Below are 112,100 nucleotides of genomic sequence, written 5' to 3' on the forward strand. Positions count from 1 at the left end.
AGCAGTGCCACCGTCTCCTCCACATACCGCCACGCGGTCGCCGTCGACACCCCGAAACCGGCTCCGAGCTCGGTGAACGTCTCGCCCTTGCGCAGTAGACCAGCACCAGCAGCGCCTGCTGCCCTGGGTTGAGCAGCCGCCAGGCCGATCCGATCGCCTTACGGTGCTGGCGGGTCACCCCGGCGACGTACTTCAGCGTCTGAGACGACAAATCGACGGCGGCACGATAGAAAAGCATCCGGAGCCCCTGGTTGTGATGGATCTGGTTGTGGTGATCAATCCATCTACCAGGGGTTTCTTACGTCGTCAGACGAACAGCAGACACGCGATCATGCTGTGACCAGCAGCCCGCCGCCAGGGGATGAAAAAGCTTCAGTGACTATCTAAACGACATTGAGGTGAACAGGGCCGACACCAAGGCGTCGATTCTGCTGGGGGCCATCGGTATCGCGGTCAGCGGTGTGGTCGGCGACATGGTGAACGGCGTCGTGAACGGGTCGTGGGGGGCCTCCTGGCCGTGGTTGCGCTGGACCGCGGCGGGGGCGGCCTTCCTGTCGGTCACGATGCTGTTGATGGCCCTGTATCCGAGGCGGATCGGGTTGCGCCGCCCGTTCGTCAACGCCTACTTCGGGGACGTGGTCGCGCACTCCGGCCCCGAGGCTCTGCGCGCCTCGCTCGAAGGGCCGTCCCCCGACGAGCTGGGACGGCTCACCGACCAGATCCACACGATCAGCCATATCGTCTCCACGAAGTACCGGTTGATCCAGCTCGCCCTGTGGTGCCTGGCCGTCTCGGTGCTGAGCGGCGTCCTGACCGTCGTCACGGCCACACTTTGAACCCCACACCCCGGGCCGGTAATGGTTAGGATCAGAGGGATATGCCCTGTGCTGGGGGAGACCCGAGGGGGGACGGTGACCGAGCACACGCCTCAGGAACACCGTCCACGTGGCTCTTTCGTGGCCGCCGCGGCGGCGCTGTCCCGGCTGGGGCGGCTGCGTGACCTGCCGGTCATCCTCACACTGGCGTGGGTCGGCTGGCTGGCCATCCCGTGGCCGTCCAGCGGCCTGACCCAGGCCAGGGGCCTGACCACCGGCGTCCAGGACATGGACGCCCCCGCCGCCCCCGCCGTACGGCCCGCAGCCGCGGGGACGGCGTGGACCCTCGCCGCCGCGCCCGCCGCGCCTCCGCCGACGCTGGTCAAACCACCGTCACCGGTCCCGCCCTGCGCCGAGGAGCCCGGGGCCGAGGGAGACCTGGCCCGGCTGATCGCCGGGGAGCGGGCACGCATCGCCGGAGAGGTGCACGACGCGGCGGGGCACGGCCTGGCGACCATCGCCATGCAGGCCGGGCTCGCCCTGCTGATGTTCGACGAACACCCCGACCAGGTCCGCGAGTCGCTTGAGGCGATCCGCGCGACCAGCACACGGGCGCTCGGACAGCTCCGCTCCGCACTCGACCTCGTCGAGTCGGGGCCCTCCGGTCACGACCTGTCGGAGTTGTTCGCCGGGGTGCGGGCCGCGGGGCTCGCCGTCACGGTCGAGCCCGCCAGGCCGTACGTCCCGCCGCAGCTTGAGGACGTGGTCTACCGGGTGGTGCGTGAGTCGCTGACCAACGTGCTGCGCCACGCCGGTCCCACCCAGGCCGTCGTCAGGATCGCGCACGACCGGGACGGCCTGCGCGTCGAGGTCCTCGACCGGGGTTCCGGTACGGCGGGCACGCCCGTCGAGGGGCGCGGGCTGACCGGGATGCGGGCCAGGGTGGTCCGGGCCGGTGGCTCGTTCGAGGCCGGCCCCCGGGAGGACGGCGGCTTCCACGTCACGGCCCACTTCCCGCAGGGGACGGACGCCACCAAGGCCGACTTCCCGGTGGAGGCGAACACCTCCAAAGCCGACTTCCCATCCGAAGCCGGTCTTTCGTCCGAAGCCGGTCTTCCATCTGGAGTCGGCCTTTCGCCCGAGGGCGATCTCCCGTCCGCGACCGGCCTCCCGCCCAGGGTCGTATGAACGAGCGCGTGGGCACGGCGCCGATCCGGGTGGCGCTCGCCGACGACCAGGCCGTCGTACGGATGGGGCTGCGGGCGCTCGTCGAGCGCGAACCCGACCTGGAGTTCGCCGGGGAGGCCGCCGACGGCGCCGGGGCGCTGCGGCTGCTCGGTGAGACGCGTCCCGACGTGCTCCTGCTGGACATCCGGATGCCGGGCATGGACGGCCTCGAAACGCTGCGGGCCATCGCCGCCGACCCCGGGCTGGCCGCTACCAGGGTGGTCGTCGTCACGACCTTCGAGGTCGACACCTACGTCTTCGCCGCGCTCCAGGCGGGTGCCAGCGGGTTCGTCCTCAAGGACAGCGCGCCCGAGGAGCTGACCCGCGCCATCAGGGTCGTCGCCTCGGGAGAGGCCCTGCTGTCCCCCTCGGTCACCAGGAAGGTCATCGGCCTGTTCGGCCGGCACGACGCCGCCCCGGTCGAGGGGATCGACACCCTCACCCCGAGGGAACGCGAGATGGTCGCCTGGGTCGCCACCGGCCGGTCGAACGACGAGATCGCCGCCGAACTGGTCATCAGCCCGGAGACCGTCCGCACCCATGTCAGCCGCGCCATGGTCAAGCTGCGCGCCAGGGACCGCGCGCAGCTCGTCGTCTTCGCGGTCAGGTCCGGACTGGCGTCCCCCTGAGGTCCTTGAGGAAGCCCCGGTAGGCGCGCTGTTCGAGCTGCGCCTCGATCTGTTTGACCGTCTCAAGGCCGACACCGACCATGATGAGCAGGGTCGTCCCGCCGAACGGGAAGTTCTGCTGGGTCCCCGGGTCGCGCAGCAGTACGAACGCGACGATCGGGATCAGCGACAGCACGGCCAGGTAGGCGGCGCCGGGCGTGGTCAGCCGCGACAGCACGAACGCCAGATAGTCCGCGGTCGGCCGTCCGGGACGGATGCCGGGCACGAACCCGGAGTAACGCTTCATGTTGTCGGCCACCTCGACCGGGTCGAAGGTGACCGCGACGTAGAAGTAGGTGAAGGCCACGGTCAGCAGCAGGTAGGCCGTCACGTAGACGGGGTGGTCGCCGGAGGTGAGATAGCGCTCGATCCAGGCCGCGACGGGCCCCGTGCCGCCGGTGAACTGCGCCACCAGCTGCGGCAGGAACAGCAGCGACGAGGTGAAGATGACGGGGGTGATCCCGGCCTGGTTGACCTTGAGCGGCAGGTAGGTCAAGGTCCCGCCGTACATCCTGCGGCCGACCGCCCGCTTGGCGTACTGGACCGGGACGCGCCGCTGCGCCTGCTCGACGAACACCACGGCGGCGACCAGGACGATCCCGGCGGCCAGCATCGTGACCAGCGCGAACGGGTTGAGCACGAAGATGTTCGACAGGTAGGACGGGAAGACGGCGACCACCTGCGTGAAGATCAGGATGGACATGCCGTTCCCGATCCCCCGTTCGGTGACCAGCTCACCCAGCCACATGATCATGGACGCCCCCGCGACCAGCGTGACCACGATCACCATCGTTGTCAGCATCCCCTGGTCCCGCAGGAGCTGCCGCCCGCAGGTGGGGAAGATCCGGCCCGTACGGGCCAGCGAGACGACGGTCGAGGCGTCCAGTACGGCGAGCGCGATCGTCAGGTACCGGGTGTACTGGGTGATCTTCGTCTGCCCCTGCTGCCCCTCCTTCTTGAGCGCCTGCAGCCGGGGAACCGTCAGCGTGAGCAGCTGGATCACGATCGCGGCGACGATCGACGGCATGATTCCCAGCGCGAAGACCGACAGCTTCAGCATCGCCCCGCCGCTGAACAGCTGCACCGCGTCCAGGATCCCGCCCCGGGCACCGCTCAGGCAGGAGCGCACCGCGTCCACGTCCACCCCCGGCGCCGGGAGGATCTGCCCGAACCGGAACAGCGCGATGATCGCCAGCGTGAACAGGATCTTCTTCCTGAGTTCCGGCACACGGAAGGCTCGGATGAGGAGGGTCGGCATGCGCCGAGTCTTCCTCCGGGGCCCTCGGCCGGGCATCCGCCCACCGGAGGCTTCGCCGTACGCGAATCCGCGTATGCCGGACCGAGAGAGGTCTGAGTGCGGAAATCAGCGGTGGAGACGATCGGGGGAGGCCATCGCAAACAGTGGCCGGTCATCTGCGATGGCATCGGCCGCGACCGGGAGAACACCCGCCGCGCCCGCGAGACCTGACGGTCACAGCCGCACGAGGAACCCGTCCACGACGAGCGTGCGGGCCAACTCGATCTGCTTCGCCTCGGACAGCTCCGGCAGATCGCGCACCTCGAACGGCTCGGTGCTCCTCGACAGGAACAGCATCGCGGCCCGATGGTCCGCGTCGGCGCTCACCAGCGACTGCGCGAACTGTAGCGCGACGCCGTCCGCCATCATCAGTACACGTGAGTAGAGCGGCTGATATCTGACCAAACGGGTCCGTCCGTCGATCCGGGGAGCCTCGACGGCGTTGGGGACCAACTGCCCGACGGGCCGGCATCGGCCACGCCGAACCAGGGCGTCCCCCAGAGCCCCGAAACCTTCGGCCATGACGGCCGGGTCCTCGATGGCCCTGGCCACGTCGCGCAGGAGGTCGTCGAGGCTCGCACGGACGCCCACGTCGTCAACGTGCCGCGGTGGCAACTGGGCGAGGACGCGGTCGTCCCGGTAACTCAGCGCCTCAAGTGCCTCGGTGACGAGCTTCAGCACGGTCGGTGCGTGGATCCCGACGGTCAGGTGGATGGACGGCTCGGCGTTGGCTGTGGCGGCGTGGACGCGGCCGCGCGGGAGGTACAGCGCGTCCCCCGCGTTCAGCCGCAGGACGGCCGGCGCCGGGAGGTCGGACACGACGACCTTCTCCCGGCGTCGCATCTTGTGCGGCGGCACGTCGGCGTCGTCGTGGACGTGCCAGGTTTTGGATCCCTGGACCTGGAGGACCAGCACGTCGTGGTCGTCGTAATGAGGGAGGAAGCCTCGCGATCCGGGCGGCGTGATGTAGGCGTTGACCTGTGTCTCGAAGTTCAGCTCGACCTCAAGACTGTGGGCCAGTGAGGCGACGGTGGGCACGTGACGCTCGACGCCGTTGATGACGATCGTGTGGCCGTCTGCGAAGTCGTTGCGGATCCGGACGAGGTCAATGGTGCCGTCGGCGAACCTGTAGGAGTCGGGGCTCCTGCGGTCGTTCTCCCGCACGACCGTCACAGTCGACGGTTCCGGCCGGACGATCTCCAGGACGTCCTCGACGGCTGCCGGGTCGAACAGGCTGTCGAAGTAGTCTTCGCGGTCGCGTTCGACGTGGTAGTGCGTGATGCCCCACACCTTCTGCAGGAAGGTCTCCACCGTGAGCGGCTGGAGCAACCGGGCCAGCGTGAATTCGACGGTCATGCGTTCCCAAACTTCGCCGTGATCAGTTCACCGGGATAGCCGTTGCGCACCAGCTCGTCGCACACGTACTGGTACATCACCTTGTAGGCGTCGCAGTACACCGACGGATTGTCGAACCCGTTCCGCTTCGAGAAGCGGTTCTCCAGGTCGCCACCGCGGCAGACATGACGCCACCGGCACCCGGCACATCCTTCGGGCAAGGTGTTGAAGGTCTCCTCGACCTCCAGGAAGACCGGTTCGGCGAGAAATTCGCGCAGGCTGGTTTCTGCGGTGGAGTACACCGGCGTCCCGGTGTACCAGCCCAGTGCCGGGATGAACGTGTCGTCGATCGCGACGGTGCCGTCGCTGCGCGCGATGACGACCTGGTTCTCCTTGCGCGGCCGGCAGAACGCCTGGCCGGGGGTCACGTCCGGCCGGAAGTGGTCGAGCAACTGGTCGACGAAGCGGATGTGCACGTCCGTGTTGTCTTCGCTGAACCATTCGTGGAAGAGATCCGAGAGGCACGAACCGTACTGCTTCGCCGCACCCGAGGAGACGAACTCGACGTCATCGGCGTTCCTGTCGGGAAGCAGGAAGGTCATGTTCCGCACGCCCAGTGCCCGCAGGTAGCGGTAGACCTCGCGGTAGTCGTTCCCGCTGTGCATGACGCTGACGGTCGACGGCAGCGGACTCCCGGGCCCATGGGCCTCGACGAGCCGCCGGATCGCGTCCTCCGTCCGGCTGAAGCTCGAACGGCCATGCCGGTCAAGGCGGAAGCGGTCGTTGACCGCCCGCGGCCCGTCGATGCTGACGCCCACGGCGACGCCGTGCTCGGCGAAGGCCGCGATCCACTGGTCATCGAGCAGCGTGCCGTTCGTCTGGATGCTCAGCAGGACGGTCGCGACCGGTTCGATGACCTCCCGGAGGAGCCGGCACGCCTCAGCGAACCTTCTGACCCCGATGAGGGTCGGTTCGCCGCCGTGGAAGGCGATCTTCGCGCACGGAATGCGCAGCTCCTCACAGCCTTGGGCGATCCAGCGGGCCAGTGCCTCCGTGACGTCGACGGAGGCGAGTGAAGGCCTGTCGAGCGCCGTCTCCTCGCCCATGTTGAAGTAGTAGCAGTACGTGCAGTTGATGTTGCATCGTTCGGCCACCTTGTAGACGACCTGGAGCGCCCCGATGGAGTCCGGCTCCGTCGGGTTCCATGTCGGCCGGACCACCCTGTCCACCACTGTGTGGGTCTACTTCTGCAGCGGGGCCTGGTCGTAATTCCCGCCGCCGCTCTGGCTGTAGTTGCCGCCGCCCCGCTGCGAGTAATTACCGCCGTGCTGGTTGTAGTCGAGGGAACCCGCGATTACCTCACCCGGCGCGATGATTCCGTTCAGGATGCTTTCCCCGAGGATTTTACGACCTTCGACGGAAAGCGTCGATCGGCCTTCCGATACTTTCTCTTCATTCGCATCCGGCATGACGCGATCTCCTTTCATGTCAATCCGTGGCCGGATCGGCCTTTCTCGTGTTTCTTGCGATCAGGGGGCACACCGCACAGGCACCTGGCCCGGCCTGCGTGAACCAGCGGCATGCCCTCCGGATCGAACAGGCCGGCAGGGATTCGGTGGCGGTCCCGAGTTCCAGGGCGTCGTCGATCACGGAGCACCGCTCGCCGGTCCAGTTCCTGCAGCCGTTCTCGACGCAGGGCTGGGCGAATCGGAAACGCTCCTCGGGAACCCGCCCTTTGGTGGCGTCGGCCACGAATTCGTCATCGATCCTGAGAGCCGGACGTATGTATCCGAGTCGACCGGTGGCGTCGAAGACCCCCAGCAGGATCGCGTCCCTCTCGCACCGGGCGCTCGGGCAGAGGATCTCCGCCGCCTTCTCCCCGTGGACGCCCACCACGTCAGCTCCCGAAGTCCGGCTTCCTGAGCCCGGTGGCCGCGATCTGCTCGCCGGAGATCTCGACCGCCCAGATTCCCCGTGTCCTCCCGCCGTCGCCCCCTGCCCGCGCGGCCAGGATGGGGTTGTTGATCCATGCCCTGTCGCTGAGGTCGACGCTCGCGAGTTCGATGGCCACCGCTTTCTGCACGGCTTGGTCGATCCTGCCGATCACGCTCTCGTCGAGCTCGAAGTCGAGCACCACACGAAATTCGTGTCGCGCCACGGCCGCCTCCTCCACAGTGTTCCCAGGCTTTTATCCCGCTGCGACCCCGGCCGTAATCATGGGAAAACCAAGACAATACCCTCTTTGCGCGATGGATGACGTCGTCGGGTGTCTTTTTTATCCGGCTTTTCGAGCCGGTCGAGGAAACTGGTTTCAGTGAGGCTTCTCATCCCGCTTCACGGAGTCGGGTGTGCGGATCGCCCTGACGAGTTGACCTGCGCGAAGGACGCTCCAGGCGTTCAGCGGACCACATTTCTGCGACCATGTTCGCATCCGCACCGAAATGTGGAAGGAACCGGTTCAGCCGAGGTCCCTGGCGCGCAGGCCGGCCTCGAAGCGGGAGTCGGCGCCGAGTGCCTTCATCAGGGCGGCCACCCGGCGACGGTAGGTGCGCAGCGACAGGCCCAGCTCACGCGCCGCGCTCTCGTCCTTGCGCCCGCTGCCGAGCATGGACAGCACCCGCAGGCTCTCCTGGTCGAGTATGGGCGGCGCCGAACGGCGGAACTCGGCCAGGTCGGCGGCGGCGTTCCACGCGGTGAGGAACAGCGCGTTGACGTTCGCGACCACGTCGGGGGAGCGGACCACGGTGTAGGAACGCTCGCCGGGACCGGGCGGCCCGGCCAGGACCGCGAGGAGCCCGTCGACGATGATCGTCTCGTACGGCAGGCCCGTCGTGGAGATCCGTACCAGGGCGCCCCTGCGGGCGGCCTCGTCGAGATGGCGCCGTCCCTCCTCGTCGGCGAGGAGCCGGGCGTCGAAGAGCTTGCGGACGGTCAGGGGACGGTCCTTCACGATCCGGGCGCGCATGCCGGGCATGCTCCAGGTCTCCAGGTCACCGGCCGCGCAGGAGAACTCCCGCCGCGCGCCGAGCAGCAGGTGCCCCACCCGCGCGGTCAGCTCCCGCTCTCCGCGCAGGGTCACGTTCCGATCCTGGTCCACACCCCAAGTCTGCGGTGCCGCGCCGTGCGGGACAAACCCATACAGGTCAGGGCGGGTGGCAGCTTGCTGCCATCGCCTCGCGTGGGGCGGGGCGGAGACGGCAGGGTCGAGACATGACGAAACACGTGACGCTCGGTGGTGACAGGCGGATCTCACGTCTCGGGTTCGGGGCGATGCGGTTGCCCGCACGCGGCTGGGACGGCCCCAGAGGCGACAGGGAGAGCGCGCTCGCGGTGCTGCGCCGGGCGGTCGAACTCGGCGTGGACCACATCGACACCGCCGCGTTCTACTCCTACGAGGATCTCTCGTCCAACGAGCTGATCAGGACGGCGCTGCGTCCCTACCCCGAGGACCTGGTGATCGCCACCAAGGTCGGCCCCCGGCGCGGTCCCGGCGGGTGGCTGCCCGAGGCCGGTCCCGGCGACCTGCGCGCCGCCGTCGAGGAGAACCTCACCGGGCTGGGGCGGGACCACCTCGACCTGGTGTACCTGCGGGTCGGCCTGATGGGGACGTCGGAGGAGCCGATCGGGGAGCGCTTCGCCGTACTGGCCGCGCTGCGGGAGGAGGGGCTCATCCGGCACCTCGGGCTCAGCAACGTGACGGCGAAGCAGTTCGCGGAGGCACGGGACATCGCGCCGGTCGTCGCGGTGCAGAACCACTTCCACCTGACCCGGCAGGACGACCTTGACCTGCTCGCCGAGTGCGAGCGGGAGGGGATCGCGTACGTGCCGTTCTTCCCGCTCGGCGGGTTCGGGCTGCCGGACGACGGGCGGATCAGGCGGATCGCCGACCGGCACGGGGCCACGGTCGCGCAGGTCATGCTGGCCTGGCTGCTCGCCCGTTCCCCGGTCACGCTGGCCATCCCGGGGACCTCCTCGCTCGCGCACCTCGCCGAGAACATGGCCGCCGCCGACCTCGTGCTGGACGAGCGGGAGGTCACGGAGCTGAACACCCTCGGCCTTCAGCAAGGTTGACATTTTGTTGTGAGATTCGCCGGGGAAGCCTTCTGATCGTTCCCGTGGACGCGTAGGGTCGCGGCCATGACGGCACGGAGATCCATGTGATCGTGACGGAGCTGAACGTCTATCCGCTCAAGAGCTGCGCGGGCACCGCGCTGCGGGAGGCGGAGATCACGCCCAGGGGGATACGGCACGACCGCGAGCTGATGCTCGTCTCGCCGGACGGCACGCACCTGTCCCAGCGGGAGGTGCCGGGGATGGCGCTGCTGCGGCCGGTCTACGACGGCGACAAGCTCAGGGTCGAGCCCCCCGACCCGTCCGCGACGGCCCCGCTCACCCACGAGGTACGGCGTGACCTGCCCGCGCGGGACATCACCCTCTTCAACGCCCCGCACCGGGGCGTTGACCAGGGGGAGGAGGCGGCCGACTGGTTCTCCACGGTGCTCGGCGCCCCCTGCCGCCTGGTGTGTTTCCCCGACGACCACGTCCGCAGGATCAACCCGAAGCACGCCGTCGGGGAACTCCGCTACGCCGACGCCCTCCCGCTGCTGGTCATCTCGGCCGAGTCGCTGGCCGAGCTGAACACGCGGCTGGCGGAGCCGGTGCCGATGAACCGCTTCCGCCCGAACATCGTCGTCTCCGGCTGGCGCGAGCCGTTCGAGGAGGACGGGGTGCGGCGGCTGCGGATCGGCGAGATCGAGGTCGAGCTGGTCAAACCCTGCGGGCGCTGCGTGATCGTCAACGTGGACCAGGCGACGGGGGCCAGGGGCCGGGAGCCGCTGCGCACACTCGCCGGATACCGGACCGTCAGGACGGACAAGCCACGCGTCGTCTTCGGCAAGTCCGGCCTGCCCCACACCCCGGGCACGATCCGCGTCGGCGACCCGGTCGTCCTCCTGGAGTGACAATCTGTCATTGGATTGTCACTTTATCCTGACCGGCTGGCGATGGCCGTTCGAGTCTGGTCGTTCCTGTGGGGCTTGGTGCCGGTCCGGCCGACGCCCTCGCCCCGGTGAGGGGCGTCGGCCGGTCACAGGTAGGCGCCGTCGAAGGGGACGCCGTCCCACAGGGCGCGCTCGTGCCCCCTGGGGTCGTCGGTCACCCTGGGGGGGAGGTCCCAGATCATCGTGGCGCGCCGCGGCACCCGGTAGGCGGGCCAGGCGGGACGCGGGACCGTACGGCGCGCGTCCGGGTCGCCCGTGCGGGCGAAGGAGGCCCAGGCGTCGATCATCTGGGCCGACAGGGTCGTCAGCCGCGCCCGGTCGGTCCGCAGCGCCTCGGGGCCACCCTGGACGCCGACGAAGCGCAGCGTGCCGAACATGAACGGCAGTTCGATCGTGTGCACCGCCCCGACGCCCTTCGGCGGCGCCCAGTCGAACTGGTACACGTAGGTCGGCCGCCAGCGGCTCTGCGCCTCGGCGAGCCTCAGGGCGGGCACCCGCATGCCCTGGTCGGTGAACATCGCCAGGGCCGCGGCCTGCTTCGTCCTGTCCCTGCGGTAGACCTCGGTCATCCGGGCGCGCCGGGCGGCCAGCTCCTTCGGGAAGAACGCGTCGTACTGCTCGGCGAGGGTTCCCAGCCCGTCCTTGGAGTACTGGCCGAAGAAGTTCATCTCGTCCCGGTCGGTGCCGAGCAGCAGGTCGATCCCCCGGGCGTTGCCCGCCTTCACCCGTTTGGTCACCGTGTCGCGGACCAGCGTCCCGTCGACGTACGGGCCGAAGTAGAGCGCGTGCCCGGCCGCGCCGGGAAAGGCGGCCACGGCCTTCTCCTGGACCCTGAGAAGCTCGGCCACGGGCATCGTCCGCAGCGCGGCGAGGTCGCGCACCGGCAGGGTCGAGGCCAGCTTCCGCTCGAACGCCGCGGTGTGCACCAGGGCCCCGCTGCCGCTCTGCAGTACGGCCCTGCGGAACAACCGTTCGGGGTGGTCGGTGGCGAGCATCGCGCTGATCGAGAACGCGCCCGCGGACTCCCCGACCACGGTGACGTTGGCCGGGTCGCCGCCGAAGTCGGCCACGTGGTCGCGCACCCAGCCCAGCGCCGCGATCTGGTCGCGCAGCCCGTTGTTGCCCGAGCCCCGATAGGCAGGGTCGAGGCCGCCGAGTTCGGCCCAGCCGAGCAGCCCGAGCCGGTAGTTGAGCGAGACGACCACCGCGTCCCCCTTGGTGGCCAGGTTCGTCCCTTCGTAGCGGGGCTCGTTGCCGGTGCCGTACGCGGCGGCGCCGCCGTGGATGAAGACGATCACCGGTCGTTTCGAGCGGTCAGGCTTCGGCGTCCACACGTTCAGGTGGAGGCAGTCCTCGTCGGTGTAGACCTTCCTGTCGTCGGGATAGTCCTCCGACATCTGGTCGCGGCCCTGGGGGCAGACCCTGGTGCCGTCGACGGCCTTGAGCGTGCCCCGCCACGGGGACACCGGGCGCGGTGGCCTGAACCGGAGCCTCCCGACGGGTGGTTGCGCGTACGGGACGCCGCGGAAGGCGCACAGGCCGTCCGTGGCCGTCCCCGAGACGACGCCGAGCGAGGTCCGGGTCACGCAGGCCGTACCCCCGGCTGCGCCGGCGGTGGACGCGGTGGACGCGGTGGACGCGGTGGCGGGTACGGCCGGCGTCATGGCCGCCCCCGCGACGGCCAGGGCGGCGGGCAGGGAGATGGGCAGGCGGAGCGAACGGAACATCGAGACCTCCTCGGGCTGTGTGGATCGAGGAGAGCCTCGCGGCGGAGGGCACCGTCGCGGATCGGCCTGCCGAGCGAACCCGGAATCACCCGCGAGAACCAGGAACCAGAGAGCGGGGAACCGCTCCGAGGCGAAAGGCCGACAGAGCCGGGAACCGCGCAGGGACCAAAAGTGCCTGCCGGGCGGGGGCTGGGGCACCACACGGGGACAAGAGGACCTACGGGAGCCGTACGGAAAGCAGAGGACCGGGGCTACGCGGAGCCGGGGACGGTCAGGCCTGACTCGTAGGCGAACACGACGGCCTGGGCCCGGTCCCGCAGGCCGAGTTTGGTCAGCAGGTTGCTTACGTGCGTCTTGACCGTGTGCTCGCTGACCACCAGTTCGGCGGCGATCTCGGTGTTGGACAGCCCCCGGGCGATCAGCCGCAACGTGTCGGTCTCCCGGTCGGTCAGCTCGCCGAGCCGTCTGCGCAGCTCCGGCCTGGCGGTGCCGCGCCGTACGACGTCCTCGATCAGCCTGCGGGTCACGGCCGGGGCGAGCAGCGCCTCCCCCGAGGCGACGAGCAGGACCGCGCGCACGAGTTCCTCCCGCCGCGCGTCCTTGAGCAGGAAGCCCCCGGCCCCGGCGCGCAGCGCGTCGTAGACGTACTCGTCGACGTCGTACATCGTCAGGACCAGCACCTTCGCCGAGGTGCGGCGGCAGATCTCCGCCGTGGCCGCGACGCCGTCCATCCGGGGCATGCGGATGTCCATGAGGACCAGGTCGGGCTGGAGCTCGACGGTCCTGGCGACGGCCTCGGCCCCGTCGGCGGCCTCCCCGACGACCGTGATGTCGGGGTGGGCGTTGAGGATCAGCGAGAAACCGGCGCGGAACAGGTCCTGGTCGTCGGCGACGAGCACACGCATGGGAGCCCCTGTCAGAGAGAGCCGAGGGGGAGGACGGCGGTGACGGTGAACCCCCGGGGATCGACGGTGAGGCCGCCCCCGCAGGAGGCCGCGCGTTCGCGCATCCCGACGACGCCGTGCCCCTCGCGGAACTCGGCCGTGCCGCCGCCCCCGTCGGTGACCTCGATCGTCAGCGCCCGTCCCGACCAGGTCAGGCGCAGCCGCGCGGTGCGTACGGCCGCGTGCCGCAGGACGTTCGTCAGGCACTCCTGGACGATCCGGTAGGCGGCGATGTCCACCGCCGCCGGGACCGGCGACCGGGTCCCGTGCTCCTCGACGACCACGTCGAGACCGGCCCCACGGGTGCGTTCGACCAGGTCGGCCAGGGTTTCGAGGCCGGGCTGCGGTTCGCGGACCGGGCCGTCCCGCAGTGTCCCGAGGATCAGGCGGAGCTGGCCGACGGCGTCCCGCCCGGCCGTCGCGATCGCCTCGAACACCATCTCCGCCCGCGCCGGGTCGTCCCGCACGACCAGGGGCCCCGCCTCGGCCTGCACGACCATGAGCCCGACCGAGTGGGTCACGATGTCGTGCATGTCGCGGGCGATGCGGGTGCGTTCCTCGGCGACCGCCGCCGCCCGTTCCTCACGCAGCCGCCGCGCGCGTTCCTCGACCATCCCGCGCTGCGCGCGTCCGGCCCTGGCGCCGACCCCCAGCGCGTAGGCGGCGACGTAGGCCGTCACCACGTAGCGGAAGGTGTCGAAGTCCTCGTGCGGCAGGATCAGGGAGGTCAGCACTCCGACGGCCAGCAGCCCGACGCCGATCATCCGCAGCGTCGGCGGGGCGAGGGCCGCGATGGTGTAGGTGCACACCAGCGGGCCGTACGGCATGAGCAGGAACGGCGGATGCGTGAGCGCGTCCTGCATCAGCACCAGCGCCGTCATCGCCAGGCCCGCGACCAGGCTCGCCGCGATCAGCAGCGTCCGCCGCCACAGGACCGGCGCCGAGGACAGCAGGGCCAGGACCACGACCCACCACGGCTGGAGGCGAGGCAGCAGGACCGGTACCACCGTCGCGGCCGTGACGACGGCGGCGATCGCGACGTCGGCCCGGGGCACGCGCAGGAGGTTCGGCGCGCGTAGGGAGTCCACTGGTGTCACCGTCCGGGTCGAAAGCCCCATTGAGGAGCCCTGTAAGGCTATGCGCCGTTGGACCCCCGCCCCGTTCGACGGCCAGGCCGCCGACCATTGAGGAGTCCTGTAAGGCTATGCGCCCCCCACCGGGACACGCCTCCCTCGCCCGACTGAGGCCGCCCTCCCTCCCGGGAGGGAACTCCCTCGGGAACTCCGGGGAGTCTCCCGGACGAGCCTCCGGGGTGAGCTTCCCGGAGAGAACCCTCTGGGCCGACTCCCATGGGGACCTCCCGGGGCAGGCGGCGAGGCCCGCGTCCAGAGGCCGACGCCAGGGGATCCGTGCCCTGAGGTCCATGTCGTGAGGTCCGTGCCCAGAGGGCTCACGCCCGGGGACTCACGTCCCGAGGTCGGTGAGGAACTCGCGCAGGGCCCTGCGGTAGGGCTCGATCGTGGTGATGTCGGCGTACTCCTCGGGGCCGTGCTGCCCGTCCCCGCCGATGCCGAAGATGACGGCGTCGATGCCCCGGCGGTAGTAGAAGCGGCCGTCGGCGGCGCCGTGCTTGCGCAGCAGGGCGCCGTCGTAGCCCTGGTTGCGCGCCGCCCGCCGCAGCCCGAGCACCTCGGGCCGTTCGGGGTCGGCGTGGTGCGGCGGGGCGACGTGGGTGACGACGGGCACGACGCCCGGCGCGCAGAAGGCCGCCAGGTGCGCGGTGACCTCCTCCTCGGTCCTGCCGTCCAGGTCGGGGTCACCGGCGGGGAAGCGGATGTCCAGCCACGCCTCCGCCTGGTCGGGCACCTGGTTGCGGGCCGTGTTGGAGGTCTCGATCCTGGCGACGTTCACCGTGGTCCGCCAGGCCTCCTCGGTCGCCACGGGGTAGCGCTCAAGCAGGGCCCCCAGGCTGCGGTTCAGCTTGAGCAGCGCGTTGTCGCCGAGCCACTGGTAGGCGCTGTGCGCGCCGAGTCCGTTCGCCCGCAGGTTCGCGGACACCATGCCCTTGGAGTCGGTCACGACCCGCAGCCCGCTCTGTTCGCCGATGACGACGAAGTCGGCGGTCACGCCCTGGTCGATCTGGTGGGCCGTGCCGTCCAGGCCGCCGACCTCCTCGTCGGTGACGAGCTGCAGCCCGATCGGGTACGGCAGCGCCCCGGCGAGTTCGCGGAAGACGAGTGTCTCGACCAGCGCGGACACCTTCATGTCGTGGGCGCCCCTGCCGTACAGGCGGGTGCCTTCGAGGCGGGGCCTGAACTGGTGCGGCGGCGCGGGCACCACGTCGAGGTGGGCGTTGAGGATGACCCGGAACCGGGGCCTGCGGGGACCGGGGTAGACGAGCGCGCTCGGCTTGCCGTTCGAGACGAACCGTTCGACCGTGAACGAGTCGTCGGCGAGGAGGCCGAGCACGAGTTCGAGCGCCTCACGCAGGTCGCCGGGGCGGTCGGCGGTCGACGGCACGGCGAGCAGCCGCCGTGCCGTCACGAGGAGGGAGTCCAGATCCACCGCCTCATCGTCCCCCGCCCCGGCGCTTCCGTCACCCGTCACGGGCGGAGGAAGCACATGATGACGAACCTGGTCACGTGCGAAAGGAACCACACGCGAACGAACCATGCGCGAACAGGCCACGGGCAGGCGAATCCACCACGAGCGGACGAATCACACGATTGACTCCGTCACGGTGGACGAACCGCACGATGATGAACCCGGTCGCGTGTGGACGGACCACGGGCGGGTGAATCCGTCACGCGTGGGCGAGGACGAGGGTGAAGTCCCCCGTCGGGTCGGTGTAGGTCCGGCTCGGGGTGAATCCGGCCGCGACCAGTTCCCGGCGGAGTCCCTCCTGACGGAACTTGGCGCTGATCTCGGTGCGGGTCTCCTCTCCCGCCTCGAAGGAGACCGACAGGTCGAGGGCGGCGATCCGCACGGTCATGGCGCGGCTCGCGCGCAGCCGCATCTCGATCCAGTCGTTGCGCTGGTCGTACAGCGCGACGTGTTCGAAGGCGTCCGGCTCGAAGTCGGCGTCGAGCCGGTGGTTGAGCACGTGCAGGACGTTCCTGTTGAAGGCCGCCGTCACCCCGGCCGCGTCGTCGTAGGCCGCGACCAGCCGCCCGGTGTCCTTCACCAGGTCGGCCCCCAGCAGGAAGGAGTCGCCGGGGGAGAGGGTGGCGCGCAGCTCCTTGAGGAACACGGCCCTGGCCTCGGGGTCGAGGTTGCCGATGGTGCCGCCGAGGAAGGCCACCATCCGCCGTCCCCGCTTGGGCAACAGCGCCAGGTGGCGTTCGAAGTCGGCGCAGACCGCGTGCACCGCCATCCCCGGGTAGCGGGCGGCGAGGCGCCGCGCGGCGTCGCCGAGGGTGACGGCGTCCACGTCGACCGGGGTGTAGGCGCGCAGCGTCCCCGCCGAGGCCAGGGCGTCGAGCAGCAGCACGGTCTTCTCGCTGGTCCCCGAGCCCAGTTCGACCAGCGTGTCCGCCCCGCTGTCGGCGGCGATGTCGGTCGAGTGCCTGCGCAGGATGGACAGCTCCCTGCGGGTCGGGTAGTACTCGGGCAGCCGGGTGATCTGGGAGAACAGCTCACTGCCCGTCTCGTCGTAGAACCACTTGGGCGGCAGCCACTTGGGGTCGGACGTCAGCCCGGCGCGGACGTCGTGCTCAAGGGCCTGGCTGAGGTAGTCGTCACCGAGATGGTTGGTCAGGCGTACGTCGGACTGGCTGACGGGCATGATGACTCCTTGGATGTCGCAGGTCACAGCGGCTGGACGCGCACGCCGTCGATGGACGCGAGGACCAGACTCCGATCCGGTACGGCCTGCCAGCCGGACCGGTCGTCGAGCGGTTCGCTCGCCACGAGCACGCCGTCTTCGAGGTTGAGGAAGAGCGTGTCCCCCCAGGTGGTCGCGGCGAGGGAGGAGCCGTCGCAGGCGAGGAGGTTCAGCCGCCCGGCGGGGTCCTTGGCCCCGGCGGTGACGACGACCTCGGACAGGGCGTCGCCGAGGGTGAGTCCGGCGCGGCGCCGTACGAAGACGGCGGCGGCGACCCAGGCGGCGTCGCAGGTGCTCTCCGCTCCCGCGTCGCCCGCCAGCTCCCTGACGGGGCCTCGGGCGACGCGGCCGTTGTGGCTGAGCAGCCACGCCCCGTCGGCGAAGGGCGCGGTGGCGCTCTCCTCGATCGGCATGCCCTCGCTGGCCGACCGTACGGCCGCCAGCAGGCAGCTTGAGCGGGCGACCTCGGCCAGGGCGGGCAGGTTGGCGTCGGCCCACATGGGGACCGAACGGCGGTAACGGACCGGTTCCGCGCGGTCGGCGTCGTACCAGCCGATGCCGAAGCCGTCGGCGTTGATGAGGCCGTGGCGTTGCATGCGCGGGGCGTAGGACTGCCGCAGCAGGCCGTGCTCCGGTTCACTGACCAGTGAGGCGACGGACCGGGGAGCGCCGAGCCAGGCGGCGTGGCGGCACATCTAGCGGTGCTCCGGACGCTCGGCGGACACGGACCGGGCACAGCGGAAGCCCGTGAAGATCTGCCTGCGGATGGGGTGGTCCCAGTTCCTGAACGTCGTGCGGACCGCGGCCGGGTCGGCCGCCCACGAGCCGCCGCGCAGCACCCGGTAGTCGCCGCCGAAGAAGACCTCGCTGTACTCGCGGTAGGGGAAGCTGCGGAAGCCCGGGTAGGGCAGGAACTCCGAGGAGGTCCACTCCCACACGTCCCCGATCATCTGCTCGACGCCGTAGAAACTCGCCCCGGCGGGGTAGGCGCCGAGGGGGGCGGGACGTGCCGCGCGGTGCCCGAGGTTGGCCAGTCCGGGGTCCGGGTCGTCGTCCCCCCACGGGTACTTCCTGGCTCGTTCGGCCTCCGGGTTCCAGCCGCAGGCCTTCTCCCACTCGGCCTCGGTCGGCAGCCGTTTGCCCGCCCAGCGGGCGTAGGCGTCGGCCTCGTGCCAGCTCACGTGCTGTACGGGTTCGTCCATGGGCACCGGTTCCGGCCTGCCGAACCGGGTCCGCCACCAGGTGTCGCCGTCCCTGGTCCAGAACAGCGGGGCGAAGGCGCCCGTCTCCCGCCGCCAGGCCCATCCCTGGGGGTTCCACCAGCGCGGGTCGTCGTAGCCGCCGTCCTCGACGAAGTCGGCGTAGGCGCGGTTGCCGACCGGCAGCCGGTCGATCCAGTAGGCGGGCAGGTCGACCCGGTGCGCGGAACGCTCGTTGTCGTAGGCCCACGGCAACGTGTCCGTCCCCATCGTGAACGGCCCGGCGGGCACGAACACCTCCTCGGGGCCGTACGGCTTGCCGGACGGCAGCTCGCCGTCGCGGATCAGGCCCGCGGTCCCGGAGAGCTGCCAGGTGGCGAGCATGGTCTCGTCGTGCTGGTGCTCGTGCTGAATCACCAGGCCGAAGACGAAGGCGTCCCGGTGCAGCGGGTCGGGGCTCTCCGGGTCGAGCCGGTCAAGGACGTCGAGCACCCGTCCCCGTACCCCCTCGATGTAGCGCCGCGCCTCGGCGGGTCCCAGGATGGGCAGGCTCGGCCGGTTCTTCCTGGGGTGTTTGAACGCGTCGTACAGGTCGTCGATCTCGGGGCGCAGCGGGGTGATGCCCCCGGCCTCCCGCAGCACCCACAGCTCCTCGTAGTTGCCGACGTGCGCCAGGTCCCACACCAGCGGCGACATCAGCGGTGAGTGCTGCCTGACCAGCAGGTCGTCCTCGGCGTCGGTGTAGGCCAGCGACCGGCCGCGCACCGCGGTCAGTTCGGCGGCGATGCGCTCCTTGAAGTCGTTCATGCCTGTCCTTCCTCGGTCAACCAGGCCGACAGGCGCGGTCCCGGTTCTGCGGCCATGTCCAGCAGGTCGAGGGCGGGGGGCCGCCCGGTCGTCACGTGGCGGTCGGTGTAGGCGGCCACCTGAGCGGCCAGCGCGCCGTCCACACCGAGCCTGGGCAGCGCCTCGCAGGCGGCGCGGAAGCACTCCTCGGCCGCCTGGCGCAGCCGGGGGTCGGTGAGGCCGCAGCGGGCCGCCTCACGCCACATCCCCGCGTACGGCTCCGCCGCCGCCAGCGCCGTGTCGGCCGCCCGGTCGTCCATCACCAGGGCGTGGGTGACGGCCACGCACACCGGCCAGTTCGCCGGGTGCTGGGCGTCGAGGTAGCGGATCTCCAGCCAGCCGCGGGGCCGTACCGGAGGGAAGATCGTCGTGGCGTGGTAGGCCAGGTCGGCCAGGGTCGGCGGGGGCACGGGCGCGTCGAGCCAGTCGCGGAAGGTCGAGCCGTCGCGGATCGTGCGGTAGTGGTCGTCGTCCTCGCGCACCAGCATCAGCCGGGCGTCGAGGAGGTAGGCGGCCCAGTCGGCGACGGGGTCGCCGGTGGTCTGGACGGGGGCGGTCCTGGTGCGGTCGAGGTTCTCCCACACCTCCTGACGGCCGGACATCCACCCGCACGGCCGTCCCTCGCGCAGTGAGGAGTTGGCGAAGGCGGCCAGGAGGACGGGGCCGAGCCGGTGGGCGCGTTCCCAGCGCGCCGAGGGTCTGTCGCCCAGGTCGAGGTTGACCTGGATCGACGCGGTCGAGCACATCATCAACGCCCCGTACGGCAGGCCGAGGAACTCGGCCATCGCGTCGTAGCGGGGCAGGTGTAACTGCCGTCTGGCGGGCCGTACGGGGTCGAGACCGACCCCGGCCAGGGCCAGACCGGTCCTGTTCAGCGCCCGGCGGGTCGCGTCGACGTCGGCGCGCATCCGGGCGATCGCCTCGGGCAGCGGGCCCGCGGGTCCCGACAGTTCGAGCTGCCCGCCGGGCTCGAACGTCACCCGGCTTCCGCCGTCCATCGACGGCAGAACGTCGGCTGTCCTGTCCAGTGGAACCTGGTCGCCGGTGGCCGTACGGTCGAAGACCAGGAACTCCAGCTCGACCCCCACCTCGTCCCCGGCGGCGCCGAGGAAGCAGTCCTGCGCGAAGGCCTCCACATCGGAGGCATTCCGGATCGGCGTGTCCTCGGCCACAAGACTGGCCATCGTCCCCCCTTTTCGCCTGATGTGTACGGTCTATAGACCCGTGAGGCGTGCAGGCGTTACAGGGGGACTTTCGGGGTGTGTGTAACGGTTCGACGGCCCCGGGGGACTGTCCCGTATGGAACGGGGGGCTGCGATGAGACGGGCGAGCCTGGGCTGCCGGGAGGCCGGGGGCCTCGTCACGGCCTATCTGGAGGAGGCCCTGCCCGCCGGGACGCGGCGGCGCTTCGAGGAGCACCTGGCCGGATGCGCTCTGTGCCCGGACCTTCTTGAGCGGGTCCGGGTGACGGTCGAGGTGCTGCGGGCCTTCGGCGGGGAGGACATCCCGCAGGAGGTGCTCACCCGGTTGTGCGACGTCTTCGGCCCACCCGAAAGCCCGTCGCGGGGGCGGCTCTTCCCGGTGCCGTCCTCAGGAGCTCCGCGGCTCCTCGACCCTGGAGTCCCGCCGGTCGCGGAAGGCGGCCAGTAGCCGCTCACGCGCCTGACCTGGCAGCGGCTCGGGTCGCAGGGCGCCCAGAGCGGTGACCGTCACGCGGAACTGGTGCAGGTAGTGTCCGCAACACTCGCAGGCGGCGAGGTGCTCCTCGAACACGTGCCGGGTGGACTCGTCGAGGCCGCCCTCCAGGTAGGAGGTGACGAGCTCGACCCACTCGTCGCAACTGAACCGCTTCACGACGTGAAACGCCTTACCGTCTCTGAACCGAACCGATTTCACTACGCCGACCGCCTCGCCGTCTCGAAATAATCCTCCAGGCGTCCGCGCACCGCCACGCGGGCGCGGTGCAGCAGAACCCGCTGGTTGGCCGCGGAGATCTCCAGGATCTCGCAGACCTCCTCCGAGGTGCACCCCTCGACGTCGCGAAGTGTGATGACGGCGCGCTGCCGTGGGGGAAGCTCAGCCAGGGCCGCCGCGATCAGGTCGCGCACCTCGGCGGCCAGCACCTCGCCCTCGGGGGTGGACCAGGCCGAGGGGACGTTCTTCCAGTGCCCGGGGAACGGGTCGTCGGGCCCCTGGAAGAGCGACCGGTCGGCGACCGGCTCCTCCCGATGTTCGAAGGCGCTGCTCCACGGTACCGTGCGGTTCTCGCGCAGCCCTCGTTTCCTGGCGGTGTTGACCAGGATGCGGTAGACCCAGGTCTTCACGGAGGAGCGACCCTCGAAGCCGTCGATGCCCCTGATCACCGCCAGCCAGGTGTCCTGCACGACCTCCTCCGCGGAGTCGTTGGTCGACACGTGGGAGCGGGCGAGCCAGAGCATGCCCCTCGACCAGGTGTCCAGCAGGGCCGCGAACATCGCCTCGTCCCCGGCGCGCAGCGCCGCGACGACGACGTCATCCGGGGGGAGCCTGCTGCCCGTGAAGGACTCCACGATCGCCTCCTTGCGGTCGGGCGTCTGGGACGCCGCTCTCGTGCCCGTGGACACGAGAAGGTGCCTGGACCGTCCGGCGCCCCCGAGGCGCCACCGACTGCGAGGATGAGGGTTCCCGTCCACGGCCGGTCCGACACCTCCCCGCGGGGGCCGCGGGGGAGCGCCGGAGGAACGCGCAAGAAGGCACCGAAGAGGGTGCGGTCCAGGCTGTACGGTTCCCCGGCACGCCCAGGTGTTACACCGTTATTTCGGGACGTTCCTGAAATTTCCCGTCCGTTGGTGAAACGTTCTCAGGATTCGGGGAGCCGCAGCATGCGGTCGACCAACTGGTGGAGATGGGCCCGCAGGCGGGGCTTCGTCCTGGGGTTGTCCGGATCGGGCGGATCGGGCGGGGCCAGGGCCTCGCCGTGCAGGAAGCCGTACATGCTCCAGGCCAGCGTCCGCACCAGCAGGTCCAGGTCGGTGTCCCCCTCGATGAGCCCGTCCCTGACGGCGGTACGCAGCGCGTCCCGGGTGAGGTTGATGATCGGAATGGCGTACCGCTGTTCCAGGTCGGGGATGTCGGCGGCGTCGCCGAGCCAGCGGTGCATCCACAGCGCCGGGATCTGCGGGTTGGACAGGCACAGCTCCAGGTAGTCGTCCACGAGGGCGTGCATGGCCTCGGCGACCCCGGCGGCGTCGCGGGCGGGCAACGACGCCAGCGCCCCCTCGACGACGGTCCGCTGGGCCCGGCTCGTCCGCTCGATGACGGCGAGGTAGAGCGCGCGTTTGTCGCCGAACGTCTCGTGCAGCCATTCGAGGTCGAAGCCCATGGCCTCTGCCAGTCCCTGCAGGGTGGTGCCGTCATACCCGAACGCGGCGAAAAGCCGGGTCGCGAACTCTATGACCGCCTCGCTCTGCTGCTCATCCGCAGAAGTCATGGTTCGATTCAAGTCGTTGTCGCAGGTGGACGTAGCTAAGCGCCGGTTTTGGGGTGGTCAAACCTGTGTGCGCAATGGTCAGGCGTCCCACCGGTCCCGGGGCGGGCGACGCCGGGTGAAAAAATACTGCATCGAACGCTTATCTTCATGGGTTGCAATTTTTCTCTCAGTGAGGTTTTGTGGAGGCGAACATGCGCGTCCCACTTCGAAGGAGCACGCTGTGCACAAAGCCGATCTCGGCCCCGTGACCCTCTCCGTGGCTCGTCACGACACCTTCGATCCACCTCCTGAGCTGGCTGTCTGGCGCCAGGAGGCCCCGATCCGCCGCATGACCTACGCCGACGGCCACATCGGCTGGCTGGCGACGAGCCACTCGGCCGTCCGCGCGATCCTGGCCGACAACCGCTTCAGCAGCCGGGTCGAGGCCCAGCACCCGGCGCTGCCGCACATGGTCGAACAGCGGCAGCTTCCGATGCCCGCCGGTTTCTTCCTGCGGATGGACCCGCCGGACCACACCCGCCTGCGGCGGCTGCTGACCGGCCAGTTCACCGTGCGCAGGATGCGGCAGCTCGAACCGAGGATCGAGAAGATCGTCGCCGCGCGGCTGGACGAGATGGAGCGTCAGGGGGCGCCCGCCGACCTGGTGAGCGCGTTCGCGCTGCCCATCCCCTCGCTGGTGATCTGCGAGCTGCTCGGTGTCCCCTACACCGACCACGACCGCTTCCAGCACGACTCGGCGGTGATCGTCAGCCGGGAGGAGTCGAAGGAGAGCAAGCTGGCGGCGGTGACCGACCTGCTGACCTTCCTGCACGAACTGGTGCTCAGCAAGCGCGCGAAGCCGACCGACGACCTGCTCGGCGGCCTGGCGGAGAGCGACGAGCTGACGGACGACGAGATCACCGGGATCGCCCTGCTCCTGCTGGTCGCCGGGCACGAGACGACGGCGAACATGATCGCGCTCGGTACCTACACGCTGCTGTGCAACCCCCCGCAGCTGGCGGCGCTGCGTGCCGACCCCTCCCTGGCGGCGGGGGCCGCCGAGGAACTGCTGCGCTATCTGAGCATCATCGACTTCACGGTCAGGGGCGCCGTCGAGGACGTGGAGATCGAGGGGCAGACGATCAGGGCTGGTGAGACGGTGACGGTCTCGCTGCCCGCGGCCAACCGCGACCCCGAGCGCTTCGAGCGGCCGGACGACTTCGACGTCTTCCGGCAGTCGGGCGGACACCTGTCCTTCGGCCACGGCATCCACCAGTGCCTGGGCCAGCAGCTCGCCCGCAACGAGATGCGCATCGCCATCCCGGCCCTGCTCGAACGGCTGCCCGGCCTGCGCCTCGCCGTACCGGCCGAGGAGGTGCCGATGCGCTCCGACATGGCCATCTACGGCGTGCACCGGCTGCCGGTCGCCTGGTAGAAACCGAATGACCCCATAGATAACCCCATATGGGGTTATCTATGGGCTATAAAGGCTGTGGACAGTTCGGAGAACCGAAGGGACCGTGCGGTGGGGCGTGTGCTGCTGCTGGCGACCGGCGACACCATCGCCTACTCGACCGATCCCCGCAGCCCAGGGGTGGCCTCGGGCGCGCGGCTCCTCGAAACACTGCCGCCCGGCACGCTCACGGCCGAGGTGGTGGCCGAGGACGTCCAGGCGGAGCCGAGCTGGGACATGTCCCCCTCGACCATGCTGCTGCTCGCCCGCAAGGCCCGGGAGGCCGTTCTCGACCGGGGCTTCGACGGTGTCGTGATCACCCACGGTCTCGACACCGTCGAGGAGACGGCCTTCCTCACCGACCTGCTCGCCGGGCGGGCCGCGCACCACGGCGCGATCGTCCTGACCGGCGCGACGCGACCCTTCGACGCCCTGTCGCCGGACGGCCCGCGCAACCTGGCCTCCTCCCTGGCCGCCGCGGCCGACCCGGCGTTGTGCGGCGTGGGCGCCGTCGTGTGCGTCAACGACGAACTGCACGCCGCCCGCTGGGTCACCATGACCGACGCGACGGGCGTGTGCGCCATGTCCTCCGCCCCCGAACCGGTGCTCGGCCACGTGCACGGGGGACGGGCCGTGATCTCCACGCTCCCACCGGGCAGGCCGCCGACGGTCGCGGGCGACCCGGAGACGGACGTCGCCCTGGTCAAGACCTACCCGGGCATGGACACCGCGGCGCTCACCGCCCTCGTGGACGCGGGCGTCAGGGGCGTCGTGATCGAGGGAACCGGTGCGGGGAACATACCGGTCAGCCTGCTCACCGCGATCGACGAGCTGACCGGGTGGGGCATCCCGGTGGTCGTCACCTCCCGCGCCCGCACCCGCAGGGCGCCCCTCGACGAACTGGGCCTGGGCGCCGTCCTGGCCGCCAAGGTGGGCGCGGTCGGCGCGTACGGCCTCAGCCCGGCCAAGGCGCGCGTCGCGCTGATGGTCGCCCTAGGAACGGGCGGCGTCGACGCGGTGCGCGACTGGTTCGCCAGACTTTGAGCAGGGAAACTTAGATGTGGAGTGAAATGTCCACATCCTAGGGTTCGGGTATGGAACAGACCGCTGGTTCGGGTACGGGGCAAATCACTACATCGGACGACCGGATCGACCGCCGGGCACTGGCCGCGGCGGGGGTCACCGTACTGCTGTGGGCCTCCGCCTTCGTCGCCATCCGCGACGCCGCCCAGTACTTCGGCCCCGGAGCCCTGGCCCTCGGTCGCCTGCTCGCGGGCTCGGCCGTACTCCTCGTCATCTGGCTTGCGCGCGGCGGGGGACTGCCGTCCCGGGGTGCCTGGCCCGGCATCCTGGGCTCGGGCGTGCTGTGGTTCGGCCTCTACATGGTCGCCCTGAACTGGGGCGAGCACGAGGTGGACGCCGGAACCGCGGCCATGCTCGTCAACATCGGCCCCATCCTGATCGCGCTCCTCGGCGGCTGGATGCTGCGGGAGGGCTTCCCGCGCCGCCTGCTGGCCGGGATGGCGGTCTCCTTCGCGGGGGCCGCCGTGGTCGGGGTCTCCATGTCGGGCGCGGGCCGCGCCTCGATCCTGGGCGTCCTGCTGTGCCTGCTCGCCGCCGTGACGTACGCCGCCGGGGTGGTCTGCCAGAAGCCGGCCCTCAGGCACGGCTCCGCCATTCAGGTCACCACCTTCGGCTGTCTCGTCGGCACCGTGGTCTGCCTGCCGTTCGCCGGGCAGCTGGTCGAGCAGGTCGCCGCCGCCCCACCGGCCGCCACGCTGAACGTCGTCTACCTGGGCGTCTTCCCGACGGCCCTGGCCTTCACCACCTGGGCCTACGCGCTGGCCCGCACCACCGCGGGGAAGATGGGCGCGACCACCTACATCGTCCCCGCCCTGGTGGTCCTGATGGCCTGGGCGGTGCTCGGCGAGGTGCCCGGCTGGCTGACCCTGGCCGGCGGCCTGCTGTGCCTGGCGGGCGTCGCCGTCTCCCGCGGCGGCCCGCGTGCCACCACCCCGTCCTCGGTGCGGGCGGTACGGTCCCGGTAACGTGTCAGCCCGTTGCGTGATCCACGGGGACGGGGGGCGCACCCGCCCCGGGTGACTCGGGAGGCGCGGATGCGAGACCAGACGATCGGTGACTTTCTGCGGAGCCTGGCGGCCCGGGTACCCGCCCCCGGCGGGGGAGCCGGCGCGGCCCTGCACGCCGCGCAGGCCGCCGCGCTGCTGGGCATGGTCGCCCGCTACAGCGACGGCCCCAAGCAGGCCGGGCACGAGCGGCTGATCGGGCGGATCCTGACGGAGGCCGACACGCTGCGGGAACGCGCGCTCGAACTCGCCGAGGAGGACGCGGCGGCGTTCACCGCGGTCACCGACGCCTACCGGCTGCCGAAGGAGACCGACCAGGAGCGTACGGCCCGCTCGGCGGCGATCGCCGGAGCGCTGGCCGCCGCGGCCGGGCCACCCGCGGAGACCGTGGACGTCGCTCGCCGCCTGGTCGAGCTGGCCGGGGAACTGCTGCCCGTCGGCAACCGCAACGTCATCACCGACGTGGCCGCCGCCGCCGAGGCGGCCAGGGCCGCCGCGACCACGGCCAGGGTCAACGTCGAGATCAACCTCGGGGGCATCCGGGACGAGGCGGTCCGCGCCGAACTGGCCGGAAGGATCGCCGGGGTCGACGCCCTGGCCGCCGACGCCGACCGGGTCACCGCGACCGTCCGCGAGGAGATCAGCCGATGAGTACTGAGGGTCTGTCGGGTGCGGGGAACGTGCCGGGCGTCGAGAGCCGGGGGAGCGTCGAGAACGTGACAGGTGCGGGGAGTTCGGCGAGTTCGGCGCGGGAACTGTCCGGGCGGGGGCTCGCCACGGCCATCCGGACCGACGCGACGGAGCGGGCGGCGGCCCTCGTCGCCCGGGGACGCCCGGCGCGCCTGGCCGTCGTCACGGCCACCGACGACGAGGCCAGCGCCTGGTACGTGCGCTCCATCGTGAACGCCGCACGCAAGGTGGGCATCGAGTGCGAGGTCGCCGATCTCGGTCCGAGGGCCGGGGCGGGCGAGATCCGCGACCGTCTTGAGGCGCTGAGCGCCGACGAGTGGGTGAGCGGGATCATCCTGCAGACCCCGCTGCCGAAGGGGACGAAACTGGAGGACCTGGCCTCGGCCATCGTCCCCGCCAAGGACGTCGACGGCGCCAACCCGCTCTCCCTCGGTCGCCTGGCCGCCGGACTGCCCGCCTTCGCGCCCGCGACCGCCGAGGCGGTGGTCAGGCTCCTCGACCACCACGGCGTCCCGCTCGCGGGCCGGCACGCGGTCGTGGTCGGCCGCTCGACGGTGGTCGGCAAGCCCGCCGCCCACCTGCTGCTCGACCGCGACGCCACGGTGACCGTGTGCCACTCGCGGACCGCCGACCTGGCCGCGGTCACCTCGGCGGCCGACGTCCTGGTCGCGGCCGTCGGCCGGATCGGGCTCGTCACCCCCGACCACGTACGGCCCGGCGCGGTGGTCGTGGACGTGGGCACGAACCAGACCGAGGACGGCGGCCTCGCGGGCGACGTCGACCCCGCCGTGGCGACCAGGGCCTCGGCGCTGACACCCGTGCCGGGAGGCGTGGGACCGGTGACCACCGCCCTCCTGCTGGCTCACACGGTCCAGGCCGCGGAGACCCTGACCGAAGGCCGGTGACCCCTTCGGCCCTCACACCAAGTGACGGCCGTCGACGCGCGTGCCCCCGTTCAGGCCGGAACCGGGTGACGATCCCGGGCCCGGTGGAATGGGCCGACTCCGCGCCCGTCAGTACCGCGATTGGTTTTGTCCAGGTGGCGAATCGGGGTTCCAGACAATCCGTCGGCCGCTGACACTGGCCCCTGCCTGCCGTTATCCGCCCGGCGGGCCGACCTTTCCAGGCGACCGACAGGAGACATCCTGATGAGAAAACCAACCATCGTGGACGCGCCGACGACGGGCGCCGCGGCCGTGAACGTCGAATCCGGAATCCGGTCGGGGCGCAGGTTCTTCGGTGCCGGACCTTTCCGCGTCGCGTTCGTCACCCTCGTGGCGGGAGTACTCGCGCTCACGGTCACGCAGGGCACCGCACTGGCCGGAGACAACCTGGCTCGATGCCTTTCCGGGCAGGTCTGCCTCTATGAGGGCAGCCTGGCGGACAACGACATGGTCGACTCGTCCTACGGCACGCTGAGCCACTACGGATTGAAAGCGAACACGTCCTACTACGTCGTCAACAACGGAAACGCGAAGCGCGGACTCGACCACTACTACTTCGAACACGCGGGGAAGACCAAGTGCCTGCACTTCAACGTGGGGACGACCCTCAACCAGGGGTCGTGGGTGTATTTGCGCTCATCCCTCTACCAAATCCTGTCCGACCAGCGGTGGGGCGGCGAATGCCCCTAGATCTGCCGGTCTCCTCGCAGGGCGGAAGCGGCCGGACGCAAGATAGTCCGACGCGGCGGTCGTGACCGTCTGTGTTCTCGGAGTGGCGGTGCGGGCGGAGTTCACCAGGGCGGTGGACTCCGCCCGCACCGTCAGGATCCTCATGGCGCGTGAACGGTGCGTGAGACGAGACGCCCGGCGCGCGGCGCGGCCGAACCGCTGCCCACTCGATGTCCCGCCGGAGCCCCTCGCGTTCTTCGCCGGGATGAAGCCCGTACGGCCGGCGGGTCATGAGGCCGTACGGGTTCGCAGGAGGTCGAGGATCTCGGCCTGGCCGGTGCCCGTGCGTGACTCCGAGCGCGGGGCGCCGGTGGCGTCGCGCACCTCGACCACGAGCAGCGCGTCCCCTCCCTCGGCCTCCTCCCGGCGGACGGTGATCCGCGCCCCGGGAGGGGCGTGTTCCGTGGCCCGCGCGAGGGCCTCGGCCTCGACGTCGTGCCCGGCGCGCAGTTCGGCGAGTTCGACAGGGCGCCGCCCCTGACCGTCGGGCAGCTCCGGATCGGCGCCGCCGTCGAGCAGCGCCCTGACGACGGCCGCCGCGCCGTACGTCACGGCACGGCAGAGGGCGGTGCCGCCCGCGGAGTCGCGGACGGCGGAATCGGCGCCCCGGGCGAGCAGGGCCTCGACGACGGCCAGGTGCCCACCGGCCACGGCCCAGTGCAGGGCCGTCATCGCGTTCTCCTCGGCGTGCTCCCGCTGGTCGGGGTCGGCGCCGCCGTCGAGCAGCGCGGTCACCGTCTCGGCGTGTCCCCAGGACGCGGCGGCGCACAGCGGGAGCCCCTCGTGCTCGCCCCCGCTCTCAAGGCCGGGGTCGGCTCCGGCCGCCAGGAGCCGCCGCGTGATGCCCGCGTCCCCGTGTACGGCGGCGCGGTAGAGGGCCGTGGAGCCGTACGGATCGGGTGTGTCCGGGGCCAGGCCGTCGTCGAGTAGCCGCCCGACCGTCTCGGCGTCCCCGGTCGCCGCGGCCGTCACCAGTCGCTCCCCTGTCATGCGGTTCATTGTGCGTGGCGAAGTGTCCGTGATCTATGGGTTTTCCCGGTGATGATCTCCATTTCTGACTGTGGCGATAATTCATGGTTAACCCATAGAGATAGTAGATTTATTGAGCCCCGCCCAGAGGTCGCCGATCATCGGTTCACGTCATCGGGAGGATCTTCGGATGCATGTCACGGCCCGCAGTGACTACGCCATACGCGCGATGCTGGTGATCGCGGCCCATGACCCGGCCTCGGTCACCGCGGAGACGCTGGCCCGGGCTCAGAAGATCCCGCCGAGCTTCCTGAGGGGCATCCTGACCGACCTGCGGCGGGCCAACCTCGTCTTCGCCCAGCGGGGCAACGAGGGTGGGTTCACGCTGGCCAGGAGGGCGGAGGCCGTCTTCGTCGGCGACATCCTTCGGGCGGTCGGCGGAGGCTTCACCTCGGTGCGGGGCTTCTCGACGGCCGACATCGTCTACTTCGGCGAGGCGGTGCCGCTGCGCGCCGTCTGGCTGGACGTCGAGGCCTCCATCGGGGCCGTGGTGGACAGCGTCAGCCTCGCCACCCTCCTGGAGTCCCAGGGGGCCGAGGTCCCGCGGCGGCAGACGGCCTGAGGGACGGGTGCCGGGCGCGCCGTCACCGCGCTTTCCGTGCCGGGTTCCCTGACGGACCGGGGCATGCCGGCAGCGCCGGAACCCGGCCCCGGACGTCGGCCGGGCCCTCTGAGGGTCCGGCCGGACCACGGCGGGTGGCCGGGGCCCTGGAGGGCGGTCGGTCCCGGGTGCCGGACCGGCCCCGAGGGCGGCCCGATCCCCTGGGTCGGCCGGGCCCTCCGTGTCTCAGACGGGGATGGAGACCCCGAGGCCGCCCCGGGTCTGCGCGCCGTAGCGCTCCTTCTCCCTGGCGAGGTCGAGGGGCCTGATGTGGCTGCGGCCCTGCATCGTCTCCTCGGTGATCAGGTCGGCGGGCACGAGCCAGGACACCTCGAACTCGATCCCGTCGGGGTCCTTGGCGTACAGGGCCTTGGTGGTCGAGTGGTCGGAGGCGCCCACGAGGGAGTTCATCTCGGTGAGCTTGACCGCGATGCGCTCAAGCTCCTGGAGGGTGTCGACCTCCCAGGCGAGGTGGTAGAGCCCGACGGTCGTCCGCCCGGCGCCGGAGGGGCCCGCCTGGGCGCCGATCTCGAACAGGCCGAGGTCGTGGTCGTTGCTCGATCCGGGGGCCTGCAGGAACGCCGAGCCCCGGCCGCCCATGACGACCCGGAAGTCGAGGGCCTCCCGGTAGAAGGCGACGCTGCGCTCGACGTCGCGAACGAACAGGACGGCGTGGTTGAGCCGCTGGACCGGCATGTTTCCTCCCCGAAAAACTTTAACTCTCAAGTACACTATCCCCGTATGCTTGAAAGTTCAAGTAAAGTGGGCCTCGTGACCAGATGGCTTGACGACGAAGAGCAACGCGCGTGGCGCGCTTTCATGGGGGCCTCACAGTTCATCCACGAGGAACTGGACCGCCAGCTGCAACGCGACTCAAGTATGCCGCACACCTACTACATCATCCTGGTGAAGTTGTCCGAGGCGAAGGATCGCAGGATGCGGATGAGCGATCTGGCCACCGAGCTCAACTCCTCGCAGAGCAGGCTCTCACACGCGGTGTCCCGTCTTGAGGAGAGGGGCTGGGTACGGCGCGTGCCCTGCGCCGCCGACCGCCGCGTCAGCTGGGCCGAGCTCACCGATGGGGGGTTCGCCGCGCTCACCGCCGCCGCCCCCGGCCACGTCGAGGCCGTACGGCGCGTGCTGTTCGACCGGGTCGACTCCGAGCAGGTCAAGCGGCTCATGGAGATCTGCTCCGCGGTGCTCGACGACCGGGGGTGAACCTCCTCGCCGGTCCGGCGACACGCCCGCCGTGCCGTACGGCCCGGTCCGGTCGAGGCGCTGGAAGGGGCGGGGAACAGAAGGAGAATCCAGCCGGGTCCGTCCCCGTCCCGGGGCCGTCCGTCGTACCGTTTCCCCCGACCGATCGGCTCAACAGGGGGATGCGGAGATGGCGGAGAGTTCTCTGAGGCGGGCGAACGGTGAGCACGAGGCGAACCGCGCGCTCTTCGGAACCGTCCACGAGGTGGCGGTCCGGTACGCGGGGGCCGACGTCTCCCAGGTGATCGCCGTCCTGCGCGGCAGGCTCGCCGGGGTGCCGGGGATGGACGACCACGGCATCCGCAGGATCGCGGAGGAGATCAGCGTCGGCCGGGACCCGTCCGGGCTGTAGACCAGGGTGGGCCGTCCCGCCTCCGCCCACAGGCGGCACGGGGCGGCCCTTTCCGTCCACAGGCCTGTGGATGACTTTCCCCAGCTGGCACGGGGTTTCCACAGGGTGTGCGGAGTGGTTGTCCACAGCCTGTGCACAACGGGCCGGGATCAGGGGCGGCTCAGGGTCGGATCAGGGGCGGCGCCGGATGTGTCAGGGGCCCCTTCCGGGACAGTCTTGGGGCATGCTCGCGTTGAGAAGGCTCTACCCGCTGGTCGCCTGCGCCGGAATCGCGGTGGCCGTCGGGTCCATGGTCGTGGGACAGGTCGTCGCGACCACCCACTCCGACCCGTTCGCCCTGACGATCGGCGAGTACGCCGCGGTCGAGGGCAACGGGACGACCGAGCTGGCCATGATCTCACTGGCGGTCGCCTCCCTCGCGCTGGTCGCGGGACTGCGGGCGGCCAGGGCCCCGCTGGGGACGGCGGTCGAACGTCTGCTCGCGGTGTGGAGCGGCGCCCTGACCGTCATGGCGTTCGTGCCCGCGGGCGTTCCCGGCTCGGCGGGCGCCCTGGACGACTGGATGCGGGACCAGGTGCACGGCTACGCCTCGGCGGTGGCGTTCGTCGCGCTGCCCGTCGCGGGCGCGCTGATGGTCACGCGCCTCGGGGAGGACGAGCGGTGGAAGGCGGTGGCCAGGCCGGTCGAGTGGCTGGCGCTGGCCTGCGGTTTCGGGCTGGTCGCGGTCACCTACGTGGCGCTCCCCGGCGACCGCGTCTTCATCGGGCTGGCCGAGTGGGTGCTGCTCGCCGCCGAGATCGCCCTGGTCGCGGTGCTCGCCGTACGGCTGGCGCACCTGAGCCGGGCCGGGAGGACCGCCCGCGCGTCCCAGGCCGCGCTCGGCTGACTTGTCACTTTGCTTTACTAATTCATGACATGTCACAAATAGGATACGAATACACAGGCTTGTCAGTGCTATCCTCGTCGGCGATCTAGAGGTCGTCCGGAGCCCCCCACTTCGGCGCTCCGGGACCGAACCGATGAGGTGACATGGCATCGAGCAGACCCATCAGGTTCAAGATCTCGGCACTCCTGGCGATCCCGATCATCTCGCTGCTCGCCCTGTGGGGATTCGCGGCCACCGTGACGGTCGGCGACTCGATGAGCCTGCTCACGGTCTCCACCCTGTACGACACGGTCGGCAAACCCGGTGACGAGCTGAACAACGCCCTGCAGCACGAACACCTGCTCTCGGCCGAGTACCTCGCCTCCCGCACGGACTCGGCCAGGTCGGCCCTGGCCGTACAGCGGAACATCACCAACCAGGCACGCCAGCGCTTCCGCGAGCGGACGAACACCGAGTCGGCCAAGTCCGCGATGACCCCCGACATGCGCATCCGGTTCAACGAGGTGATGACCCGGATCAACGCCCTCGACGGGACCCGCGTCAAGGTGGACGGCGGCAGGATCGGCCTCGTCGGCCTCTCCAGGGACTTCTCCCTGGTGCCCGACGCGCTGAACCGGCTGTCGAGCATCATGAGCCTCAACAACGACCTGCCGCTCTTCCAGCAGTCACGAAGCCTCGGCATGGTCAGCTACGCCAAGGACCTGATGAGCCGCGAGCGGGCGCTGGCCGCCGGGGTGCTGGGCCTGGGCCGCCCGATGTCGCCGAGTGAGCTGCAGCTGTTCAACCAGCTCGCCACCAACCGGGTCTTCCTTCTCGAACAGGCCCTGCCCGACCTGGAGCCGAGGCTGCGCCTGCCGTTCGCCGGGATGATGACCTCGACGATCTACACCAGGTACACCGGCTTCGAGGAGACCATCCAGGAGGGGGAGCTCATCCCCGCCACCGAGTGGCGCTCGGCGGGTGACGACCTGGAGGCCGTCTACGAGCGGGCGCTGACCGCCGTCACCCTCTCCCTGGCCGACCGGGCGGCCCCGTCCGCCGCGACGACGTTCACCAGGGCGGGAATCGCGGGCGCGCTCGGCCTCGTCGCCGTCGTCGCCTCGCTGCTGGTCTCCTACCGGGTCGGCAGCGGGCTCACCCGCGAGCTCGCCGGGGTGCGCAGGGCCGCCATGGAGGTGGCCGAGGTGCGCCTGCCCCGCGTCATGGAGAAGCTCCGCAGGGGCGAGCCGGTGGACGTCGGTGTCGAGGCGCCGCCGCTCGAACCGCTGGGCAGCACGGCGGAGGTCCACGACGTGGCCGCCGCCTTCGACAGCGTCCAGCAGCGCGCCATGCAGTCGGCCGTCGACCAGGCCAAGCTGCGAGAGGGCGTCGCCCAGTCCTTCCGCAACCTCGCCAGGCGCAGCCAGTCCCTGCTGCAGCGTCAGCTCAAACTGCTCGACGGGATGCAGAAGCAGGCCGAGGACCCCGCCGCCCTGGAGAACCTCTTCCTGCTCGACCACCTGACCACCCGCATGCGCCGCCACGCCGAGGGCCTGGTCATCCTGTCCGGCGGGGCCTCCGGCCGTAAGTGGCGCTCCTCCGTCCTGATGGAGGACGTGCTGCGCGGCGCCGCCGCCCAGGTCGAGGACTACGCCCGGGTGCGGGTCTACCCCATGTCGGGCACCACCCTGATCGGCAGCGCGGTCGCGGACATGATGCACCTGTTCGCCGAGATCATCGAGAACGCCACCGTCTTCTCCCCTCCGGGAGGGGAGGTGTCGATCCGCGGTGAGCTGGTCGGCCGCGGGTTCGCGATCGAGATCGAGGACCGGGGCCTGGGCATGACCGCCGAGAAGCGGGCCTCCATCAACGAGCGCCTGGCCAGCCCGCCCGAGTTCGACCCGTCGGAGACCGACCGCCTCGGGTTCGCGGTCGTCGGCCTGCTCGCCGCCCGCTACGGGGTCAACGTGACGCTGCGGCCCTCGCCGTACGGCGGGACCGGGGTGGTCATCCTGCTTCCCGAGCACCTCCTGGGAGACCCGGAGCCCGTCGAGCCGGTCGTGCCGCTCAGGGCCGAGCACATGCCGCCGGTCGCCGCGCTGCCCCCGGTGTCCGCGGAGCACCGGTTCACCGAACCGGTGCTGCCGGTCCCCGCGGACCTGTGGAAGTCGTCGGTACGGCGCGGCACCGGGCTGCCCCGCAGGGTCCGCCAGGCGAACCTCTCACCGGGCCTGCGCCAGGACGACCAGCGCCAGGAGAACGACCAGACCTCAGGCGCCACCGAGCGCTCGCCCGAGGAGGCTCGGGCGCTGCTGAACTCCTTCCAGTCGGGATGGCGGCGCGGACGCGCCGAGAGCGAGGACGGCGGTGCCGAATGATGAGCTGGGGTAGTGAACCGAGGATCGCACCGAGTGTGATCGTCACAGGGGAAGGGGTTTGAGCACGTGCCGGGTGAGCTTTATTGGCTTCTGGATGACTTCGTCACGAGTGTGGCGGACGTCTCCCACGCGCTGATCCTGTCGAACGACGGGTTGATGATGGCCTCCTCCCGAGGTCTGAGCAAGGAGGACGCCGACCACCTGTCGGCCGTCGCCTCCGGCTTCCAGAGCCTCGCCAAGGGGACAAGCATGCAGTTCGGCGGCGGCGCCGTACGGCAGACCATGGTGGAGATGGACTCGGCGTTCCTCTTCGTCACCTCGGCGGGCCAGGGCAGCTGCCTCGCCGTCATGACCAGCGGCGCCGCGGACGTGGGCCTCATCGCCTACGAGATGGCCCGCCTCGTGACCCGTGTCGGCCAGCATCTGGCCACCGCACCCCGGGTGGCGGGCCAATGAGCGACGACGTCGAGTGGGTCGACGAGGAGGCCGGGCCCGTCGTCCGTCCCTACGCGCTGACCGGCGGCCGGACCGCGACCTCGACGTCCTCGTCCGCGTTCGACCTGCTGTCCATGGTGGTCGCCAACGGCTCGGTGATCTCCGCGGGCTCACACCTGGGCTCGGAGCACCGGCGGTTGCTCGGCCTGATGAAGCGCACCAGGCCCATCGTCGAGGTCGCCTCTGAGTCGGGCCTGCCGATCGGCGTGATCAAGGTCCTCCTCGGCGACCTGCTCGACCAGGGGTTGATCCTCGTGCGCTCCCCGCTTCCCGCCAACACCTCTCCCGCGGAGGGGCTGCTGCGAGAGGTGATCAGCGGCCTGCGGGCCTTGTAACGTCCTTCCCGTACGGCCCGGCGGGGGTGGGGTGGCCGGCCGTACGACCCAGGACGACTTCGGAGGCCCCGTGCACCGTCGGAGGGCACGGGGAAAGCTCCTCCCGGCTTCTCAGGTCTTTTCGGGCTACGCCCTGAACGCGCAGACCAGGGTGGTCAGCCCACCCCGTCGATACAGATGGTCACACCGGGACGACTAACGCGCCCTGAGTGACAGGCTTCCTCCGGTCACAGTCCGCTTCCTCGAAGAGACGACTCTTGGAGAACGCGACGGCCTCAGCCCCGGGTTCCCGCCTCCTCGGGTGACCTGACGCCCTTCGCGAAACCGCCACGGTGGGCGCGGTAGGCCAGGTAACCGGCGACCAACAGGTCGTACAGCACGCAGGCCGTCGGAAGGTCGGTCAGCGGCGGCTCAAGATGACGGGGCACCACGACGTCCCACACCGGGTGCAGCACCCAGGCGGCCACCAGGAACCACGGCGACCGGAACACCCCCAGCAGGGCCAGTGCCACCACCACCCCGGACGCCGCGTACTCCACCCCGCCACCGGCCAGGTAGGTCGGCGCGAGAATCCCCACGGTGACGGCGCTCCAGGCCGCCAGTTCGGTCCTGCCGGGCAACCGGCACAGCGCCAGGACGAGCACCACCCCCAACGGCGCCGCCGCCACCACGAGCAACCCGGCCCGCGCCACGGCCCCGATGGCGTACGACATCGCCACCATGACCACCACGACGTAGAGCGCCCACCCGGCCTTCACCCACACCCGTCCGCCCATACTCGGCCCTCCTGTCTTTACCTCAGGAGTCGTCGGCGACCGGGCCGGAGTTCCGGGAAGGTCTCACGCGTTTGGCCGGGTGCGCCGTACGCGGGCCGTACGACCCTGAAAGGCCGGGCAGAATGATTCGCGGAGGAGGCTGAATCCGTGACGGCAGACGACCTGTATCAATTGCTCCGCTCGTACGATCCCAGTGACGTTTCGATGCAGCAGTTCCACGCCGTCTGGGTGGAGTCCATCCCTGTCGAGGAAGCGGTCGTCATTTTGAACGGCGATCCGGCCTCCGGGACGCGGGACGGTTTTCTCGGGTGGGGGACGGGTTCCGACGGAGGAGGCGAAGAGGCGGCAGGTCTGCTGGCAGGGCAGGTCGGTGACTGGATTCTGGTCATCGGTGACCACCGTTCCACGGAGGATGAAGCGCTGCTCGCGCTGTCACGATGTGGCAGGCGCGCTCTGGCCATCCGCTGGGATCTTCATGGTGAGAACACATTGAAATTCGCCGAAGACGGGAAGCTGATCACGGTCATTGACATCTTCGACACCGGCGAACGGTCCGGCACCGATCCGAACGCCCTCGACCCGTACCTCTACGGTCTCCGTTTCAACATCGACGACGACATCCCAGGAGAACCCGCCGTCGAGCCCGGTGAAAGCCTCACATCCGCCCTGACCGCGATCGGCCGAATGGTCGGCCACCGCATCGACAGAGAATGGCTGGAGGCCACACACACCACGTATGTCGTACCGGCCGGCGACCCTGATTGACGGCCCCCTGGAGGGTTCCCCGCAGTGCGGGTGACGGTCTCTCTGTTCGTCCTGGTGAACATCACAGCGGCCGTCCTCGTGGCCAGGCTGTCCCACCGAAGGCTGACGCCTATCCGCAGGGACTCGGCCGCGCCAGGACAGAGACCCGCGCCGCGGCCGACCCTCCGACCCCAACCGGTAACCGCCCACAACGCGGGGAACCGTGAACTCTTCAGGGTGATGAGTGACGTGACCAGGTCGTCGAGAACACGCGCCTGCGGTTGTTGCGAACCCTTCAGGGTGATGAGCGACCGCTTACGTCCGTCAGGCGTGGCCGTCGATCCAGGGTTGCGAACCCTTCAGGGTGATGAGCGACCCGAGGGTAAAGTCCCAGGTCAGGCCGGGCGCTGTGGAAGCGGGATACGTGGTTTCTGCGGCGGTCCGGCGGTAGTGCAGCGGTGCAGGTCAGAGCGTTGATCATCTTTGCGCTTGGTCGAGTCCATCAACGTTTCCGTAGCGTAGCCCTACGGAGCGGGAAACAGCGATCGGGATGACCGGTCGCCGGGGACGGGGCAAGTGGGTGTTCTCCTGGGTCGGGTTACGGTACCGGTTCCCAGGTCCAGGGGCGGGGGCCACGTTCTCCTCGCAGGCAGGCGAGTCTGTGGGCGATCTCCGGGTGACGGGCCGGGTTCTCCCCGGCGACCTGGGCGGCCATGCATGTCATGCGGAACTCGCGGATGTCGCGCAGGGTCTCGAAGCCCGGCCAGGTGACGACGTCGTGTCCGTAGGAGGCGACGAACCTGCGGTAGTCCTCACCGCTGATTCCGGCCAGGGTGAAGGTCTTGACGGCGGTGGAGGTCAGGTCCCATTCGGGTGGTCCGGCCGAGCAACGTTCCAGGTCGAGCAGTACCACCCGGCCGTCGTCGGTACCCACGACGTTGCCGATCCAGGCGTCGCCGTGCACGACGCTGTCGGGCAGCCCGGCCGGGAGCGTCCGCCAGCGGGTGCGTAGCTCGGCCAGTCGCTCCCGCATCCACTGCCGGTCGTCTTCGGTCAGGGTGAAGGCCCGGTCGATCCGTTCGGTGAGCCGGACGAACGGGTCCAGTCTGCCGATGTCGAAGTCGGTCGGGATCGGCAGGTCGTGGAGGCGGCGCAGGGCGGCGGCGACCTCCACGGCGGTGCCGTGCCGGTGGGGCGGTAGTTCCCGCCACCAGGTGACCGCGCGGCCGTTGACATCGACCGGCTGGTCGAGACCGGGCACGGTGTGGACGGCGGGCACCTGGTGGGTTTCCAGCCAGCGGGCGATGCGCACCTCGCGGGTGGCTGCGGCGACCTGCCCGGCCCGCGCGACGCGGGCGACGATCCCGCCGGGCAGCCGGTAGAGGGCGTTCTCGCCCAGACGCATCAGTTCCGCCCCGACGGTGTCGATCTCGGCAGTACGGCAGGCCTCTTCGAGTACGGCTCTGGCCTCGGTCTCCACCTCGTGGGCGAGGGTCATGCCTGGATCACCGTCCGGATCTGGTGGCGAAGCTCGGCGACGGGTGTTCGCGCTTGGTGCGGAAGAGCGATGCGGTTCAACTCTCGCATATCGTCTCGTGCCCGGCGTGAACGTATCCGGCCCGCGTCGATGAGCGCCGCCTTGCCGATCGTCGCGGCGTGGTCGGGGTCACCGGTCGCCATGGTGAGGGAGGCGAGTTTGATGCCGCTGATCGCGCGGGAGCGGACGTAGGGCGCGATGTGTCCCTCGACGGCGGCGCTGAGCCGTGTTGAGGCATCCGCCGCGTACCGGCCGTCGATCTGTACGGCCAGATCGAAAAGGGCATGGCCGGTGTCACCGGCGTGCTGGGCGGCGTCGTAGTAGCGCATCCACGGCGCTTCGTCCGCCGGGCGGATCTGGGAGAACTGGTCATCGGCGCGACCTACCGACTTCAGCGTCTCCTCCGGCATGCCGAGCTTCGCGGTCGCACGAGCACGGGCGGTGTACAGCATGGCGCGCTCGGCGGGAGTAAGCCGATCGGCGCGGACCAGGGCGAGCTCGACGAGGGTCAGCCCGTCGTCGGCGTCGCCGCACCAGATGGCCTGCCGGGCCATGAGCGACAGAACCTTGGCTCGTAGATGCCAGTCCTGCGCCTCCTCCGCGCAGGACAGGGCGAAGCGGAACATCTTGCGAGCGTCGTCATGAGCGTAGGCATCGAACGCCATGGCCGCTCCAGAGTGGGCGAGCCACCCGACCGCCGTGTACAGCTCCTCGCGCAGCGAACGCGGACAGGTGGCACATTGCAGTAGCGACACCGAGTAGCGCAGCTGAGCGTTGACGGCCTCACGCACGAGGCTGCCGCCATAGGTGTGATCCCACGCCGAGAACACTCCGGCGAGAACCCGAAGCTCGTGGATGTCGGCCGCCTGCACAGTGTTGGGAATCTCAACAGCACGTCCCAACTGGGACAGGTCAGTCAGCGAGACGGACAGAGCAGCACCCAGCACCGTGCGAAAGAACGTCTTGCGGTTCACATCTCCCTCGTCTCTTGTCTCCGGCGCGATGTCCACTTTCCTCGCCCGCCAGAACCCCAGAGCCGCGTCGGTCTCGACTCCCAGGACCGCTCGCAGCCCCTCCCGGTAGTCCGCCTGAGGCCAGCGCACCAGACCGCGTTCCAGCTTCCCCAGATAGTTCGCGGTCAGACAGGTCACGCGCTGGTGCCTCTGGTAGATCCAGGCGTTGACGAGATCGGCCAGCTCCTGTCGGCTGGTGGGCTGACCAGGAGCCACCGGGGAGAGCAGGCGTTCCCGAGCCTCACGCAAAGCATCGTTACGGTCCGGCATCGAGCCGCTCCTTTCCGAGAGTGACACGCAGCCGCATCGTCGCATAGGCCAGGAAAGTGCGCCCGCCGATCTGCCCCTGATCTGCCCCTTGACTGCCCGCTGATCTGGTGTTCCCACACGGCCCGCGAAGGTCGATGGTGAGGGGGAATCGCCCTGCCAGGCCCACAACCTCGTGAGGAGTCCCGCTCGTGTTCCCACTCGGTACGCCCATGGCCGATGCTCTGCGTCGGAAGGTCAGTGAGGGTTTCTACGACCCCAAGGCGCCGCAGTTGCGTCGGCTTCAGGGGTTGCTTGGCCGGTCGCGGGTGGAGGTGGTGTTCCGGTGTGACGACGGGGCTCCGTTGCTGGAGGTGCCCTCGATGGAGTTCGTGATCTGGACCGATCTTCGGGAGCGGGACTTCTTCTGGAAGCACCGGAACGAGCGGGCTCATCAGGTTCCGGTGGAGCAGGTGGAGGAGGCCGCCCGTCAGATCGTCGAGCATCTGGCCCGTCTCCCGGCTCCCGGGGTGAAGGGTGCCGCGTCGGCGGAGGGGGCGTCCTCGTGATCGGGTCATCTCGGCCGGGTGGACGGCATCGTGACGGGCGGCCGTACAGCCTGGTGTATCGGCGGGTGTGGGACGGCCCGGCCCGCGCGGAGGCCGAGAGCCTCAACCAGGCGTGGGCCGGATGGACGGTGCTCTACAGCCTGGGGACGCGCCGGTTCTACGGGTTGTGTTCGTGGCCTGCTCCGCAGCCGGTGATCGTCAGCGACACCACCGCCGAGGGGTTGGAGCGGCGGATGCGTGAGGCCGAGGCGCTTCTGACCCTGCGGATGCCGACCTTCAGGGAGCGGAGATCGGCCGGGAGGCGACGGTTGCGGTCGGCGAGGAGGGCGGCATGATGCCGGGGGTCGCGGATCCCAGCTGTGACAGTTTGCAGCGGGCTCATCCGGACTGGTTGGTCTTCCACAGTTCGCATTCCGGCCTGTGGAGCGCCTACCGAGGTGTTCTGCCCGGCAGGCCGTACGCCGGGGAGGTGTTGTTGGTGCGGGCCGGGTCCGCCGAGGAGCTGGATCGCAAGCTGGCCGCTCAGGTGTCCCCGGTGGTGCCGCCGAGTATCCAGGCCGTCGCCGTCGCCCGCGCCTTGCAGGCCCGAGCCGCCCACGCCCTCCAGACCGCCCGGATCTCCCGGGCCGTTCACGCCGTCGCGCCGGGTCGGTCCACGGCGTTGCGCAGGTTGCTGCGCTCCTAGAAGCCGGTACGGCGGGCGGAGGAAGTCATCCCACCCGCCGCTCGCCGTACCTCGTGAACGTGCGGCTCAGGTGGGAGGGACCTGGGCCGCACACCCTCGCAAGACGGCTCCCACACACGCCGAGTGTGCTGGGGAAGAGGGAGCCGTCTGGCGCACCGGTCTTCCTATAAGGAAGGCCGGTCCTCCTCCAGGGTGCCCGGCCGCATGCTCCCCGGCTCGGGGCCGGGCACCCGCCCCCACCGCAGCCGCTACTGACCCCCATGGAGCCCTCCATGTCCCCCCTCAAGGCCGTCGCCCCCGATGGCACCTTTATCACCGAGGCCGGAACGACCGAACGGCTTCTCACGCCCGGCGAGGTCGCCCGGATCTTCGGCGTGGACCCCAAGACCGTCAACCGGTGGGCGTTGACCGGCCGCATCCCCTCGGTGCGGACCCCCAGCAGGCAGCGACGCTACCGGGAGAACGACATCAGGGCTCTGCTGGACGGTTCCCAGGGCTCCTGACCGGCTGTCTCCGCGAAATCCCCCTCTCAATTCGGTTTGGTGATAAATCCCATTTAGGAGGATAAAAAGTAATAAACCTCATGACGCGAGGTCCATACATCGCGTGCCGGTGTGGCCGTGGTGTACCGAGGATGTGATCCGGCTCGTATTGTTGCCCCGAGGAAAGTCGTCATGCGCGTCGGATTTGTCGGTCAAATGTGTCTTTCGCAGAGCATGATCGACGCGTTGTGAGGGTCCCGGCTGCGCGGCCGGATGGCTCCGTCGGGCGCCCGTGGGCATCCGGTGGGAAAGGACGGTAGCGGTGCCCGACGCAGGACCGTTGAAGGCGACCGACCCCCGGCGCATCGGCGTCCACGACCTGCTCGGAGTGCTGGGCAGCGGCGGCCAGGGCACCGTCTACCTGGGCCGGGGCCCCTCCGGGCAGCAGGTGGCGGTGAAGGTCCTGCACGCGCGCGTGGTCGAGAACACCACCGAGATGCGGCGCTTCGAGCGCGAGGTCGCGCTGGCGCGGCAGGTGGCGGCCTTCTGCACCGCCACGGTCCTTGAGGCCGGGTTCAGCGAGGGACGGCCCTACCTGGTCAGCGAGTACGTGCCCGGCCCCTCCCTCCAGGAGCTGGTCGCCACCGACGGCCCCCGCACGGGGAGCGGTCTGGAACGGCTGGCGATCGCCACCGCGACCGCCCTCGACGCCATCCGCCGGGCCGGGATCGTGCACCGCGACTTCAAGCCCACCAACGTGATCATGGGTCCCGAGGGGCCGGTCGTCATCGACTTCGGCATCGCCCGCATCCTGGAGGGCACCGACGCGACCACGGTCTCCGCGCTGGTCGGCACCCCCGCCTACCTGGCCCCGGAGCAACTGGCCAACCAGCCTGCCAGCGCGGCCTCCGACCTGTTCGCCTGGGCGGCGACCATGGTCTACGCGGCGACCGGCCGCCGGGCCTTCGCCGGTGATCACGCCGCGGCGATCATGGGCACCATCCTCAACAGCGAACCCGACCTGGACGGGGTGCCCGAGCCGCTGCGCGCGCTGCTGGCCGCCTGCCTGGCCAAGGACCCCAGGGACCGCCCCGGGATCGGTGAGGTGCTGGCGATGCTGACCGGCCGCATTCCGGCGGAGCCGTACGAGATGGAGACCGTCACCGAGAGCCCCGCCCCCGCCCCGGACGGACCGGCGGTCTCCGGCGCGGTGACGCCGAATCCGGCGGCCGAGCGGGACATGATCTCCACCGGGGACCGGCCGGTACGGCGCTCCTTTCCGCGTGGCCGTGCCGGGTGGATCACCGCGGCGGCCGGTGTCGTGGCCGTCGTGCTCGGGGTGGTCTTCTGGCCCTTCTCAAGGGAGCCGGTGACGAGCGCGGCCCCGGCGACGGCGGCGGTGGTGCCGGGCGTGGTCGGCACCCAGAGCGACGACATCTGGGCCGTCGCCGCCGCGCAGGTGGACGGGCGTCCGGTGGCGGTGACCGGCAGCGCGGACGACACGGCCCAGGTGTGGGACCTGACGACGCGCACGCCGGTCGGCGATCCGCTGCGCGGGCACACGGAGGACGTCAGCGCGGTCGCGATCGGGCAGGTGGACGGGCGTCCGGTGGCGGTGACCGGCAGCGCGGACGACACGGTCAGGGTCTGGGACCTGGTGACGCGACAGCCGGTCGGCGACCCGATGAGGGGGCACACCGAGGACGTCTACGCGGTGGCGGTCACCCAGGTGGACGGACGTCCCGTGGCCGTCACGGGCAGCGGCGACGACACGGTCAGGGTGTGGGACCTGACCACCCGCCAACCCGTCGGCGAGCCGATGAAGGGACACACCGAGGACGTCTGGGCGGTCGCCGTCGGGCAGCTGAACGGACGCCCGGTCGCGGTGACCGGTGGAGTGGACGACACGATCCGGGTCTGGGACCTGACCACGCGCCGTCCCGTCGGGGAGCCGATCACAGGGCACACCGGTGACGTGTACGGCGTGGCGGTCACCCGGCTCGACGGCCGTCCCGTGGTGGTGAGCAGCAGCGAGGACGACACGGTCCGGGTGTGGGACCTGGCCACGCACCAGCCCGTGGGGCAGCCGATGGTCGGTCACACGGGCAACGTCACGTCGGTGGCGGTCGGGCAGGTGGGCGGCCGTACCGTCGCCGTCACCGGGAGCTGGGACAGGAGCGTCCGCCTGTGGGACCTGACCTCGCGCAGGCCCGTCGGCGAGCCGTTCACCGGGCACACCAGCACCGTCTACGGCGTGGCGGTCACGCGGATCGGAGGACGGGCCGTCGCGGTCAGCGGCAGCAGGGACACGGCCGTGCGGGTGTGGGACCTGGGACCCGCGTCCTGAAATTCCGCGCCATTTTTTCGATGTCCGAAAATGGAATTACCGGGAGTCCGAAACAAAGTTCGCAGGAGGCGCCGTAGGTGGGATGTGTCGGGTTTTTGTGGCTTTTCCTGTGTGGCGAAGCGTGACACGATAAACGATCAAACCGGTTTCTGCTGGAGATTTTTGACGGAGGGGAGTACGGCCCCATGCCGTATGCGATCGTCGGGCACGAAGGTCCTCTCACCGGACAGCGGTTCCTGATCGGCGAAGAGCCGGTGACCTTCGGCCGCCGGGGCGACAACAACGTGGTGATCACCAGCGAGCGGGCCTCGCGCTTCCACGCCGAGGTGCGCGCCCAGGGTGACGACTACGTGCTGCAGGACCGTGGAAGCCGCAACGGGACGCTGGTCAACGGCAGGAAGATCACCTCCCACGTGCTCCAGCCCGGCGACACGATCTCCATCGGGGGCGAGACGTTCCGTTTCGAGACGTTCGACGACCTGGAGACCGTCGTCGACGCCTCCATGCTCCCGACGGTCGTCAGGGCCGTGCCCGGCGTCGGGATGGGACAGGTCCTGCACGTCACGATCTCCGGCGGCGGGCCCGTCGGGCTGAGCCTCGCCCTGCTGCTCGAACACCTCATGGGACACCGGGTGTCCATCACGATGTACGACGGCCGCTGGACCCGGGACGGGGCGCGGATCGTGTGGCGGAACGCGGCCCAGGGCAACAACCGGCGCCAGCAGGTGGTGACCGTACAGAGCCGCCAGTATCTCAACCTGCCGGAGGACGTCCAGGAACGGCTGTTCACCACCGGCTCCTACAGCGAGATGTGGCCGGCGGGCCCCGACTCGATCCGCGGCTACAGCCCGCGCAACATCCGGATCGCCCACGTCGAGGACGTGCTCCTCGACATGGTGAACGAGAAGGCCGACCGCATCCGGCTGATCCCCGAGAACCTCGACCCGGTCGCACACCGCGACGGCATCGCGCAGGACCACGTGCTGGCCATCTGCGAAGGCGGGCGTTCCCGGACCCGCGAACACTTCGGCGACAGGTTCGGGCAGGCCGACAAGTCGATCTACTCGCTGGACGGTCACCACGTCCAGGACGTGGTGCTCGGCATCCGCGTGAAGTCCGACCTGCCCGACCCCATGATCGTCCTGCTGACCGTGGCCCAGAACCGCTTCCTGCTCAACTCGCTGCGCGGCGAGGGGTTCCTGAACGTTCGCCTCACCGACGCCGAGGCCAAGGAGGTCATCGGCATCGACCCCATCCGGCAGGTGTTCGAGGAGTGCATCGCCTCCAACCCCTGCCTGATGGAGCGGACGGAGAGCGGCGACTTCCACTGCTCGACGCACCAGACGCTGTTCCTGCCCGCCCTGATCAGGGGCTCGGCGCTGTGGAGGCGGGTGCAGGAGGGGCTGACCCTCTTCGGCATCACCGAGGACAACGTGAGCGCCGTCACCGGCTTCCGGCTGGACATGGTGCAGCGGCCCCGCTTCACCTCCCGGCTGTTCTTCCCGACCTCGACCACCCCGGGCACGTACGGCTTCCTCCTGGGGGACGCGGCCAACGCGATCCACTTCTGGCCGGGACGCGGGCTCAACAGCGGACTGGCCTCGGCCATCTCGCTGGCGCGCTCGCTCAACCGCAACTGGCGGGGCAGGCCGTTCCGCGACGCCGACTTCGTCCGCCACGAGGCCGCGATGTCGATGCTGCAGTACCGGCACAAGAGCCGCGCCTGGAACGCGATGGTGGCCGCCGACGAGCAGGGGGTCACCCGGGCCATCAAGGACAAGATCGCCCAGGGCCTCGAAGAGGGCGCCGCCGGGGCGGACAGGAACGCCGACATCGACGTCCTGATGGACCGGCTGCGCCAGATCCGGTCCCGCCTGGCCCCGAGAATCCCCGGCATGCCCGACGACGCGGCCCTGCTGGAGCGGCTGAGCGAGCTGCGGAGCGAGACCGTACGGTCCCTGGTGGTCAGCGGCGCCTGGGACACGCTGACGGTCGGGGGTGAGGAGGTGGACATCGACATCTTCGACACCCCGGTCCCGGCGGAGCCGTCCCCCGCCGACGCGACCCTGTTCGTGAGGCCCACCACGACGGCACCGCACGACCTCTCGGGAACCACGGGCCCTCAACCGGTCCACAACGAGGCGGAGTGAGAGCCACCCCCCGCGCGCGGGGGGTGGCCCCACGCATGAGGAACGAGGGCGGAGGTCGCGTCGGCGCCCTTCCCCGTGGGATCGTCAACCGGTCCGGGCGCTACTCCGTACCGTCCGCAGGAAGGCGCTCCGGCAGCCCGAGTCGTGGGAACCGGTCGTCGTGGAACGTGAAGATCTCGGTGATCGCCCCGCCGGTGACGCGCAGGACGTCGATCGTCAGCGGCAGGTACGCGCCCTCCCGCTCCCGCCAGAGGTAGAAGGCGACGGCGGGCTGCCGGTTCACGGAGGTGGGGACGGCACGTAGGCGCCCCATGCCCTCGAAGCCGCTCTCGGCCCAGCCGTTCACCACCGTTTCGCGGCCGACGTACAGGCCCGGCGTGGGCGGCATCGAGTAGCGGACGTCGTCCCGCAGCAGTGCGGCGAGCCCGTCGATGTCCGTGGCCACGCTGGCGTCGGTGTAGCGGCGCACCAGCTCGCGCGTCCCGGCGTCCTCCTCCTCACCGCCGGTCCAGTCCTGCCGCTCGGCGGGCAGGTGCTCCCGCATTCCGGCGCGGGCCCGCTGTAGTGCGCTGTTCACGGAGTTGACGGAGTCCCCGAGGAGTGCCGCGACGTCCTTCGCCGGCCAGCCGAGCACGTCCCGAAGGATCAGCGCGGCCCGAGGGCGCGGCGCGAGGTGCTGGATCGCGACCAGGTACGCCAGTTCGATCGTCTCCCGTGCGACGGCGGCGGTCTCCGGCTCGTCCGCGTCGCCCGCGGGCAACTCGTCGAGCAGCCGGTCCGGGTAGGGCTGAAGCCACAACGCCTCGCCACCGGTCGCGGGCTCCGGGCGGCACCTGGCGAGCAGGTCCAGGCAGGCGTTGGTGGCGATCCGGTACAGCCAGGCCCGGAACGTCGACCGTCCCTCGAAGGTCTCCCGCCGCCGCCAGGCACGCAGGAACGTCTCCTGCACGGTGTCCTCGGCGTCTTCGAACGACCCGAGCATCCGGTAGCAGTGCACATGCAGCTCCCGCCGGTGCCGCTCCGCCAGTCCCGAGAACGCGGGCTCGTCGACCTCGCCCAGACCGCTCACGCCCAGCTCCTCCAGCAGCGTTCCCACACTCATCACGTCATCCTTCCGCCTCGTCGTGTCCCGTCGTAGGTATGACGGGTTCGGGCGCGACAACTCATCACCGCGGAACACGGCGAGGAGGGCGTGGGCGGCCATGAAGACTGGAACTCGCGGCCGTACGCGCCGGGACGTCCGAGGGGAACAGAGGATGAATGAACGATGTCCATTCGGTGTCCGAAAGTGCGGTGCCGTACGGGGTGGAATGGGATGATTGTTCGCTGAAGGAGGGAAATTCCAGAAGGGGGCAATCTGGCCTGGAAGTGGGTTATTTGGTGATCTAGATATGCGGCGAATGCTCCACAAAGCGCTCAAGTCGGGACATCGTGCTATCCCTTTTTTGTGGGGTGGTTTGGTGGAAGGATCTGATTTATCGTGGCAAGTGATAATAAGGCGCAATAGGAGCGACACATGGATCCGCTTGTGCTGGCCGCGGGGACGGCGTTGGTGACGGCCATGGCCACCGACGCCTGGCAGGACGCCCGCGCCGGGGTGGTCGCGCTGTGGCGGCGCTTCCGCCCCGAACAGGCCGAGGTCGTCGAGGGTGAGCTGGTCGAGGCCCACGCCGAACTGCTGACGGCGCGACAGGCGGGGGACGTCGAGACCGAGCGGGCACTGGCCGGTCTCTGGCAGGTACGGCTGGCGCACCTGCTGAGAGAGGCCCCCGAGTCGGCCGTCGAACTGAGACGCCTCCTCGACGAGGAACTGACCCCGCTGTTGTCGGTCACGGAGCAGACCCGGATCGGTTCGATCGTCATGAAGGCGGTCGTCCGAGACCAGGGACGCCTTTATCAGGCGGGCCGGGACCAGCACATCAACGAACGCTGAACGGAATTCCCCGGCGGCCGTGACGCCGCCCTCGTCCGGCTCCACAACGTCGTATGACCAGGCCGGAAAGTCAATGGCTGACTCTTTTCAGAATGACCGCCGGGAGCCGGAACCCGAACCGGTCCCACCGGCACGGGAAACGCCCACCGGAGACAACGTCCGCCTTGAGGTGTCCGTCTCCGACCAGGGCCACGTGTACCTGGCCAACAGGGACCAGCACTTTCACTACGGCGAGAAACTGAGCGCCGAACAGCGGACCCGGCCGGGGGCGGTGATCGAGGAGTGCCCCTATCCAGGGCTGTCCGCCTTCGGCCGTGAGCAGCGAAGGTGGTTCTTCGGCAGAAAGGACCTGACCGGTGCGCTGGTCGGCCGCCTCGACCGGCGGCTGCGCACGGGCGGTCTTCAGGTGGTCATCGCCCCCTCGGGCGCGGGGAAGTCCTCGCTGCTGCACGCCGGTCTGCTGCCCGCGCTCGACCAGGCGGCCCTGCCGTACGCCAACCGGTGGCCGCAGGTGACGCTCACCCCCACCGCCACACCGGTCAGGGAGATGGCCGGCAGTCTGGAACGCCTCACCGGTGTCGACCGGGACCGCGTCGCCGAACAGATCGCAGGCGGGCCGGAGCGGTACGTCTCGGCGCTGGAGAGGTGGCTGCGCGAGCGGGCCGGTGACCCGGCCGCCGCGCGGATCGTCGTGGTGGTGGACCAGTTCGAGGAACTGTTCACCGAGTGCGACGACGAGCGGGAACGCGAGGCGTTCGTCGAACTGCTCGTACGGCTGGCCGCCACACAGGCCGGGCTCGTGGTGATCGGGGTCCGCGACGACTTCCACTCCGCCTGCGCCGCGCATCCCCTGCTGCAGCCCGCCCTGGAGGACCGTCCGCTGGTGGTCGGGCCGATGCCGGAGGCGAACCTCAGGGAGGCGATCGTCTACCCCGCCCAGGACCTGGGGGTGGATCTCGAACCGGGGCTGGCCGAGCTTCTCCTGGGCGACCTGAGGGCGACCGCGGGTGACAGGCGGACGAGCGGGTACGAGGCGGGACGGCTCCCGCTGCTGGCCCACGCGCTGCGTCTGACCTGGCAGCAGCGCAACGGCGCCACGCTGACCGTCGAGGGGTACAAGGCCACCGGCCGGATCGAGGGCGCGCTCGCGGCCACCGCGGAGCAGGTCTTCACCGGTCTGGACGACACCGCCCAACGGCTGGCCAGGCTGCTGTTCCTCCGTCTGGTCAAGCTCGGGGACGGAGCCGAGGACACCCGCAGGCGCGTCGCCCACACCGATCTGGTCGGCATGCACGCGGACCCGGGGACGACCGCGGCGGTGGTGAACGCCTTCGCCGGGGAACGGCTGCTCACCCTGGACCGCGAAGCCGTACAGATCACTCATGAGGCCCTGCTGAGCCACTGGCCCCGGCTGCGCGGCTGGCTCAACGACGACCGGGCGGGGCGGCTCATCCACCAGGACCTGGAGGACACCGCGGCCGCGTGGAGCCGTGAGAGGGGCGACTCCTCCCGGCTGTACCGGGGGACCCGGCTTGACGCCGTACGTGTGTGGGCCGAGACCAGGCCTGAGGACGAACTCACTCCCGTCGCACGTGACTTCCTCGCCGCCTCGGCCCGCCAGCGACGCCGTACGGCCCGGCTGAGGACCGGCGCCGTCGCCGCCCTGACGGTGCTCGCCCTGGTCGCCTCCGTCGCGGCCGTCTACGCCCTCCAACGGGGCAGGGAGGCGATCACCCAGCGGGACCTGGCCGTCTACCAGCGTGTCGTCGCCGAGGCCGACCGGCTCAGGGAGACCGACATCTCCCTGTCCGCCCAGCTCACCCTGGTCGCCCATCGGATGAACCCCGGGGAGGAGACCCGGACACGACTTCTCGGCACCCAGGGCGACGCCCTTTCCGCGAGCCTGACGGGACACGTCGGTTACGTCGAGTCGGTGGTCTTCAGCCCCGACGGGCGGATCATGGCCAGCGGCGACGGCAGCGGCACGGTCCGGCTGTGGGACGTCTCCGCCCCCGCCCTGCCGAAGCCGCTCGGCCGTCCCCTGAGCGGCTCCATAAGCGGCGTGTCCGTGGTGGCGTTCAGCCCTGACGGACATCTTCTGGCGGCCGGTGACTCCGGCGGGAGGGTGCAGCTGTGGGACCTCTCCGACCGCGCGCACATCAAGCCGACGGGGGAGCCGCTGCTCGGGCACATATTCCAGGTGACGGCCATCAGGTTCACATCCGGCGGGAACACCATGATCACCTCGGGGGCGGACGGAGTCGTCCAGAAGTGGGACCTGACCGTTCCCTCCCCGCTGCTGGAGGGACGGGGCATGGCCGACTCCGTCTTCGACGACGGCGGATCGGTCTCCTCGACCGCCGTCAGCGCGGACGGGAAGACCCTGGCCGTCGGCACAGGCGACGCGAAGGTGCACCTGTTCGACATCTCAGACGTCAACCGTCCCAAACCGCTCAGCGATCTCCTGGAGATCCACAGAGGTGAGGTCAAGGCGATGGCGTTCAGTCCGAACGGCAGGACGCTGGCCACGATCGGAGGCGCCGGTGACGCGGGGGTGCTGCTGTGGGACGTCTCCGACCCCACCGACGGCACACTGCTCAACATTCCCTCGCGGAGCCGTACCTTCATCGGCACGTCGGTCGCGTTCAGTCCTAACGGGCGGACCCTGGCCGCGACGTACACCGACTGGACCGTCCGGCTGTGGAACGTCTCCAACCCCTCCGTCATGACGCCGCTGGGTCACTTCCTCGTCGGCCACACGGGGTTCGTCACCTCGGCCGCGTTCAGCCCTGACGGGCGGACCCTGGCCAGCGGTGCCTCGGACGGGTCGGTGCGGCTGTGGAACGCGCCCAGCGCCTACCTCCCCGGGCACACGGAGACCGTCACCTCCGTGGCGTTCGGCCCAGGCGGGCGGCTGCTGGCGAGCGCCGGGGTCGACAGATCGATCATCCTGTGGGACGTCTCCGACCCGCTGCGGGCCAGGCGCGTCGGCCGGCCGCTCCTGGGGCACAGGAACTCCGTCGCCTCCCTGGCCTTCGGCCCCGACGGGCACACGCTGGTGAGCTCGGGCGCCGACGGGGACATCCGGCTGTGGGACGTGACGGACCCCGCGCGGGCCACTGCCGTGGGAAAGCCGCTGAGAGCCGGGAAGAAGGCCGCGATCATCTACGCGGTGGCCTTCGACCCCACGGGAGACGTGCTCGCCGCCGCGTCGGGCGACGGAGCGGTGCGCCTGTGGGACGTCGCCGCCCGCAAGCTCCTCGCCGAGTCGCCGGGGAAGAAGGCCGCCGGAGACGACGAGGCGCGCTTCAGCTCGATCGCGTTCGGCCAGGGCGGAAGGCTCCTGGCGAGTATCAACCTGAACAACGCCATCACGCTGTGGGACGTCTCCGATCCCGCCCGTCTCAGGCCGGTGGGCCGTCCGCTGGAACTGCGGGCCGACGCCACGAGCAGGAGTTCGGAGTCCTCCAACTTCTACTCGGTGACCGTCAGTCCCGACGGGCACACCCTGGCCGCCTCAAGCGCCGACGGGAAGGTGTACCGGTGGGACATCACCGACCCCGCGCGGGCCACGCTCAAGGAACGACCGTTGACGGGCCACACGGGTGTCGCCTATTCGGTGCTGTTCAGTCCCGACGGGCGCACCATGGCGAGTTCCGGCTTCGACGGTGTGCTCCGGCTGTGGGACATGACCGACCCCGCAGGAGGGAAACCTCTCGGGCAGCCGCTGCTCAGACACACCACCGCGTTCCTTCCCGTCGCCTTCGACCGGACCGGCGGGTTGCTGGCGGGCGGCAGTGACGACGGGGCCGTCTGGCTGTGGACGCTGGACGAGGAACAGGCCGCCCGGCGGATCTGCGCCTACACCAGGGGCGCCCTCGACCCCGAGAAGTGGCGCCGTTTCGTGGGGGAGGGCATCCCCTACGACCCGCCCTGCCCCTGATCCCGACATATCCGGTATCTGGCCGGTATAGGCTGCCGAGCCGTGAGTGGATCTATGGCGTTTGTGAAGGATGTCGAGGTCGCGGCGCGGGTGAGCCGTATCGGTGGGCTGCCGTTGGCGCCGGAGGGCTTCGACTGGCCGCGCTGCGCCGTGTGCGACGGGCCGTTGCGGTTCCTGCTGCAGCTCATCACGGACGACCTCGGCGACCACGCCGAGGCCCTGCGGCCCGGGGCACTCCTGTCGTTCTTCATGTGCGACAACGATCCCGGCCAGTGCGAGGCCTGGAACCCCGAGGCGGGCGGCAACCGCGCCTACCTGTTCGCCGAAGACGCCACGGTGCCCCTGCCGTCCCCCGGGGAGGCGTTCGTTCTCCCCCAGTGCTTCGAGATCGGCATCTGCGAGGTCGAGCCGGAGACGGCGGACGAGGTCGCGGAGTTCAAGGTGGTCGGCTGGCTGGGTGGCGAGGCGGAGTGGTGGGAGACGGACATGACGCCCACGTGTTCCACCTGCGGCACCCCCATGGGCTTCGTCGCGCAGATGAGGGAGGGCTACAGCAGGAACTGGCTGATGAACTTCGGCGGCGGTGAGGCGTTCGTCTTCGCCTGCCCTCCCTGCGACGCGGCGTCCGTGGTCCTGCAGGGCTGAAACCCCGGTCCGTACGGCGTGGCCGCCGGGCCGCGCGGCCGACAAGAGCGGGCCGCGTGACCGACGAGAGCGGATCGCGTGACCGACGAGAGAGGACCGTGCGGCCGACAAGAGCGGGCCGTACGGCCAGGGGTTCAGGGCCTGGCGAGCCGTAGTCCGGCGGTGAGGGATCCGGCCAGCAGTACGGCACCGGAGGCCACCCCGCTGACGATCGGCACCCAGGGCAGGGAACCCGCCCAGGCCATGAGGAATCCGGCGATCCCGAGCAGGGTCAGGGCCACGCCGGGCACCGCGATGGTCCAGTCCTTCCACACCGGGGCCAGGGCGACGAAGTGGACACCCACGATGATCGCCACCCACGCCACGTTGACCTCCGTGGGCGCGCCCAGGGCGGCCAGCAGCCGGAGGCCGCCGAACAGCGCGAGCACCTCGACGGCCACCACGATCAGGTAACCGCGCCCGAACATCGTCCTCGCGGTCCCTCCGGAGGCGGCGGCCCCTCCGGAGGCGGCGGCGGTCTCTCCCGAGACGGCGGCGGCCGGTCGTCGCACACCGGTGAACCACAGCGCCAGCACGGCCGCGACGGCCAGGCCCGCGAGCACCCGCAGGACCGTGACCACGACGTCGCCCAGCGGACTCCGCGCGTTGACGAAGACGAAGACCGCACCGAAGACGGCGCCGACCAGTAATCCGCTCATACGTTGCATGCGTTTCATCCAAGCCCGCCGGACGCCGGCCGGACACGGGTGCCAGACCTACCCTGACGTAGTGCCGCCCCTACCTGGCGGCCCCGCGCTGGTAGGCCAGCACCGCCAGCACCCGCCGGTTGACGTCGTCGCCCGAGGGCAGGTCGAGTTTGGCGAACACACCGGCCACGTGTTTGCCGACCGCCGCCTCACTGATCGACAGGGCCCGCGCCACGGCCGCGTTGGAGCGTCCCTCCGCGATCAGTGCCAGCACCTCCCGCTCCCGAGGGCTCAGCCGCGCCGTCGGCTCGGTGACCTCCCTGGCCCTGTCCCAGGTCTGTTCGAACAGGTCGATCAGGACGCTGATCAGGCTCTGCTGCCGGATCAGCAGCGCGCCCGGCGAGCGGAGCACGGGGGTGATCCTGACGAAGGCCGCCTCCCGGTCGAAGACGAGTAGCTGCTGGATCGGCTCGTCCACGACCCGGTGCAGGTCACCCGCGGCGTGCAGTTCCCTGAGCCGGGCGAGCTTGCGTTCGTCGTCCAGCACGCTCGCGTGGACGACCGTCCGCATCCGCATCCCGCGTGCCAGGGCGTCCAGCACCTGGCGGCGGCTGCGCTGCTCCTCGCGCCCCTGCTCAGGAGAGCCCAGCGGCTGCATGGCGCGTAGTTCGCGCGAGGTGGCGACCAGCCGGGTGATCTCCTGCCTGACCCGTTCCCCGTCCTCCAGCCGCGCGACGTCCACGGGGACACCGCGCAGCTCGCCGACGACCTCTTCGAGCCGCCGGGCCAGTTGGTCAAGAGACGCTTCCATCAGGAGAAGTTTCCCATGACCCACCAGACCCGACGACTCTCACCAAAACGGACGGCGGGGTCAGGGCTGGCTGGCGGTGAGAACCCGCAGGGAGTGCTCCACGAGGGTCACCAGGACGGTCTTGGCCGAGCTGCGGCGCCGTACGTCGCAGAGCAGGACCGGGACGTCCGGGTCCAGGTCGAGGGCGACGCGCACCTCCTCCGCCTCGTACTGCTCGGCCCCGTCGAAGCAGTTGACCGCCACGATGAACGGCGTGCCACGCTGCTCGAAGTAGTCGATCGACGGGAAGCAGTCGGTCAGCCTGCGGGTGTCGGCGAGCACGACGGCGCCGAGCGCGCCGTAGGACAGCTCGTCCCACATGAACCAGAACCGTTCCTGACCCGGGGTGCCGAACAGGTAGACGACCAGCCCCTCCCGGATCGTGATGCGTCCGAAGTCCATGGCCACGGTGGTCGTGGTCTTGTTCTCCACGCCTTCGACGTCGTCGATGCCGATACCGCGGTCGGAGAGCACCTCCTCCGTGCGCAGTGGGCGGATCTCACTGATCGAGCCGACGAGCGTGGTCTTGCCGACACCGAATCCGCCCGCGATGAGGATCTTGAGCGCTACAGGTTCGTCAGAGGGCCCGAAGTCCATTGATCACTTCCTTGAGAATGCGCTCGCTCGCCGACGCGCGCCCGATCGAAATGAGCCTGTGGTCCTTGAGGTCACCGAGGAGCACCCGGACGACGCCGAGTGGCAGGTCCAGGTCGGAGGCGATGTCGGCGACCGAGGTGGCCTCGACGGTGACCAGGGAGAGAATGCGTTCGTGCTCGGGTCCCGGGACGAACCCGCCGGACGGGGCCGAACCGGTCGCCTTGATCATCGCGACCAGGTCCAGCGTGTCACCGGACGATCTGGTACGGCCTCCGATCAGCGCGAACGGCCGGACGACCGGTCCCGCCTCCTCGTCCATCCACCGGGTCATCCGTCCGCTCCGCCCTCGGCCCCGGGGTGGGAGAACCCGGGGGACGAGAACCAGGACGACGGAAGCCCGGTCATGTGAGGCCCTGTCTCGGCCGGGCGGAGATGTGCTGGCCGACCCGCTTGACCAGCATCGCCATCTCGTAGGCGATGTGGCCGACGTCGGCGTCCGCGGCGCTCAGCACGGCCAGGCAGGTGCCCTGCCCGGCGGCCGTGACGAACAGGAACGCCGACTCCATCTCCACGATGGTCTGGCGCACCTCACCACCGTTGAAGTGACGGCCCGCTCCGCGCGCCAGGCTCTGGAACCCGGAGGCGATGGCGGACAGGTGTTCGGCCTCCTCCCGGTTGAGCCCCTTGGAGAAGCCGACGGCGAGCCCGTCGGTCGACAGGATCACCGCCTGACGTACCGCGCCCACCCGGTTGGTCAGGTCGTCGAGGAGCCAGTTGAGCTCGCCAGTACTGGACGCTTTTCCAGTCATTAGTCCTCCTTGTCGCCTGTCCTGTGGTGTGCGAGATCGGGTTTCTCTTCCTCCCGGCCGCGTCGCGCGCCCGCCTGGAAGGCGGAGAACAACGCCCGCGCCTCGTCCGGTGAGCGCTCCGGCGCCTCGGCGGGGCCGGGCTCGGAGCCCTCTGGAGGCTCCTGGCGGAGCTGCGGGGCCAGGTTGGCCTGCCGTACCCGGCGGGGCAGGGCCCGTGGCCGTGGCGCCCCCTGCGCGGGTTCCCCGCCGCCCGCGCCGTTGGGGCCTCCCGGGGCCGGGCCGCCCGCGACGGGGCCGTCCGCGACCACGGACAGGGAGGGTTCGGGAACGGGCGGGGCACCCGTCGTCCTGCTCCTGCGGGGCAGGGCGCCCGGCATGGACGACTCGAACAGGCCGCCGGAGGGACGCGCGGGAGGTTCGGCGGGCCGTTCCTCCACCCGCTCCGCGGTGAGGGCGAGCTGCGCGGGCAGTTCGGCCAGCACGGTGCGCGGGATGAGCACGATGGCGGTGGTCCCGCCGAAGGGGGAGCCGCGCAGGATGACGCGGATGTCGTGCCTGGCGGCGAGCCGCCCGACCACGAACAGGCCGAGACGCTCGCTGTCGGCCAGGTCGAACTCCGGCGGGGTGGCCAGCCGTTCGTTGAGGACCGCGTACTCCTCGGCGCTCAGGCCCAGGCCGCGGTCCTCGACCTCGATGACGAAGCCGTTGGCGACCAGGTCTCCGCGCACGGTCACCATGGTCTGCTCGGGGGAGTAGATCGTGGCGTTCTCGATCAGCTCGGCGATCAGGTGGGTGATGTCGGCGACCGCGGCGCCGTCGAGCGCGGCGGCGGGCATCGGCGCGACGTTGACCCTGGTGTAGTCCTCGACCTCGGCGATGGCCGCCCTGACGATGTCCACGGCCGCCACGGGGTTGCGCCAGGCGCGTCCCGGGGCCGCCCCGGACAGGATGATCAGGCCTTCCGCGTGCCGCCGCATGCGGGTGGTCAGGTGGTCGAGCCGGAAGAGGTCCTCAAGGCTGTCGGGGTCGGTCGCCCTGCGCTGCATGCCGTCGAGCAGGGTGAGCTGGCGCTGCAGCAGGTTCTGCTTGCGCCGGGCGAGGTTCAGGAAGACCTGGCCGACGCCGCGGCGCAGGTTGGCCTGGCCGACGGCGGCCTCGACGGCGGTGCGCCGTACCGAGTCGAAGGCGTGGGCGACGTCGCCGACCTCCGTGGAGTCGCCCACCTTGATCGGTGGGATCTCGGCGGGGACGTCCACCTCCTCGCCGCGCCGCAGTCGTTCGACGACGCTCGGGAGCCGTACGTCGGCCAGGTCGAGGGCGGTCGAACGGAGGGTGGCGAGCTCACCGGCGAGCCTGCGGCCGAAGCGGACGGACAGGATGATCGAGGCGATCACCGCGACGAGTCCCAGGCCGCCGGCGACCACGATCCTGACGATGATCCCGGTGGCGATGGACCTGGACCGCTGGGACAGGGTGTTGGAGGAGGAGACGCCGAGCTGGTCGAGCCAGTTGGCCACGCTGTTGGTGGTCTGCTTCCAGCGCTGCGCCTCGATGGGCAGCCGGTCCCCCTGGGTCCCCGCGATGGCCCTCTCCAGGGCGGTGAACCGCTCGAAGGCCGTCGAGTCGAAGGTCTCCCGGTACGGCCTGCCCAGCTCGGCGTCCAGCGCGGACAGGCCCCGCGCGTGCAGGTAGCGCCGGGTGGCGACGTACTCGCCGAAGGCCTCGCGCTCTCTCGGGGTGAGGCGGTAGTCGATCAGCGCGCCGCTGATCAGCGCGTTCTCCCTGGCGATCATCTCGCGGGCGTTGCCCATGGACTGCATGGCCGCGGCCTGCCGGTAGATGCCCAGGTCGGGGACCGCGACGAGCTGGTCGTACAGGAGGAAGACCGAGTCGAGGACCCGGTTGTAGTTCGTCAGGACGTCCAGGCGCGCGTCACGGCCGCTGTCGATGCCGGCGCGGATGGTCGCCAGCCTGCCGATCTGGCTGAGCACCCCGTTCAGCGCGGTGCGGAGTTCCGGGCTGCCGGAACCGGTGGACGCGGCGGCGGCGCGGAACTTCTCGGCCGCCCGGTCGGTGCGGGCGCGCTGGTCGGCGATTCCGCTGGTGAGGACGCGGGAGCTGATCGCGACCGAGGACTGCGTCCGTTCCGCCTGAAGCTGGAGCCCAAGCTCGGTGGAGGTGAGGCCGACCGTTTGGTAGAGGTTGTTCGACCGTAACAGCGCGGCGCCGTCGCCAACCGTCAGATTAAGGGCGAAACCCCACAGAGCACTCAGTGACAACAGGGGCAGGAGCAGCAGCAAGAAGATCTTGAACCGAATTGACCGGTTTCCAGAGCCCATGCCCACTCGTCCCAACTTCTGAGTGTGTGGAGGCCCGCGTCGCCTTGGGGATGGATATGCCTCCGGAAGATCGCACAGGAGACTAGCACCGATAGGGTTTCCGCGCAGTGGAGGATCTGATGATTAATGTGATTACCGGGGCGAGTGCCGGAATCGGTGAGGCCGCTGCCGTCGAACTCGCCAGGCGCGGGCGTCAGGTCGTTCTGGTCGGCCGGAACCAGGAAAGGCTGGCCGGGGTCGCCGCCAGGGTCAAGGAGGCCTCGGGGTCCGTCCCGGACACGCTGACCTGTGACTACACCTCCCTCGACGACGTCAGGCGGCTGGCCGGTGAGCTTCGGTCCCGCTACGAGCGGATCGACGTCCTGGTCAACAACGCGGGCGTGATGTCCACAGAGCGGACCCGCACCGGGGACGGCCACGAGACGATGATCCAGGTCAACCACCTCGCGCCGTTCCTGCTGACGACCCTGCTGCTCGACCGGGTCGGGGAGCGGGTGATCACCACCTCGTCCATGGCGGCCAGGTCGGGCAACCTCGACCCGGCCGACCTGAGCCGTGAGCGGCGCCGCTGGAGCGGCTGGCTGCAGTACGGCGACTCCAAGCAGGCCAACGCGCTGTTCACCGTCGAACTGGCCCGCCGCCTGTCCGGCACCGGGGTGAGCGCGACCTGTTTCCACCCCGGCGTGATCAAGACCGGGTTCGCCTCGGGAACGTTCCTGATGTGGATGACCCACCACATCCCGGGCGTGGGCCGTACGGTCGAGCAGGGTGCGAGCACCCTGGTCCACCTCGCCACCCACCCCGACGGGACCGCGCACCCGGGGCGTTACTTCGCCAACGGCGCCCCCGCCAGGGCTCCCAGGGGCATGACCGACCCCGGCCTGGCCCGCGACCTCTGGGAGGCCAGCGAAAGGGCCGTCTCCTGACCGTCCCCGGGATGTCATCCCGGGTTCGCCCGCCGTTGGGACACGGGCGGCTACGGTGCGTGGCCTGTGAGCGTCACGAGCCCCCGCCAGGTCGCCGCCGTCCCCACGGCGGGCAGGGACCCCTTCTTCGACAACGCCAAGTTCCTGGCGATCACCCTGGTCGTCTCCGGGCACCTGGTGGAGGACCTGCGGGACGTGGCGGTGGCGCACGCGGCCTACTTCTTCGTCTACGTGTTCCACATGCCGCTGTTCATCGTGCTCAGCGGTTACCTGTCACGGAACTTCACCTTCTCCTCCGGCAAGGCGCGCAAGCTGATCAGCACGCTCGCCGTGCCGTACGTGATCTTCGAGCTGCTCTACTCACTGCCCCGCCTGATCCTGTACGGCAAGCTGGACATCAGCCTGCTCGACCCGTACTACCTGACCTGGTTCCTGATGTCGCTGTTCCTGTGGCGGCTGTCCACCCCCGTCTGGCAGCAGCTCAGGTGGCCGCTGGTGGTCGCGGTCGGCCTGTCGCTGCTGTCCGGGACGAGCAGGCTGCCCGACGAGCTTTCGATGAACCGCACGCTGGGGCTGCTGCCCTTCTACGTGCTCGGCCTCATGCTGCGCCCGGAGCACTTCGAGATGCTCAGACGGCCGAAGGTCAGGATCGCCGGGGCGCTCACACTGGTGGCCGGGGCGGCTCTCGCGCTGGCCGTGCACACCTCGGTGAAGACCGAGTGGATCCGCTGGCGGCACGCCAACGACGCGATCGGGGTGGACGACCTCACCGGCAGCCTGATCCGGCTCGGCATGCTGGCGGCCGGGGCGCTGCTGGTCGCGGCCTTCCTCGCGATCACCCCCTCGCGCCGGACGTGGTACTCGGGCCTCGGCGCGGCGACCATGTACGCCTACCTGCTGCACGGCCTGGTGGTGAAGGTCGCCGAGCGCTTCTACGGCGACTGGGCGCGGACGGTGCCCGGCGTCGTGGCCGTGGCGCTCCTCGGCGTCGTGCTGGCGGCCCTGCTGTGCACGCCCCCGGTCAGGGCCCTGACCCGCTGGGCGGTCGAACCCAGGATGAGCTGGGCCTTCACCCGGCTGCGCCGCCCGTCCCCCTGAACGCCCAGCCCCGCGAGCCTTCAAGCCCGCGAGCCTTCAGCCCCATGGGCCTGCAGGTCCGCGAGTCTTCAGGTCCGTGTGCCTTCAGGTCCGCAGGTCGAGGACGGCCCGGTAGGCGGCGGTGATCGCCGCGTCGGCGTAGGCGGCGGGCACCGAGTCGGAGTTGGCGATCGCGATCCGGCCCCACCTGCGGCGGGCGGTCTCGGCGGGGAAGGGCCCGTCGGGGTAGAAGTCCAGGTTCCACGGGGTCGCGTACTCCGGCGCGTAGCCGTGCCCCCACCGGTTGACGGTGATCGCCTGGATGTCGCGGACCGGGTCGAACCCGCCGGGCCCGAGCAGCCTGACCAGCTGCTCACGGATGCTGAACTCCAGATAGGAGTACGGCGTGCCGAGCAGTTCGCGCCGCCCCGCGGCAGAGCCGTCCGCCGGTGACATGCCCGGCACCGCGGGAGCCCGTACCAGGTGGGCCAGGACCGGCTCTCCGGGGTCCTCGGGGGGCCGGTAGCCGCCGACGGCGACCCGGGGGGCCAGCTCCGCGACGGACCAGTAGGCCCCGGTGAAACGGACCCGGCCGACGCCGATCGCCCGCCAGGCCCGCCAGTCGCGCAGCTGGACCGTGGCGTAGAGCATCGGCACCTTGACGGCCGCGCGCAGCGCCCGTTCCTGCTCGGGAGGCAGCCCGGTGACGAGGTGGGGGATCATCATGTTCCAGCAGGCCATGATCACCCCGGCGGCCCGTACGGTCCTGACCCGGTCGCCGTCGAAGTAGCCGACCGTCGCCGTGGCCGCGGTCTCCGGGTCGCCGTCGTTGGCCACCGAGACCACCGGGCTGGACAGGCGGACCCGGACCCGGTTGCCCGGCCGGTCGAGCCGGTCGTAGTCGAACCGCGCGGTCGTGACGCCCTCGGGGTCGACGGAGGTGGCGAACCCGGGGACCATCCTGCCGACCATCATCCTGACCAGGGCCTGGTTGCCCTCGGGGAAGAGCAGCACCTCCCTGGGCGCCTCCCACTGCCTGATCACGCTCGGCGAGTTGTAGACCGAGGGCTTCGACCGGTCGAGCCCGAGCCCCTGGAAACCGGGGTAACCGCACCCCCAGGCGTCGACGGCGCCGAAGGCGTCGGAGCCGTACCCCCACTCGTCGCTCGGCATCGTCCGCACGAAGCGCAGCACGTCCGGGTGGACCCCGCAGACCTCCCCGAGGAAGCCGGAGTAGGTCAGGCCCGCCAGGAACCGGTGCTTGGCCCGCTCCGTCAGGCCGGGCAGCCAGTCGGGCGGGTCCAGGTGGAGCGTGAGCAGGTCCCTTCTGGCCCGCTCGGCGAGGGGCAGCTCGGCGATCCACCGGCGGGTGTCCGTGCCGGTCGGCACGAGCCGGTCGACGCCGAAGGACTCCCGGTCGCAGAAGACCCCCTCCCGCGTCCCGAGGCCCGGGTACGGCACGGCGGCGAGCCGGGCGGGCCGTACCCCGAGCCGGTCGAGCAGCAGTCTGCCCTCGGGGGTCCAGGCGGAGGGCGCCTCGATCGCCTGGGAGCCGCCGTAGCCGACCAGCGGCCCCCGGCGGCCCGTGGGGTGGAACTCGTTGCGGCGGGCGTGCCCGCCGACGTCGTCGTGGTTGTCCAGGATCAGGATCCGCGCGTCCGGGTCGTGTTCGAGCCAGCGGTGGGCCGCGCTGATCCCGCTGATCCCGGCGCCGACCACCACCAGGTCGTAGCGTTCGCCGGTCGGTTCGGCGGGGCCCGCGTGGGCCCAGAACCGGCCGTCGCGCAGGGCGTGCGGTACCCCGACGTCCTCCGGGGTGTCGCCCCGCAGTCCCGTCAGAGCGGCCGGATGGCCTCCCCGCGGTGCCGTCCCCATCGGTTCGGCCGACGCCGGCCGGCCGGTGAAGGTCTCCAGCGCCGCGACCCCGGCGGCCGTCGCGACGCCGTCGAAGAAGTCGCGGCGGGAAATGGGGCGGTTCATCCCCAGTTCCCCGGCCCTGTGCGGAGTGATCTCCCCGGGATCCGTCATGGAGGGATCATCATGAATCGGGCCGCCCGACTTGGTCGTCCAAGGGCGGCGACGAGGACTTTTTACCCGGGGCGTTGAAAGGCTTTTCGTGATTTCCGGCGGGCGGGCTCTACGACCCACCCGCCGGAAATGTCATTTATTTCGTGCTTTTGACCCGTGCCCACAGGGCGGGAGTCCTGGGCGGCTGCCAACCGGGCAGGGAGACGTGCCCGAGCACGCACCGGTAGACGACCCCGTTGTGGGTGACGCGGTCACCGGCCTTGTACTGGGTGTACGGCTTCCACGCGGGCAGCGGGGGCGGCGTGACGGTCAGGGTGAAGGTCGTCGAACGCGTCTCCACGCCGGTCGCGCTGACCGTGATCGGATAGGTCCCCGGCACGGTCGTCGCCGAGGTGGCGAACGTGATCGTGCTCGGGCTGCCGAGCTCGACGGCGGACGGGCTCGCCGAGACGGTCACCCCCGCCGGGATGCCGCTGGCGGAGATCTGCAGCACCTGTGGGGCCAGCCAGACGGGCGTGGTCTCCAGCGTGGAGGAGATCGTCTGCCCGGGTTCGACGGTCGCCGCGGCCGGGGTGAGACGCACGTCGAAGTCACCGCCGCTCACCTCCAGCCGCAGCGTGGTCGTACGGCGGGAGGCCCCCGTGGCCCGGACGGTGGCGAAGTAGACGCCGGGCGGCGTCGCCTCGGACGGATGGACGGTCACCCGGGCGGTCTGCCCGGTGGTGATCGTGGACGGGTTGAAGGTGAAGGAGAAGGAGTCGGGCAGGCCGAAGGCGGTGAGCGCGACCTGCTGCGGGTCACCGGCCGTGGTCGTGGTGCCGAGCGTCAGCGTGGCCGTCTGGCCCGGTTTGACGGTGACCGTGTGGCGGTCGAGTGAGACGGAGAAGTCGTTCGCCGGGGAGGCCGGGGAGACGGTCAGCCGGTAGGACGTCGTCTCGGAGAGTGTGGGGGTGGCCGCCGAGGTGGCGCGGACGACGATGGTGTGCGTGCCGACCGGGGTCGACGCCGAGGTGGTCACCCTCATCAAGGTCGAGGCGCCGCTCGGCATGCGGGGCGTGGTGAAGGTGACGTCCGTGCCGGCGGGGACGCCCTCGGCGGTCAGGTCGAGGTCCTGGCTCGGGCCGCTCAGCTTCCTGGTCCGCACCGCGACGGTCGTCGAGGTGCCCTGGTCGATCATGCCGTCGGGCTCGCCGGTCCGCACCGTGAAGGTCCGCGAATCGGCCGGGCAGCCGGGCTCGTCGGGGGAGGCCGCGACCCCGACCGCGTCCCAGGCGTCCTTGACCCGCTGGAGGTGGAGGCAGCCGAACAGGGCCAGCGCCGACTGCACGGTCGCCGCGCGGACCTTGGCGTGGGTCCAGGGCACGGTCTTGAGGTTCAGCGCGCCCATGTAGATCTCACCCGCGTCGCGCAGGCCGATCCCGGTCACGCCGTCGCCCGCGCAGACCGGGCTCTGCTCCGGCCTGCCCTGGACGCGGTCGCCCTCGGCCAGCAGGTAGAACCAGTGGTTCTGGATACCGGCCACCTTGTGCGGCTCCTGGGTGAGCACGTCCTCGGAGTAACAGCCGGGGTCGCCGAAGACGGCCGGGTCGTACATGTTGCGCAGCGGGCCGGGGCCGCTGAAGTCCACCTTCTCCCCGATCAGGTAGTCGGGCGCGTCCACCCCCGGCGGCTGGTTGGCGTAGTGCTCGGTGAGGGTGCCGATGATGTCGCCGGTCGACTCGTTGAGGGCGTTGGTCTCGCTGCCGCTGCCGTTGCCGCCGCTGGTGTTCTCGAAGATGGCGTGGCCGTACTCGTGGCCGACCACGTCCATGGAGGACATCTGCTTGCTGCCGCTCTCGTTGTGGCCGAGCCACACGCCGTCACCGGCCCAGACGGCGTTGGGGAAGTTGAAGCCGACCCTGATCGGGAACGTCCGGCCGGTGCCGGTGATGCCGTCCCGGCCGAGCCAGTCCCGCACCATGTCCCAGGTGCGCTGCGCGGCGAACATGCCGTCGACGCAGGTGGTCTCCAGGCCGGAGGCCGAGCCGTCGCCCCACTCGTCGTCGGCGCCGGTGTAGACGGTGCCGTTGGTGGACGCGCAGCTCAGGTTGGCCCGGGTGGGGTCGGTCATGCTGTAGGAGCCGGCCGAGCCCGAGGTGTCGATGTAGACGGGGTCGCCGTTGTGGAACGGGTGGCCGACGCCGCGCCGTACGTCGTCCCAGCGGTCGGCGATCGAGCCGTCGGCGGCGTCGACGTAGACGTGCAGGACGGAGGGGCCGTCCTTCGAGCTCCCGGTGACGACGCTCTCCCAGGTCAGCCGGGGCTTGGTGCCCGCGGCGTGCACCACGAGGCGCGGGTCGCTCTGCTTGGTCACGGTGCCGAGCAGGTCCCGCGCGATGGCGCGCGCCCGCTCGGCGGTGACGACGGGCTTGGTCGCGACGTCGTCGAGCTTGGCCCGCTGGCCGGTGGTGACCGCGGTGACCCTGCCACCCTCGCGGTCGGTCGCGACGATCACGTCACCGCCGTAGACGGGCAGGCCCCGGTGCAGGCGCGGATAGGTCAGGTACTGCAGGCCGCGTGAGCCGAAGACGACCGTCGGGCTCCCGAAGGTGTCGCCGTCACCGGTGCGCAGCTCGCGGGAGCGCACGGTGAGGGCCCTGTCCGCGGTGCCGAGGGCGCGGGAGCGGGCGCGGGCGTCCGGGGGAGCGTAGGCGGAACCCTGGGCTCCGGTGGCCTGGGGGCCGGAGGGGCTGACGGGAGGGGTGGGGGAAGGCGAGGCGGTCGCGGGTGCGGCGCCGTACAACGCGCTCGCGCCCAGTGTCGCCGCGAGCAACGCCGCGACGCGTGTTCTGCCGTTCGGTTTCACTGCGTGTGACTCCTCAAGACGTCCCTGGGGAGGGGGACCAGGAGCCGGGCCGGCCAGGCTCAACTCGAAACGCAACTCAACGTGACACCGGATTGTGTGGGGCGAGTAGCCAATGCTTTTCCATGTCGCGGTGTTATGGACCGGACTTCTGCCAAACGAGGTACGCCCTGCTCAGTCGTATATATGGGGATGCGTCGAGATTGTTTGGGCTTGTCGCAACCGATGGTGAACGTTTTCGAGGCGCCGGTCGTTGGAGGGGGAGACGGGCTGCGGAGCGGTCATCGACCCCGCGGGGCGCCGGGCGTGCTACGAAGGGTGGTGAAACAGGACATGTCGGAGTAGCGTCCGCAGACGCGGATTCGCTCGGTGGATGACGGATCTGCTCCGCGACGGGACGGGGAGCCGCGCGTGGTCGGTAAGCAGGGCAGGGTGACCGGCAAGATCGGTCCCGGTCTGGTCGGCGAGGTGCTGATCGCCGTCCGCGGCGGCGTCGAGGCCTTCTACGCCCATCCCGCCGTCCCCGACGAGGAGATCTCTCCCGGATCGATCGTCGTCGTCGTGGAGTACTACCCGCCTCGCACGGTCTATGTCGCTCGCGCGCTCGTCTGACCTCTCTCCCTTTTCTTTTGCTCTCTCCCCCCTCGTGGAGGCCACATTGCCAACCGAGTCCCTCATCATCGGTGGCGGCGTCCTTGTCGCCCTCTTTGTCATCATCCTGCTGTTCAAGGCCGTCTGGCGGGTGGCCGAGCCCAACGAAGCACTGATCATCTCCGGCCTCGGCGCCCGGGGAAAGAACGAGGGCGACAGCCTCGGCTTCAAGATCGTCACCGGTAAGGGCACCGCCGTGCTCCCCGGCTTCCAGACCGCGCGCCGCCTGCGCCTCGACAGCCGCGCGGCCAACCTCCAGGTCTCCTGCGTCACGCTGCAGGGCATCCCGGTGGTCGTCAAGGGCGTGGTGATCTACAAGGTCGGCGACGACCTGCACTCCATCGCCAACGCCGCGCGCCGCTTCCTCGACCAGCAGGACTCGATGAACGGGGCCATCCACGAGCTGTTCACCGGTCACCTGCGCTCGATCATCGGCAACCTGACCGTCGAGGACCTCATCCTCAACCGTGAGCGGCTGACCGGCGAGACGCGCGCCTCCGCCGCCGATGAGATGATCAAGCTCGGTCTGATCGTCGACTCCCTGCAGATCCAGGAGATCGACGACGAGACCGGTTACATCACCAACCTCGGCAAGCCGCACGCCGCCAAGATCGCCGCCACCGCCCGTATCGCCGAGGCCCAGCGCGACCAGGAGGCCACCGAGGCCGAGCAGATCGCCGCCGCGAACAAGGCCGCCGCCTGGCGCGACGCCCAGATCAAGCAGGCCGCCTACCAGGCCGAGATCGACGAGGCCCAGGCCAAGTCCCGTCAGGCGGGCCCGCTGTCGGAGGCCTCCGCCCGCCAGGAGGTCGTGGTCCAGGAGACCCGCGCCGCCGAGCTTGAGGCGCAGCTCTCCGAGCAGCGTCTGCAGTCCCAGGTCCGCAAGCCCGCCGACGCCAAGGCGTACGAGACCGTCACGCTCTCCCAGGCCGAGAGGGACGCCCGCATCGCCCGCGCCGAGGCCGAGGCCCGCGAGACCGAGCTGCGCGCCGCCGCGCAGGCCTCCCAGGTCAAGCAGGCCGCCGCCGCCGAGGCCGAGTCCGTACGGCTGCGCGGTCTGGCCTCCGCCGAGGCGACCAAGGCGACCGGTCTGGCCTCCGCCGACGCCGCGAAGGCCAAGGGCCTCGCCGAGGCCGAAGCCGCCAAGGCCAAGGGTCTGGCCGAGGCCGAGGCCATCCGTGCCCGCTCCCAGGCGCTCGCCGAGAACCAGGAGGCGGTCATCGCCCAGCAGCTCGCCGAGAACTGGCCGCAGATCGTCGAGGCGGGCGCGAAGGCCTTCGGCAACGTGGACCACATGGTCGTGCTGAACGGCGCCCAGGGCATCGAGGAGATGCTCGCCAAGGCCCTCACCCTCGGTGGGACCGGCCTCGGCCTGGCCCGCTCCCTCCTCAACATGAACAGCGCTCCCGCTGCCGCTCCCGTCCCCATCCCCGAGGCCAACGGCAAGGCCGTCGAGCCCACCTCCTGACCCGCGCCTTCGGAGGGGCCGCCCGCCAAGCCGTACGGCACGCGGGCGGCCCCCCCCCGGCCCCCGCCCCCCCCGCCCCCGCCCCCCCCGCCCCCGCCCCCCCCGCCCCCCCCCCCCGGGGCCCCCCCCGGGGGGGCCCCGGGGCCGCCCCCCCCCCCCCCCCCCGCGCCCCCCGCCGGGGCGGGGCCCCCCCCCCCCCCCCCGGCGCGGGGGGGGGGCCCCCCCCCCCGCCCGCCGGCCCGGGGGGCGCCCCCCCCCAGGCCCCGGCCCCCCAGGCCCCGGCCCCCCAGGCCCCGGCCCCCCAGGCCCCGGCCCCCAAGGCCCCCAGGCTTCGGGCCCCTGGACTCCCGGGCACCAGGCCTCTCAGGGCACCGGGGTTCGCAGGGCGTCGAGGACGAGGGCGGGGGAGTCGGCGAACAGCCGGATCACCCTGGCCCGCTCCCTGCGGCCGAGAGGCCGGACCACGGTGACCGGTTCGGACAGTTCGACGACCACGTTCGTCTGGGAGGAGACCGCGACCCCCAGCCGTCCGTCGGTCACGGTGACGGTGCCCCGCTCGTCGTAGGCGCGCGCCAGCCGTACCGAGGAGATCAGCTCGCGGGGGACGCGCAGGTCGAAGTGGACGCCGTAGCGCACCCGCAGCTCCCCCTCGGTCACCACGTGCGGCCGGGTCGCGCAGGCGGCCCACAGCGCCAGCACCAGCACGACCGCGTACGCGTCGAGCACCAGCACCACCGTCCGCACCCCGGACGGCACGCCGAGCGCCCCCAGCAGCAGCTCGACCGCCACCGTCTCGACGACCGCCGCGAACAGCAGCACCAGCAACATCGAGGACTGCTCCCGGACGTACGGCACCGCGGTCGCCCCCGGCGGCACCCCGTGACGGCGGCGCGTCACCCACAGCAGGAGAGCGGCCACGTTGCGCGCCTCGAACCCGATGAGCCTGAGCACCGGGACCGGCACCAGCTCCCGCACGGCCGTACCCAGCGCCGCGCGCCGACCGGCCCCGCCCCGGCGCGCCGCGCGGAACAGCCGCAGCAGGGTCACCGCCTCCAGCAGCAGCACCGCAACGACGGCCACCTCGACGACCACGAGCACCGGCCCCGGTGGCCGCACCCCCGCCGCGGTCAGAACCACGAGCAGCAACTCGGCGGGAAGTACGGCAAGCAGCGCGGCCCGCGCGACCCTGAACATCAGCCCTCACCCCGCACCACGACACGGGCGCATCCGAACGTCATCTCTCACCTCTCAGCGTGGTCAGCACCAGCCGGAACACCTCGATCTGCGCGGGCGACATCTCCGTGTCCAACGCCCCGGCCATCTCCTCGACCGCGTACGGCCCGGCGAAGGCCCCCGCAAGCTCCCCGGGCAGGTGCGCGGCCAGGTCGGCGGCGAGCACGGCCACCCGGGGGTCGCCGGGGTCGGCGTCGGCCAGCTCGTCCAGCCGCCGGTAGAGAAGCCGCCCCCGGGCCAGCGCCTCCGGCTCGGTCAACGGCCGGATCACGCCGAGCATCCTGTCCCTGGCCTCGGGATCGGTGACGCCGTCGAGCAGGGTCAGCAGCTCCCGGTCGAGTTCGGCGATGCGCGACCCCTCGGCGGGAAGCTCGCGCAGCACCGCCGCCAGGCCGGGGGAGACCGTGGAGTCCGGCCCCAGGTCCTCCTCGGCGAGCAGCGCGGCCAGCCGTTCACGTCTGGCGCCGATCGCCTCCTGCTGCCTGGCGAGGTCGGCGTCCAGCTCCATGAGCGCCTCACGCAGGTCCCCGCCCCGGTCGCCGGGGCCGAGCACGTCACGGATCTCGTCGAGCGAGAGCCCGAGCTCCGTCAGCCGCCGCACCCGGGCCAGGACGACCGCGTCGCGCAGGCCGTACTCCCGGTAGCCGTTGGCCAGCCGTACCGGCTCGGGCAGGAGGCCGAGGTGGTGGTAGTGGCGCACGGTCCGGGTCGAGACCCCGGCCAGCGCGGCGAGTTCACCGATCCGCATGCCCTCATTAGAAACGTTGACGTTACGTCAACGTCAACACGCCTCGGCTGGTGCCGTACGGACGACCGGGAGCCACCCGGAGAGCAGCGGGGAAGACCGCTCTGACCAGGCTGTTCATCATTATGTCGATCTTCGTCCCCGGGGGAAGGCACCACGCCAGACGGGCCGGAGTTCTTGGGGGAGCGCATGGCGGTCGACACGGGTGAGGGAAGAGGTGATCATGGGACGGTTGATCCGGAGGCTTCCCTTCCGTCCTGAATCGGGGAAGCCGAGTCGAGGAGGACGTGTGACCGACATCGCCGACGACATCGCCGACTGGCTGTATCCCACCATCGAGAGTGAGATGAACGGCGCCCAGGTTCTCGCGGCGGACGGTGACCTGCTCAGGACCCTCGGGGAGAAGACCCTCGGCCCCGGGGGCGGGGAGAAGTTCATCGACCACATCTCCGGCAGCTCCCAGGTGAAGCTCAACATCATCCAGCGCTACCGGGCGACCCGTGAGGTCGTCGTCGCCTTCCGGCGGCGGGCCGCCTCGGGTGAGTCCCTGAGCACCGAGGACACGCTGGCGCTCACCCGCGCCACGATCAGGGACGAGACCCTGTCCGAGGTCCTGTCGTATCTCGCGGCCGGCTACTACCTGCGCCCCGGGTTCAGGGAGGAGTGGCGTCCGGCCTCCCAACCCTGAACCCGGGCCGGTTCAGATCATCACGTGGGCCTCGGGGTGGCCGACGAAGGAGAACTGGGCGTTACGGGTCAGTTTGATGTCGTCGGCCTGCCAGGTGTGCATGGCCGCGTCGCCGCTGCGCCAGTACACGAAGTTGAACCGGTCGGCCGAGTAGATCTTGACCCGGTCCTCCTTGAGCCGCCGCACCAGCCGGGTGTCCTCGCCCCGGGTCACGTCCTCGAACCCGTAGTGCTTGAACATCTCGGCCTTGCCGAGGAAGGTGCCGCCCTGCACCAGCCAGCTGTAGCGGTGTTCGAGTCCCGGCAGCCGCAGCATCGTGGTGTTGCTGCCCTCGAAGTAGGCGTAGTGCGCGCCCTTGCCGACGAGTTCGGCGTCGGAGTAGTCGAAGGCCCGCACGAGGTCCGACAGGTAGTGCTCGCCGTACAGGTTGTCGTCGTCCATCTTGGCGATGAGCGAGCCCTCCGCGGCGGAGATGCCCAGGTTCATGCAGGCGCCGAGGGAGAGCGACGGGTCGGCGGGCAGCACGACCACGTCGGAGATCCCGGCGACCCGCGCCTTGTCGGCCACCACGACGGGGTCGATGTCGAGGCCGTGCAGCACCATGACGAGCTGGACGGGCCGGTGGATCTGCTTGGCGACCGAGGAGATGGCGTGTTCGATCTGCGCGGCCCTGTTGGTCGGCAGCACGACCGAGACCGACCGCGACCGCGTCTCGACGGGCTTGCCGAGCACCCGCAGGATCTGGTCGACCCGGTGGGTGAACAGGTGCTTGTCGAAGACCTCCCGCATCGCCATGTGGCCCTGCCTGGCCCGCAGCTCGGGGCTGTTGATCAGGTGGAGCACCTGGTTGTAGGACTCGACGGGCTCACGCGCGATCGGGATCAGCGACCCGAAGGTCTCCTCGATGGCCCGCGACCACCCGGAGACGACGGAGGTCGCGCAGGCCGACAGCTCGAAGACGCGGCGGGCGCACATGGTCGGCGAGTCGAGCACCGAGTTGACGTTGAGGAAGACCTTGTACATCTTGTACGCGGCCAGCATCTGGTCGTAGGGCAGTTCGCCCACGATGTGCGGGACGTACTCGGCGGGCCAGGCGTACTTCTCGTCCACGGTGCCGTTGCGGGCGAAGATGTGCAGGCCCAGTTCGCGGACGGGGGCGAGCACGGTCTCCATCTGCTCACGCCGCTCGGGGTGCTTGTCGCGGAAGTACATCCCGGCGAACACCACGTCGTGCAGCCTGCCCTGGCGCTCCTGGATGGGGTTGTGCACCCGGGGCTGGGCGGCGAACTGCAGCACGTCCACCCGGTCGTGCCCGAGGACCTCCCGGTAGCGGGGCACCATGTCCCCGTCACAGGTGAAGACGTAGTCGAACAGCTTGGCCGTGTCGATGAAGAACTCGAAGTTCGGCGGGTCCTCCTTGTTCCAGAAGACCGTGGGGACACCCTCCGCCTTGCACCAGTCGATCAGGGCGCGCAACTCGGGCTTGGGCGCGTTGGAACCGGTCATCTGGTAGCGCCAGCGGCCCTGGTTGCCGTGCCAGGCCGACTCGGCGAACAGGATCTCCGGCCTGCGCTCGGCGAAGATCTCCGGCCAGTCGCGCAGCCCGAACTCGATCTGGTCCCACTCGTACTTGAAGGCCATCCTGGAGAAGTCGTCCAGGATCACCGCGACCTTCATGTCGGGCCGGTTGATCGGCCCGGCGGGCCACTTCACCTGGGGCACGTTCACCACGGGCCCCTGCTGGTCGAGCTCCTCGACCACCTCGGACACGGGCCTGGGCGCCTTGGGGCCCTTGCGGGTGGACATGGCCGCCTTCAGCTTGCCGGGCAGCCGGACGACCCCCGACCCCTTGGCCCCGGTCAGCGCCTCGGCCACCCGGTACGGCCGCTGCACCTTCGTGGACTCCAGCTTCCACTGGGCGTAGTCGGCGCGCGCCTCGGCGATGGCCAGCCGCCGTTCCAGGTCGCGGACGCGCTCCTCGAAGCGCTCGACGACCTTGCGCTCCTCGGGAAGCCAGTTGATCGGCCCAAGACGCTGGAACTTCGGCTCTTCGGGGGTCTGCTCAGACTGCTCAGGGGAACTCATGGGAATCGCCTTTACACCGAGGTCGTGCCAGCGTACGGCGTGCGCCGTACCGAAAGGGCGGTTTACAGGGAATTGGGCGGTATGACCTGGCCTGCGGGGGAGAGGTTGCCTCCCTTGAGCCAGGCGGCGATCACCCGGGCGATCCTCGGACCGGCCTTGCCGTCCCAGAGCGGGGGAAGGTCCCCGGACGGCGTCGTGGCGCCCTCGGCCAGCGCGCGGTCCGCGGCGACGGCCAGCTGCGCCGGGGTGACCAGGCGGTTCGTGCCGTGGGTGATGGTGATCGGCCGCTCGGTGTTCGGCCGGACCGTCAGGCACGGCACGCCCAGCATGGTCGTCTCCTCCTGCACCCCGCCCGAGTCGGTGACGACCAGCGAGGCGCCGCGGACCAGCGACAGGAAGTCGACGTAGCCGAGCGGATCGACGATGAGCAGGTTCCCGCCGGTCACCAGCCCCGCGTCGGCCAGCCGCTGCCTGCCCCTGGGGTGGATCGGCACCACGATCGGCAGGCGCGCGCTCACCTCAAGGACGGCGTCGACGAGCTCCTTGGCCGAGGCCGGGTCGTCCACGTTCGCGGGCCGGTGCAGGGTGGCCACGCCGTACCGGCCGGTCAGGCCGAGGCGGGAGCGGATCGGGGCCGGGTCGAGGTGGTCCAGCGCGGAGAACAGGCTGTCGATCATCGGGTTGCCCACCAGGTGGACCCGCGCCGGGTCGACGCCCTCGTTGGACAGGTGGGACAGCGCGTCCGGCGAGGTGGCGAACAGGATGTCGGACAGCGCGTCCGTGACGACCCGGTTGACCTCCTCGGGCATCTCCCGGTCGAAGGAGCGCAGGCCCGCCTCGACGTGCGCGGTCGGCACGTGCAGCTTGGAGCACACGAGGATCGCCGCGAGCGTGGAGTTCACGTCGCCGTAGACGACGACCAGCGTGGGACGGTGCTCAAGCACGACGTCCTCAAGGCCGGTCAGCAGGGCCGCGGTCTGCCTCGCGTGGGAGCCGGAGCCCACCCCGAGGTTGGCGATCGGCTCGGGCAGACCCAGGTCGGCGAAGAACACGTCCGACATCAGCGCGTCATAGTGCTGACCGGTGTGGATGATGCCCTGCCGCACCCCCAGCTCCGCGAGCCCGCGCACCACCGGGGCCGCCTTCACGAAGTTGGGCCGCGCGCCGAGCACGTGCAGGACGAGGGGATTGTCGGGGTCCGGGGTCGTCCCCGTGGGGGCGTAGTCCCTCATTGACCTCGCCTTTCATGCGGGAGTGGGGCAAACGATGCCTATGGTACGGTCACGGCGTGGTATCCGATGCCAGCACGCCAGACTCCTCAAAGGTTTCCGCGAAGTCGGCCCGTGCCGGGCTGAGCGGCCTGTTGAAGGGATTCGCCAAGCACCCCGTGATCGTCTCCCGGGTCGTGGCGGCCAAGGTCAAGTCCGATCCGGTGCGTGTGGCCCAGGCCGCCGCCGAGACGCTCCCGCCGAGCCTGCGCCCCGTCGTGGGCCGCTTCGCGTGGCCGGCGGCGCGACAGGCCAGGCTGGTCGTCCGCAAGCTCGGCATGCGCATGGTCAAGGGGCCGTGGGCCGAGGCCAAGGAGCACTTCGACTCGGGCCGGATGAGCGAGGCCGTCGCCGTGCTCCAGGGGCACACCAGGTATCCCTTCATCAAGCGCAGGGCCACCTACTACGCCGGTGAACTGGGCGCCATCCAGCCCAACCCGATCCCGCCCAAGGACAAGGTCATCGTGGGGGAGCGGGTCGAGGGGCGGGTGCTGCACTGCGTCACCAACGCGCTGCCGTTCACCCAGGCCGGCTACACCGTGCGCACCCACCGCATCGTCACCGCGCAGAAGGCCGCGGGTCTCGACCCGCACGTGGTGACGAGCTGGGGCTGGCCGATGATGCAGGGCCACGCCGACGCGACGCCGTACGAGGAGATCGACGGCATCCCCTACCACCGGCTGATCCCCGACGGCGGTGAGGTGCCCTTCGAGAGCCAGGGCCGCATGATCAGGGGCGCCGGTGAGGTGACCGAGCTGGTCAGGACCCTCAGGCCGCAGATCCTGCACGCCGCGACCGACCACCGCAACGGCTCGGTCGCGCTGGCCGTACGGGAGCGGACCGGCACGCCGATGGTCTACGAGGTCCGCGGCTTCCTTGAGGAGACCTGGGCCTCGCGCGACCCCAAGCGGATCGGCAGCCAGCGGCACGTGCTCCAGCGCGACCGCGAGGCGTTCATCATGCGCTCGGCCGACGCCGTGGTGACGCTGGCGGAGACCATGGCCACCGAGATCGTCGAGCGCGGCGTGCCGAGGGAGAGGATCTTCCTGGCGCCGAACGCGGTCGACGACTCGCTGCTGTCCGCCGAGTACGACGGCGCCGCGTTCCGTTCCGCGTACGGCATCGCCCCCGGCGAGGTCATCATGGGCTCGGTCTCCAGCATCGTGGCCTACGAGGGCTTCGCGACGATGCTGAGCGCCGCGGCGCTGCTGCGCGACCGGGGGACCCCCGTCAAGGTCCTGCTCGTCGGCGACGGCGCCGAACGGCCCGCGCTGCTCGAACAGGTCGAGGAACTCGGCCTCGGCGACGTGGCGATCCTGCCCGGCAGGGTCGGTCCCGACGAGGCGCTGCAGGCCCAGGCGGCCATCGACATCTTCGTCTGCCCCCGCGAGGACCTGCGGGTCTGCCGACTTGTTACACCATTGAAACCTGTCGAGGCGATGGCGCTCGGCAAGCCGGTCGTGCTGAGCGATCTCCCCGCCCTCTCGGAGCTCGTCGGCTCCGACGGCGCCGGGCTTCTCGTCGCCCCGGGCGACCCCGAGGCCCTCGCCGACGCGCTCGCCGCGCTGCGCGACGACCCCGAACGGCGGGCCGAGATGGGGCAGGCGGGACGGGCCGAGGTGGCCGCCAAGCGCACGTGGAGCCGCGTCGCGGAGACGTACCGTGACCTTTACCGATCACTTACCGCTTGATGACCTTCGGAAGACTCCCAGAAAACAACCGGTTTGTGATGCGTTCAATGGCATTAGACGTGGCTCGTTCGGACTTGAGATAGCCTTTGCGACCATGAAGTGTTGTTTCCGGCATCCCAAGGTCACCCGGTGAGCGAGCGCAACGAGCCCGCCGGCGACACTGGCGCCCCCGTGGGCGGGGCCGGCGAAGGAGGCCGAGTGAGCACCTACGACCTGGCCGTCATCGGTCTCGGATATGTCGGCATGCCCCTGGCGAAGGAGGCCGCGGGGGCCGGACTGCGCGTCGTCGGCTTCGAGGTCGACGCCCTGAAGGTGGAGGCCCTCAACGCGGGCCGCTCCTACATCGACGACCTGACGGACGCCGACCTGGAGCACATGCTGGCCGGTGGTTTCACCGCCACCCTGGACGAGTCGGTCCTGGCCGAGAGCGCGACCGTGGTCATCTGCGTGCCGACCCCGCTCGACGAGGACCACCGCCCCGACCTGTCGGCCGTCGAGGGCGCGACCGCGACCGTCGCCCGTAACCTCTCCAGGGGCACCCTGGTCGTCCTTGAGTCGACCACCTGGCCCGGCACCACCGACGAGGTCGCCCGCCCCATCCTTGAGGCCTCCGGCCTCGCCGCGGGCACCGACTTCCACCTCGCCTTCTCGCCCGAGCGCATCGACCCGGGCAACGCCAAGTACGGCATGCGCAACACCCCCAAGGTGGTCGGCGGTTACACGCTCGCCTGCCGGGAGCGCGCGGTCGGGTTCTACTCCCGCTTCGTCGAGCAGGTCGTGCCGGTCAGCGGCACCCGCGAGGCCGAGATGGCCAAGCTGCTGGAGAACACCTACCGGCACGTCAACATCGCCCTCGTCAACGAGATGGCGATCTTCTGCGACGAGCTGGGCGTGGACCTGTGGGAGGCCATCGAGGCCGCCTCGACCAAGCCGTTCGGCTTCCAGAAGTTCCTGCCCGGGCCGGGCGTCGGCGGCCACTGCATCCCGGTCGACCCGTCCTACCTCTCCTACACGGTGCGCAAGCTGGGATACCCCTTCCGGTTCGTCGAGCTGGCCCAGGAGATCAACGAGCGGATGCCGGCCTACGTGGTCGCCCGCGTCCAGCGGCTGCTCAACCGGCACAGGAAGGCCGTCAACGGCTCCAAGGTGCTTCTGCTCGGCGTCACCTACAAGCCCGACATCGCCGACGAGCGCGAGACCCCGGCCCTCCCGGTCGCGCGGGCGCTCGTCGAGCTCGGCGCCGACCTGGTCTTCGCCGATCCCTACGTCAAACAGTGGCGGGTCGACGGCGTCGAGGTCCCCCGCGAGGAGGACCTGGCGAAGGCCGTCACGGAGGCGGATGTGACGCTGCTGCTCCAGCAGCACGCCGCCTTCGACCTATCGATCGTCGAGGACCACGGCAGGCTCGTGCTCGACACCCGAGGCGTTCTCGCCGAGGGTGAACGCGTCGAGCGGCTCTAGTAACGAAGGGCTGCGCGCAGTGCACGTGCTCGTCATGACGGTGGTGCATCACCCCGAGGACGCCCGGATTCTGCACCGGCAGATCCGCGCGCTGGTGGACGCCGGTCATGAGGTCACGTATGCCGCGCCGTACACCGCGCGGGGCGTCATGGCCCGGTCGTGGGTGAACGGCGTCGATCTCCCCAGGGCAGCCGAGCGTAAGCGGCTCACCGCCGTGCGCGCCGCCCGCAAGGTCTTCAAGCGCATGCGTGGCCAGGTGGATCTCGCGATCGTGCACGACCCCGAGCTGCTGCTCGCGGTCGTCGGCGTGCGCAACCGGCCCCCGGTGGTCTGGGACGTCCACGAGGACACCCCGGCGACCCTGTCGCTGAAGCCCTGGCTGCCCGCGTTCCTGCGCCCGCCGGTGCGTTTCCTGGCCCGCCTGCTTGAGGGTACGGCCGAGCGCCACCTGCACCTGCTGCTGGCCGAGAGCGCCTACGCGGGCCGCTTCCACAGGACGCACCTGGTGGTGCCGAACGAGACGTGGGTCCCCGACCAGGTGACGGCGCCGGGCGGCGACCGGATCGTCTACCTCGGCTGGTTGTCGGAGGCGCGCGGGGTGCGCGAGGCCATCGAGGTGGCCAGGCTGCTACGGCCGCACCGGGTCGCGGTCGAGCTGATCGGCTACGCCGACCCGCAGTCGCGCCCGATGCTGAACGAGGCGGTCGCCGAGGGCCTGCTCGAATGGCGTGACTTCATGCCGAACGACGAGGCGCTCAAGCGGCTCGACGGCGCGCTGGCCGGGCTCTCGCTGCTGCGTGACGAGCCCAACTACCGGCACTCCATGCCCACGAAGATCGTGGAGTACATGGCGCACGGCATCCCGGTGATCACCACTCCCTCGCCACGGGCGGTCGAGCTGGTCGAACGCTACAACAGCGGTGTCGTCGTGCCGTGGCAGGACCCCAAGGCCGTGGCCCAGGCCGTCGTCTTCCTGCGGGACGACGTCAAGGAGCGGCATGGCCAGGGCGCGCGGGGGTACGCGGCGGCCCGTGCGAACCATCACTGGCCGAACTCGGCACGTCGTTTCGTCTCCCAGCTTGAGGCGTGGGCGGGGGTCAAGAGCTGATCTCCGGCACGGGGAAGCCGTTTATGTCCGCCTGATCGTGAGAACGGTAGTGTCCTGAAAGTGCGCTGGCTGACCGCTTTCCTGGGCCTGGCGATCCTCGCAACCGCCGTCGTGGCGGTCGTGATGGTCCTGCCCCGTGGCCAGAGCGCCTCCACGGCCCAGAGCACACCGTCCACCTCTTCGCAGAGCCCGCCGGACCCGTCGGCCTCCCCCTCTGGCACGCCGTACACCGATCCGTGCGGGACGTTCGACACGGCCGTGCGGTCGCCGTACGCGCTGACCGGCTACTGGCTGATCCCCACGACCGACCACTGCACCTGGCGCAGGCAGTTCACGGCCATCCACGAGGTGGGCGGCGACACCGTGATCCGGATCGGCTGGGGCCTGCAGGCCCGCAGGACCTCCGAGGACGGCCGTGTCCTGGAGAAGGAGGGGAGCAAGGCCGACCCCCGCTACGCCTCCTGCGTCGAGGACGGCGTGCCGTGCGTCGAGGCGGCCGAGCGGGACCTCAAGGCGGCCAACCCGGGCAACCGGGTGAGCTGGACGTTCGTCTACCGGACCGACGAGGCGTTCGGCGACGGGCTGTTCCGCTGCCCGGCCTACGAGCGCCGGATCGTCGCCGGGGACACGGTCTTCTACCGGCTGCTCGCGCCCGACGACGGCACCGACGACCCCAGCTGCGACAACGTCAGGAACAGGGGACGCGGCTACCACCTGATCCTGGTGGCCGCCGCGAAGAAGGACAGCCTCACCGAGCTGCTCGACCTCGGCGACCGGTTCGGGGTGAAGGTCTTCCCGGCGCTGCCGCTGGCCCCGCGCGACCCGGCGCAGAGCACCCGCGCCTCGGAGCGCGGCACCGACACCCTGACCACGCTCACCCGGCGCATCCTGCAGGACTACGGCGACCGCTTCGCGAACCGGACCTCGCTCGGCGGGTTCTACCAGCCGTTCGAGCTGCAACTGCGGGACATGAAGGCCGAGCATCCGACGCTGGCGGTCTACGCCTCCCAGCACCAGATCGTCGAACAGGAGATGCCGGGCAAACCCATCCTGGTCAGTCCCTACCTGGACGCGCGCAAGCGGCTGCCGTTCAGCGCGACGCCCCAGGAGGTGGCCAAGGGCTTCGAGGCGCTGGCCAGGACCGGCGTCGGCATCATCGCGCCGCAGGACAGCCGGGGCACGGGCAAGGTGGGGCTGTTCTGGCCCGACCAGCGGGGCCAGCGGGTGGACGAGCGGCTGAGGTCCGTCGTGGGGGAGACGACCAACGGCGACGCCTACCACGGCTCGACCCGCGACTACTACCGGGAGATGGCGGCGGCCAGGACCAGGATGGTCGAACAGGGCTACGACGTGCAGCTCTGGGCCAACGTCGAGGCGTTCGAGCCGTCGTCGGACGAGCCGTGCGCCGCCAGGACGGGCACCAGGGGGCGCACCGACAAGAAACGGCTCGACACCGCGGTGACCCAGGTCGGCCGGTACGTCTCGAAGATCGTCTCCTACATGTGGAGCGACTTCTTCACCTGCGGTTCGCCGTCCCTGTCCGAGGAGGTCGCCAGGGACGCGGGCAGGCCGATCCCGGTCGACGCCGTCCACCGTCCGCGTGACATCCAGGACGGCGTCGAGATCCGCGGCTACGACATCCCGGTCGGCTCGACGGTGACGATCACCTGGCCCGGTCAGGAGACCCCCGAGGTCACCAAGGTCACCGGGGTCGATCTCGAAGCGCTCCCGGCCGACCTGCCGGAACGCGTCAGGACGGCGTGGTTCCCGTTCAACTGGAACGGCGTGCCGCCGGGGACGTGGGTGCGGATCAAGGTGACCGCGCCCGACGGGCGCGCGGCGGCCGAGTCCTTACACGTTCGCGTGGGCCCCTGAGCGGTGTAACGTGCCTGACATGGTTCCGCGCATCCCCGTCAGCGTGGACCTTGTCGTTCTCACAGTGCGGTGCCAGGAGCTGAGCGCGCTCGTCTGGCGGCGGGACAAGCAGCCCTACGAGGGGCGCTGGGCCCTGTCCGGCGGCTTCATCCACCTCGACGAGGACCTCCCCGCCGCCGCGGAGCGCGTGCTCGCCGAGCGGGCGGGCCTGCCCGGGGCGCCGGTCCACCTGGAGCAGCTGCAGACCTACGGCTATCCCGACCGTGACCCGCGCCAGCGCGTCCTGAGCGTGGCCTACCTCGGCCTGGCCCCCGACCTGCCCGCCTCGACCGAGGCCCACATGAGCTGGCAGCCGGTCTCCTCGCTCAGGGAGATGGCCTTCGACCACCGGCGCATCATGGTCGACGGGATCGAAAGGGCCAGGGGAAAGCTCGAATACACCCCCCTGGGCGCCGCCTTCTGCCCGCCCGAGTTCACGGTCGCCGATCTTCGCCGGGTTTACGAGATCGTCTGGGGTCGCGCGCTCGATCCGCGTAACTTTCACCGGAAGGTCACCAAGGCGGAGGGCTTCCTGGTGCCGACGGGCCGTACGACCACCCGTGACGGGGGCCGTCCGGCCAAGCTGTACCGCAGGGGACCTGCGGTTTTCCTGCATCCCCCGATGCTGCGCTCCCTGAAGGAGTAGGTCCGGAGACAGTCCCCACGGGGAAGGCTTCCGACGCATCGAATCTCAAGGGATGAAAACCATTCCCTCGTTATAGACATGAAAATGGTTATCGCTTACGCTATTTCCACACTGAGAGGTTAAGAACGCAAAATCTTGAAATTTCAGGATGTCGTCGGGGTTGTTCCGCGACGATTGTCCTGGTGGTCTCGGCGACCGTGAACCCGGCACCGGACGGCGACGGCTCACCCGGCGAACGGCCATGCCTCCTCACCGTCAGGTGGTGGGGGCGGAGGCCGGGCCGGGGCGGGAACCGTCCGGACGCGTGACGCCCTTCCCAGGCACGGAACAGGCTTTTCTCAAGACAGGAGAGTGCTGATGGCGCGGCGGACACTTGCGCCCGGCGTGGAGATCTTCTCGGTGACGACCGGGACGGTACGGCAGGCGGCGGGCACGACGGGACGTTCCGAGACCGAGCCCCGCGGGCGACTGCGGGCCGGGGCGGGCAACGGCCACGCGGAACGCCGCGCGGGCCGGGCCGTACCCGAGGAGTCCGCGAAGGTGACGGTGCTGCGGACCGCCGCGGGCGAGTTCCTCCCCGTCCAGCAGGAGATCGGCGGAGACCTCGACCAGCTCGACCCGGGAACGCTGCGGACCTTCGAGGACCGTGGGCTGCTGGTCGAGCGTGAACCCCGCTCCTGGCCGGGTCCCGTCGCCGTGGTCGGCGGCGGAGCCATCGCGCTCGCGCTGTCCGAACTGCTCGCGCGGATCGGCGCCGAGGTCCACCGGGTGCCGACCCCGGACGCCGCCCTCGGCTGCGCCGCCGTCAGCTGGTGCCAGGACGACCACCCGCCCGCCGAGTGGGCCAAGGCCGACGTCCTGCTCACCGAACGCTCGATCGCCTGGCAGCGCTGCTCGGTCGAGGGCGCGACCGCGGTGCTCGAACCCATCTCCTCGGGCCCCGAGGACCTCACCCACTCCGACGTCAGGGCCAGGCGGCTGGCCGCCTCCGCCACTCCCGGGCACCTGCAGGCCTACTGGAGCAGCGAGCGCCGCAGAGGGCCCTCCCCGGTCGGCCCCGCCGAGGCCTGGTTCGTCGCGGCGCTGCTCGCCGCCGACCTGGAGGCCTGGGCCGCCCGCCGTACGGTGTCACGGGGGTTGAGGCTGGTCGACCTGATCAGCCTGACCGTGACGGAACAGCCGATCCTCCCGCTGTCGGTGGTCTCCTCAGGGGACGCCTGACCGCGAAACGCCCATGGACAGGCGCCGGGTCCCCGGGGGGGTGGAACCGGCGTCTACCGGCCGGCGACCGGACATCCCACGTCCGGTCGCCGGCCGGACATCTTTCACCCGTTCGGCTCGGAGACCTGCTCGGAGGCCTCCGCTCCGGCATTCCAGGAGGATGCCCCATCCGCCTGCTCCTCATAAAGTAAGGTCATGCCTCGTTTCCGTGCGATTCTGGACACCGTGCCCCCCTATCGGGCGGGCAAGGCCGTGGTGTCAGCCGACGGCCGGTCCTTCAAGCTGTCCTCGAACGAATCCCCCTACGGTCCGCTTCCCTCCGTGGTCGAGGCGATCTCCAAGGCGGCCGCCCAGGCTCATCTGTACCCCGACCCCGGGGTGGGCGCGCTGACCAACGCGCTGGCGGAGCGCTACGACGTGCCCGCGGAGCACGTCGCGGTCGGCGCAGGCTCGGTGACGCTGCTGCAGCAGCTCTTCGAGACCGTGGGCGAGCCGGGGGCCGAGGTGATCTACGCCTGGCGGTCGTTCGAGGCCTACCCGCTGATGGCCGACCTGTCGGGTTCCACCTCGGTGCGGGTCCCGCTGGCCGACGAGACGCACCACCTCGACGCCATGGCCGAGGCGATCACCCCGCAGACCCGCATGATCTTCGTCTGCAACCCGAACAACCCCACCGGCACGGTCGTGCGCTCGGCCGAGCTGGCGGCCTTCCTCGACCGGGTCCCCGAGGACGTGCTGGTCATCCTCGACGAGGCATACCGCGAGTACGTCAGGGACACCGACGTCACCGACGGTCTCACGATCTACCGCGACCGGCCCAACGTGGCCGTGCTGCGCACCTTCTCCAAGGCGTACGGCCTGGCCGGGCTGCGGGTCGGCTACCTGATCGGCAACGAGCCCGTCGCCGCGGCCGTCCGCAAGACCGTGGTGCCCTTCGCGGTCAACCACCTCGCCCAGGTGGCCGCGGTCGCCTCGCTTGAGGCCGAGGCCGAACTGCTCGAACGGGTCGATACCGTGGTCAAGGAGCGCGACCGGGTCCGTGACACGCTGATCTCCCAGGGGTGGACGGTGCCGGTCACCGAGGCCAACTTCGTCTGGCTGCGCCTGGACGGGCGCACCCTTGAGTTCGCCGGGGCCTGCGCGGCCGAGGGCGTCGCCGTACGTCCCTTCGAGGGTGAGGGCGCCCGCGTCTCCATCGGCTCCCCCGAGGCCAACGACACCTTCCTGGCCGTCGCGGAGGCCTTCCTGAAGGGCTGACGCACCCGGGGCCCTGGGGGAAAGTCCCCTGGGGTGTCCCAGGGCTCCCACGGGGCTCTCAGGCCCCTGTGGTCCCTTTTGTAGGAACCCGTCCCTACGCGGGGGCGGGTTCCTTCTCTGTCACGACCGGCGCCTTCCTGCGTTCGGTCGAGACCACCAGCGCCACACCGACGACGATCACCAGGCCCGCGACGACCATCGAGCCGGTGACCACCTCGCTCAGGATGAGTCCGCCAAGGACGACCGCGACGACGGGGTTGACGTAGGCGTAGGTCGAGACGAGGGAGATGGGGGCGTTGCCCAGCAGCCACGCGTAGGCGGTGAAGCCGACCAGCGAGCCCATCACGATGAGGTAGGCGAGCCCGATCCAGGAGCGCCCGGAGACGGCCGCGAGGTTCAGGTGCTCGCCCGACGCCGTGCCGACCAGCGTCAGTCCGACGCCGCCCACGAGCATCTCGACCGTGCTGGCCGCGAAGGGGTCGGCGGGCATCGGGATGCGCGAGGACAGGAACGAGCCCACCGACCACGAGATCGAGGCCAGCAGGATGATCGTGATCGCCGTGCCGTTCGACGCGCCGCTCGCCCCGGTCAGGGAGAGCACCGCGACACCGGCGAACCCGACGAGCACTCCGGCCAGGGTCAGCGCCCGGGGCCTGTCCCGCGCGACGACGCGCAGGATCACCAGCCACAGCGGCACGGAGGCGACCAGCAGCGCGGCCAGGCCGCTGGAGATGTGCTGTTCGGCCAGCGCGACCAGGCCGTTGCCCGCGGTCAGCAGCAGCACGCCGACCAGCGCGGCGCCGCCGAACTGCTTGGCCGTCATCCTGAAGGGGCCCGGTCCCTTCAGCAGCAGAATGACCAGGCTGAGAATCACCGCGGCGGAGGTGAAGCGCATCGCTCCGCTGAGCAGCGGGGGAAGCGTCTCGATGACCACCCGGATGGCGAGATAGGTGGAACCCCAGACCACGTAGACGATCGCCAGCGCGCCCCAGACGAGGAGAGACGTGCGTCTGTCAGCAGCGTCATAAGCCATAGCTCCTGACAATATCCCCTTATATGGAGAAACCTCTCGCGGATTTCAGTCCTTGAGACGACCCTCCCGAACCTCGGAAACAGCAAGCGCCGTCACCCCCGGATGTCCTCGCGGACCCGGAGGGTGACGGCGCGGCGGCCCCGGGGCATGGGCCGTGCTGCAGTACGGCGCAGGCCCCGGAGCCACGGACACACGAAGGTCGCGGCCCAGACCGCGACAGGGGCCCCGGCGGAGGCTGCGACCTCAACGGTCTCAGTGGCCTCGGCGGAGCCCGGACAGCCCTTCTCCACCCCGGAAGCCCCAGGGGTCTCCGAAGTCCTGGCAGGGACTCCGGTGGGGACTTCGTGGGAGGCGTCGAAGGGAGCCTCGACAGCCGCGGCAGCGAACCCGGCGGCCTCGGCGGTCTCGGCGGACCTCAGCGGGTTCCCAGCTTCTCCACGATCAGCCGGTAGAGCTGGCGTGGACGACCGGGCTGCGGAGTGCGGTTCGGCGGAAGCGGCCACGCGAGCCCCTCGTCGACCAGCGTGCGCAGCAACCGCCGTGCCGTACGCGGGGTGACGCCGAGCATCTTGCCCGCGCCCTCCGCGTCCACCACGGTGTCCCCGCCCTCCAGCTTGGCGGCCAGCCGTGCCAGCACCTCCACGCCCTTGGGCTTCAGCGGCCCGCCGCCCTGCGGAGGCATCCTGGGCGCCGGGATGAGCGCCCTGCCCTCCCGGTCGACGGCGAAGCCCTGGGCCTGCTTGCCCGCCTGCGTGCGCGCCAGGGCGGCCCTGGCGTGCGACTCGGCGTCATGCGTCGTACGGCCCATGCCGACCCCGACCTCGACCGCCAGCCCCAGCTCGTCACGCACCCGGGCCGCGAAGGGCAGCACCCGGAAGCCCTCGGTCGCCGTGGCGACCGAGCCGCGTGTCGCGGTGACCATGTAGCTGTGGTCGTCGACCGCGGTCACCGAGGCGTTGATGCGGTTCGCCTCCTGCACCAGCAGCCTGTGCAGCGACAGCCTCAGCTCGTCACGCCAGTAGCGCGGCGCGGCCCTGCGGACCGGCTCGCGGAGCGTGGGAACCTCGACCAGCACCACCGTGAGCTGAGACTCCTCCAGCCTGTGGTGCGCCCCGAGCAGCGCCGCGGTGTGCAGCGCCGTACGGACCGCGGCGGAGGTGGGGCGGATCCTGACCACCGGAACCCCGGCCGTCTGCAGCCGGTCGGCGACGGCGGGCAGGCAGGTGAGCGCCCCGCTGGTGTTCCCCTGGCGCGCCAGGCGCTCGTGGAAGGACGCGATCGTGCCGGTGGCTCCCGGCTCGTCGCGGCTGTGCACGTCCCCGGCGGGCAGCCCGAGGTCGGCGTAGGCCTCCTCGATGTCGGCCCGTCCGAGCACGTCGATGCTGACCCTCCTGGGGTCGATCCGCTCGTCCAACGCTGCCCTGGCCAACGCGGCGATCAGTGCCGCGCCGCCGAGCTGGACATACGTCGCGGGCATCGTCAGCACCCCCGATCGTCTGGCCAGGTCGTAGGGAACCGGGCTGGCGAACAGACAGGCGTCGACTCCCGCCCCGAGGCGGGTCACCTTGTCGGCCGCCTCCTGTTCGTCCCGGTACGCAGCGGCCACCAGGCGGCACGGCAGAGGTGCCGCCGCATGTCCCATAAGCATCACTCTTTCTACGAGGTCATGGGGGCCCACCACACCGATAGTGAGGTCCGGTGTCATGGCACCCGGGCGTGACACTCGTGGAGTTTCTTCGGCCCGCTCGACCAATGTTCGTCCCATCCTGCCGTCCCTGTTGATTCGGCTCTCTTTTGGAACGATCGCTTGCGAGGGCCGTAATGTCACGCCCGTTTAGAGGTCAATTCTTGGAGGAACCCACGGTCTAAACCCTGACTGACAGTGTTTACACAGGTCAGAGCGCTTTTTGGGAGACTGAAACCGGTTGATTATCAGGCAGAAATCTCTCGGTGGACATCCGCGCCCAGCGCCTGCATACGCTCGGCCAGATAAGAGTGGCCCCGGTCGATGAGATATCCTGACCCGATCACGGTCTCTCCCTGGGCCGCCAGACCGGCCAGGACCAGGGCGATGCCGGAGCGCAGGTCATGGGCGGTGACGTCGGTTCCGGTGAGCGGAGTGGCGCCCCGGACGACGGCGCTGTTCTCCTTCACTTCGATGTCGGCGCCCATTTTGTTCAGTTCTGCGGCCAATGCGAACCGGCCGTCGAAAATCCGTTCGTGGATGTAGCTCGCGCCGTCCGCGAGACAGGCGACCGTCATGATCGGCGACTGCAGATCGGTGGCGAAGCCGGGGTAGGTGTCGGTGATCACGTTGATCGGGCGCAGCGGGCGGTCCCTGCGCACGTGCAGCACGGCGCCGTGGTCGGCGAACTCCACCCCCATCTGCTCCAGCTTGTAACGGACGACACCGAGGTGGTCCAGGTCGGCGCCGACCAGGTTGACCTCACCGCCGGTGATCGCGGCGGCCATGGCGAACACGCCCGCGTCGAGCCGGTCGGGCATCACGGTGTGCTCGACGGCCTGCAGCTCGTCGACGCCCTCGACGGTGATGAAGCCGGTCCCGCCGCCGCTGATCCGCGCGCCCATCCTGGTCAGCATCTCGATCACGTCGAGGACCTCGGGCTCAAGGGCCGCGTTCTCGATCACGGTCGTGCCGCGCCCGAGGACGCCCGCCATGATCAGGTTCTCGGTGCCGGTGTGCGAGGGGGTGTCGAGGTACAGCGTGGCGCCGGTGAAGCCCGCCGTCTTGACGTGGATGACGGCGTCGCCCTCGTCCACGACCGCGCCGAGCCGCTTGTAGCCCAGGTAGTGGAAGTCGAGGTTGCGACTGCCCAGGTTGCAGCCGCCGACCCCCTCGATGACGGCCTCGCCGAGGCGGTGCAGCAGCGCCGGGACGAACAGCACCGAGCCGCGGAAACGGCGGGCGATCTCGGCGGGCAGCACGGGGCTGCTCAGCGTCGAGGCGTCGATCACCAGCGTGCGTTCGGCCTCGTGGAGCTCGACCTTGGCGCCGACGGCCTCGGCCAGCTCGACCGCGCGGCGGACGTCCTCGATGATGGGGACGTTGCGCAGCACGGTACGGCCTCTGGGCGCCAGGAGGGCCGCGCCGATCATGGGAAGCACGGCGTTCTTGGCGCCCTGGATGAAGGCGGTTCCACGGAGGGGATTGCCACCGCGCACGCGGTAACGGACCATGCTTCATGCTCCTTGGGGGTGGGGGACGATATTCGTACGACATGGGGGGCGGTGGCCGGAAGGCGTCGGCCAACACTAGCCGTTGGATGCCCCTGAACCTGCTATTTCGTGGGGAAACCGGACCCGGTCAGCGGACTGACCAGAAGCTTCCGCGCGAAAGTCTCGACGGTTCCCACATGACAATTTCCACTCGGCCGTGAAAGCTCCCGCGGTTCGTGTGCCCCGCCGGGCGGGCCGTGCGACGCCTGCGTCACCGGCCAGAGTTTATTCACGCCGTACGGGTGCCCCTGCCCGAGGGGGTCAGCGGGGAGGCGGCCGTCAGCAGGGTGTCGGCCCGCTGGTCCACGAAGCGGGTCACGACCTGCTGGCCGTACCCGAAGACCATGGCCCAGACCAGGATCGCCGACTGGGAACCGAGCCCGGACATGCCCGGGACGAACCCGGAGTTCAGGATCAGCAGCCCGAGCACGGCCGTCGCCACCCCGGCGGGCGCCTTGAGCAGGGTCTGGGCGACCGCCAGCGAGTAACGCGTGGACAGGTCGGCGCGGGTGGACAGCGAGGCCGCGCTGGACAGCGCCGCGCCCAGCACGCCGACCAGGGCGACGAGCGGGACGTCGCCGTGACCGGGCCGGTGGCCGCCGGTCGGGCAGATCTGGGCGGGCATCAGACCCTGGGCCTGGACCACCGACTGGTTGCCGCACATCGGCACCGCGTCCGGCCAGATGGCGCCGACCGCCACCAGGCCGAACACGATCACCGACAGCATGAGGACCCCGCCGAGCAGCAGGTTGCGGAAGCTGCGGACCCGGCCGCTCTCCATCGCCTGCGCGGTGTAAGCCGCCCGCAGCACCGACTGCATCAGCGGCCTGTCACCCTCGCCCAGGTCTCCGGCGGCGATCCTGGCCTGCAACTGGACCAGCCTGGGGTCGTCGCCGGGCAGGTAGGCCCTGCCGATCGCGAGGACCTCGGTCGCCCGGCCGCACAGCTCGGGCGTCGGCAGCACGCCGTACAGCATCACGGTCGCGCTGTTGACGTTCGACCAGGCGCCCTCGACGGCGTGACCGGTCAGCCAGCGGCGCAGGCCGTGCCTGCTCCTGGCGTAGGACTCGGCGCGGGCCAGGTGCGTGCCGATGCCCTCGCCCGCCGAGGCGGACGAGCCCGTGCGCTCGCACGCGGTCAGCGCGCGCTCGGCGTCGGCCCTGATCTCCTCGCTGCGGGTCGCCACGTACACGCGCCAGATGCCGGGCCAGCGCAGGACGCCGGTGTCGCCGATCCGTTCCGGGGAGACTGCGTCGAGCGACATCGTTCCTCCGTTGGGCGCGGGCCGTGGGGGATCGGGCCGGGAGTGTTCCCGGCCCTCGGGGTGTGCCGATTCGACGGTACGTCCCCGTGCCCCGGGACGCCGGGCCTTCGCGGAGCCGGGGCTCAGAGGCCCTGGACCGCGATGTCCGTACGGTGGTGCGAGCCGCGCATCCGGATGCGGCCGACCGCCTGGTAGGCGGCCTCGCGGGCGGCGGCGACGTCGGCTCCGGTGCCGACCACGCTGAGCACCCGCCCGCCCGCCGACAGGACACGGTCGCCGTCGGCGGCGGTCCCGGCGTGCAGCACGTAGGCGTCGTCCGCCACCTCGGAGAGCCCCTCGATGACGTCGCCCTTGACCGGGTCCGCGGGGTAGTTCTCCGCCGCGACGACCACGGTCACCGCCGCGCCCTCGTGCCAGGCGAGCGGACCGAACCGGTCGAGCGTGCCGTTCGCGCAGGCCAGCAGCAGGCCGGCGAGCGGCGTCGCGAGCCGGTCGAGCACGACCTGGGTCTCCGGGTCGCCGAACCGCGCGTTGAACTCGATCACCTTCGGGCCGTCCTTGGTGAGCGCGAGCCCGACGAAGAGCACCCCCGTGTACGGCGTGCCGCGTTCGGCCAGCTCGGCCACGGTCGGCAGGACGGTCTCGGCCATCACCCGGTCGGTCAGGTCGGCGGGTGCCCAGGTCAGCGGCGTGTAGGCGCCCATGCCGCCGGTGTTGGGGCCCTTGTCGCCGTCGTAGGCGCGCTTGTGGTCCTGGGCGGGCAGCAGCGGCACGGCCGTCGAGCCGTCGCAGAGCGCGAACAGCGAGACCTCGGGGCCGTCGAGGAACTCCTCGATGACGACCCGTCCGCACGCCGCCGCGTGCCCGAGCGCCTCCTCGCGGTCGTCGGTGACCACGACGCCCTTGCCCGCCGCGAGCCCGTCGTCCTTGACCACGTACGGCGCGCCGAACGCGTCGAGCGCCGCGGCGGCCTCCTCGGGCGTCTCACAGGTGTGGGAGCGCGCGGTCGGCACGCCCGCCGAGGCCATGACGTCCTTGGCGAAGGCCTTGGAACCCTCGATCCTGGCCGCCTCGGCCGAGGGGCCGAAGCACGGGATGCCCGCCTTCCTGACCGCGTCGGCGACCCCGGCGACCAGCGGCGCCTCGGGGCCGATCACGACCAGGTCGGCCCGCAGGTCCTCCGCGAGCCCGGCGACGGCCCCGGGGTCGGTCGGGGTGACCGGGTGGAGGGTCGCGATCCGCGCGATCCCCGGGTTTCCCGGAGCACAGTGGACCTCGGTGACCTGGGGGTCCGTCGCCAGAGACCGGCACAGGGCATGCTCGCGCCCGCCGGATCCAATCACAAGAATGCGCACTCGGGAGAGCTTATCCGCCGGGCATGGGACGACTGTCCACAGGCTGTGGACAAGGTGTTCGACCGCGTACCGCCCGGGGTTGACGAACTTCCGCGTGTCGATCTTCTCTGTGACATATCCTGATGAAAGAGCTGATCTAGCTGTAAACGGGACATGAATTTCGTTGGGTTCCGCATGATCGCCCCTTGTGACCGAGGGTATCCTGGGAGTCCGCCCCCAAGCATGTGCTAAGTTTGGGCGGCTTTGGCGTGTCTGATGCTGATTGGAGGTGGTTGGGGATGACCTCTGGCGATCCCAGCAGTACGTGCTCGCGCACACGTGCTGTGCGCACTCTCGACCACTCCACACCGGTGTCCGACCGGCTGCGCACGCATTCTCTTTGAGTTGAGGTGACACAACGTCGCGTGCGATCAGTGCCGGTTCGGGCGGGAAGGCCTGACATGCGCTCTTCGCTTCTGTTCCCCCGCATCAAGCACGTACGTGCCGTTCGTACCCCGCGTCCCAGCCTCTCGGCTGCCGACCGTGCGAACTCCCCCTGTGTCCCGCCGAGCGACTCGCTCGTCGAGTACGCCGCCTACGTCAACGGCAAGAAGATCGACGCCCTGGGCATCGTCGACGCCCTCGAACTCGTCCGCGAGCACAACGCCGCGCAGGAGAAGGGCAACGCCTTCGTCTGGGTCGGCCTGCACGAACCCGACGCCCCCGAGGTCGAGTGGCTGGCAGAGGTCTTCGCCCTGCACCCCCTCGCCGTCGAGGACGCCGTCAAGGCTCATCAGCGTCCGAAGGTCGAGCGGTACGGCGACTCGCTGTTCGTCGTCCTGAAGACCGTCGCCTACCTCGACCACGACGAACTCACCGCGACCAGCGAGATCATCGGCACCGGCGAGATCATGGCCTTCGTCGGCCCCGACTTCGTGGTCACCGTACGGCACGGCACGCACTGCCCGCTGACCGAGGTGCGCCAGCGCCTTGAGGACAAGCCCAAGCTCCTCAGCAGGGGCCCGACCGGCGTGCTGCACGCCATCGCCGACCACGTCGTCGACAAGTACCTCACCGTGGCCGACCTCATGCAGACCGAGCTCGAAGACGTCGAGGCCATGGTCTTCGCCGAGGTCAGCGCCCGCGACATCGGCCGGATCTACAACCTCAAGCGCGAGATGATCGAGATGAAGCGGTCGGTGACCCCGCTGCAGTCACCGCTCGCCACGCTCGCCCAGCGCCGGATGATCCCCTCGGAGATGCGCGAGTACTTCCGTGACGTCGTCGACCACCTCGCCCGCGTCTGCGAGCAGGTCGAGTCGTCCAACGAACTGTGCAACTCGGTCCTGCAGGCCGCTCTGGCCCGCTCGAACGCCCTCGCCAACGAGGACATGCGCAAGATCTCCTCGTGGGTGGCCATCATGGCCGTCCCCACGATGATCGCCGGGATCTACGGCATGAACTTCAAGCACATGCCCGAGCTTGAGTCCGTCTTCGGCTACCCGCTCGTGATCTGCGCCATGGTGATCGTCTGCACGCTGCTCTACCGGGGGTTCCGCCGCAACGGCTGGCTGTGACGTCAGCCGACCGGCGCGCGCATCGGGGAGAGCGGGGCGGCCAACGGCAGGCCCCGCTCGGCCCACAGCACGCGCATCCGGTCGGGATAGTCGGTGACGACCCCGGCGACCCCCAGGTCGAGCAGCACCGCGGCCCTGGCCGGGTCGTTGACGGTCCAGGCGACCACCGGAAGCCCGGCCCTGGCCGCGTCGGACATCAACTCCTCGTCGAGCAGCACGTGGTCGGGCGAGAGCACCGTTCCCCCCGCCGCCAGCGCGGCGGCCGGAAGGTCGCCGCCGAAGTCGTCGAGATCGAGCCCGCCGAACCACGCCGGGTCCATCGTCGCCCGCTCGACCAGCGCGTAACAGGGCATCGCCGGGACCAGGGATCGGGCGACGCCGAGAATCCGCCAGTCGAAGCTGAGGATCGCCGCCCCGCCGAGCCTGCCGTGCAGGTCCAGCTCGGCGATGACCAACTCGGTCAGCTCACGCGGGTCGGCACTCAGGTCGGGCCGCGTCGGATCGGACTTCAGCTCGACGTGCAACCGCACCCGGTCGGCCCCGTAGGCGTTCACCAGGGCCAGCACGGCGCTCAGCGTCGGCATACGGGTGTCGGGAACCGGCACCTGGGTGGCGACGAACCGGTCACCCGAGACGAGCGGCAGCCGTACACCGCATTCGAGGGTGCGTAACTGTGCCAGCGTCAGAGTCCCGACGGGCCTGCCCACGTAGGGGAACAGCGGGTCGCCGGGGAAGGCGGGGTAGCGGTCGGCGCTGGTGACCGCGGAGACCGTCAGGTCGTGGGTCAGCACCAGGCGCCGGTCGGCCGTCAGCGCGACGTCGAACTCAAGCGCGTCGACACCCAGCTCCAGGGCGTGGGCGAGGCCGGGCAACGTGTTCTCTGGCCGGAGGCCGCGGGCTCCCCGGTGGCCATGGATCTCGGCATGCACACAGGGGACCTTACAGACCCCGGACCCCGATTCCACAGCGCGGCTCGCCCCCTGTTTCCATCGCGCGTCAACCTTGTCACCGCATGTGGTTCGCAAAATCCTCACCAGTGGACAACCAAGGCGGCGCAGCGGATCGGGCCCGGTACGCGTTCCTAGGTCATGAACGGTGAGACAGTCGCTCAGGCGACCGCGCCACCCGGTGCCCGGGCGGTACTGGCGGACCTGTACCGCGAGCACCGGCTCGCCCTGGTCCGCCTGGCCGTACTGCTCGTGGGGGACAGGGAGAGCGCGGAGGACGTCGTGCAGGACGTCTTCTCCAGGCTGCACACCGCCGCGCTGAACGGCGGGCGCCCCGGGACGCTCACGCTGACGTACGTCCGCGTCTGCGTGCTGAACGCCTCGCGCTCCCTGCTGCGCAGACGCGGGGTCGCCGCCAGGCTGAGGCTCACGCGACGGGACTGGCCGATCGGCCCCGATTCGGCCTCCGGCTCCGGCTCCGACTCCGCGGAGACGAGCGTGCTGCTGGGCGAGACGCGCCAGGAGATGCTGGCCGCGCTCGGCAGGCTGCCCAGGAGGCAGCGCGAGGTCCTCGTGCTGCGTTACTACCTCGACCTGTCCGACGCCGAGATCGCCCAGGTGACACGGCTCGGGCAGAGCACCGTACGGTCCACCGTCTCACGGGCCCTGGGACGGCTTGAGCGCGAACTGGGAGGCAAGGCATGACCGGCATCGAGGATCGGCTCAGGGACGCGCTGGCCGCCAGGGCCGAGGCCGTGACGGACGACGGACGGCCCCGCGTTCTCCCCGAACCGCACAGGCCGCTCGCGCGGCCCGGGTGGTGGGCGCCGGTCGCGGTCGCGGCGGCCATGGTGCTCGTGGTCGGCGTCGTCGTCGTGGGAGCGCGAACGCGGCTGGTCACGGCCCCGCGACCCGTGTCCTCCTCCGGCGCCCTTCCCCCGCCGATCAGACAGGTGTGGCCGGACGCGGTGCACGAGATCCCGACGACAGGGCCCGGCGGCCGGACGTTCACTCCGGAGACGTTCGTCACCGACTGGATCGTGGTCGGGCAGAGTCTGCGGAAGGACCGGTTCGACGGGCTCTGGGCGTACGACGTCGTCCGGCGGAGGTTCAGCCTGATCGCGTCGTTGAAGGAGCCGATCGACGGGACGCCGGCCTTCGGGGACGGCCATCTGGCGTGGTCGACCACCCGGGGCCGGACGACCGAGGTGTGGACGGTGTCGATCGCCGGCGGCACGCCACGGCGGCTCGCCCGGTTCCCCGCCGCGATCGACGACGACGACAATTACGAGGGGATGAGCCTGGCCGTGGCAGACGACGCGGTCGTGTGGTCCCCGCCGGGGGGCGGTGTCTACCGGGTTCCGCTGAAGGGCGGGAAGGTGTCCCTCATCGAGGGGACGAAGGGCCAGTGGCTGGTCGAGTGGCCGTGGGCCGGGTGGCCCAGGCGGGGCACCATGACGGACCAGTCGGTTCCCCGTCCCATGGAGCACCTGCGGAACGTGCTCTCGGGCGAGTCGAGGGACGCGGTCCCTCCGGCGGGACACACCTCGTGGTACGAGTGCGGCCTCACATGGTGTTACGGCGGCTCCAGCGCCTGGCGGCGTGACGGGACGGGCCTGCACGCGATGCCGGGGTCGACGGGCGGGGCGTCCTTCCTGGGCCGCGTCGTTCTGCTTGAGCAGACGGACCGCGCGGGCAACGGGGGACGCGGTCTCTACGACGCGGCCACGCGCCGCTCCGGCCTGCTGTTCCCCGTTCGGGCTTCCCTGAACCCGAAGGATCATCCTCCCGGCCTGTTCGTGGAGAAGAACCTGTTCTGGTTTAAGAAGGACAAGAAAACCCTGGTTCTGGTGAACCCCAATGCCATAATTCGATGAGGCTCTATTGGTTTCGGTCGGCTGGTAAACGGGTTCGGGTCCTCGACCTCGCGGGAGAGCCGTGGCGAAGGGGAAAAGTCCCGCGCCGCCTCCTGGGAGCGTCCGCCCGTGTCCTCGCCCTGGCGGCTCAGGAGGCGGGGGAGACCGCGTCCCCCCGGGGCCCGGTCCGTTCGGAACGGGTCGGCCGCCGTGAAAACCCTGGTGACGACGGGAGTTGACAACCGGTCCTTACAGGCTTGTTTCGGAAACGGTGTGCGCGAACTCGTGGGAAGGCCCGTACGACGGTCGGACCGAACGGGTCGTCGGGCTTTCCCGTCGCGGGGCCGCCCGAATGGGAGCCTGTTATGTCGGAACTGACATCCCCTGCTCGGAACAATCGCGGAGGAGCAGGAAAACGGTGGTCGCATTCTTTTGACACCGGATGTGGGAATTCACAATGCCACGGGGGTTGAATTCCTCTCGGCGCCGGTAGGGGCGATTTCCCGATGACGCCCTTCCGGGGCCGTACGGTTCGCTGTGGGGTCGCCCGGAGGGGTCGGAGTCCGAGATCTGGCTCGTCGTGGGGCGGGCGGGGCCGTACGGCCTTGGGGAGGCTCGGCTGAGGACCTGGATCCTCCCAAGGTCGTACGGCTCGCCGGGGCTTCGCCGGGTCAGCTGAGGAAGGCCGGGCGGAGCATGGCGAAGACCTGGTCCGTCAGGGTCGGGCGGTCGGCCGAGCCGCCGGTGCGCAGCCATTCACGTGCCACCGTGTCGAGGGCCGCCCCGGCGGCGACCGAGGCGAGGTCGGCCTCCAGCGGGGACAGGCCGCGCCCCGTCAGCGCCTCGACGATCAGGGCGCGGGCCTCGTCACGCTTCTGCAGGAGCCTGGCCCGTAGCGGGGGAGTGGACTCGATGAGCCGCAGCACCTCGATCTGCGTGTTGATGTGCGCCTCCCAGCCGCGCAGCACCGTGTGCAGGCACTCCCACGCCCCTTCCCCCGGTGGCCGGGCGGAGATCTCCTGGGCGACCCGCTCGGCCGTCGCCTCAAGCTCCCCGAGAAGCGCGTCCTCCTTGGTCGGGAAGTAGCGGAAGAAGCTCCGCTTGGACATCCCGGCCGCCCTGGCGATGTCGTCGACCGTGGTCTCGTCGAAGCCGCGCTCGGTGAACAGCTCAAGCGCCCGTGCGGCCAGCTCGGCGCGCACCGCCCGCCTGGTGCGATCTCGTAACCCCTCCATGACCCGAAATCATACACTCATTGCCAACCTTGGCACTTGGTGACATATTCAGGGCGACGCTCTTTGGATCGGAGGCTCTCATGCGTGGAAAGACCGTCCTGATCACCGGCAGCACCGGAGGAATCGGCAAGGAGACCGCACGCGGACTGGCCGCCCTGGGTGCCCGGGTGATCCTCGTCGGCCGCGACCCCGTACGCGCCCGGCGGGCGGCCGACGAACTGGGCGCGGGCGGCGGCCAGGTCGAGGCCCTCGCGGCGGACATGACCCGCCTGGGTGAGATGGCGGCCCTCGCCGCCCGGGTGGCCGAACGCTGCGACCGGCTGGACGTGCTGGTCAACAACGTCGGCGCCAACCCGCCACGCCGTACGCTCACCGAGGACGGGGTGGAGACCACCTTCGCCGCCCACGTGCTGGCGCCGTTCACACTCACCCATCTGTTGCTGCCGCTGCTCGCCGGCCGGGTCGTCAACATCACCGGGGGCATCCCCGGCGGCCCGATCGACCTGGACAACCTCCAGGCGGAACGGCGCTATCTGGGGTGGACCTTCGCCCAGTACAACCACACCAAGACCATGCAGATGGCGATGAGCCTGCGCTTCGCCGAGGAGGTGGCCGGGACCGGCGTCACGGTCAACGTGGCCTACCCCGGGCACGGCCACACGCCGATGAACCAGTCGCTGAAGGCGGCCGGATTCCCCTACCTCTACCGCCCGATCGTCCCGCTGCTGGGCCTGGTCGCCCCCCGGTTCTTCGCGGACCTCGGCAAACCCGCCCGCTCCAGCATCCACCTGGCCTCAAGCGCCGAGGTCGAGGGAGTGAGCGGAGCCTACTTCAGCATGAAGTGCCGTCGTACGGCCTGGCCGGAGAGCGCCCTGAACCGCCGCAACCAGGACACGATCTGGGCGCTGTGCGAGAGCCTGACCCGCGAGGTCATCGGACGCCTCTGATGTAGGAGGCTAGGGGGATGACACAGTCACATATCACTGGTCTTCGAGCTCTTCGGGTCTCCCGGACCTTCCAGGTCGGCGGTGGCTCCCGTGGCTGACCCGAAGCGTCCCGTTCCCGTGATCCGCGAGGCTCGTGAGGAGGACTGGCCGCGGATCTGGCCCATCGTTCACGATGTCGTCACCGCGCAGGAGACCTTCACCTACGACCCCGCCATGAGCGAGAACGACGCCAGGAAGCTCTGGCTCCTGCCGGCCCCGGCCAGGGTGGTCGTCGCGGTCGACGGTGACCTGGTGCTCGGCACCGCCAACATGTACGCCAACCGGCCCGGCCCCGGCGACCACATCGCCTCCGGCAGCCTGATGGTCGCGGGGGAGGCACGGGGCCTGGGCGTCGGACGCGCCCTCGTCACGGACATGATCACCTGGGCGAGGCAGCAGGGGTTCGCGGCGATCCAGTTCAACGCCGTCGCGGACAGCAACAGGAGCGCGATCCACCTCTACGAGAGCCTGGGCTTCACCACCCTGGGCACGGCCCCCGGCGCCTTCCGCCACCCCACGGAAGGCCACGTCGGCCTCCGGATCATGTGGCTCCCCCTGTGACGGGTACGGCCTTGCTCACCGGATCACATGGGCATGTCGTGGAGAGGGCGCCGTGTGACACAGTGGCCTCCAGACAGATTCCTGAGGACCGGGCCGCTGCCGGGAGGAGGGAAGAACCGTCGTACGACCCAGTCACATCCACAAAATGATCAACGCCCTGACTCGCACTTCTGCACTACCGCCGGACTGCCGCAGAACCAGCCGATCCCACCTTCGACCTAACCTGCCTGACCTGCGACTTTACCCCGGGCCCCTCATCACCCTGGAGGGTTCGCAAGTCCAGGCGCGGCCGGTGCACCGTGTGAGTGATGGCGTCCCTCATCGCCCTGGAGGGTTACCAGTGACCTCTTCGGTGTGAACGAAGCGCTCTCCCGGTCCCCTCATCACCCTGGAGGGTTCGCAACACTGCGGAACGGCGAACCGCTTCCCGCGGCCGATGGGTCCCTCATCGCCCTGAAGGGTTCGCAACTACGGAAGGCGCGGGATGCCGGTGGCCATGTCGCCCGGTCGCTCATCACCCTGAAGGGTTCGCACCACTACAGGAGAAGCGTTGAGGAGGACCTTGATGTCGGTTTCGCGGTAGCGGCGTTGGTTGCTGGGGGTTCTGACCGAGGGGATCCTCCCGGTGAGGGCCCACCGGTTGACGGTCTTGGGGTCGACGCCGAAGATGCGGGCGACCTCGCCGGGGGTGAGGAGTCGTTCGGTGGTGCCGGGGCCGGTGGAGAAGGTGCCGTCGGGGGCGACGGCCTTGAGGGGGGACATGGGGGCTCCGTAGGGGGTCAGTAGCGGCTGCGGTGGAGGATCTCGTCGTGCCGGGCCAGTGCGCGGGTCAGCCGGTGGAGGGTCGTACGGCCGAGCACGTCGCGGGCCCCGGCTTTGCGCTGGTCGAGGCGCAGGGGTTCGTAGCGGACGGCCCACCACCTGGGGAGTCCGGGCAGGTTCCGTTCCTCGTACCGCCAGGCGGGGTGGGTGCTGATGAGCAGGTCGATCAGGCGCCGTTCGTCGTCGGTCATGGTCGTCCCTGGTTGGGGAGTGGAAGTGGGGGCGGGTACCCGGCCCCGAGCCGGGGAGCATGCGGCCGGGCACCCTGGAGGAGGACCGGCCCCACACACTCGGGGCCGGTGCGCCAGACGACTCCCCTTCCCCAGCACGCCAGCGTGCATGGGAACCGTCTTGCGGAGGTGTGCGGCTCAGGTCCCTCCTACCTGAGCCGCACGTCATGGAGTACGGCGGGCAGCGGGTGGGATGAGTTTCCACCGCCCGCCGTACCGGCTATGGGGAGCGCAGCAGCCCGCGCAACGCCGTAGCCCGACCCGACACAACGGCCTGACCAGGACTTACGGCCTGCACAACCCGGGAGACCCGGGCCATCTGCCTGACCCGAGCGGTCTGGATGGCACGGGCGACGGCGACGGCCTGAATACTCGGCGGCACCATCGGGGGCGCCTGGGCGCTCAGCTTGCGGTCCAGCTCCTCAGCCGACTCGGCCCGCACCAGCAGCACGTCCCCGACGTACGGCCTGCCGGGCAGGACGCTCCGGTAGGCGCTCCACAGGCCGGACCGCGAGCTGCGGAAGACGAGCCAGTCCGGGTGAGCCGTCTGCACGGAGTTACAGGTTCGATCGGAAAACTCAGAAACTTGACGAAGAGCCCAGCCCGGGAGAATCATGCCGTCCTCCCGCCCGGCGAACGCCGTCCACCGACCCTCGCCACCTCGGAGGTAAGGCGTCCCCGTCGAGCCAGTGAAGGTGGCGCGAGCCGAATCGCCCGGATCATCTCCGCCTCCCGCATCCGCTCCTCCAACCCCTCGGAAGTGGAGTCCTCGACGATCACCGGACGCGGACCGTCCCAGGAGGCCATCGCGTAGAAGGAACGTCGCCCCAGGCTGTAGAGGACGGTCCAGTCGGCCCAGGCCAGGTCGATCCGTTCAGCCTCGACCCGCGCGGGCCCGTCCCACACCCGCCGATACACCGGCGCGTACGGCAGGCCGTCCCGATGCCGCCCGGTCACGAAGGCACCTCCTCAACAGCCGCGACGGCCTCCCGGGCCTTCTCCTCCTGCGCGGCCACGGCCTCCCGGACCTCCTCGAAGGTGTCGGCGTCCACGGTCGGCTCCGCACCGGCCCGCAACGCCGTACCCGGGAACGCCCGATTGCGGATCGCCCAGAACCGTCCGGCATCACTGATGATCAACCGCCAGCCAGGGATCGTCTGGCAGGCCGGAGTCTCCATGAATCGAACCTCCTCTTCTGCTCAAGGGCCTGTCGGGTGGTAGCGGTTTCCGGGTAGAGGCCCTGTTTCGGGAAGTGCTCAGTGCGGTGTTCGATACGCGGTTGGCGTGGCCGTAGGTGTCTTCCGGTTGGTGGCCACGCTGGTAGGGCGGGTGCGATCATTCGTTTCGATCACCGAACGTTTGCGGTCAGCGCCCTTGGCCTGGGGTGCTGTTGTGCTTTTCCGCGATCAAGGACTTGCGTGGTCGGAGAGTTCCTTCTCGGCCAGTAGACGTAGTCGGCGCAGGAAGGCGGTGATGCCGGTCGCGGCGTCGGTGAGCGTCCAGGCCTGGCATATTGGTGGGCAACCGCTTCGGATGGTTTTCTCCGCCAGGTGGACGTGGTCGCCGTGGTCGCGGATGACGGCGAGTTCCGCGCCTGGCCACTGTGCGCTGGCCAGGCGCTCGGAGTGAGCGAGGAGGGCGCCTGTCACCGAGTCCCAGAAGGCGCTTTCGGCGCTCTCCGTTGTGGGGTATCGGTCCCCTTTCGACAGGCGGTCGCTGACGATGACCACGATGGGCTCCGGTTCCTCGATGAGGTGCCAGTGCTCGTCACGCCATCGGAATGTCAGGCGTGCGAGATGTGCCGGATCGTGTGGAGTTGTCACCCAGCCCCCGTTCTCGTATACGTTAACTGATTGGCGTATACGAGAATGGGGACCGGTATCGTGCCTGTCAAGCCGTTCGACAAAGATCCTTCCAAGAAAGGGAGAACCGGTGCGGGGTCATGCCTACGAACACGTCGCGGCCGAGCTGCGCGAGGCGATCCTGCGAGGTGACCTTCCCGCAGGAACACGACTGCCCAGACACGCCGACCTCGCCCAGCGCTACGGCGTCTCCGAGATCGTCATCCGCAAAGCCATCGACGACCTGAAAGGCCAAGGACTCGTCGAAACACGCGGCCGAGGCGGCACCACCGTCCGCGAACGCCCACCGGTCCGCCGGATCTCCATGGACCGCTACCTCGCCGACGCCGGACCGCAGACCGTACCCCAGACCTCCTTCACCCGGGACGCGGGCATCGGATGGTCGGAATACCGCCTCGACAAGGCCTACCAGTGGATCACCGCGGACCCACGCCTGGCCGCCCTGTTCGGCGTCGAACCCGGCACCAGGGTCCTGGAACGCCGCTTCGTCTTCTACGCCAACGGCCTGCCCTCCCAGACTTCACGCTCCTGCCTGCTGGCCGCCGACGTCGAGGGCACCGCCGTCGCCGACCCGAAGAACGAACCCTGGCCCGGCGGCAACATCGCCCAGCTCAGAACCCTCAACATCGAGGTCGACGAGATCACCGAGGAGACCACCGCCCGCATGCCCGACGCCCAGGAGGGCGCGACCCTCGGCATCGGCAGCGGAATCCCCGTCTTCTCCATCGTTCGCCGCACCCTCGCCCAGGGCCGAGTGGTCGAGGTCGCCGACCCCATCGTCATCCCATCCGACCGCGCCATCCGCGTGGACCGCATCGTCCTGCCACCCCAACCCGAACAACACCGGCCCAGCTGAAACGCTCACTTTTGAGGGTGCTCGCCGTACCTCAGTTGCTACCGGATCTGGTCTGACGCCTTCAACGAGGGGATCGGTATGACCGAGCCGTGCACCGATGTCTCGTCTCGGCCTCTGGCGCCCGCGAGCGAATCCCGCTCCTGCGATGCCTGACCTGGGACTTTATCTTCGGCTCACTTATCACCCTGAAGGGTTCGCAACGCGGCCTCCAGTGGGGCCGTCTCGACTCCGGCGTCCTGGTCGCTCGTCACCCCCGGTCGGTTCCGGTGCCCTCCAGGACCGTGGAAAGCAAGGCTCGGAGGGCGGTGCGGACGGCTTCCAGGTCTACCGCTTCCGGGGTTATCCGCCACTGGGCGTGGATGCCGATGACGGTTCCCACCAGGACGACCGTGAACGCCTCCGGGGTGGTTCCCGGGGGAACGGCGTGTTCCGGGATCCAGGCTCGTACGGCCTCCCTGAGGGCCACGTGGAGCCGGGCGTAGTGGTCGCGGATCGGTGAGTCGGCCTCGACGGCCTCGGCGAGCAGGGTGATGAACAGGCGTGCGACGGGCATGCGGATGAAGGCCATCACCTGCTCCAGCGGGCCGCCGCGCACCTCCCCTGCGGCCGAGCCTTCTGAAGCCGGGCCGGACGCCGGGGCCGGGCCGAAGGCGGTCAGCATGGCGTCGAGGCGGTCGTCGATCACCGCCTCAAGCAGGCCCAGCTTGTTGCCGAAGTGCCAGGGGATGGAGCCACGGCTGATACCGGCCCGGTCGGCGATGTCGATGAAGCTCGTCTGCCGGTAGCCCTTCTCGGCGAAGAGTTCGGACGCGGCCGTCACCAGCAGCCGGCGGCTCTCCTGCGTCATCTCGGTACGTCGCGTGGCCATGTGACCCATCAAACCAGGTATGCCCGATGACCTACCAAGTGCTGATCGATATATTCTGTGTCAGTCAACATAGAAAGAGGCATCCATGCGTTGGGTCACCTACGAAACGGACGACGGCGACCGCGTCGGAGTGGTCGACGGCGACCGGATCCACCCGATCGGGCCGGGCGTCAGCCTGATCGACCTCATCGGCCAGGGTTCGGAGAAGCTGCGCGCGGCCGGGGAGGCGGCACTGACCTCGGAGGCGCACACGGTCCCGCTGGCCGGGGTCAGGCTGCGCGCGCCGATCCCGCGTCCGCCCTCGATGCGCGACTGCCTGTGCTTCCTGGACCACATGCGCAACTGCCAACAGGCCATGGGGCGGCCGCGCACGCTCAAGGACGCCTGGTACCAGATCCCGGCCTTCTACTTCGCCGCTCCCTCGACGGTCGTCGGGCCGTACGACGACGTGGCGATCTCCCCGGGCAGTTCCTGGTTCGACTTCGAGCTGGAGATCGCGGCGGTCATCGGCCCCGGCGGCCGGGACCTCACCCCGGAGCAGGCCGAGGAGCGCATCGTCGGCTACACCGTCTACAACGACTGGTCGGCGCGGGACCTGCAGACGCACGAGGCCGCGCTGGCGATCGGCCAGGCCAAGGGCAAGGACGGCGCGACCACCCTCGGCCCGTTCCTGGTCACCCCGGACGAGCTTGAGCCCTACCTTCGCGACGGCAGGCTCGCGCTGCGGGTCGAGGCGACCGTCAACGGCCGGGTCATCGGCTCGGGCCGTACGGACTCCATGGACTGGAGCTTCGGCGAGGTCGTCTCCTACGCCTCACGCGGTGTCGACCTGCTGCCCGGTGACGTGTTCGGTTCGGGTACGGTGCCCGGCTGCTGCCTCGTCGAGCACCTGTCCCTGGCGGACCCGGCCTCCTTCCCCGGCTGGCTGAAGGACGGCGACGTCGTCGAGCTGGCCGTCGAGGGGCTGGGCCGTACCCGGCAGACGGTTCGCGCGTCGGCCAGGCCGTACGCGCTGACGCCTCGGGAGAACCCCGACCGGCGTCCGCCGCGGCCCCGGGTGAACAGGGCGCCGTCGCGGCTGCCCTACACGCGCGGTCTGCACGAGGTCGGCGCGGACGTGTGGGCCTGGCTGCTGCCCGACGGCGGGTACGGCCTGAGCAACGCCGGGCTGGTCGCGGGCGAGGGCGCCTCGATCCTGGTGGACACCCTGTTCGACCTGCCGTTGACGGCCGAGATGCTCCACGCGATGGGTCGCGTCACCGCTCGGCACCCGCTCACCCACGCCGTCCTCACCCACTCCAACGGCGACCACACCCACGGCAACCAGCTGCTCGGCGAGGGTGTCGAGATCGTCGCCGCCACGGCCACCGGCGCGGAGATGCCGCACGAGATGCCCGCGGAGCTGCTGACCGCCACCCAGGTCATGGACGTCGGCCCCGCGACCTCCTACCTCCGTGAGCGGTTCGGGCCCTTCGACTTCGGCGGCATCCGTCTGCGGCTGCCCGACCGGACCTACGACGGGGAGCTCACCCTGGACGTCGGAGGGCGTGAGGTACGTCTGACGAACCTCGGTCCCGCCCACACCGGCGCCGACACGGTCGTGCACGTGCCCGACGCGGGGGTGCTCTTCGCGGGGGACCTGCTGTTCGTCGGCTGCACGCCCATCGTGTGGAGCGGCCCGGTCGGCAACTGGATCGCCGCCTGCGACAGGATGATCGCCACCGGCGCCCACACGATCGTCCCCGGCCACGGCCCGGTCACCGACCCCGACGGCGTTCGCGCGGTACGCGGCTACCTCACCCATGTGGTCGAGCAGGCCGACGCCGCCCACGCCCGGGGCGTCCCCTTCGCGGAGGCGGCCAAGACCGTCGACCTCGGGGAGTACGCCACCTGGCTGGACGCCGAGCGGATCGTGGTCAACCTGCACCGCCGCTACCGCGAACTCGACCCCGAGACCACGCCCGAGCTGAACCGGCTGACGCTGATGGCGATGATGGCCGACTGGGACGCGACACGGGGGCTCTCGTGAGACTCCCCGGAACCGCGCACACCCGCCTGCCCTGGCGGGTCCACGAACTCACCGGGGACTTCACGGTCGAGGACGTGTGGTCGTTCCGTACCCCCGGCGCCGGGCCCGACGACTTCCCCACGATGCTCGCGGCGATGCGGACCGCCGGGGGGATCGCGAAGCTGCCCCGGCCCGCGCGGTTCCTGTTCACCCTCCGCTGGAGGATCGGCGCGCTGCTCGGCTGGGACAGGCCGTCCTCGGGCGTCGGCGCGCGGGTCGGCTCGCTGCGCGACCGCCTGCCCGACGACCTCCGCGACGCCCCCCGTGGCGCCGACAGCGCGACCATGCCGCTCAAGGCGGTCTACGAACTCGACACCGAGTCCGCCAGGGAACTGGCGAACAGGACCGTGCACACCGTGATGCACCTGGGCTGGGTTCGAGGCGCCGACGGTGACCACGAACTGAGGATGGCCGTCCTCGTCAAGCCCAACGGCCTGTTCGGACGGCTCTACATGGCCGCCATCGCGCCCTTCAGGTACCTCGTCGTCTACCCGGCGCTGACCCGGCGCTGGGAACACGCCTGGCGGGACCACGCGGAAAGGACGCCCCGATGAACTCCAGGACGCTCCGCTGGGCGAGCGGGATCATGATCACGCTGGGCGCGGGGCACCTGTCCGTGGTGGTGCTCACCGGCTGGGCGCAGATCTCCGACTGGGTACGGCAGGGCCTGTGGGCGGCCGTCCCGTTCCTCGGCACGAGCGGCGACACGGCTCAGCTGGTGGAGGCCCTGCGGGACAAGACGATCTTCTGGGCCGGTCCGGGAGGCTTCGCCGTTCCCCTGGTCCTGCTGGGCTGCCTGACGTGGCACCTCGCCGGGCGTGGGGTGACCGTACCCGCCGGAGTCGGCTGGGGTGTCGCGGTGTGGTCCGTGGTGGGCGGCGTCGTCCTCGTGCCGTCCCCGTTCTTCCTCGGGGCCGTCGCCGGAGCGCTCATCGTCCTGGCGGCGCGGAGGGGAGTGGGTGCGCCGACCTCGCACGGGAGCTGAGCCGGTCACCACGGGGGCGTCCGGCTCACGCTCCCGGCGGGGCGTCGTCCGTCGCGACGACGCCCCGTCCGGTTCACCAGGTCTTGCCAGCCTGCTCGCGGATCGTGTGGTTGATCCGGTTGAAGAAGTTGGTCAGCGCGATCTCCATGGTGATCGCGTTCAGTTGCTCGCCGGTGAAGTGGTCGGCGGCGTGGTCCCAGATCTCGTCGGTCACGCCGGGGGCGCCGTCCTGGATCCGGGTGGCGGCCTCGGCCAGTGCGAGCGCGGCCCGTTCCTCGTCGGTGAAGAAGGACGTCTCGCGCCACGCGACGACGTGGTGCAGCCGCTCGTCGGTCTCACCGGCCTTCTTCGCCGAGGCGACCGAGGCGAAGACACACGGGCTGCAGCCGTTGATCTGGCTGACGCGCAGGTGGACCAGCGACAGCAGACGGCCGTCGACACCTCCGGAGTGAATCACCTTGTACAGCTTCGTGATCCCCTCGATCAGTTCGGGGCTTGCCGTACCTTTCAGGCGTGCTTCCATGGTTCCTGCTCCCTCGTCGGTTACCTGAGCCCGTTCCGGCTCGTCATCACCCATGACGGAGCGGTTCTGCGGAAGGTAACAACATGCCCGACACCGGTCAGGCCAGGCCCACCGATCCGATGGCCGAGGCGTTCGAGTCGCAGCGCGACCGGCTGCGCGCGGTCGCCCATCGTGTGCTCGGATCGCACGCCGACGCCGAGGACGTGGTCCAGGAGGCGTGGCTGCGGCTGTCCCGCCAGGACGCGGCGGTCGCTGGTGACATCGCCAACCTCGCCGGGTGGCTGACCACGGTGGTCGCCAGGATCAGCCTCGACGTCCTGCGGACGCGCCGGGCCCGCACCGAGGTGCTCCTGGACGACCGGCTGCCCGAGTTCGTGGTGACCCCCGATGACGGTCCCGCTCCCGAGGAGGACGCGGTGCTCGCCGACTCGGTAGGGCTCGCGCTTCTCGTCGTCCTCGAATCGCTCCGGCCGAGTGAGCGGCTGGCCTTCGTGCTGCACGACCTGTTCGCGGTGCCGTTCGACGAGATCGGCAAGATCCTCGGCAGGTCGACCGACGCCGCCAAGATGCTCGCCAGCCGGGCCCGCAGGAAGGTGCGGGCGACGGAGCGTCCGGCGGGTGCCGGTCGGGAGCGGCGCGAGGTGGTCCAGGCCTTCCTGGCGGCCGCCCGCCGTGGCGACTTCGAGGAACTGCTGCGCCTGCTCGACCCCGAGGTGAAGCTGACCGTCGACACCCCCACCGGAGAGATCGTCGTCCTCGGCGCGACCAGGGTCGCGGCGGGCGCGCGGCTGTCCTCTGGCGCGGGCGCCCTCGGCCGGGCGGTGCTCGTCAACGGCCTGCCCGGCTTCGTCTCCTGGCATCAGGACGGCACCCCGTTCTCCGTCCTGGCGTTCACCGTCACCGAGGGCAGGATCGCCGCCATCACGGCCTTCGTCGACCCGGCCAAGCTCGCGCGGATGAACCTGCCCGACCCGGCGTGAGCCGTCGGGACCTGCTCAAAAGACGTGTGAAGTGCGAGGATCACTAGCAGAGTTACCTTTTACTGCACTTCCGGAGGATTGGTGCGTTCTCTCCCCCTGGCCTGCGCGGTGGCACTGGCCGCCGCCACGCTCGTCCCCGCCCTGCCCGTTCAGGCCGCCGCGACTCCGTCCCTCCAGATCACCCGTATCTGGTACAACTCGCCTGGGTCGCCCGATTTTGGGGCGAACAGCAGCCTGAACGGCGAGTACATCCAGGTCAAGAACACGACCCGGCGAGCGGTCAGCCTCAAGGGCTGGACCGTCCGCGACGAGACGCGTCGCTCCGACCACATCTACACGTTCGGCGCCTTCACCCTCGGCGCGGGCAGGACGGTGACCCTGCGGACCGGTAAGGGGAAGAACACCGCGACCACCCGGTACTGGGGCAGGAGCGGGGGCACGCTCGCCTACATCTGGAACCAGACCAGGGACACCGGCTACCTGCGTGACCCCAGGGGGAAGCTGGTCGACTCCTGCTCCTACAACTCGTCCCGGGTCGAGTACGTCAACTGCGTCTAGGACCCGGTGAACCGCCGAGGAGCCCGCGCCGGAAGGGGCGGGCTCCTTCCATTTGAGATGTCCTGCAACCTTTCGCTGGTTTGGCCGCGTTGGGAACCGGCGAGAGGAGATCACATTGGATCGTCACGACGGCTTCCGCGAGTTCGTGCTCGCCCGCCAGCAGGCGCTGACGAGGACCGCGTACCTGCTCACGGGTGATGCGCACCTCGCCGAGGACCTGCTGCAGAGCGTGCTGATCAAGGTCGCCAAACAGTGGCCCAAGCTGTCCGTTGACGGCAACCCCGAGGCGTACACGCGCAAGGCGCTGATGAACCAGTACATCTCGTGGCGGCGGCGGTTACAGCGGGAGTGGCCGAGCGCCTCTCCACCCGAGCGGGGCGCCTCCCACGACGAGGCGACGATCGACCGGATCATGCTGCGTCAGGCGATGACCAAGCTGACGCGTAAGCAGCGCGCCGTACTCGTGCTGCGTTTCTGGGAGGACCTCACCGAGACGCAGACGGCCGAGGCGCTGGGCTGTTCGGTCGGCAACGTCAAGAGCCAGACCCACCGCGCGCTGGCCCGCCTGCGCAGGCTCGCGCCCGAGTTGTCCGACCGGAGTTCCCTTTCCTTACTGCAGGAGGTGGCGGTATGACGAGGCTGCGCAGAGCCCTGAACGACCTCGCCGAGGAGGCGCCCTCGGCGGACCTGTCCGGCATGGTCGACCGGATCCTGACGGGGAACCGGCGCAGACGGCACACGACCGCCGTGCTGGCCGCCGTCGCCACGGTCGTCACGGTCGTGGCCACGGGCACGGTGATGGCGACCGTGACGCGGTCCCGGTCCCCGGAGGTGGCCACGTCACTGCGGGCGGGCGCGATCGCCGACCTGCCCGGGGGGAACGTGGGACCGCTCGAATACGCGTACGAGACGCCCTGCAAGGTGGACAAGCGGAAGGCCCTCGACTGCTCCTCCGCGGAGTGGCGGGTGGTCACCCGCGCGGGCACGACCTACCGGCTGCCGCAGGCGCTCGCCATGACGGCCCAGAACCACCGCGTGCCCGTCTCGATCAGCCGGGACGGGCGCATGCTCGCCTACTACAGCAGGAAGGCCCGGGCGCACGTGGTGCGCGACCTCGTGGGCGGTTCCGAGACGACGTCCCCCGTCACGGTGAAGGAGTCGCAGATCGGCGCGGGCTCCATGCTCGTGCTCTCCGACGACGGCCGTCACGTGGTGTTCGACCCGCGTGAGGGGACCAGGAAGCCGGGACTGCTGATCGACGTGCGCACCGGCACGACGGTGCGGGTGCCCGGCCAGTACGAGGCGGTCAGCGTGCGCGGCGGCGTCGCCGAGCTCGTCCGGTACCTCAGGACCGACCTGCGGCTGATGCCCGTCACCGGCGGAGGCAGGACGGTGCACTTCGACGGCACGTTCACGGGCTTCAGCGAGATCTCTCCCGACGGCCGTACGGTCGCCGCCTTCGAAAGACGCGACGTCAAGAAGTGGGTCCAGGAGCTGCGCACGTTCACCCTGCTCGACGTCGGCACCGGGCGCAGGGTGCGCGAGGTGCCCATCAACGGCCTCCCGGAGGGGGAACCCGTCATGGCCACCGGTCCCTGGCTGAGCGGGTCGGAACTCACGGTCGTCGTGCGGGACTCGAAGCGCACCTATGTCTACGGGGTCGACATCGGCACCGGGAAGGCCCGCCGGCTGGCCGACCATCAGAACGTGCCGTACCTGACCCTGCCGGGGATCGCGAGCGAGTGATCCACCGAGCGTGTGGGAAGGGCGTCGGACAAGGGGGCTCCGACGCCCTTCCGGCGTTCAGCTGGAGAGTTGGCCGTGACGGGCGCGCATGCCGTCCACGAGGGTCTTGAGGGCGGCGGCGGTCGGCAGCCAGGGGTCGGCCAGAGACTGGGTGGCCTGGGCGACGAGCTGGTCGGCGAGGTTGGACACCGGCGTCGCCGCGTTCGTCACGTCCGCGGCCCACAGGTAGGCCGCGTTCCCCGCGGGCAGGGGCGTCCCGGCCGCCAGGACGTGCACGGTCTGCTGCGCCTGACCCCAGCCGACCAGCCGGTGCAGGTCGGCCAGGACCTCCTCCATCACCGCGAGGTCGTAGGCGGTGATCAGGGGAAGGACCGGTGAGGTGTCGACCGGGGTGGTGGAGCGGCCGCCGGGCCCGTGGTGCAGGGTCATCGAGATCTGCTGCGACTCCAGCATGAGCTGCCGGTACAGCAACTCGGTCGGCGCCTCATCCAGCCAGATGTAGGAGTTCTGGTACTTCTGGACGAACACCATGTTCTGCCACACCCACAGCGACCGCGCCCAGCCCTTGGTGAGACGCTCCTGGGCCTCCGTCAGCGCCTGGCGCACCCTGGTCTCCTGCGGAACCGTCAGGGCCGGACCGGCGGCCGGGGCGAGTACGGCGAGCGGCGCGGGCGCGGGCAGGACGAGGTTCGTGTGGCGCCTGGCCACCTCGGCGTAGTGGTCGGCGTTGGTCTTCATGGCAGGCCAGTCGACCGTGGCGAAGCCCGCCGCGCCGAAGTAGATGTGGTCCACGATGTCCTTGCCGGCGATGTGGAAGGACTCGTGCAGCAGGGTGCGTACCCGGCCGTCGGTGCGGGCGTCCGCGAACGCCATGGGGACGGTCAGCGACTCGGGAGAGGACACGGCCCCGGCACCCTGGATGGCCAGGTCACCACGGCTGTCCAGCAGGATCATCCGGTTGTCGTAGAGGCGCCTCAGCCCGTTCGCGGCGTCGGTGAACCTCTGCTTGATCTTCGGCAGCCTGGTGCCGTCCGGCAGGTTGAAGACGGCGGTGATGTGCGCGTCGGCGTTGCCCGCCGCGATCTGGGTGAAGGCGGTGGTCGCCTCGTCCACCATGGCCTTCAGCACCGCCTGACCGGCGTCGCCCGGAGGCTGGTTCTTCCGGTTTCCGGCCTGCGCGACGTACGGGGTCTTGTCGGCGAGGACCGCGATCAGCTTTTCCAGGGTGTCGTTGGTCGCCGCGTTCGCGTAGTCCAACGGGGCGGCGGTCCTGGCGTAGTTGTCCACGCCGGTACTGCCGAGCGCGACCCGCAACGCGCCCAGATCGGCCGGCCGGACCCTGTCGTAGGCGCGCCGTACCAACCGGTGCAGCGTCGCACGGAGCGGAGGCTGGGGGAGCTGGGGGTGGGTGAACGGTTCCTGCTGGGTCACACCGCTTAACGGCAGCATGAATTCCCTTCCACATCCGCGTTTTCCCTCGCGACGGATGTCGCGTATGTCAGATATGACACCCACCACAGAAAATGCGTTTACCGCCCGGGCGAATCCCCCGGCCGCGCCGCGCTGAGGGCGGTGAGGCGAAGGCCGACAGGAACAGGAAGCCGCCGGCCATCGCGAGCCGGTGTTGCGGAAGCTCTTGCGCGCCTTTGGTGAAATATCCCGGTCTAATAGGAAATATATCTACTTTAGTCTAATTGTCGCCATTGTGATCCACTGCGAAAATCGCCGCATGCGACGCAAAACACCTAAATTGCAGGTCATGACGGTCGCCATGTTGGTCGCCGGTATGACGTGGGCCGCGACGGGCGCGGCGTCCGCGCAGATCTCCCCCACGAAACCGCCCCTCGATCCGGCGGGGACCGAGAAGGACCCGCCTTTCACGTTGGGGCAGATCATCGCCGAGTACGGGAACACCGACCTCTGCGAACCGGGAAGCGGACCCGGCGGACCGGCCTTCAACGCCTTCGGAACCCAGCCGGTCCCGTTACCGGGGCAACGCGTCGTCAGAATCGTCATCACCGGTGACTCCTACATGTCCGGTGAGGGGACGAGTGACTACTACAACAAGAAGGGCGTCGTCCCTCCGCCGATGATTCCCGGGCCCAACGGGCCGGTTCCCGCCCCCGGATACTCCGCCGAGGACTACCAGACCGACTGGCGGCACAGGTCGCCCAACGCCGCCGTCATGGTGGCGATCGACCAGTTGCGGCGGGCCAATCCCGACGTCCACTTCGACGTACGGTTCAACGCCTCCTCCGGCGCGTCGTCGCAGCACTACTTCGTCCGGCAGCTGGACAACGAGAACCGCGACAACCCGCCGCAGCAGGAGGGCATCACCCGGGAAACGGACCTGGTCATCGCCGGATTCGGCGGCAACGACGTCCAGTTCGGGCCGCGGGTCCAGGACATGCTGAAGGGGGGCGCCGCGCAGAGCGCGATCATCAGAAACAACCTGCCCCTGCTGGACACCTCACGCGCGGACGAGACCGAATGGGCGGACTCGGCTCCCCCCACTCCTCCGCTGCAGCGCCCGCTCACCACTCCCTCGACGCTCTCGGCCCGCTACGTCCAGCTGGTACGCGCGATGCACGCCTCCGGGGGTTCGAAGACGAGGGTCATGCTCGTCAACTACCCCCAGAGCGTGAAGGCGGGGCAGCTGCCGACCGGGGTGATGGGCAGGCTCCTGAACTGGCACAACACCAACCTCGACCAGCTGGAGCCGCTGGCGGGCCAGTTGACCGCCTCGATGAGGAAGGCGATGCAGGTCCTGGTCTCCCACGGTGTCCAGGCCGACCTGCTCGACATCCAGAACGCCTTCGCCGGACACGAGCTGGGCAGCCGCAGCCCGTACGTCCGCAACCTGGCCATCCAGGCGGGGCCCACGACCTTCAACAGGGTCCAGCAGACCGCGCACCCCACCAGGGCGGGCGCCGCCGTACTGGCGAACTACTACGCGCTGATGATCGCGGCCGAGGTGGGCGTCAAGGCGGTGCCCGAGGCGGGCGCGCCGGCACCGGACGCTCCGGCCCGCCCGTGCCAGTCGTCGACGGTGTGGGAGCCGCCGGACTGGACCCCGGGCGACGGCGGTTCCACCGGCGGCGGTGGTGGCGGTGGCGGAGGCAGGGGCGGTTCCCCCTGGGCTCCGACGGGCGTCGTCATCGGCACCCCGCCCTTCTCCTGGCTCTTCCCCGGCGGCGGCAACCCGGGCAACCCCGGTAACCCGAACCCCGGTACCCCGGGCTCAGGCAACCCGACCGGCACCGACCACGGCACCGTCGTCGTCCTTGAGCCGGTCAAGACGGTCCGGCCGGGCGACCCCGTCCCGGACCCCAGCCTCCTGAACCCCTTCCCGACCGGGGTGCCGAACAGCGGCGGAACGACCGCCACCTGTCAGCAACTGCTGTACATCCCCTGCACCCCCACCATGGTCAAGGTGCCGATGCAGTAAGGGCACGGGCCCTCCGGCGCCGGAGGGCCCGTACCGATGGTCATGAGGCCGGATCGGCGGCGAGGCGGTTCAGCTGCAGGTCGAGGGTCGCGACGGCCGTGTCGCGGTCGGTCTCACCCAGCATGAGCGCGTCGGCGAGCGCGCCCGCCGCGCCGAGCAGGATGCGCGCCTCCGCCTCGGCGGCGACGGCCGGACCGTAGGCCTCGGCGACGAGCCGCGTGACGGCGGCCGTCGCGGCGGACAGCCCCTCCCGGTAGAGCCGGTGGAGCTGGGGGTTCGCGGCGGTCGAGGCGAGGAAGGCGTGGCCCGTCAGGATCTGTTCGGCGCCGAGGTCCACAAGTGCCAGGAGGACCTGACGCAGCGCCGTACGCGGCGGATCACCCGGCCGTACGGCTGCCGCGAAGGCGCTCTCGATGTCGTGCCGCCGCATGGTCGCGGCCAGCCGCAACAGCTCTTCCTTGGCGGGGAAGTAGTGCTGGACCAGGCCCTTGGAGATCGAGGCCTCCACCGCGACGCGCCCGACGGTCACCGCCTCCGGACCCTCGCGCACGCACAGCCGAAGCGCCGCCCTGGCGATCTCCTCACGCCGCGCGTCGTGGTCCACGCGCTTCGGCATCATCACCTCCGTGGAGCGTTTACAGTACGATCGTATCGTAAACGAGGGGGTTGCCATGGACACCATCGCGCCGAACGTCGGAGCGGCATTCAGGGCGGACAGGCTCGGTCACTTCCACGACGCCGCCGCCTACGCCAGATATCGGCAGGCCTACGACCGCGCGCTGGCGACCCTGCCCGCGCCGAGCGCGACGCTGGACGTGCCGACCGGCTTCGGCACCGTCCGCGCCTACCGGTTCGGGCCCGCCGACGGGGTGCCGCTGTTGCTGCTGCCCGGTCGTGCGGCGGCCGCGCCCATGTGGGAG

109 protein-coding genes and 1 pseudogene (1 of these 110 running past the window's edge) are annotated in these 112,100 nt (G+C 70.3%); 56 read left to right on the forward strand and 54 right to left on the reverse strand.

What is annotated here, in order from left to right:
• Positions 1-238, reverse strand: a pseudogene (locus tag ACIBVQ_RS09655) (transposase family protein); the annotation flags it as partial.
• A 160-nt stretch (positions 239-398) separates the two neighbouring features.
• Here ACIBVQ_RS09655 and ACIBVQ_RS09660 point away from each other — a divergent pair.
• The 3 genes from ACIBVQ_RS09660 (at position 399) to ACIBVQ_RS09670 (ending at position 2,671) form a co-directional block, all read left to right on the forward strand.
• A complete protein-coding gene (locus ACIBVQ_RS09660; RefSeq protein ID WP_362912161.1) occupies positions 399-836 on the forward strand; it encodes a Pycsar system effector family protein in 438 nt (145 codons plus the stop codon).
• Between the two features lie 75 nt (positions 837-911).
• A complete protein-coding gene (locus ACIBVQ_RS09665; protein ID WP_399176692.1) occupies positions 912-2,003 on the forward strand; it encodes a sensor histidine kinase in 1,092 nt (363 codons plus the stop codon).
• Positions 2,000-2,671 (forward strand): response regulator, encoded by a 672-nt coding sequence (locus tag ACIBVQ_RS09670; protein WP_399176694.1) that lies wholly within the window; start codon positions 2,000-2,002, stop codon positions 2,669-2,671. The genes ACIBVQ_RS09665 and ACIBVQ_RS09670 overlap by 4 nt, the downstream gene beginning before the upstream one ends.
• Here ACIBVQ_RS09670 and secY read toward each other — a convergent pair.
• From secY to ACIBVQ_RS09705, 7 genes are all read right to left on the reverse strand, one after another.
• A complete protein-coding gene (gene secY, locus ACIBVQ_RS09675) occupies positions 2,646-3,968 on the reverse strand; it encodes a preprotein translocase subunit SecY (RefSeq protein WP_399176696.1) in 1,323 nt (440 codons plus the stop codon). The two genes, ACIBVQ_RS09670 and secY, sit on opposite strands and share 26 nt — an antisense overlap.
• Positions 3,969-4,181: 213 nt before the next feature.
• Complete coding sequence (locus ACIBVQ_RS09680) at positions 4,182-5,363, reverse strand: cupin domain-containing protein (protein WP_399176698.1); 1,182 nt, start codon at positions 5,361-5,363, stop codon at positions 4,182-4,184.
• Positions 5,360-6,562 (reverse strand): radical SAM protein, encoded by a 1,203-nt coding sequence (locus ACIBVQ_RS09685; protein ID WP_399176700.1) that lies wholly within the window; start codon positions 6,560-6,562, stop codon positions 5,360-5,362. The genes ACIBVQ_RS09680 and ACIBVQ_RS09685 overlap by 4 nt, the downstream gene beginning before the upstream one ends.
• A gap of 21 nt (positions 6,563-6,583) precedes the next feature.
• Positions 6,584-6,811, reverse strand: a complete 228-nt coding sequence (locus ACIBVQ_RS09690; RefSeq protein ID WP_399176702.1) for a hypothetical protein — start codon at positions 6,809-6,811, stop codon at positions 6,584-6,586.
• 19 nt (positions 6,812-6,830) lie between these two features.
• The gene (locus ACIBVQ_RS09695) at positions 6,831-7,238 is read right to left on the reverse strand and encodes a hypothetical protein (RefSeq protein WP_399176704.1); all 408 of its coding nucleotides are present in this window, start codon (positions 7,236-7,238) and stop codon (positions 6,831-6,833) included.
• Position 7,239: 1 nt separating this feature from the next.
• The gene (locus ACIBVQ_RS09700; protein WP_352011214.1) at positions 7,240-7,500 is read right to left on the reverse strand and encodes a hypothetical protein; all 261 of its coding nucleotides are present in this window, start codon (positions 7,498-7,500) and stop codon (positions 7,240-7,242) included.
• A gap of 300 nt (positions 7,501-7,800) precedes the next feature.
• On the reverse strand, positions 7,801-8,421 hold the full coding sequence (locus ACIBVQ_RS09705) for a DNA-binding response regulator (protein ID WP_399176706.1): 621 nt from the start codon (positions 8,419-8,421) through the stop codon (positions 7,801-7,803).
• Positions 8,422-8,552: 131 nt separating this feature from the next.
• On the opposite strand from ACIBVQ_RS09705, the gene ACIBVQ_RS09710 reads away from it, so the two are divergent.
• Both ACIBVQ_RS09710 and ACIBVQ_RS09715 read left to right on the forward strand, forming a co-directional pair.
• Positions 8,553-9,413 (forward strand): oxidoreductase, encoded by an 861-nt coding sequence (locus tag ACIBVQ_RS09710; RefSeq protein WP_399176708.1) that lies wholly within the window; start codon positions 8,553-8,555, stop codon positions 9,411-9,413.
• 86 nt (positions 9,414-9,499) lie between these two features.
• On the forward strand, positions 9,500-10,303 hold the full coding sequence (locus tag ACIBVQ_RS09715; RefSeq protein WP_399176710.1) for an MOSC domain-containing protein: 804 nt from the start codon (positions 9,500-9,502) through the stop codon (positions 10,301-10,303).
• A gap of 125 nt (positions 10,304-10,428) precedes the next feature.
• Here the strand turns inward: ACIBVQ_RS09715 and ACIBVQ_RS09720 are convergent, their stop codons facing one another.
• The 8 genes from ACIBVQ_RS09720 to egtA all read right to left on the reverse strand — a co-directional run bounded on the left by ACIBVQ_RS09720 (position 10,429) and on the right by egtA (position 20,065).
• Complete coding sequence (locus tag ACIBVQ_RS09720) at positions 10,429-12,069, reverse strand: carboxylesterase/lipase family protein (RefSeq protein WP_399176712.1); 1,641 nt, start codon at positions 12,067-12,069, stop codon at positions 10,429-10,431.
• 251 nt (positions 12,070-12,320) lie between these two features.
• On the reverse strand, positions 12,321-12,974 hold the full coding sequence (locus ACIBVQ_RS09725; RefSeq protein WP_399176714.1) for a response regulator: 654 nt from the start codon (positions 12,972-12,974) through the stop codon (positions 12,321-12,323).
• Between the two features lie 11 nt (positions 12,975-12,985).
• Positions 12,986-14,101: a histidine kinase gene (locus tag ACIBVQ_RS09730; RefSeq protein ID WP_352011208.1), complete on the reverse strand. Its 1,116-nt coding sequence runs from the start codon at positions 14,099-14,101 to the stop codon at positions 12,986-12,988.
• A 376-nt stretch (positions 14,102-14,477) separates the two neighbouring features.
• Positions 14,478-15,578, reverse strand: a complete 1,101-nt coding sequence (locus ACIBVQ_RS09735) for a M20 family metallopeptidase (protein ID WP_399176716.1) — start codon at positions 15,576-15,578, stop codon at positions 14,478-14,480.
• 238 nt (positions 15,579-15,816) lie between these two features.
• Positions 15,817-16,797, reverse strand: coding sequence for an L-histidine N(alpha)-methyltransferase (gene egtD / locus ACIBVQ_RS09740; protein WP_352011206.1), 981 nt, complete (start codon positions 16,795-16,797; stop codon positions 15,817-15,819).
• A gap of 23 nt (positions 16,798-16,820) precedes the next feature.
• Positions 16,821-17,531 carry an ergothioneine biosynthesis protein EgtC gene (egtC, locus tag ACIBVQ_RS09745; protein ID WP_399176718.1) on the reverse strand — a complete coding sequence of 237 codons (711 nt, stop codon included), beginning with the start codon at positions 17,529-17,531 and terminating at the stop codon, positions 16,821-16,823.
• Positions 17,532-18,842 (reverse strand): ergothioneine biosynthesis protein EgtB, encoded by a 1,311-nt coding sequence (gene egtB, locus ACIBVQ_RS09750; protein WP_362912195.1) that lies wholly within the window; start codon positions 18,840-18,842, stop codon positions 17,532-17,534. It abuts the gene before it with no gap.
• Positions 18,839-20,065, reverse strand: a complete 1,227-nt coding sequence (gene egtA / locus ACIBVQ_RS09755) for an ergothioneine biosynthesis glutamate--cysteine ligase EgtA (protein WP_352011203.1) — start codon at positions 20,063-20,065, stop codon at positions 18,839-18,841. Before egtA ends, egtB begins: the two co-directional genes overlap by 4 nt.
• 133 nt (positions 20,066-20,198) lie before the next feature.
• Between egtA and ACIBVQ_RS09760 the strand changes: the two genes are divergently transcribed.
• Positions 20,199-20,531: a zf-HC2 domain-containing protein gene (locus ACIBVQ_RS09760; protein ID WP_399176721.1), complete on the forward strand. Its 333-nt coding sequence runs from the start codon at positions 20,199-20,201 to the stop codon at positions 20,529-20,531.
• On the opposite strand, the gene ACIBVQ_RS09765 is transcribed toward ACIBVQ_RS09760, so the two are convergent.
• From ACIBVQ_RS09765 to ACIBVQ_RS09775, 3 genes are all read right to left on the reverse strand, one after another.
• The gene (locus ACIBVQ_RS09765; protein ID WP_352011201.1) at positions 20,472-20,735 is read right to left on the reverse strand and encodes a zf-HC2 domain-containing protein; all 264 of its coding nucleotides are present in this window, start codon (positions 20,733-20,735) and stop codon (positions 20,472-20,474) included. The genes ACIBVQ_RS09760 and ACIBVQ_RS09765 overlap by 60 nt on opposite strands.
• Positions 20,736-20,776: 41 nt before the next feature.
• Positions 20,777-21,430 carry a sigma-70 family RNA polymerase sigma factor gene (locus ACIBVQ_RS09770; RefSeq protein ID WP_352011200.1) on the reverse strand — a complete coding sequence of 218 codons (654 nt, stop codon included), beginning with the start codon at positions 21,428-21,430 and terminating at the stop codon, positions 20,777-20,779.
• A 290-nt stretch (positions 21,431-21,720) separates the two neighbouring features.
• Entirely contained in the window at positions 21,721-22,350 is a 630-nt protein-coding gene (locus ACIBVQ_RS09775; protein WP_399176724.1) for a TetR/AcrR family transcriptional regulator, read from the reverse strand.
• A gap of 220 nt (positions 22,351-22,570) precedes the next feature.
• On the opposite strand from ACIBVQ_RS09775, the gene ACIBVQ_RS09780 reads away from it, so the two are divergent.
• The 6 genes from ACIBVQ_RS09780 to ACIBVQ_RS09805 all read left to right on the forward strand — a co-directional run bounded on the left by ACIBVQ_RS09780 (position 22,571) and on the right by ACIBVQ_RS09805 (position 28,193).
• Positions 22,571-23,764, forward strand: a complete 1,194-nt coding sequence (locus ACIBVQ_RS09780; RefSeq protein ID WP_352011198.1) for a cytochrome P450 — start codon at positions 22,571-22,573, stop codon at positions 23,762-23,764.
• Between the two features lie 90 nt (positions 23,765-23,854).
• The gene (locus ACIBVQ_RS09785) at positions 23,855-24,826 is read left to right on the forward strand and encodes an asparaginase (RefSeq protein WP_362781619.1); all 972 of its coding nucleotides are present in this window, start codon (positions 23,855-23,857) and stop codon (positions 24,824-24,826) included.
• Positions 24,827-24,876: 50 nt separating this feature from the next.
• A complete protein-coding gene (locus ACIBVQ_RS09790; protein WP_362912205.1) occupies positions 24,877-25,830 on the forward strand; it encodes a DMT family transporter in 954 nt (317 codons plus the stop codon).
• A gap of 69 nt (positions 25,831-25,899) precedes the next feature.
• Positions 25,900-26,520, forward strand: coding sequence for a cyclodeaminase/cyclohydrolase family protein (locus ACIBVQ_RS09795; protein ID WP_362912207.1), 621 nt, complete (start codon positions 25,900-25,902; stop codon positions 26,518-26,520).
• Entirely contained in the window at positions 26,517-27,464 is a 948-nt protein-coding gene (locus ACIBVQ_RS09800; protein WP_399176726.1) for a bifunctional 5,10-methylenetetrahydrofolate dehydrogenase/5,10-methenyltetrahydrofolate cyclohydrolase, read from the forward strand. Before ACIBVQ_RS09795 ends, ACIBVQ_RS09800 begins: the two co-directional genes overlap by 4 nt.
• Before the next feature lie 243 nt (positions 27,465-27,707).
• Positions 27,708-28,193 (forward strand): hypothetical protein, encoded by a 486-nt coding sequence (locus ACIBVQ_RS09805; RefSeq protein WP_399176729.1) that lies wholly within the window; start codon positions 27,708-27,710, stop codon positions 28,191-28,193.
• Between the two features lie 267 nt (positions 28,194-28,460).
• On the opposite strand, the gene ACIBVQ_RS09810 is transcribed toward ACIBVQ_RS09805, so the two are convergent.
• Positions 28,461-29,222 carry an ankyrin repeat domain-containing protein gene (locus ACIBVQ_RS09810; RefSeq protein WP_362781627.1) on the reverse strand — a complete coding sequence of 254 codons (762 nt, stop codon included), beginning with the start codon at positions 29,220-29,222 and terminating at the stop codon, positions 28,461-28,463.
• A 169-nt stretch (positions 29,223-29,391) separates the two neighbouring features.
• On the opposite strand from ACIBVQ_RS09810, the gene ACIBVQ_RS09815 reads away from it, so the two are divergent.
• The gene (locus ACIBVQ_RS09815) at positions 29,392-29,823 is read left to right on the forward strand and encodes an Rrf2 family transcriptional regulator (RefSeq protein ID WP_362912213.1); all 432 of its coding nucleotides are present in this window, start codon (positions 29,392-29,394) and stop codon (positions 29,821-29,823) included.
• 225 nt (positions 29,824-30,048) lie between these two features.
• Here the strand turns inward: ACIBVQ_RS09815 and ACIBVQ_RS09820 are convergent, their stop codons facing one another.
• Positions 30,049-30,558, reverse strand: a complete 510-nt coding sequence (locus ACIBVQ_RS09820) for a VOC family protein (RefSeq protein ID WP_399176732.1) — start codon at positions 30,556-30,558, stop codon at positions 30,049-30,051.
• Between the two features lie 75 nt (positions 30,559-30,633).
• On the opposite strand from ACIBVQ_RS09820, the gene ACIBVQ_RS09825 reads away from it, so the two are divergent.
• The 6 genes from ACIBVQ_RS09825 (at position 30,634) to ACIBVQ_RS09850 (ending at position 35,544) form a co-directional block, all read left to right on the forward strand.
• Positions 30,634-31,080, forward strand: a complete 447-nt coding sequence (locus ACIBVQ_RS09825; protein WP_399176734.1) for a MarR family winged helix-turn-helix transcriptional regulator — start codon at positions 30,634-30,636, stop codon at positions 31,078-31,080.
• Positions 31,081-31,249: 169 nt separating this feature from the next.
• Positions 31,250-31,471 carry a hypothetical protein gene (locus tag ACIBVQ_RS09830; protein WP_352011188.1) on the forward strand — a complete coding sequence of 74 codons (222 nt, stop codon included), beginning with the start codon at positions 31,250-31,252 and terminating at the stop codon, positions 31,469-31,471.
• Between the two features lie 223 nt (positions 31,472-31,694).
• Positions 31,695-32,357 (forward strand): DUF998 domain-containing protein, encoded by a 663-nt coding sequence (locus ACIBVQ_RS09835; RefSeq protein ID WP_362781636.1) that lies wholly within the window; start codon positions 31,695-31,697, stop codon positions 32,355-32,357.
• Positions 32,358-32,500: 143 nt separating this feature from the next.
• On the forward strand, positions 32,501-34,714 hold the full coding sequence (locus tag ACIBVQ_RS09840) for a nitrate- and nitrite sensing domain-containing protein (protein ID WP_399176736.1): 2,214 nt from the start codon (positions 32,501-32,503) through the stop codon (positions 34,712-34,714).
• 66 nt (positions 34,715-34,780) lie between these two features.
• The gene (locus ACIBVQ_RS09845; RefSeq protein WP_184725372.1) at positions 34,781-35,170 is read left to right on the forward strand and encodes a roadblock/LC7 domain-containing protein; all 390 of its coding nucleotides are present in this window, start codon (positions 34,781-34,783) and stop codon (positions 35,168-35,170) included.
• The gene (locus ACIBVQ_RS09850; RefSeq protein WP_352011185.1) at positions 35,167-35,544 is read left to right on the forward strand and encodes a DUF742 domain-containing protein; all 378 of its coding nucleotides are present in this window, start codon (positions 35,167-35,169) and stop codon (positions 35,542-35,544) included. The genes ACIBVQ_RS09845 and ACIBVQ_RS09850 overlap by 4 nt, the downstream gene beginning before the upstream one ends.
• A 275-nt stretch (positions 35,545-35,819) precedes the next feature.
• Here the strand turns inward: ACIBVQ_RS09850 and ACIBVQ_RS09855 are convergent, their stop codons facing one another.
• The gene (locus ACIBVQ_RS09855; protein ID WP_362781639.1) at positions 35,820-36,320 is read right to left on the reverse strand and encodes a DUF6010 family protein; all 501 of its coding nucleotides are present in this window, start codon (positions 36,318-36,320) and stop codon (positions 35,820-35,822) included.
• A 147-nt stretch (positions 36,321-36,467) separates the two neighbouring features.
• Here ACIBVQ_RS09855 and ACIBVQ_RS09860 point away from each other — a divergent pair, with 147 nt between their 5' ends.
• Positions 36,468-37,085 (forward strand): DUF6461 domain-containing protein, encoded by a 618-nt coding sequence (locus tag ACIBVQ_RS09860; protein WP_399176739.1) that lies wholly within the window; start codon positions 36,468-36,470, stop codon positions 37,083-37,085.
• Between the two features lie 577 nt (positions 37,086-37,662).
• Here the strand turns inward: ACIBVQ_RS09860 and ACIBVQ_RS09865 are convergent.
• Positions 37,663-38,562: a phosphotransferase family protein gene (locus ACIBVQ_RS09865; RefSeq protein ID WP_399176741.1), complete on the reverse strand. Its 900-nt coding sequence runs from the start codon at positions 38,560-38,562 to the stop codon at positions 37,663-37,665.
• The gene (locus ACIBVQ_RS09870; RefSeq protein ID WP_399176743.1) at positions 38,559-39,884 is read right to left on the reverse strand and encodes a hypothetical protein; all 1,326 of its coding nucleotides are present in this window, start codon (positions 39,882-39,884) and stop codon (positions 38,559-38,561) included. Before ACIBVQ_RS09870 ends, ACIBVQ_RS09865 begins: the two co-directional genes overlap by 4 nt.
• Positions 39,885-40,072: 188 nt before the next feature.
• Here ACIBVQ_RS09870 and ACIBVQ_RS09875 point away from each other — a divergent pair, with 188 nt between their 5' ends.
• From ACIBVQ_RS09875 to ACIBVQ_RS09900, 6 genes are all read left to right on the forward strand, one after another.
• On the forward strand, positions 40,073-40,429 hold the full coding sequence (locus ACIBVQ_RS09875) for a hypothetical protein (RefSeq protein ID WP_399176745.1): 357 nt from the start codon (positions 40,073-40,075) through the stop codon (positions 40,427-40,429).
• Positions 40,426-40,764 carry a hypothetical protein gene (locus tag ACIBVQ_RS09880; protein ID WP_399176747.1) on the forward strand — a complete coding sequence of 113 codons (339 nt, stop codon included), beginning with the start codon at positions 40,426-40,428 and terminating at the stop codon, positions 40,762-40,764. Before ACIBVQ_RS09875 ends, ACIBVQ_RS09880 begins: the two co-directional genes overlap by 4 nt.
• Positions 40,761-41,114 (forward strand): hypothetical protein, encoded by a 354-nt coding sequence (locus ACIBVQ_RS09885; RefSeq protein ID WP_399176748.1) that lies wholly within the window; start codon positions 40,761-40,763, stop codon positions 41,112-41,114. The genes ACIBVQ_RS09880 and ACIBVQ_RS09885 overlap by 4 nt, the downstream gene beginning before the upstream one ends.
• A gap of 272 nt (positions 41,115-41,386) precedes the next feature.
• Positions 41,387-41,617 carry a BldC family transcriptional regulator gene (locus tag ACIBVQ_RS09890; protein ID WP_352011176.1) on the forward strand — a complete coding sequence of 77 codons (231 nt, stop codon included), beginning with the start codon at positions 41,387-41,389 and terminating at the stop codon, positions 41,615-41,617.
• Between the two features lie 301 nt (positions 41,618-41,918).
• Positions 41,919-43,943, forward strand: coding sequence for a serine/threonine-protein kinase (locus tag ACIBVQ_RS09895; protein WP_399176751.1), 2,025 nt, complete (start codon positions 41,919-41,921; stop codon positions 43,941-43,943).
• Between the two features lie 185 nt (positions 43,944-44,128).
• The gene (locus ACIBVQ_RS09900; protein ID WP_399176753.1) at positions 44,129-46,093 is read left to right on the forward strand and encodes an FHA domain-containing protein; all 1,965 of its coding nucleotides are present in this window, start codon (positions 44,129-44,131) and stop codon (positions 46,091-46,093) included.
• A 100-nt stretch (positions 46,094-46,193) separates the two neighbouring features.
• On the opposite strand, the gene ACIBVQ_RS09905 is transcribed toward ACIBVQ_RS09900, so the two are convergent.
• A complete protein-coding gene (locus tag ACIBVQ_RS09905; RefSeq protein WP_362912236.1) occupies positions 46,194-47,195 on the reverse strand; it encodes an RNA polymerase subunit sigma-70 in 1,002 nt (333 codons plus the stop codon).
• A 414-nt stretch (positions 47,196-47,609) separates the two neighbouring features.
• Between ACIBVQ_RS09905 and ACIBVQ_RS09910 the strand changes: the two genes are divergently transcribed.
• The 3 genes from ACIBVQ_RS09910 (at position 47,610) to ACIBVQ_RS09920 (ending at position 52,614) form a co-directional block, all read left to right on the forward strand.
• Entirely contained in the window at positions 47,610-48,026 is a 417-nt protein-coding gene (locus ACIBVQ_RS09910) for a hypothetical protein (protein WP_399176755.1), read from the forward strand.
• A gap of 169 nt (positions 48,027-48,195) precedes the next feature.
• On the forward strand, positions 48,196-51,969 hold the full coding sequence (locus ACIBVQ_RS09915; RefSeq protein WP_399176757.1) for a hypothetical protein: 3,774 nt from the start codon (positions 48,196-48,198) through the stop codon (positions 51,967-51,969).
• Positions 51,970-52,023: 54 nt separating this feature from the next.
• Positions 52,024-52,614, forward strand: coding sequence for a DUF1963 domain-containing protein (locus tag ACIBVQ_RS09920; RefSeq protein ID WP_352011170.1), 591 nt, complete (start codon positions 52,024-52,026; stop codon positions 52,612-52,614).
• Positions 52,615-52,748: 134 nt separating this feature from the next.
• Here ACIBVQ_RS09920 and ACIBVQ_RS09925 read toward each other — a convergent pair whose 3' ends face one another.
• From ACIBVQ_RS09925 to ACIBVQ_RS09950, 6 genes are all read right to left on the reverse strand, one after another.
• Positions 52,749-53,312 (reverse strand): hypothetical protein, encoded by a 564-nt coding sequence (locus ACIBVQ_RS09925; RefSeq protein ID WP_399176759.1) that lies wholly within the window; start codon positions 53,310-53,312, stop codon positions 52,749-52,751.
• 79 nt (positions 53,313-53,391) lie between these two features.
• Entirely contained in the window at positions 53,392-54,111 is a 720-nt protein-coding gene (locus ACIBVQ_RS09930; RefSeq protein ID WP_352011168.1) for a helix-turn-helix transcriptional regulator, read from the reverse strand.
• A gap of 60 nt (positions 54,112-54,171) precedes the next feature.
• Positions 54,172-54,747, reverse strand: a complete 576-nt coding sequence (locus ACIBVQ_RS09935) for an ATP/GTP-binding protein (protein WP_352011167.1) — start codon at positions 54,745-54,747, stop codon at positions 54,172-54,174.
• Positions 54,728-55,078, reverse strand: coding sequence for a DUF742 domain-containing protein (locus tag ACIBVQ_RS09940; protein WP_386188709.1), 351 nt, complete (start codon positions 55,076-55,078; stop codon positions 54,728-54,730). Before ACIBVQ_RS09940 ends, ACIBVQ_RS09935 begins: the two co-directional genes overlap by 20 nt.
• A gap of 70 nt (positions 55,079-55,148) precedes the next feature.
• A complete protein-coding gene (locus tag ACIBVQ_RS09945) occupies positions 55,149-55,556 on the reverse strand; it encodes a roadblock/LC7 domain-containing protein (RefSeq protein ID WP_352011165.1) in 408 nt (135 codons plus the stop codon).
• A complete protein-coding gene (locus ACIBVQ_RS09950; RefSeq protein WP_399176762.1) occupies positions 55,556-57,835 on the reverse strand; it encodes a nitrate- and nitrite sensing domain-containing protein in 2,280 nt (759 codons plus the stop codon). The genes ACIBVQ_RS09945 and ACIBVQ_RS09950 overlap by 1 nt, the downstream gene beginning before the upstream one ends.
• A 179-nt stretch (positions 57,836-58,014) precedes the next feature.
• Here ACIBVQ_RS09950 and ACIBVQ_RS09955 point away from each other — a divergent pair, with 179 nt between their 5' ends.
• Both ACIBVQ_RS09955 and ACIBVQ_RS09960 read left to right on the forward strand, forming a co-directional pair.
• Positions 58,015-58,821, forward strand: coding sequence for an SDR family NAD(P)-dependent oxidoreductase (locus ACIBVQ_RS09955; protein WP_362912248.1), 807 nt, complete (start codon positions 58,015-58,017; stop codon positions 58,819-58,821).
• A gap of 66 nt (positions 58,822-58,887) precedes the next feature.
• The gene (locus ACIBVQ_RS09960; RefSeq protein ID WP_352011162.1) at positions 58,888-59,919 is read left to right on the forward strand and encodes an acyltransferase family protein; all 1,032 of its coding nucleotides are present in this window, start codon (positions 58,888-58,890) and stop codon (positions 59,917-59,919) included.
• Between the two features lie 84 nt (positions 59,920-60,003).
• Here the strand turns inward: ACIBVQ_RS09960 and ACIBVQ_RS09965 are convergent, their stop codons facing one another.
• A complete protein-coding gene (locus ACIBVQ_RS09965) occupies positions 60,004-61,926 on the reverse strand; it encodes an NAD(P)-binding protein (RefSeq protein WP_399176765.1) in 1,923 nt (640 codons plus the stop codon).
• A 136-nt stretch (positions 61,927-62,062) separates the two neighbouring features.
• The gene (locus ACIBVQ_RS09970; RefSeq protein WP_399176767.1) at positions 62,063-64,771 is read right to left on the reverse strand and encodes a M4 family metallopeptidase; all 2,709 of its coding nucleotides are present in this window, start codon (positions 64,769-64,771) and stop codon (positions 62,063-62,065) included.
• A gap of 408 nt (positions 64,772-65,179) precedes the next feature.
• On the opposite strand from ACIBVQ_RS09970, the gene ACIBVQ_RS09975 reads away from it, so the two are divergent.
• Complete coding sequence (locus ACIBVQ_RS09975; RefSeq protein ID WP_352011159.1) at positions 65,180-65,380, forward strand: hypothetical protein; 201 nt, start codon at positions 65,180-65,182, stop codon at positions 65,378-65,380.
• A 46-nt stretch (positions 65,381-65,426) separates the two neighbouring features.
• Positions 65,427-66,887 carry an SPFH domain-containing protein gene (locus tag ACIBVQ_RS09980; protein WP_362912254.1) on the forward strand — a complete coding sequence of 487 codons (1,461 nt, stop codon included), beginning with the start codon at positions 65,427-65,429 and terminating at the stop codon, positions 66,885-66,887.
• A 363-nt stretch (positions 66,888-67,250) separates the two neighbouring features.
• Here the strand turns inward: ACIBVQ_RS09980 and ACIBVQ_RS09985 are convergent, their stop codons facing one another.
• Entirely contained in the window at positions 67,251-68,081 is an 831-nt protein-coding gene (locus tag ACIBVQ_RS09985) for a hypothetical protein (protein WP_362912256.1), read from the reverse strand.
• A gap of 40 nt (positions 68,082-68,121) precedes the next feature.
• Entirely contained in the window at positions 68,122-68,868 is a 747-nt protein-coding gene (locus ACIBVQ_RS09990; protein WP_362912258.1) for a MerR family transcriptional regulator, read from the reverse strand.
• Between the two features lie 286 nt (positions 68,869-69,154).
• On the opposite strand from ACIBVQ_RS09990, the gene ACIBVQ_RS09995 reads away from it, so the two are divergent.
• A complete protein-coding gene (locus ACIBVQ_RS09995; protein ID WP_362912260.1) occupies positions 69,155-69,553 on the forward strand; it encodes a hypothetical protein in 399 nt (132 codons plus the stop codon).
• Positions 69,554-69,565: 12 nt separating this feature from the next.
• Here ACIBVQ_RS09995 and ACIBVQ_RS10000 read toward each other — a convergent pair whose 3' ends face one another.
• Both ACIBVQ_RS10000 and wecB read right to left on the reverse strand, forming a co-directional pair.
• The gene (locus ACIBVQ_RS10000; RefSeq protein WP_386188694.1) at positions 69,566-71,638 is read right to left on the reverse strand and encodes a glycosyltransferase; all 2,073 of its coding nucleotides are present in this window, start codon (positions 71,636-71,638) and stop codon (positions 69,566-69,568) included.
• Between the two features lie 62 nt (positions 71,639-71,700).
• Positions 71,701-72,870, reverse strand: a complete 1,170-nt coding sequence (gene wecB / locus ACIBVQ_RS10005) for a non-hydrolyzing UDP-N-acetylglucosamine 2-epimerase (RefSeq protein ID WP_362912264.1) — start codon at positions 72,868-72,870, stop codon at positions 71,701-71,703.
• Positions 72,871-72,926: 56 nt separating this feature from the next.
• Between wecB and ACIBVQ_RS10010 the strand changes: the two genes are divergently transcribed.
• The 7 genes from ACIBVQ_RS10010 (at position 72,927) to hisC (ending at position 82,204) form a co-directional block, all read left to right on the forward strand.
• Positions 72,927-74,597, forward strand: coding sequence for a glycosyltransferase family 4 protein (locus ACIBVQ_RS10010; protein WP_362912266.1), 1,671 nt, complete (start codon positions 72,927-72,929; stop codon positions 74,595-74,597).
• 198 nt (positions 74,598-74,795) lie between these two features.
• Positions 74,796-76,058: a nucleotide sugar dehydrogenase gene (locus ACIBVQ_RS10015; protein WP_399176771.1), complete on the forward strand. Its 1,263-nt coding sequence runs from the start codon at positions 74,796-74,798 to the stop codon at positions 76,056-76,058.
• A gap of 19 nt (positions 76,059-76,077) precedes the next feature.
• Entirely contained in the window at positions 76,078-77,166 is a 1,089-nt protein-coding gene (locus tag ACIBVQ_RS10020; RefSeq protein WP_352011150.1) for a glycosyltransferase, read from the forward strand.
• Positions 77,167-77,226: 60 nt separating this feature from the next.
• Complete coding sequence (locus tag ACIBVQ_RS10025) at positions 77,227-79,041, forward strand: DUF4434 domain-containing protein (RefSeq protein WP_399176774.1); 1,815 nt, start codon at positions 77,227-77,229, stop codon at positions 79,039-79,041.
• Between the two features lie 19 nt (positions 79,042-79,060).
• Positions 79,061-79,726, forward strand: coding sequence for an NrtR DNA-binding winged helix domain-containing protein (locus tag ACIBVQ_RS10030; RefSeq protein ID WP_352011148.1), 666 nt, complete (start codon positions 79,061-79,063; stop codon positions 79,724-79,726).
• Positions 79,727-80,083: 357 nt separating this feature from the next.
• Positions 80,084-80,947, forward strand: a complete 864-nt coding sequence (locus ACIBVQ_RS10035; RefSeq protein ID WP_386188688.1) for a hypothetical protein — start codon at positions 80,084-80,086, stop codon at positions 80,945-80,947.
• 195 nt (positions 80,948-81,142) lie between these two features.
• On the forward strand, positions 81,143-82,204 hold the full coding sequence (gene hisC, locus ACIBVQ_RS10040) for a histidinol-phosphate transaminase (RefSeq protein ID WP_352011146.1): 1,062 nt from the start codon (positions 81,143-81,145) through the stop codon (positions 82,202-82,204).
• A gap of 94 nt (positions 82,205-82,298) precedes the next feature.
• Here the strand turns inward: hisC and ACIBVQ_RS10045 are convergent, their stop codons facing one another.
• The 5 genes from ACIBVQ_RS10045 to purD form a co-directional block, all read right to left on the reverse strand.
• Positions 82,299-83,237 carry an EamA family transporter gene (locus ACIBVQ_RS10045; RefSeq protein WP_399176776.1) on the reverse strand — a complete coding sequence of 313 codons (939 nt, stop codon included), beginning with the start codon at positions 83,235-83,237 and terminating at the stop codon, positions 82,299-82,301.
• A gap of 415 nt (positions 83,238-83,652) precedes the next feature.
• Complete coding sequence (locus ACIBVQ_RS10050; protein ID WP_352011144.1) at positions 83,653-84,942, reverse strand: GTP cyclohydrolase IIa; 1,290 nt, start codon at positions 84,940-84,942, stop codon at positions 83,653-83,655.
• A 227-nt stretch (positions 84,943-85,169) separates the two neighbouring features.
• Entirely contained in the window at positions 85,170-86,435 is a 1,266-nt protein-coding gene (gene murA, locus ACIBVQ_RS10055) for a UDP-N-acetylglucosamine 1-carboxyvinyltransferase (RefSeq protein ID WP_352011143.1), read from the reverse strand.
• A 268-nt stretch (positions 86,436-86,703) separates the two neighbouring features.
• A complete protein-coding gene (locus tag ACIBVQ_RS10060; RefSeq protein ID WP_399176778.1) occupies positions 86,704-87,738 on the reverse strand; it encodes a hypothetical protein in 1,035 nt (344 codons plus the stop codon).
• 122 nt (positions 87,739-87,860) lie between these two features.
• The gene (purD, locus tag ACIBVQ_RS10065) at positions 87,861-89,093 is read right to left on the reverse strand and encodes a phosphoribosylamine--glycine ligase (RefSeq protein WP_386188684.1); all 1,233 of its coding nucleotides are present in this window, start codon (positions 89,091-89,093) and stop codon (positions 87,861-87,863) included.
• Between the two features lie 440 nt (positions 89,094-89,533).
• Here purD and corA point away from each other — a divergent pair, with 440 nt between their 5' ends.
• Positions 89,534-90,649: a magnesium/cobalt transporter CorA gene (gene corA, locus ACIBVQ_RS10070; protein ID WP_399176781.1), complete on the forward strand. Its 1,116-nt coding sequence runs from the start codon at positions 89,534-89,536 to the stop codon at positions 90,647-90,649.
• A gap of 2 nt (positions 90,650-90,651) precedes the next feature.
• Here corA and ACIBVQ_RS10075 read toward each other — a convergent pair whose 3' ends face one another.
• On the reverse strand, positions 90,652-91,578 hold the full coding sequence (locus tag ACIBVQ_RS10075) for a glycerophosphodiester phosphodiesterase family protein (RefSeq protein ID WP_362912278.1): 927 nt from the start codon (positions 91,576-91,578) through the stop codon (positions 90,652-90,654).
• Positions 91,579-91,737: 159 nt separating this feature from the next.
• Between ACIBVQ_RS10075 and ACIBVQ_RS10080 the strand changes: the two genes are divergently transcribed.
• Positions 91,738-92,301, forward strand: coding sequence for an RNA polymerase sigma factor (locus ACIBVQ_RS10080; protein WP_399176783.1), 564 nt, complete (start codon positions 91,738-91,740; stop codon positions 92,299-92,301).
• On the forward strand, positions 92,298-93,473 hold the full coding sequence (locus ACIBVQ_RS10085) for a hypothetical protein (protein ID WP_399176785.1): 1,176 nt from the start codon (positions 92,298-92,300) through the stop codon (positions 93,471-93,473). The genes ACIBVQ_RS10080 and ACIBVQ_RS10085 overlap by 4 nt, the downstream gene beginning before the upstream one ends.
• Before the next feature lie 650 nt (positions 93,474-94,123).
• On the opposite strand, the gene ACIBVQ_RS10090 is transcribed toward ACIBVQ_RS10085, so the two are convergent.
• Positions 94,124-94,687 carry a TetR family transcriptional regulator gene (locus ACIBVQ_RS10090; protein WP_386188676.1) on the reverse strand — a complete coding sequence of 188 codons (564 nt, stop codon included), beginning with the start codon at positions 94,685-94,687 and terminating at the stop codon, positions 94,124-94,126.
• Positions 94,688-94,767: 80 nt separating this feature from the next.
• Between ACIBVQ_RS10090 and ACIBVQ_RS10095 the strand changes: the two genes are divergently transcribed.
• On the forward strand, positions 94,768-95,634 hold the full coding sequence (locus ACIBVQ_RS10095; RefSeq protein WP_399176787.1) for an SDR family NAD(P)-dependent oxidoreductase: 867 nt from the start codon (positions 94,768-94,770) through the stop codon (positions 95,632-95,634).
• Between the two features lie 90 nt (positions 95,635-95,724).
• Positions 95,725-96,234, forward strand: coding sequence for a GNAT family N-acetyltransferase (locus ACIBVQ_RS10100; protein ID WP_399176789.1), 510 nt, complete (start codon positions 95,725-95,727; stop codon positions 96,232-96,234).
• Positions 96,235-96,702: 468 nt separating this feature from the next.
• Here ACIBVQ_RS10100 and ACIBVQ_RS10105 read toward each other — a convergent pair whose 3' ends face one another.
• From ACIBVQ_RS10105 to ACIBVQ_RS10130, 6 genes are all read right to left on the reverse strand, one after another.
• Entirely contained in the window at positions 96,703-96,996 is a 294-nt protein-coding gene (locus ACIBVQ_RS10105; RefSeq protein ID WP_399176792.1) for a helix-turn-helix domain-containing protein, read from the reverse strand.
• Positions 96,997-97,013: 17 nt separating this feature from the next.
• Positions 97,014-97,247 (reverse strand): hypothetical protein, encoded by a 234-nt coding sequence (locus tag ACIBVQ_RS10110; RefSeq protein WP_399176794.1) that lies wholly within the window; start codon positions 97,245-97,247, stop codon positions 97,014-97,016.
• Positions 97,248-97,506: 259 nt separating this feature from the next.
• Positions 97,507-97,839: a hypothetical protein gene (locus ACIBVQ_RS10115; RefSeq protein WP_399176796.1), complete on the reverse strand. Its 333-nt coding sequence runs from the start codon at positions 97,837-97,839 to the stop codon at positions 97,507-97,509.
• A gap of 59 nt (positions 97,840-97,898) precedes the next feature.
• Positions 97,899-98,243 (reverse strand): hypothetical protein, encoded by a 345-nt coding sequence (locus ACIBVQ_RS10120; protein WP_399176798.1) that lies wholly within the window; start codon positions 98,241-98,243, stop codon positions 97,899-97,901.
• Positions 98,240-98,464: a hypothetical protein gene (locus tag ACIBVQ_RS10125; protein ID WP_399176800.1), complete on the reverse strand. Its 225-nt coding sequence runs from the start codon at positions 98,462-98,464 to the stop codon at positions 98,240-98,242. The genes ACIBVQ_RS10120 and ACIBVQ_RS10125 overlap by 4 nt, the downstream gene beginning before the upstream one ends.
• Before the next feature lie 228 nt (positions 98,465-98,692).
• Positions 98,693-99,016 (reverse strand): hypothetical protein, encoded by a 324-nt coding sequence (locus tag ACIBVQ_RS10130; protein WP_352011129.1) that lies wholly within the window; start codon positions 99,014-99,016, stop codon positions 98,693-98,695.
• A 202-nt stretch (positions 99,017-99,218) separates the two neighbouring features.
• Here ACIBVQ_RS10130 and ACIBVQ_RS10135 point away from each other — a divergent pair, with 202 nt between their 5' ends.
• Positions 99,219-100,004 (forward strand): GntR family transcriptional regulator, encoded by a 786-nt coding sequence (locus ACIBVQ_RS10135; RefSeq protein WP_352011128.1) that lies wholly within the window; start codon positions 99,219-99,221, stop codon positions 100,002-100,004.
• 247 nt (positions 100,005-100,251) lie between these two features.
• Here the strand turns inward: ACIBVQ_RS10135 and ACIBVQ_RS10140 are convergent, their stop codons facing one another.
• Positions 100,252-100,872 (reverse strand): TetR/AcrR family transcriptional regulator, encoded by a 621-nt coding sequence (locus ACIBVQ_RS10140; RefSeq protein ID WP_399176803.1) that lies wholly within the window; start codon positions 100,870-100,872, stop codon positions 100,252-100,254.
• An 85-nt stretch (positions 100,873-100,957) separates the two neighbouring features.
• On the opposite strand from ACIBVQ_RS10140, the gene ACIBVQ_RS10145 reads away from it, so the two are divergent.
• From ACIBVQ_RS10145 to ACIBVQ_RS10155, 3 genes are read left to right on the forward strand one after another with little or no spacing between them, the layout of a single operon-like run.
• The gene (locus ACIBVQ_RS10145) at positions 100,958-102,901 is read left to right on the forward strand and encodes a fumarylacetoacetate hydrolase family protein (protein ID WP_399176805.1); all 1,944 of its coding nucleotides are present in this window, start codon (positions 100,958-100,960) and stop codon (positions 102,899-102,901) included.
• The gene (locus tag ACIBVQ_RS10150; protein WP_399176807.1) at positions 102,898-103,494 is read left to right on the forward strand and encodes a DUF2867 domain-containing protein; all 597 of its coding nucleotides are present in this window, start codon (positions 102,898-102,900) and stop codon (positions 103,492-103,494) included. The genes ACIBVQ_RS10145 and ACIBVQ_RS10150 overlap by 4 nt, the downstream gene beginning before the upstream one ends.
• Positions 103,491-103,925 carry a DUF6463 family protein gene (locus ACIBVQ_RS10155; protein WP_399176809.1) on the forward strand — a complete coding sequence of 145 codons (435 nt, stop codon included), beginning with the start codon at positions 103,491-103,493 and terminating at the stop codon, positions 103,923-103,925. Before ACIBVQ_RS10150 ends, ACIBVQ_RS10155 begins: the two co-directional genes overlap by 4 nt.
• A 73-nt stretch (positions 103,926-103,998) precedes the next feature.
• Here ACIBVQ_RS10155 and ACIBVQ_RS10160 read toward each other — a convergent pair whose 3' ends face one another.
• Complete coding sequence (locus ACIBVQ_RS10160; protein ID WP_399176811.1) at positions 103,999-104,448, reverse strand: carboxymuconolactone decarboxylase family protein; 450 nt, start codon at positions 104,446-104,448, stop codon at positions 103,999-104,001.
• Between the two features lie 83 nt (positions 104,449-104,531).
• Between ACIBVQ_RS10160 and ACIBVQ_RS10165 the strand changes: the two genes are divergently transcribed.
• From ACIBVQ_RS10165 to ACIBVQ_RS10180, 4 genes are all read left to right on the forward strand, one after another.
• Complete coding sequence (locus ACIBVQ_RS10165; protein WP_399176813.1) at positions 104,532-105,428, forward strand: sigma-70 family RNA polymerase sigma factor; 897 nt, start codon at positions 104,532-104,534, stop codon at positions 105,426-105,428.
• A gap of 81 nt (positions 105,429-105,509) precedes the next feature.
• A complete protein-coding gene (locus tag ACIBVQ_RS10170) occupies positions 105,510-105,986 on the forward strand; it encodes a lamin tail domain-containing protein (protein WP_399176815.1) in 477 nt (158 codons plus the stop codon).
• Positions 105,987-106,101: 115 nt separating this feature from the next.
• A complete protein-coding gene (locus ACIBVQ_RS10175) occupies positions 106,102-106,620 on the forward strand; it encodes a SigE family RNA polymerase sigma factor (protein ID WP_352011120.1) in 519 nt (172 codons plus the stop codon).
• On the forward strand, positions 106,617-107,732 hold the full coding sequence (locus ACIBVQ_RS10180; protein WP_399176817.1) for a hypothetical protein: 1,116 nt from the start codon (positions 106,617-106,619) through the stop codon (positions 107,730-107,732). Before ACIBVQ_RS10175 ends, ACIBVQ_RS10180 begins: the two co-directional genes overlap by 4 nt.
• A 57-nt stretch (positions 107,733-107,789) precedes the next feature.
• Here ACIBVQ_RS10180 and ACIBVQ_RS10185 read toward each other — a convergent pair whose 3' ends face one another.
• The gene (locus ACIBVQ_RS10185; RefSeq protein ID WP_399176820.1) at positions 107,790-109,181 is read right to left on the reverse strand and encodes a hypothetical protein; all 1,392 of its coding nucleotides are present in this window, start codon (positions 109,179-109,181) and stop codon (positions 107,790-107,792) included.
• Between the two features lie 310 nt (positions 109,182-109,491).
• Between ACIBVQ_RS10185 and ACIBVQ_RS10190 the strand changes: the two genes are divergently transcribed.
• On the forward strand, positions 109,492-111,180 hold the full coding sequence (locus tag ACIBVQ_RS10190; RefSeq protein ID WP_399176822.1) for a hypothetical protein: 1,689 nt from the start codon (positions 109,492-109,494) through the stop codon (positions 111,178-111,180).
• Between the two features lie 40 nt (positions 111,181-111,220).
• Here ACIBVQ_RS10190 and ACIBVQ_RS10195 read toward each other — a convergent pair whose 3' ends face one another.
• Positions 111,221-111,796: a TetR family transcriptional regulator gene (locus ACIBVQ_RS10195; RefSeq protein WP_352011116.1), complete on the reverse strand. Its 576-nt coding sequence runs from the start codon at positions 111,794-111,796 to the stop codon at positions 111,221-111,223.
• Positions 111,797-111,851: 55 nt separating this feature from the next.
• Between ACIBVQ_RS10195 and ACIBVQ_RS10200 the strand changes: the two genes are divergently transcribed.
• Positions 111,852-112,100, forward strand: the 5' portion of a protein-coding gene (locus tag ACIBVQ_RS10200; RefSeq protein ID WP_399176824.1) for an alpha/beta fold hydrolase. Its footprint extends 675 nt past the window's final position; only the first 249 of its 924 coding nucleotides appear in the window; its start codon is at positions 111,852-111,854; its stop codon lies off the right edge, out of view.

This window comes from Streptosporangium sp. NPDC049376, assembly GCF_044466505.1.
Classification (GTDB): Bacteria; Actinomycetota; Actinomycetes; order Streptosporangiales; family Streptosporangiaceae; genus Streptosporangium.

What these genes read in the sequence shown, in the direction of transcription:
- ACIBVQ_RS09670 (WP_399176694.1), top strand. Translation starts at nt 2,000, where the DNA reads ATGAACGAGCGCGTGGGCACGGCGCCGATCCGGGTGGCGCTCGCCGAC.
- secY (WP_399176696.1), bottom strand. Translation starts at nt 3,968, where the DNA reads ATGCCGACCCTCCTCATCCGAGCCTTCCGTGTGCCGGAACTCAGGAAG.
- ACIBVQ_RS09680 (WP_399176698.1), bottom strand. Translation starts at nt 5,363, where the DNA reads ATGACCGTCGAATTCACGCTGGCCCGGTTGCTCCAGCCGCTCACGGTG.
- ACIBVQ_RS09690 (WP_399176702.1), bottom strand. Translation starts at nt 6,811, where the DNA reads ATGCCGGATGCGAATGAAGAGAAAGTATCGGAAGGCCGATCGACGCTT.
- ACIBVQ_RS09710 (WP_399176708.1), top strand. Translation starts at nt 8,553, where the DNA reads ATGACGAAACACGTGACGCTCGGTGGTGACAGGCGGATCTCACGTCTC.
- ACIBVQ_RS09720 (WP_399176712.1), bottom strand. Translation starts at nt 12,069, where the DNA reads ATGTTCCGTTCGCTCCGCCTGCCCATCTCCCTGCCCGCCGCCCTGGCC.
- ACIBVQ_RS09725 (WP_399176714.1), bottom strand. Translation starts at nt 12,974, where the DNA reads ATGCGTGTGCTCGTCGCCGACGACCAGGACCTGTTCCGCGCCGGTTTC.
- egtD (WP_352011206.1), bottom strand. Translation starts at nt 16,797, where the DNA reads ATGCCCGTCAGCCAGTCCGACGTACGCCTGACCAACCATCTCGGTGAC.
- egtC (WP_399176718.1), bottom strand. Translation starts at nt 17,531, where the DNA reads ATGTGCCGCCACGCCGCCTGGCTCGGCGCTCCCCGGTCCGTCGCCTCA.
- egtB (WP_362912195.1), bottom strand. Translation starts at nt 18,842, where the DNA reads ATGAACGACTTCAAGGAGCGCATCGCCGCCGAACTGACCGCGGTGCGC.
- egtA (WP_352011203.1), bottom strand. Translation starts at nt 20,065, where the DNA reads ATGGCCAGTCTTGTGGCCGAGGACACGCCGATCCGGAATGCCTCCGAT.
- ACIBVQ_RS09760 (WP_399176721.1), top strand. Translation starts at nt 20,199, where the DNA reads ATGAGACGGGCGAGCCTGGGCTGCCGGGAGGCCGGGGGCCTCGTCACG.
- ACIBVQ_RS09775 (WP_399176724.1), bottom strand. Translation starts at nt 22,350, where the DNA reads ATGACTTCTGCGGATGAGCAGCAGAGCGAGGCGGTCATAGAGTTCGCG.
- ACIBVQ_RS09790 (WP_362912205.1), top strand. Translation starts at nt 24,877, where the DNA reads ATGGAACAGACCGCTGGTTCGGGTACGGGGCAAATCACTACATCGGAC.
- ACIBVQ_RS09795 (WP_362912207.1), top strand. Translation starts at nt 25,900, where the DNA reads ATGCGAGACCAGACGATCGGTGACTTTCTGCGGAGCCTGGCGGCCCGG.
- ACIBVQ_RS09800 (WP_399176726.1), top strand. Translation starts at nt 26,517, where the DNA reads ATGAGTACTGAGGGTCTGTCGGGTGCGGGGAACGTGCCGGGCGTCGAG.
- ACIBVQ_RS09805 (WP_399176729.1), top strand. Translation starts at nt 27,708, where the DNA reads ATGAGAAAACCAACCATCGTGGACGCGCCGACGACGGGCGCCGCGGCC.
- ACIBVQ_RS09810 (WP_362781627.1), bottom strand. Translation starts at nt 29,222, where the DNA reads ATGACAGGGGAGCGACTGGTGACGGCCGCGGCGACCGGGGACGCCGAG.
- ACIBVQ_RS09815 (WP_362912213.1), top strand. Translation starts at nt 29,392, where the DNA reads ATGCATGTCACGGCCCGCAGTGACTACGCCATACGCGCGATGCTGGTG.
- ACIBVQ_RS09820 (WP_399176732.1), bottom strand. Translation starts at nt 30,558, where the DNA reads ATGCCGGTCCAGCGGCTCAACCACGCCGTCCTGTTCGTTCGCGACGTC.
- ACIBVQ_RS09830 (WP_352011188.1), top strand. Translation starts at nt 31,250, where the DNA reads ATGGCGGAGAGTTCTCTGAGGCGGGCGAACGGTGAGCACGAGGCGAAC.
- ACIBVQ_RS09835 (WP_362781636.1), top strand. Translation starts at nt 31,695, where the DNA reads ATGCTCGCGTTGAGAAGGCTCTACCCGCTGGTCGCCTGCGCCGGAATC.
- ACIBVQ_RS09840 (WP_399176736.1), top strand. Translation starts at nt 32,501, where the DNA reads ATGGCATCGAGCAGACCCATCAGGTTCAAGATCTCGGCACTCCTGGCG.
- ACIBVQ_RS09850 (WP_352011185.1), top strand. Translation starts at nt 35,167, where the DNA reads ATGAGCGACGACGTCGAGTGGGTCGACGAGGAGGCCGGGCCCGTCGTC.
- ACIBVQ_RS09855 (WP_362781639.1), bottom strand. Translation starts at nt 36,320, where the DNA reads ATGGGCGGACGGGTGTGGGTGAAGGCCGGGTGGGCGCTCTACGTCGTG.
- ACIBVQ_RS09865 (WP_399176741.1), bottom strand. Translation starts at nt 38,562, where the DNA reads ATGACCCTCGCCCACGAGGTGGAGACCGAGGCCAGAGCCGTACTCGAA.
- ACIBVQ_RS09870 (WP_399176743.1), bottom strand. Translation starts at nt 39,884, where the DNA reads ATGCCGGACCGTAACGATGCTTTGCGTGAGGCTCGGGAACGCCTGCTC.
- ACIBVQ_RS09885 (WP_399176748.1), top strand. Translation starts at nt 40,761, where the DNA reads ATGATGCCGGGGGTCGCGGATCCCAGCTGTGACAGTTTGCAGCGGGCT.
- ACIBVQ_RS09890 (WP_352011176.1), top strand. Translation starts at nt 41,387, where the DNA reads ATGTCCCCCCTCAAGGCCGTCGCCCCCGATGGCACCTTTATCACCGAG.
- ACIBVQ_RS09900 (WP_399176753.1), top strand. Translation starts at nt 44,129, where the DNA reads ATGCCGTATGCGATCGTCGGGCACGAAGGTCCTCTCACCGGACAGCGG.
- ACIBVQ_RS09905 (WP_362912236.1), bottom strand. Translation starts at nt 47,195, where the DNA reads ATGAGTGTGGGAACGCTGCTGGAGGAGCTGGGCGTGAGCGGTCTGGGC.
- ACIBVQ_RS09910 (WP_399176755.1), top strand. Translation starts at nt 47,610, where the DNA reads ATGGATCCGCTTGTGCTGGCCGCGGGGACGGCGTTGGTGACGGCCATG.
- ACIBVQ_RS09920 (WP_352011170.1), top strand. Translation starts at nt 52,024, where the DNA reads ATGGCGTTTGTGAAGGATGTCGAGGTCGCGGCGCGGGTGAGCCGTATC.
- ACIBVQ_RS09925 (WP_399176759.1), bottom strand. Translation starts at nt 53,312, where the DNA reads ATGAGCGGATTACTGGTCGGCGCCGTCTTCGGTGCGGTCTTCGTCTTC.
- ACIBVQ_RS09930 (WP_352011168.1), bottom strand. Translation starts at nt 54,111, where the DNA reads ATGGAAGCGTCTCTTGACCAACTGGCCCGGCGGCTCGAAGAGGTCGTC.
- ACIBVQ_RS09935 (WP_352011167.1), bottom strand. Translation starts at nt 54,747, where the DNA reads ATGGACTTCGGGCCCTCTGACGAACCTGTAGCGCTCAAGATCCTCATC.
- ACIBVQ_RS09940 (WP_386188709.1), bottom strand. Translation starts at nt 55,078, where the DNA reads ATGACCCGGTGGATGGACGAGGAGGCGGGACCGGTCGTCCGGCCGTTC.
- ACIBVQ_RS09945 (WP_352011165.1), bottom strand. Translation starts at nt 55,556, where the DNA reads ATGACTGGAAAAGCGTCCAGTACTGGCGAGCTCAACTGGCTCCTCGAC.
- ACIBVQ_RS09955 (WP_362912248.1), top strand. Translation starts at nt 58,015, where the DNA reads ATGATTAATGTGATTACCGGGGCGAGTGCCGGAATCGGTGAGGCCGCT.
- ACIBVQ_RS09965 (WP_399176765.1), bottom strand. Translation starts at nt 61,926, where the DNA reads ATGACGGATCCCGGGGAGATCACTCCGCACAGGGCCGGGGAACTGGGG.
- ACIBVQ_RS09985 (WP_362912256.1), bottom strand. Translation starts at nt 68,081, where the DNA reads ATGTTCAGGGTCGCGCGGGCCGCGCTGCTTGCCGTACTTCCCGCCGAG.
- ACIBVQ_RS09990 (WP_362912258.1), bottom strand. Translation starts at nt 68,868, where the DNA reads ATGCGGATCGGTGAACTCGCCGCGCTGGCCGGGGTCTCGACCCGGACC.
- ACIBVQ_RS10000 (WP_386188694.1), bottom strand. Translation starts at nt 71,638, where the DNA reads ATGAGTTCCCCTGAGCAGTCTGAGCAGACCCCCGAAGAGCCGAAGTTC.
- wecB (WP_362912264.1), bottom strand. Translation starts at nt 72,870, where the DNA reads ATGAGGGACTACGCCCCCACGGGGACGACCCCGGACCCCGACAATCCC.
- ACIBVQ_RS10030 (WP_352011148.1), top strand. Translation starts at nt 79,061, where the DNA reads ATGGTTCCGCGCATCCCCGTCAGCGTGGACCTTGTCGTTCTCACAGTG.
- ACIBVQ_RS10035 (WP_386188688.1), top strand. Translation starts at nt 80,084, where the DNA reads ATGGCGCGGCGGACACTTGCGCCCGGCGTGGAGATCTTCTCGGTGACG.
- hisC (WP_352011146.1), top strand. Translation starts at nt 81,143, where the DNA reads ATGCCTCGTTTCCGTGCGATTCTGGACACCGTGCCCCCCTATCGGGCG.
- ACIBVQ_RS10045 (WP_399176776.1), bottom strand. Translation starts at nt 83,237, where the DNA reads ATGGCTTATGACGCTGCTGACAGACGCACGTCTCTCCTCGTCTGGGGC.
- ACIBVQ_RS10050 (WP_352011144.1), bottom strand. Translation starts at nt 84,942, where the DNA reads ATGACACCGGACCTCACTATCGGTGTGGTGGGCCCCCATGACCTCGTA.
- murA (WP_352011143.1), bottom strand. Translation starts at nt 86,435, where the DNA reads ATGGTCCGTTACCGCGTGCGCGGTGGCAATCCCCTCCGTGGAACCGCC.
- ACIBVQ_RS10060 (WP_399176778.1), bottom strand. Translation starts at nt 87,738, where the DNA reads ATGTCGCTCGACGCAGTCTCCCCGGAACGGATCGGCGACACCGGCGTC.
- corA (WP_399176781.1), top strand. Translation starts at nt 89,534, where the DNA reads ATGCGCTCTTCGCTTCTGTTCCCCCGCATCAAGCACGTACGTGCCGTT.
- ACIBVQ_RS10080 (WP_399176783.1), top strand. Translation starts at nt 91,738, where the DNA reads ATGAACGGTGAGACAGTCGCTCAGGCGACCGCGCCACCCGGTGCCCGG.
- ACIBVQ_RS10085 (WP_399176785.1), top strand. Translation starts at nt 92,298, where the DNA reads ATGACCGGCATCGAGGATCGGCTCAGGGACGCGCTGGCCGCCAGGGCC.
- ACIBVQ_RS10090 (WP_386188676.1), bottom strand. Translation starts at nt 94,687, where the DNA reads ATGGAGGGGTTACGAGATCGCACCAGGCGGGCGGTGCGCGCCGAGCTG.
- ACIBVQ_RS10095 (WP_399176787.1), top strand. Translation starts at nt 94,768, where the DNA reads ATGCGTGGAAAGACCGTCCTGATCACCGGCAGCACCGGAGGAATCGGC.
- ACIBVQ_RS10105 (WP_399176792.1), bottom strand. Translation starts at nt 96,996, where the DNA reads ATGTCCCCCCTCAAGGCCGTCGCCCCCGACGGCACCTTCTCCACCGGC.
- ACIBVQ_RS10110 (WP_399176794.1), bottom strand. Translation starts at nt 97,247, where the DNA reads ATGACCGACGACGAACGGCGCCTGATCGACCTGCTCATCAGCACCCAC.
- ACIBVQ_RS10125 (WP_399176800.1), bottom strand. Translation starts at nt 98,464, where the DNA reads ATGGAGACTCCGGCCTGCCAGACGATCCCTGGCTGGCGGTTGATCATC.
- ACIBVQ_RS10140 (WP_399176803.1), bottom strand. Translation starts at nt 100,872, where the DNA reads ATGGCCACGCGACGTACCGAGATGACGCAGGAGAGCCGCCGGCTGCTG.
- ACIBVQ_RS10145 (WP_399176805.1), top strand. Translation starts at nt 100,958, where the DNA reads ATGCGTTGGGTCACCTACGAAACGGACGACGGCGACCGCGTCGGAGTG.
- ACIBVQ_RS10155 (WP_399176809.1), top strand. Translation starts at nt 103,491, where the DNA reads ATGAACTCCAGGACGCTCCGCTGGGCGAGCGGGATCATGATCACGCTG.
- ACIBVQ_RS10160 (WP_399176811.1), bottom strand. Translation starts at nt 104,448, where the DNA reads ATGGAAGCACGCCTGAAAGGTACGGCAAGCCCCGAACTGATCGAGGGG.
- ACIBVQ_RS10165 (WP_399176813.1), top strand. Translation starts at nt 104,532, where the DNA reads ATGCCCGACACCGGTCAGGCCAGGCCCACCGATCCGATGGCCGAGGCG.
- ACIBVQ_RS10180 (WP_399176817.1), top strand. Translation starts at nt 106,617, where the DNA reads ATGACGAGGCTGCGCAGAGCCCTGAACGACCTCGCCGAGGAGGCGCCC.
- ACIBVQ_RS10185 (WP_399176820.1), bottom strand. Translation starts at nt 109,181, where the DNA reads ATGCTGCCGTTAAGCGGTGTGACCCAGCAGGAACCGTTCACCCACCCC.
- ACIBVQ_RS10190 (WP_399176822.1), top strand. Translation starts at nt 109,492, where the DNA reads ATGACGGTCGCCATGTTGGTCGCCGGTATGACGTGGGCCGCGACGGGC.
- ACIBVQ_RS10195 (WP_352011116.1), bottom strand. Translation starts at nt 111,796, where the DNA reads ATGCCGAAGCGCGTGGACCACGACGCGCGGCGTGAGGAGATCGCCAGG.